Origin of the sequence: Brevundimonas sp. KM4, assembly GCF_000964075.1 — a bacterium.
Taxonomy (GTDB): Bacteria; Pseudomonadota; Alphaproteobacteria; order Caulobacterales; family Caulobacteraceae; genus Brevundimonas; species Brevundimonas huaxiensis.
Window position 1 is genome coordinate 1 of record NZ_JZRG01000007.1, and the last position, 111,827, is coordinate 111,827.

The 111,827-nt window shown below is 66.2% G+C and carries 112 protein-coding genes, 2 tRNA genes and 2 pseudogenes (1 of these 116 running past the window's edge); 50 read left to right on the forward strand and 66 right to left on the reverse strand.

Going from position 1 to position 111,827, the window contains the following annotated elements; translation table 11 throughout:
- Positions 1–37: 37 nt before the first annotated feature.
- The 8 genes from rplA to aspS form a co-directional block, all read right to left on the reverse strand.
- A complete protein-coding gene (gene rplA / locus VH88_RS03640) occupies positions 38–727 on the reverse strand; it encodes a 50S ribosomal protein L1 (protein ID WP_017506695.1) in 690 nt (229 codons plus the stop codon).
- 3 nt (positions 728–730) lie between these two features.
- Positions 731–1,162 carry a 50S ribosomal protein L11 gene (gene rplK / locus VH88_RS03645; protein WP_008259841.1) on the reverse strand — a complete coding sequence of 144 codons (432 nt, stop codon included), beginning with the start codon at positions 1,160–1,162 and terminating at the stop codon, positions 731–733.
- A gap of 228 nt (positions 1,163–1,390) precedes the next feature.
- Positions 1,391–1,966: a transcription termination/antitermination protein NusG gene (nusG, locus tag VH88_RS03650; protein ID WP_017506694.1), complete on the reverse strand. Its 576-nt coding sequence runs from the start codon at positions 1,964–1,966 to the stop codon at positions 1,391–1,393.
- Positions 1,967–1,979: 13 nt separating this feature from the next.
- Positions 1,980–2,294 (reverse strand): preprotein translocase subunit SecE, encoded by a 315-nt coding sequence (gene secE / locus VH88_RS03655; protein WP_017506693.1) that lies wholly within the window; start codon positions 2,292–2,294, stop codon positions 1,980–1,982.
- A 70-nt stretch (positions 2,295–2,364) separates the two neighbouring features.
- Positions 2,365–2,440, reverse strand: a tRNA-Trp gene (locus tag VH88_RS03660).
- 96 nt (positions 2,441–2,536) lie between these two features.
- Positions 2,537–3,871 (reverse strand): hemolysin family protein, encoded by a 1,335-nt coding sequence (locus tag VH88_RS03665; protein WP_185223951.1) that lies wholly within the window; start codon positions 3,869–3,871, stop codon positions 2,537–2,539.
- 95 nt (positions 3,872–3,966) lie between these two features.
- The gene (locus VH88_RS16565; RefSeq protein WP_255360388.1) at positions 3,967–4,101 is read right to left on the reverse strand and encodes a hypothetical protein; all 135 of its coding nucleotides are present in this window, start codon (positions 4,099–4,101) and stop codon (positions 3,967–3,969) included.
- Between the two features lie 144 nt (positions 4,102–4,245).
- Positions 4,246–6,078 (reverse strand): aspartate--tRNA ligase, encoded by a 1,833-nt coding sequence (gene aspS, locus VH88_RS03670; protein ID WP_045810056.1) that lies wholly within the window; start codon positions 6,076–6,078, stop codon positions 4,246–4,248.
- 164 nt (positions 6,079–6,242) lie between these two features.
- Here aspS and VH88_RS03675 point away from each other — a divergent pair, with 164 nt between their 5' ends.
- From VH88_RS03675 to VH88_RS03690, 4 genes are all read left to right on the forward strand, one after another.
- Positions 6,243–6,530: a YciI family protein gene (locus VH88_RS03675; protein ID WP_045810057.1), complete on the forward strand. Its 288-nt coding sequence runs from the start codon at positions 6,243–6,245 to the stop codon at positions 6,528–6,530.
- 86 nt (positions 6,531–6,616) lie between these two features.
- Complete coding sequence (locus VH88_RS03680; RefSeq protein WP_045810058.1) at positions 6,617–7,297, forward strand: chromosomal replication initiator protein DnaA; 681 nt, start codon at positions 6,617–6,619, stop codon at positions 7,295–7,297.
- 60 nt (positions 7,298–7,357) lie between these two features.
- A complete protein-coding gene (locus tag VH88_RS03685) occupies positions 7,358–9,574 on the forward strand; it encodes an RNA degradosome polyphosphate kinase (protein ID WP_039243735.1) in 2,217 nt (738 codons plus the stop codon).
- Entirely contained in the window at positions 9,574–11,061 is a 1,488-nt protein-coding gene (locus VH88_RS03690; RefSeq protein WP_045810059.1) for a Ppx/GppA phosphatase family protein, read from the forward strand. Before VH88_RS03685 ends, VH88_RS03690 begins: the two co-directional genes overlap by 1 nt.
- A gap of 163 nt (positions 11,062–11,224) precedes the next feature.
- On the opposite strand, the gene rnd is transcribed toward VH88_RS03690, so the two are convergent.
- A complete protein-coding gene (gene rnd / locus VH88_RS03695; protein ID WP_039243737.1) occupies positions 11,225–12,373 on the reverse strand; it encodes a ribonuclease D in 1,149 nt (382 codons plus the stop codon).
- Positions 12,374–12,452: 79 nt separating this feature from the next.
- Between rnd and purM the strand changes: the two genes are divergently transcribed.
- Positions 12,453–13,490 carry a phosphoribosylformylglycinamidine cyclo-ligase gene (gene purM, locus VH88_RS03700; RefSeq protein ID WP_045810060.1) on the forward strand — a complete coding sequence of 346 codons (1,038 nt, stop codon included), beginning with the start codon at positions 12,453–12,455 and terminating at the stop codon, positions 13,488–13,490.
- Between the two features lie 23 nt (positions 13,491–13,513).
- On the opposite strand, the gene VH88_RS03705 is transcribed toward purM, so the two are convergent.
- On the reverse strand, positions 13,514–15,124 hold the full coding sequence (locus tag VH88_RS03705; protein WP_045810061.1) for a S10 family peptidase: 1,611 nt from the start codon (positions 15,122–15,124) through the stop codon (positions 13,514–13,516).
- Between the two features lie 142 nt (positions 15,125–15,266).
- Between VH88_RS03705 and purN the strand changes: the two genes are divergently transcribed.
- From purN to VH88_RS16680, 3 genes and pseudogenes are all read left to right on the forward strand, one after another.
- Entirely contained in the window at positions 15,267–15,869 is a 603-nt protein-coding gene (gene purN / locus VH88_RS03710; protein WP_045810139.1) for a phosphoribosylglycinamide formyltransferase, read from the forward strand.
- 192 nt (positions 15,870–16,061) lie between these two features.
- A pseudogene (locus VH88_RS16675) lies at positions 16,062–17,194 on the forward strand (peptidase M13); the annotation flags it as partial.
- A 195-nt stretch (positions 17,195–17,389) separates the two neighbouring features.
- Entirely contained in the window at positions 17,390–18,025 is a 636-nt protein-coding gene (locus VH88_RS16680) for a M13-type metalloendopeptidase (RefSeq protein WP_231576576.1), read from the forward strand.
- Positions 18,026–18,116: 91 nt separating this feature from the next.
- On the opposite strand, the gene VH88_RS03720 is transcribed toward VH88_RS16680, so the two are convergent.
- On the reverse strand, positions 18,117–18,317 hold the full coding sequence (locus VH88_RS03720; protein WP_017504673.1) for a YMGG-like glycine zipper-containing protein: 201 nt from the start codon (positions 18,315–18,317) through the stop codon (positions 18,117–18,119).
- Between the two features lie 213 nt (positions 18,318–18,530).
- Positions 18,531–18,950 carry a nucleoside-diphosphate kinase gene (gene ndk, locus VH88_RS03730; protein WP_017504672.1) on the reverse strand — a complete coding sequence of 140 codons (420 nt, stop codon included), beginning with the start codon at positions 18,948–18,950 and terminating at the stop codon, positions 18,531–18,533.
- A gap of 151 nt (positions 18,951–19,101) precedes the next feature.
- On the opposite strand from ndk, the gene abc-f reads away from it, so the two are divergent.
- Together abc-f and VH88_RS03740 are read left to right on the forward strand one after the other, a co-directional pair.
- A complete protein-coding gene (gene abc-f, locus VH88_RS03735) occupies positions 19,102–21,024 on the forward strand; it encodes a ribosomal protection-like ABC-F family protein (RefSeq protein WP_045810063.1) in 1,923 nt (640 codons plus the stop codon).
- Positions 21,021–21,272, forward strand: coding sequence for a DUF2164 domain-containing protein (locus VH88_RS03740; RefSeq protein WP_045810064.1), 252 nt, complete (start codon positions 21,021–21,023; stop codon positions 21,270–21,272). Before abc-f ends, VH88_RS03740 begins: the two co-directional genes overlap by 4 nt.
- Before the next feature lie 50 nt (positions 21,273–21,322).
- Here VH88_RS03740 and VH88_RS03745 read toward each other — a convergent pair whose 3' ends face one another.
- Both VH88_RS03745 and VH88_RS03750 read right to left on the reverse strand, forming a co-directional pair.
- Positions 21,323–21,532: a DUF3126 family protein gene (locus tag VH88_RS03745; RefSeq protein WP_017504669.1), complete on the reverse strand. Its 210-nt coding sequence runs from the start codon at positions 21,530–21,532 to the stop codon at positions 21,323–21,325.
- 84 nt (positions 21,533–21,616) lie between these two features.
- On the reverse strand, positions 21,617–22,816 hold the full coding sequence (locus VH88_RS03750) for a DUF1624 domain-containing protein (RefSeq protein WP_045810065.1): 1,200 nt from the start codon (positions 22,814–22,816) through the stop codon (positions 21,617–21,619).
- A gap of 51 nt (positions 22,817–22,867) precedes the next feature.
- Here VH88_RS03750 and VH88_RS03755 point away from each other — a divergent pair, with 51 nt between their 5' ends.
- Entirely contained in the window at positions 22,868–24,943 is a 2,076-nt protein-coding gene (locus tag VH88_RS03755; RefSeq protein ID WP_052689480.1) for a TonB-dependent siderophore receptor, read from the forward strand.
- Between the two features lie 9 nt (positions 24,944–24,952).
- On the opposite strand, the gene cysE is transcribed toward VH88_RS03755, so the two are convergent.
- Entirely contained in the window at positions 24,953–25,780 is an 828-nt protein-coding gene (gene cysE, locus VH88_RS03760; RefSeq protein ID WP_045810141.1) for a serine O-acetyltransferase, read from the reverse strand.
- A gap of 20 nt (positions 25,781–25,800) precedes the next feature.
- Positions 25,801–26,427: an NUDIX hydrolase gene (locus tag VH88_RS03765; protein ID WP_045810066.1), complete on the reverse strand. Its 627-nt coding sequence runs from the start codon at positions 26,425–26,427 to the stop codon at positions 25,801–25,803.
- 45 nt (positions 26,428–26,472) lie between these two features.
- On the opposite strand from VH88_RS03765, the gene VH88_RS03770 reads away from it, so the two are divergent.
- Together VH88_RS03770 and VH88_RS03775 are read left to right on the forward strand one after the other, a co-directional pair.
- Positions 26,473–27,066, forward strand: a complete 594-nt coding sequence (locus VH88_RS03770; RefSeq protein WP_045810067.1) for a nitroreductase — start codon at positions 26,473–26,475, stop codon at positions 27,064–27,066.
- Between the two features lie 72 nt (positions 27,067–27,138).
- Positions 27,139–27,801, forward strand: a complete 663-nt coding sequence (locus tag VH88_RS03775; protein ID WP_045810068.1) for a DedA family protein — start codon at positions 27,139–27,141, stop codon at positions 27,799–27,801.
- Here VH88_RS03775 and VH88_RS03780 read toward each other — a convergent pair.
- On the reverse strand, positions 27,773–28,651 hold the full coding sequence (locus tag VH88_RS03780) for a DUF817 domain-containing protein (RefSeq protein ID WP_156146743.1): 879 nt from the start codon (positions 28,649–28,651) through the stop codon (positions 27,773–27,775). The two genes, VH88_RS03775 and VH88_RS03780, sit on opposite strands and share 29 nt — an antisense overlap.
- A gap of 33 nt (positions 28,652–28,684) precedes the next feature.
- Here VH88_RS03780 and VH88_RS03785 point away from each other — a divergent pair, with 33 nt between their 5' ends.
- Both VH88_RS03785 and VH88_RS15935 read left to right on the forward strand, forming a co-directional pair.
- On the forward strand, positions 28,685–29,188 hold the full coding sequence (locus VH88_RS03785; protein ID WP_045810069.1) for a hypothetical protein: 504 nt from the start codon (positions 28,685–28,687) through the stop codon (positions 29,186–29,188).
- A gap of 12 nt (positions 29,189–29,200) precedes the next feature.
- Positions 29,201–29,770 carry a hypothetical protein gene (locus VH88_RS15935; protein WP_156146744.1) on the forward strand — a complete coding sequence of 190 codons (570 nt, stop codon included), beginning with the start codon at positions 29,201–29,203 and terminating at the stop codon, positions 29,768–29,770.
- Between the two features lie 21 nt (positions 29,771–29,791).
- Here the strand turns inward: VH88_RS15935 and queF are convergent, their stop codons facing one another.
- Positions 29,792–30,253, reverse strand: coding sequence for a preQ(1) synthase (gene queF / locus VH88_RS03790; protein ID WP_045810143.1), 462 nt, complete (start codon positions 30,251–30,253; stop codon positions 29,792–29,794).
- 107 nt (positions 30,254–30,360) lie between these two features.
- Between queF and VH88_RS03795 the strand changes: the two genes are divergently transcribed.
- The 3 genes from VH88_RS03795 (at position 30,361) to VH88_RS03805 (ending at position 32,633) form a co-directional block, all read left to right on the forward strand.
- A complete protein-coding gene (locus VH88_RS03795; protein ID WP_231576573.1) occupies positions 30,361–30,690 on the forward strand; it encodes an endonuclease domain-containing protein in 330 nt (109 codons plus the stop codon).
- Positions 30,691–30,960: 270 nt separating this feature from the next.
- Positions 30,961–31,893, forward strand: coding sequence for a nitronate monooxygenase family protein (locus VH88_RS03800; RefSeq protein WP_045810071.1), 933 nt, complete (start codon positions 30,961–30,963; stop codon positions 31,891–31,893).
- A gap of 38 nt (positions 31,894–31,931) precedes the next feature.
- Entirely contained in the window at positions 31,932–32,633 is a 702-nt protein-coding gene (locus VH88_RS03805; RefSeq protein ID WP_045810072.1) for a TorF family putative porin, read from the forward strand.
- A 7-nt stretch (positions 32,634–32,640) separates the two neighbouring features.
- Here VH88_RS03805 and VH88_RS03810 read toward each other — a convergent pair whose 3' ends face one another.
- Positions 32,641–33,804: a cystathionine gamma-synthase gene (locus VH88_RS03810; RefSeq protein WP_045810073.1), complete on the reverse strand. Its 1,164-nt coding sequence runs from the start codon at positions 33,802–33,804 to the stop codon at positions 32,641–32,643.
- Between the two features lie 4 nt (positions 33,805–33,808).
- A complete protein-coding gene (locus tag VH88_RS03815) occupies positions 33,809–35,209 on the reverse strand; it encodes a cystathionine beta-synthase (protein ID WP_045810144.1) in 1,401 nt (466 codons plus the stop codon).
- Between the two features lie 118 nt (positions 35,210–35,327).
- Here VH88_RS03815 and rnr point away from each other — a divergent pair, with 118 nt between their 5' ends.
- The 3 genes from rnr to VH88_RS03830 are packed head-to-tail and all read left to right on the forward strand — an operon-like array spanning position 35,328 to position 38,750.
- Positions 35,328–37,637, forward strand: a complete 2,310-nt coding sequence (rnr, locus tag VH88_RS03820) for a ribonuclease R (protein ID WP_045810074.1) — start codon at positions 35,328–35,330, stop codon at positions 37,635–37,637.
- Positions 37,634–38,335 carry an NUDIX domain-containing protein gene (locus VH88_RS03825; protein ID WP_045810075.1) on the forward strand — a complete coding sequence of 234 codons (702 nt, stop codon included), beginning with the start codon at positions 37,634–37,636 and terminating at the stop codon, positions 38,333–38,335. Before rnr ends, VH88_RS03825 begins: the two co-directional genes overlap by 4 nt.
- A gap of 1 nt (position 38,336) precedes the next feature.
- Positions 38,337–38,750, forward strand: coding sequence for a DUF5990 family protein (locus VH88_RS03830; protein WP_045810076.1), 414 nt, complete (start codon positions 38,337–38,339; stop codon positions 38,748–38,750).
- 2 nt (positions 38,751–38,752) lie between these two features.
- Here the strand turns inward: VH88_RS03830 and VH88_RS03835 are convergent, their stop codons facing one another.
- On the reverse strand, positions 38,753–39,319 hold the full coding sequence (locus tag VH88_RS03835) for a hypothetical protein (RefSeq protein ID WP_045810077.1): 567 nt from the start codon (positions 39,317–39,319) through the stop codon (positions 38,753–38,755).
- 126 nt (positions 39,320–39,445) lie between these two features.
- On the opposite strand from VH88_RS03835, the gene rpmG reads away from it, so the two are divergent.
- Positions 39,446–39,613 carry a 50S ribosomal protein L33 gene (gene rpmG, locus VH88_RS03840; protein WP_003164451.1) on the forward strand — a complete coding sequence of 56 codons (168 nt, stop codon included), beginning with the start codon at positions 39,446–39,448 and terminating at the stop codon, positions 39,611–39,613.
- A gap of 74 nt (positions 39,614–39,687) precedes the next feature.
- Here rpmG and VH88_RS03845 read toward each other — a convergent pair whose 3' ends face one another.
- A complete protein-coding gene (locus tag VH88_RS03845; protein ID WP_045810078.1) occupies positions 39,688–41,049 on the reverse strand; it encodes a PleD family two-component system response regulator in 1,362 nt (453 codons plus the stop codon).
- Positions 41,046–41,411 (reverse strand): response regulator, encoded by a 366-nt coding sequence (locus tag VH88_RS03850; protein WP_164952723.1) that lies wholly within the window; start codon positions 41,409–41,411, stop codon positions 41,046–41,048. The genes VH88_RS03845 and VH88_RS03850 overlap by 4 nt, the downstream gene beginning before the upstream one ends.
- A 106-nt stretch (positions 41,412–41,517) precedes the next feature.
- Between VH88_RS03850 and VH88_RS03855 the strand changes: the two genes are divergently transcribed.
- Genes VH88_RS03855 through VH88_RS03865 form a run of 3 tightly spaced genes read left to right on the forward strand, consistent with a single transcriptional unit; the run spans position 41,518 to position 44,867 of the window.
- The gene (locus VH88_RS03855) at positions 41,518–42,786 is read left to right on the forward strand and encodes a DNA polymerase IV (RefSeq protein WP_082064363.1); all 1,269 of its coding nucleotides are present in this window, start codon (positions 41,518–41,520) and stop codon (positions 42,784–42,786) included.
- 8 nt (positions 42,787–42,794) lie between these two features.
- Positions 42,795–44,090 carry a nicotinate phosphoribosyltransferase gene (pncB, locus tag VH88_RS03860; protein ID WP_045810079.1) on the forward strand — a complete coding sequence of 432 codons (1,296 nt, stop codon included), beginning with the start codon at positions 42,795–42,797 and terminating at the stop codon, positions 44,088–44,090.
- Between the two features lie 36 nt (positions 44,091–44,126).
- Positions 44,127–44,867: a polysaccharide deacetylase family protein gene (locus VH88_RS03865; protein WP_045810080.1), complete on the forward strand. Its 741-nt coding sequence runs from the start codon at positions 44,127–44,129 to the stop codon at positions 44,865–44,867.
- 4 nt (positions 44,868–44,871) lie between these two features.
- Here the strand turns inward: VH88_RS03865 and VH88_RS03870 are convergent, their stop codons facing one another.
- Positions 44,872–45,768: a hypothetical protein gene (locus VH88_RS03870; RefSeq protein WP_045810081.1), complete on the reverse strand. Its 897-nt coding sequence runs from the start codon at positions 45,766–45,768 to the stop codon at positions 44,872–44,874.
- A 105-nt stretch (positions 45,769–45,873) separates the two neighbouring features.
- On the opposite strand from VH88_RS03870, the gene VH88_RS03875 reads away from it, so the two are divergent.
- Together VH88_RS03875 and VH88_RS03880 are read left to right on the forward strand one after the other, a co-directional pair.
- Positions 45,874–46,332, forward strand: coding sequence for a RidA family protein (locus tag VH88_RS03875; protein ID WP_045810082.1), 459 nt, complete (start codon positions 45,874–45,876; stop codon positions 46,330–46,332).
- Positions 46,329–47,474 carry a GNAT family N-acetyltransferase gene (locus VH88_RS03880; RefSeq protein ID WP_045810146.1) on the forward strand — a complete coding sequence of 382 codons (1,146 nt, stop codon included), beginning with the start codon at positions 46,329–46,331 and terminating at the stop codon, positions 47,472–47,474. Before VH88_RS03875 ends, VH88_RS03880 begins: the two co-directional genes overlap by 4 nt.
- A gap of 52 nt (positions 47,475–47,526) precedes the next feature.
- Here VH88_RS03880 and clpA read toward each other — a convergent pair whose 3' ends face one another.
- Positions 47,527–49,827 (reverse strand): ATP-dependent Clp protease ATP-binding subunit ClpA, encoded by a 2,301-nt coding sequence (clpA, locus tag VH88_RS03885; RefSeq protein ID WP_026108343.1) that lies wholly within the window; start codon positions 49,825–49,827, stop codon positions 47,527–47,529.
- Between the two features lie 13 nt (positions 49,828–49,840).
- Positions 49,841–50,170: an ATP-dependent Clp protease adapter ClpS gene (gene clpS / locus VH88_RS03890; protein WP_017504641.1), complete on the reverse strand. Its 330-nt coding sequence runs from the start codon at positions 50,168–50,170 to the stop codon at positions 49,841–49,843.
- A gap of 171 nt (positions 50,171–50,341) precedes the next feature.
- Here clpS and VH88_RS03895 point away from each other — a divergent pair, with 171 nt between their 5' ends.
- A complete protein-coding gene (locus VH88_RS03895; RefSeq protein WP_045810083.1) occupies positions 50,342–50,815 on the forward strand; it encodes a nuclear transport factor 2 family protein in 474 nt (157 codons plus the stop codon).
- Positions 50,816–50,876: 61 nt separating this feature from the next.
- On the opposite strand, the gene VH88_RS03900 is transcribed toward VH88_RS03895, so the two are convergent.
- Positions 50,877–51,368 (reverse strand): phasin family protein, encoded by a 492-nt coding sequence (locus tag VH88_RS03900; protein ID WP_082064364.1) that lies wholly within the window; start codon positions 51,366–51,368, stop codon positions 50,877–50,879.
- 275 nt (positions 51,369–51,643) lie between these two features.
- Between VH88_RS03900 and VH88_RS03905 the strand changes: the two genes are divergently transcribed.
- From VH88_RS03905 to VH88_RS03915, 3 genes are all read left to right on the forward strand, one after another.
- Complete coding sequence (locus VH88_RS03905) at positions 51,644–53,134, forward strand: serine hydrolase (RefSeq protein WP_045810084.1); 1,491 nt, start codon at positions 51,644–51,646, stop codon at positions 53,132–53,134.
- Between the two features lie 62 nt (positions 53,135–53,196).
- Positions 53,197–54,282 (forward strand): PA0069 family radical SAM protein, encoded by a 1,086-nt coding sequence (locus tag VH88_RS03910; protein WP_045810085.1) that lies wholly within the window; start codon positions 53,197–53,199, stop codon positions 54,280–54,282.
- A gap of 42 nt (positions 54,283–54,324) precedes the next feature.
- A complete protein-coding gene (locus VH88_RS03915; protein WP_045810086.1) occupies positions 54,325–55,167 on the forward strand; it encodes a S9 family peptidase in 843 nt (280 codons plus the stop codon).
- Here the strand turns inward: VH88_RS03915 and VH88_RS03920 are convergent.
- Together VH88_RS03920 and VH88_RS03925 are read right to left on the reverse strand one after the other, a co-directional pair.
- Positions 55,164–55,565 carry a hypothetical protein gene (locus tag VH88_RS03920; RefSeq protein WP_045810087.1) on the reverse strand — a complete coding sequence of 134 codons (402 nt, stop codon included), beginning with the start codon at positions 55,563–55,565 and terminating at the stop codon, positions 55,164–55,166. The two genes, VH88_RS03915 and VH88_RS03920, sit on opposite strands and share 4 nt — an antisense overlap.
- Positions 55,562–56,806: a class I SAM-dependent RNA methyltransferase gene (locus tag VH88_RS03925; RefSeq protein WP_045810088.1), complete on the reverse strand. Its 1,245-nt coding sequence runs from the start codon at positions 56,804–56,806 to the stop codon at positions 55,562–55,564. Before VH88_RS03925 ends, VH88_RS03920 begins: the two co-directional genes overlap by 4 nt.
- A 193-nt stretch (positions 56,807–56,999) precedes the next feature.
- Here VH88_RS03925 and VH88_RS03930 point away from each other — a divergent pair, with 193 nt between their 5' ends.
- Entirely contained in the window at positions 57,000–57,662 is a 663-nt protein-coding gene (locus VH88_RS03930; RefSeq protein ID WP_052689481.1) for a glycine zipper 2TM domain-containing protein, read from the forward strand.
- 161 nt (positions 57,663–57,823) lie between these two features.
- Here the strand turns inward: VH88_RS03930 and VH88_RS03935 are convergent, their stop codons facing one another.
- The 5 genes from VH88_RS03935 to VH88_RS03955 all read right to left on the reverse strand — a co-directional run bounded on the left by VH88_RS03935 (position 57,824) and on the right by VH88_RS03955 (position 64,539).
- Positions 57,824–58,555 (reverse strand): TlyA family RNA methyltransferase, encoded by a 732-nt coding sequence (locus VH88_RS03935; RefSeq protein ID WP_045810089.1) that lies wholly within the window; start codon positions 58,553–58,555, stop codon positions 57,824–57,826.
- A 21-nt stretch (positions 58,556–58,576) separates the two neighbouring features.
- Complete coding sequence (locus VH88_RS03940) at positions 58,577–61,420, reverse strand: valine--tRNA ligase (RefSeq protein WP_045810090.1); 2,844 nt, start codon at positions 61,418–61,420, stop codon at positions 58,577–58,579.
- Between the two features lie 83 nt (positions 61,421–61,503).
- Positions 61,504–62,103 (reverse strand): DUF2497 domain-containing protein, encoded by a 600-nt coding sequence (locus VH88_RS03945; protein WP_045810091.1) that lies wholly within the window; start codon positions 62,101–62,103, stop codon positions 61,504–61,506.
- 130 nt (positions 62,104–62,233) lie between these two features.
- A complete protein-coding gene (locus VH88_RS03950; RefSeq protein ID WP_045810092.1) occupies positions 62,234–63,769 on the reverse strand; it encodes a TolC family outer membrane protein in 1,536 nt (511 codons plus the stop codon).
- Positions 63,770–63,909: 140 nt separating this feature from the next.
- Positions 63,910–64,539 carry a protein-L-isoaspartate O-methyltransferase gene (locus VH88_RS03955; RefSeq protein ID WP_045810093.1) on the reverse strand — a complete coding sequence of 210 codons (630 nt, stop codon included), beginning with the start codon at positions 64,537–64,539 and terminating at the stop codon, positions 63,910–63,912.
- 134 nt (positions 64,540–64,673) lie between these two features.
- On the opposite strand from VH88_RS03955, the gene VH88_RS03960 reads away from it, so the two are divergent.
- Positions 64,674–64,747: transfer RNA gene (locus VH88_RS03960), tRNA-Cys, on the forward strand.
- A 48-nt stretch (positions 64,748–64,795) separates the two neighbouring features.
- On the opposite strand, the gene VH88_RS15570 is transcribed toward VH88_RS03960, so the two are convergent.
- Complete coding sequence (locus VH88_RS15570; protein WP_082064365.1) at positions 64,796–65,281, reverse strand: GIY-YIG nuclease family protein; 486 nt, start codon at positions 65,279–65,281, stop codon at positions 64,796–64,798.
- 42 nt (positions 65,282–65,323) lie between these two features.
- Positions 65,324–65,596 carry a tyrosine-type recombinase/integrase gene (locus tag VH88_RS16685; RefSeq protein ID WP_082064366.1) on the reverse strand — a complete coding sequence of 91 codons (273 nt, stop codon included), beginning with the start codon at positions 65,594–65,596 and terminating at the stop codon, positions 65,324–65,326.
- A gap of 17 nt (positions 65,597–65,613) precedes the next feature.
- Here VH88_RS16685 and VH88_RS16690 point away from each other — a divergent pair, with 17 nt between their 5' ends.
- Both VH88_RS16690 and VH88_RS03980 read left to right on the forward strand, forming a co-directional pair.
- A complete protein-coding gene (locus VH88_RS16690) occupies positions 65,614–65,925 on the forward strand; it encodes a hypothetical protein (protein WP_082064367.1) in 312 nt (103 codons plus the stop codon).
- 205 nt (positions 65,926–66,130) lie between these two features.
- Complete coding sequence (locus VH88_RS03980) at positions 66,131–67,015, forward strand: tyrosine-type recombinase/integrase (protein ID WP_052689482.1); 885 nt, start codon at positions 66,131–66,133, stop codon at positions 67,013–67,015.
- Here VH88_RS03980 and VH88_RS15585 read toward each other — a convergent pair.
- Positions 66,992–67,474: a Lar family restriction alleviation protein gene (locus VH88_RS15585; protein ID WP_082064368.1), complete on the reverse strand. Its 483-nt coding sequence runs from the start codon at positions 67,472–67,474 to the stop codon at positions 66,992–66,994. The two genes, VH88_RS03980 and VH88_RS15585, sit on opposite strands and share 24 nt — an antisense overlap.
- 496 nt (positions 67,475–67,970) lie before the next feature.
- On the opposite strand from VH88_RS15585, the gene VH88_RS03990 reads away from it, so the two are divergent.
- Together VH88_RS03990 and VH88_RS16695 are read left to right on the forward strand one after the other, a co-directional pair.
- Entirely contained in the window at positions 67,971–68,453 is a 483-nt protein-coding gene (locus tag VH88_RS03990; protein WP_045810098.1) for a hypothetical protein, read from the forward strand.
- A 97-nt stretch (positions 68,454–68,550) separates the two neighbouring features.
- Positions 68,551–69,123 (forward strand): terminase TerL endonuclease subunit, encoded by a 573-nt coding sequence (locus VH88_RS16695; protein ID WP_369796258.1) that lies wholly within the window; start codon positions 68,551–68,553, stop codon positions 69,121–69,123.
- A gap of 392 nt (positions 69,124–69,515) precedes the next feature.
- Here the strand turns inward: VH88_RS16695 and VH88_RS16700 are convergent.
- Both VH88_RS16700 and VH88_RS04000 read right to left on the reverse strand, forming a co-directional pair.
- A pseudogene (locus tag VH88_RS16700) lies at positions 69,516–69,842 on the reverse strand (DUF2793 domain-containing protein); the annotation flags it as partial.
- 143 nt (positions 69,843–69,985) lie between these two features.
- Positions 69,986–70,447 (reverse strand): DUF4112 domain-containing protein, encoded by a 462-nt coding sequence (locus VH88_RS04000; RefSeq protein WP_045810151.1) that lies wholly within the window; start codon positions 70,445–70,447, stop codon positions 69,986–69,988.
- Positions 70,448–70,515: 68 nt separating this feature from the next.
- Here VH88_RS04000 and VH88_RS04005 point away from each other — a divergent pair, with 68 nt between their 5' ends.
- Positions 70,516–71,472 carry an endonuclease/exonuclease/phosphatase family protein gene (locus VH88_RS04005; RefSeq protein WP_045810099.1) on the forward strand — a complete coding sequence of 319 codons (957 nt, stop codon included), beginning with the start codon at positions 70,516–70,518 and terminating at the stop codon, positions 71,470–71,472.
- Here the strand turns inward: VH88_RS04005 and VH88_RS04010 are convergent.
- Genes VH88_RS04010 through VH88_RS04035 form a run of 6 tightly spaced genes read right to left on the reverse strand, consistent with a single transcriptional unit; the run spans position 71,447 to position 76,310 of the window.
- Complete coding sequence (locus VH88_RS04010; protein WP_045810100.1) at positions 71,447–72,661, reverse strand: CCA tRNA nucleotidyltransferase; 1,215 nt, start codon at positions 72,659–72,661, stop codon at positions 71,447–71,449. The genes VH88_RS04005 and VH88_RS04010 overlap by 26 nt on opposite strands.
- Positions 72,658–73,320, reverse strand: a complete 663-nt coding sequence (locus VH88_RS04015) for a CoA pyrophosphatase (RefSeq protein ID WP_045810101.1) — start codon at positions 73,318–73,320, stop codon at positions 72,658–72,660. The genes VH88_RS04010 and VH88_RS04015 overlap by 4 nt, the downstream gene beginning before the upstream one ends.
- Complete coding sequence (locus VH88_RS04020; protein WP_045810102.1) at positions 73,317–73,862, reverse strand: DUF1285 domain-containing protein; 546 nt, start codon at positions 73,860–73,862, stop codon at positions 73,317–73,319. The genes VH88_RS04015 and VH88_RS04020 overlap by 4 nt, the downstream gene beginning before the upstream one ends.
- A 38-nt stretch (positions 73,863–73,900) precedes the next feature.
- Complete coding sequence (locus tag VH88_RS04025) at positions 73,901–74,395, reverse strand: GNAT family N-acetyltransferase (RefSeq protein WP_045810152.1); 495 nt, start codon at positions 74,393–74,395, stop codon at positions 73,901–73,903.
- Positions 74,396–74,454: 59 nt separating this feature from the next.
- On the reverse strand, positions 74,455–75,228 hold the full coding sequence (locus VH88_RS04030) for an enoyl-CoA hydratase (protein WP_045810103.1): 774 nt from the start codon (positions 75,226–75,228) through the stop codon (positions 74,455–74,457).
- Positions 75,225–76,310 carry an MBL fold metallo-hydrolase gene (locus VH88_RS04035; protein ID WP_045810153.1) on the reverse strand — a complete coding sequence of 362 codons (1,086 nt, stop codon included), beginning with the start codon at positions 76,308–76,310 and terminating at the stop codon, positions 75,225–75,227. The genes VH88_RS04030 and VH88_RS04035 overlap by 4 nt, the downstream gene beginning before the upstream one ends.
- Before the next feature lie 127 nt (positions 76,311–76,437).
- On the opposite strand from VH88_RS04035, the gene VH88_RS04040 reads away from it, so the two are divergent.
- From VH88_RS04040 to VH88_RS04055, 4 genes are all read left to right on the forward strand, one after another.
- Positions 76,438–77,367 carry a hypothetical protein gene (locus VH88_RS04040; protein WP_045810104.1) on the forward strand — a complete coding sequence of 310 codons (930 nt, stop codon included), beginning with the start codon at positions 76,438–76,440 and terminating at the stop codon, positions 77,365–77,367.
- A 100-nt stretch (positions 77,368–77,467) separates the two neighbouring features.
- Entirely contained in the window at positions 77,468–78,253 is a 786-nt protein-coding gene (xth, locus tag VH88_RS04045) for an exodeoxyribonuclease III (protein ID WP_045810154.1), read from the forward strand.
- 5 nt (positions 78,254–78,258) lie between these two features.
- Entirely contained in the window at positions 78,259–78,774 is a 516-nt protein-coding gene (locus VH88_RS04050) for a hypothetical protein (RefSeq protein WP_045810105.1), read from the forward strand.
- 88 nt (positions 78,775–78,862) lie between these two features.
- On the forward strand, positions 78,863–79,768 hold the full coding sequence (locus VH88_RS04055) for a hypothetical protein (protein ID WP_045810106.1): 906 nt from the start codon (positions 78,863–78,865) through the stop codon (positions 79,766–79,768).
- Between the two features lie 9 nt (positions 79,769–79,777).
- Here VH88_RS04055 and recN read toward each other — a convergent pair whose 3' ends face one another.
- Positions 79,778–81,475 carry a DNA repair protein RecN gene (recN, locus tag VH88_RS04060; protein ID WP_045810107.1) on the reverse strand — a complete coding sequence of 566 codons (1,698 nt, stop codon included), beginning with the start codon at positions 81,473–81,475 and terminating at the stop codon, positions 79,778–79,780.
- 76 nt (positions 81,476–81,551) lie between these two features.
- Positions 81,552–82,406, reverse strand: coding sequence for an outer membrane protein assembly factor BamD (locus VH88_RS04065; protein WP_039245588.1), 855 nt, complete (start codon positions 82,404–82,406; stop codon positions 81,552–81,554).
- Positions 82,407–82,596: 190 nt separating this feature from the next.
- Between VH88_RS04065 and VH88_RS04070 the strand changes: the two genes are divergently transcribed.
- Both VH88_RS04070 and VH88_RS04075 read left to right on the forward strand, forming a co-directional pair.
- The gene (locus VH88_RS04070) at positions 82,597–83,532 is read left to right on the forward strand and encodes a ribose-phosphate pyrophosphokinase (protein WP_017504159.1); all 936 of its coding nucleotides are present in this window, start codon (positions 82,597–82,599) and stop codon (positions 83,530–83,532) included.
- A gap of 83 nt (positions 83,533–83,615) precedes the next feature.
- Positions 83,616–84,749: a hypothetical protein gene (locus VH88_RS04075; RefSeq protein ID WP_045810108.1), complete on the forward strand. Its 1,134-nt coding sequence runs from the start codon at positions 83,616–83,618 to the stop codon at positions 84,747–84,749.
- Between the two features lie 71 nt (positions 84,750–84,820).
- Here the strand turns inward: VH88_RS04075 and VH88_RS04080 are convergent, their stop codons facing one another.
- Positions 84,821–85,030 (reverse strand): hypothetical protein, encoded by a 210-nt coding sequence (locus tag VH88_RS04080; protein ID WP_045810109.1) that lies wholly within the window; start codon positions 85,028–85,030, stop codon positions 84,821–84,823.
- A gap of 19 nt (positions 85,031–85,049) precedes the next feature.
- On the reverse strand, positions 85,050–86,330 hold the full coding sequence (gene aceA, locus VH88_RS04085) for an isocitrate lyase (RefSeq protein WP_045810110.1): 1,281 nt from the start codon (positions 86,328–86,330) through the stop codon (positions 85,050–85,052).
- A 156-nt stretch (positions 86,331–86,486) separates the two neighbouring features.
- Here aceA and VH88_RS04090 point away from each other — a divergent pair, with 156 nt between their 5' ends.
- Entirely contained in the window at positions 86,487–87,917 is a 1,431-nt protein-coding gene (locus tag VH88_RS04090) for a short-chain fatty acyl-CoA regulator family protein (protein ID WP_045810111.1), read from the forward strand.
- 3 nt (positions 87,918–87,920) lie between these two features.
- On the opposite strand, the gene VH88_RS04095 is transcribed toward VH88_RS04090, so the two are convergent.
- The 5 genes from VH88_RS04095 to petA form a co-directional block, all read right to left on the reverse strand.
- Positions 87,921–89,561, reverse strand: coding sequence for a M28 family peptidase (locus tag VH88_RS04095; protein WP_052689483.1), 1,641 nt, complete (start codon positions 89,559–89,561; stop codon positions 87,921–87,923).
- A 73-nt stretch (positions 89,562–89,634) separates the two neighbouring features.
- On the reverse strand, positions 89,635–91,302 hold the full coding sequence (locus VH88_RS04100) for a M28 family metallopeptidase (RefSeq protein ID WP_045810112.1): 1,668 nt from the start codon (positions 91,300–91,302) through the stop codon (positions 89,635–89,637).
- Between the two features lie 152 nt (positions 91,303–91,454).
- A complete protein-coding gene (locus VH88_RS04105) occupies positions 91,455–92,318 on the reverse strand; it encodes a cytochrome c1 (RefSeq protein WP_045810113.1) in 864 nt (287 codons plus the stop codon).
- Positions 92,319–92,335: 17 nt separating this feature from the next.
- Positions 92,336–93,640, reverse strand: coding sequence for a cytochrome b N-terminal domain-containing protein (locus VH88_RS04110; RefSeq protein WP_045810114.1), 1,305 nt, complete (start codon positions 93,638–93,640; stop codon positions 92,336–92,338).
- A gap of 16 nt (positions 93,641–93,656) precedes the next feature.
- Entirely contained in the window at positions 93,657–94,214 is a 558-nt protein-coding gene (gene petA / locus VH88_RS04115; RefSeq protein WP_045810115.1) for a ubiquinol-cytochrome c reductase iron-sulfur subunit, read from the reverse strand.
- A gap of 193 nt (positions 94,215–94,407) precedes the next feature.
- Here petA and VH88_RS04120 point away from each other — a divergent pair, with 193 nt between their 5' ends.
- Positions 94,408–94,863, forward strand: coding sequence for a tRNA (cytidine(34)-2'-O)-methyltransferase (locus tag VH88_RS04120; RefSeq protein ID WP_045810116.1), 456 nt, complete (start codon positions 94,408–94,410; stop codon positions 94,861–94,863).
- Here VH88_RS04120 and VH88_RS04125 read toward each other — a convergent pair.
- On the reverse strand, positions 94,854–96,113 hold the full coding sequence (locus VH88_RS04125; RefSeq protein ID WP_045810117.1) for a dipeptidase: 1,260 nt from the start codon (positions 96,111–96,113) through the stop codon (positions 94,854–94,856). The genes VH88_RS04120 and VH88_RS04125 overlap by 10 nt on opposite strands.
- Positions 96,114–96,216: 103 nt before the next feature.
- On the opposite strand from VH88_RS04125, the gene hemF reads away from it, so the two are divergent.
- Positions 96,217–97,098: an oxygen-dependent coproporphyrinogen oxidase gene (gene hemF, locus VH88_RS04130; protein ID WP_045810156.1), complete on the forward strand. Its 882-nt coding sequence runs from the start codon at positions 96,217–96,219 to the stop codon at positions 97,096–97,098.
- A gap of 145 nt (positions 97,099–97,243) precedes the next feature.
- Here the strand turns inward: hemF and VH88_RS04135 are convergent, their stop codons facing one another.
- Complete coding sequence (locus VH88_RS04135) at positions 97,244–98,119, reverse strand: LysR family transcriptional regulator (RefSeq protein ID WP_045810118.1); 876 nt, start codon at positions 98,117–98,119, stop codon at positions 97,244–97,246.
- Between the two features lie 79 nt (positions 98,120–98,198).
- Here VH88_RS04135 and VH88_RS04140 point away from each other — a divergent pair, with 79 nt between their 5' ends.
- Complete coding sequence (locus VH88_RS04140; protein WP_082064369.1) at positions 98,199–99,257, forward strand: YeiH family protein; 1,059 nt, start codon at positions 98,199–98,201, stop codon at positions 99,255–99,257.
- Here the strand turns inward: VH88_RS04140 and VH88_RS04145 are convergent.
- Complete coding sequence (locus VH88_RS04145) at positions 99,254–99,985, reverse strand: type 1 glutamine amidotransferase (RefSeq protein ID WP_045810119.1); 732 nt, start codon at positions 99,983–99,985, stop codon at positions 99,254–99,256. The two genes, VH88_RS04140 and VH88_RS04145, sit on opposite strands and share 4 nt — an antisense overlap.
- Positions 99,986–100,007: 22 nt before the next feature.
- Entirely contained in the window at positions 100,008–100,823 is an 816-nt protein-coding gene (rlmJ, locus tag VH88_RS04150; RefSeq protein WP_045810120.1) for a 23S rRNA (adenine(2030)-N(6))-methyltransferase RlmJ, read from the reverse strand.
- Positions 100,824–100,914: 91 nt separating this feature from the next.
- Here rlmJ and VH88_RS04155 point away from each other — a divergent pair, with 91 nt between their 5' ends.
- Positions 100,915–101,259, forward strand: a complete 345-nt coding sequence (locus VH88_RS04155) for a hypothetical protein (RefSeq protein WP_045810121.1) — start codon at positions 100,915–100,917, stop codon at positions 101,257–101,259.
- A complete protein-coding gene (locus VH88_RS04160) occupies positions 101,259–102,281 on the forward strand; it encodes a DNA topoisomerase IB (RefSeq protein WP_045810122.1) in 1,023 nt (340 codons plus the stop codon). Before VH88_RS04155 ends, VH88_RS04160 begins: the two co-directional genes overlap by 1 nt.
- A gap of 17 nt (positions 102,282–102,298) precedes the next feature.
- On the opposite strand, the gene tdh is transcribed toward VH88_RS04160, so the two are convergent.
- The 8 genes from tdh to VH88_RS04200 all read right to left on the reverse strand — a co-directional run.
- On the reverse strand, positions 102,299–103,339 hold the full coding sequence (tdh, locus tag VH88_RS04165) for an L-threonine 3-dehydrogenase (RefSeq protein ID WP_205196164.1): 1,041 nt from the start codon (positions 103,337–103,339) through the stop codon (positions 102,299–102,301).
- Positions 103,340–103,456: 117 nt separating this feature from the next.
- The gene (locus VH88_RS04170) at positions 103,457–104,647 is read right to left on the reverse strand and encodes a glycine C-acetyltransferase (RefSeq protein ID WP_045810124.1); all 1,191 of its coding nucleotides are present in this window, start codon (positions 104,645–104,647) and stop codon (positions 103,457–103,459) included.
- A gap of 42 nt (positions 104,648–104,689) precedes the next feature.
- Complete coding sequence (locus VH88_RS04175; protein WP_045810125.1) at positions 104,690–105,604, reverse strand: DUF4232 domain-containing protein; 915 nt, start codon at positions 105,602–105,604, stop codon at positions 104,690–104,692.
- Positions 105,605–105,656: 52 nt separating this feature from the next.
- Entirely contained in the window at positions 105,657–106,079 is a 423-nt protein-coding gene (gene mce / locus VH88_RS04180) for a methylmalonyl-CoA epimerase (RefSeq protein ID WP_045810126.1), read from the reverse strand.
- Entirely contained in the window at positions 106,076–108,235 is a 2,160-nt protein-coding gene (scpA, locus tag VH88_RS04185) for a methylmalonyl-CoA mutase (protein WP_045810127.1), read from the reverse strand. The genes mce and scpA overlap by 4 nt, the downstream gene beginning before the upstream one ends.
- Complete coding sequence (locus VH88_RS04190; protein WP_045810128.1) at positions 108,232–109,614, reverse strand: methylmalonyl-CoA mutase family protein; 1,383 nt, start codon at positions 109,612–109,614, stop codon at positions 108,232–108,234. Before VH88_RS04190 ends, scpA begins: the two co-directional genes overlap by 4 nt.
- Complete coding sequence (locus tag VH88_RS04195; protein ID WP_045810129.1) at positions 109,614–111,593, reverse strand: acetyl/propionyl/methylcrotonyl-CoA carboxylase subunit alpha; 1,980 nt, start codon at positions 111,591–111,593, stop codon at positions 109,614–109,616. The genes VH88_RS04190 and VH88_RS04195 overlap by 1 nt, the downstream gene beginning before the upstream one ends.
- Before the next feature lie 8 nt (positions 111,594–111,601).
- Positions 111,602–111,827, reverse strand: the 3' end of a protein-coding gene (locus VH88_RS04200) for an acyl-CoA carboxylase subunit beta (protein ID WP_045810130.1). 1,310 nt of this gene lie beyond the right edge of the window; the window shows 226 of its 1,536 coding nt (coding positions 1,311–1,536); its start codon lies beyond the right edge, outside the window — the gene reads right to left on this strand; the stop codon is at positions 111,602–111,604.

The window sequence follows — 111,827 nt, forward strand, 5'->3', positions numbered from 1 at the left end:
GCTCCCCGCCGTTCTTCAGTGTGGCTTGTCTTTCGACTTAGGCGCCCAGCGAGGCCGGGTCGACCTTGAAGCCCGGGCCCATCGTCGAGGACAGGCTGATGCGCTTCACATAGGTGCCCTTGGCGCCCGACGGCTTGGAACGCACCAGGGCGTCCACGATGGCCTTCACGTTCGCTTCCAGGGCGTCCTGGGTGAACGAGACCTTGCCGATGCCGGCGTGGACGATGCCCGCCTTCTCGACGCGGAACTCCACGGCGCCGCCCTTGGCGTCCTTGACGGCCTGGGCCACGTTCGGGGTCACGGTGCCGACCTTGGGGTTCGGCATCAGGCCGCGCGGGCCCAGCACCTTACCGAGACGGCCAACCAGGGCCATCATGTCCGGCGACGCGATCACGCGGTCGAACTCCATGAAGCCGCCGGCGATCTTTTCGTACAGATCTTCGGCGCCGACGTGTTCGGCGCCGGCTGCGGTGGCTTCGGCGGCCTTGGCGTCCTTGGCGAAGACGGCGACGCGAACGTCACGACCGGTGCCCGACGGCAGGTTGACGACGCCACGGACCTGTTGGTCGGCGTGACGCGGGTCGACGCCCAGGTTGACCGAGATTTCCAGCGACTCGTCGAACTTGGCCTTGGCGTTTTCCTTGGCCAGCTTAATGGCGTCGGAGAACGGCAGCAGGTCCTGGGTCACGCCGGTGCGGGCCTTGAAGGCCTTGGTTTGCTTGGCCATGGTTTAGCCCTCCACCACTTCGAGGCCCATCGCGCGGGCGGAGCCTTCGATGATCTTGGCCGCCGCGTCGAGGTCGTTGGCGTTCAGATCCTTCATCTTCTTTTCGGCGATCTCGCGCAGTTGCGCCTGCGTGATCTTGCCGGCGACTTCACGGCCGACCAGCTTCGAACCCGACTTCAGGCCCGTGGCCTGCTTCAGGTACCAGGTCGCCGGCGGCGTCTTGGTGATGAAGGTGAACGACTTGTCCTGATAGACGGTGATCACGGTCGGAAGTGGGGTGCCCTTGGCTTCCTTCTCGGTGCGCGCGTTGAACTCCTTGCAGAAGCCCATGATGTTCACGCCGCGCTGACCCAGAGCCGGGCCGATCGGGGGCGAAGGCGTGGCCGAACCGGCCGGCACTTGCAGCTTGATATAGCCGAGAATCTTCTTGGCCATTGGTCTCTCCTATGAATGATCCCGGACGTGATCCGGGACCGGTGAGCCGTGGTGCGGCATGGCTGCCTCCCACGGATTTGACGCTCCACGAACCGAAGGCCCGCCGAGCGAAGGCGCGCGTGTAACAGAGGGGGGATGGAAAGGCAACGCACCGCCCCGCCCTCGCCGCAGAAACGAAAAAGCCGCGCCCTTTCGGACGCGGCTTAAATCTCGACAGGGGCGTGAGCCTCAGCCCGCGACCTTCTCCACCTGGGCGTATTCCAGTTCGACCGGCGTGGCGCGGCCGAAGATGGACACGGCGACGCGCAGGCGGGCGTGTTCTTCGTCCACGCTCTCGACCGAACCGTCGAAGCTGGCGAACGGGCCGTCGATGACCTTGACCTTCTCGCCGATGTCGAAGCGGATGGTGGGCTTGGGACGCTCGACGCCCTCTTCCACGGCGCCGATGATGTTCTGAACTTCACGCTCGGAGACCGGCAGCGGCTTGGTGCCGCCCGCGGCGCCCAGGAAGCCCGTGACCTTCGGCGTGTTCTTGACCAGGTGATAGGCCTGGTCGGTCATTTCCATCTTCACCAGCACATAGCCGGGGAAGAACTTGCGTTCCGAGTTCACCTTGCGGCCGCGACGGATCTCGACGACGTCCTCGGTCGGCACCAGAATTTCGGAGAAGGCGTCTTCCAGGCCCTGTTGCTTGGCCTGATCACGCAGCTGCTCGGCGACCTTCTTCTCGAAGTTCGAGTAGGCGTTGACGATGTACCACTTGTGGCGCGGATTGGCGGGCTTTGCGGGCGCTGCATCGGTCATGGGCACGTCTTTCTCAGGATCCGAGAGCGATGATGTAGCGGAAGGCGTAGCCCAGGCCAGTGTCCACGATCCAGAAGAAGATCGAGGCGATAATGACCATGATGAAGACCATCACCGAGGTGATCCAGGTCTCCTTGCGGCTGGGCCAGACGATCTTGCGGCCTTCGGCGCGCACCTGGCTCAGGAACTGGCCGGGGCTGGTGCGGGGCTTCTTGGGCTCGGGCGAATCGACCGTGATGGCGGCGGCGCCGGCCGCCTGAGGCTTGGCGCCCATCTGGGGCTTCGCGCTGCCTTGAGGCCGCTTGCCGGGAGTTTTGGCCTTGGCCATCAGTTGCTCTTCACACAATTGTTCCTGTCGCCCCAGATGGGAAGTCCCATCCGGAAGCGACAGGGGGGATTGGCAGGAGTTGGGGGACTCGAACCCACGACCCCCGGTTTTGGAGACCGGTGCTCTACCAGCTGAGCTAAACTCCTAGACTACCGCGCAAACCCGAGAGGTCCGTGCGTTCGCCAGAGGGGGGCGTATGCCCGACACCGCCCGCCATTTCAAGGGCGATGTGACACTTGCGATCAGTCTTCCAGATGCGCGGCGATGGCGTCCCGCTCGTCCTCGGCCTTCACCAGTTCCTTGAAGATCAGCTTGTCGATACGGCGGTCGTCCATATCCACGACCTCGACCTCGAATCGACCCACCTGCAGCACCTCGCCCTCGTCCGGGACGCGCGAGATCTGGTGCAGAATCAGGCCGGCGACGGTGTGGAAGCCTTCATGCTCGCCGAAGTCTTCGCCCAGGGTGTCGGCAAGGTCATCAAGGTCGGTCTGGCCGTCCACCAGCCAGGTGCCGTCCGCGCGTTGATGGATCCAGGCCTGCTCTTCGTCATGGCCCTCGTCGAAGTCGCCGGCGATCATCTCCAGAATGTCGGTCGCCGTCACCACGCCTTCGAAGGCGCCGTATTCGTCGACGATGAAGGCCATGTGGACCCGCGAGCCCTTCAGGATTTCCAGCGCCTTCAGCACCGATGTCGACTGAGGAATAAAGGCCGGCTCGGCGACCAGCGGCTCCACATCGATCTTGCCGGTCGTCAGAAGGGCGTCCAGCAGGTCCTTCTTGTGCACCAGGCCGAGCGGATTATCGACGTCGTTCTCGCGCGCCACGACGATGCGCGAATAAGGGCAGGTGCGGATTTCCTCGCGCACCACCTCCTCGGGGTCGTCCAGGGCGATCCAGAACACCTCGTGGCGCGGCGTCATGGCCACCCGCACCGGACGGTCGCCCAGGCGCATGATCTCCTCGATCATCTCCTGCTCTTCCGGTTCGATCAGACCGGCCGAGGTGCCCTCGGCCAGGATGGTCGCCACCTCTTCCTGGGTCACGTCCGATCCGTCGCGATCCTTGACGCCCAGCAGCTTCAGAATGCCCGAGGTCGAGGCGGTCAGCAGCAGGACGAAGGGCTTCAGCACGACCGCCAGCGTCGAGATGGGCTTGGCCATCTTGGACGCCACCGTCTCGGGGAAGATCAGCGCCAGGCGCTTGGGCACCAGTTCGCCGATGATCAGCGAGACATAGGTGATGCACACGACCACCACGGCGGTCGCGAAGAATTCGGTGTATTGCGCCAGCGCCGGGAAGGCGACTTCCAGAATGCGATCCAGCTCGCCCGCGATGGTCGCCTGACCATAGGCGCCCGCCAGAATGCCGATCAGGGTGATGCCCACCTGGACCGCGGACAGGAACTGAGTCGGTTCTTCCGACAGTTTCAGCGCCGCCCGGGCCCCCCGGTCGCCCCGTTCCGCCCTCGCCTGCAGCTTGGATTTCCGCGAGGAGACAACCGCCAATTCAGTCATGGCGAACAAGCCGTTGAGCACCACCAGGAGCAGAACGACAGCAATAGCGATGAGTAACATCTAGGGGGTTTTGGGGACCGACGCGGCGCGACAGACGGCGTCCGCAACGCTACATTAGGGCAGGATCGCGACCAGCGCCACGTTTTCCTTTGCGCTCAGCCCGTTCGCCCGGCTTCGACCGAGCCGTAAGCGCCCGAAACCGGCCGGCCGTTGGCGTCATACTGGGTCGCACAGGCGCTCATGCCCAGCACGGTGCCGATGAAGATACCCAGTCGAATGGCGCGTCGCATTTGGTTGCCGAAAGATTAACGTCCGATCCGAACGTAAATCCCGGTCAGCGGTTGCAGGCAATCGTGCTGGCCTTGGGCGCGAGCACAAAAAAGGGGGACGCCGCGAAGCGTCCCCCCTTTTCGTCTTTGATCAGACCTCGCCGATCACACCTTGATCGGCAGGGCCGTGCGGATGTGGACATCCTTCAGCTGGCGCTCCTCGGCCTCGGTCGGGGCGTTCATCAGCAGATCTTCGCCCTGCTGGTTCAGCGGGAAGGCGATGACCTCACGGATGGCCGTCTCGCCGGCCAGCAGCATGACGATCCGGTCGATGCCGGGGGCCAGGCCGCCGTGCGGCGGGGCGCCGAAGCGGAAGGCGTTCAACATGCCGCCGAACTGCTCCTCGACCACCGAGGCGTCGTAGCCGGCGATCTGGAACGCCTTCAGCATGATCTCGGCCTTGTGGTTCCGAATGGCGCCCGAGCACAGCTCATAGCCGTTGCAGACGATGTCGTACTGATAGGCGCGGATGGTCAGCGGATCCTGGTTCTCCAGAGCCTCCAGCCCGCCCTGCGGCATGGAGAAGGGATTGTGGCTGAAGTCGACCTTCTTCTCTTCTTCCGACCATTCGAACATGGGGAAGTCGACGATCCAGCAGAATTTGAACTGGTCTTCGTCCACCAGCTTCAGCTCGGCGCCCACGCGAGTGCGGGCCAGGCCGGCGAACTTGGCGAAGGTCGCAGGCAGGCCGGCGACGAAGAAGGCGGCGTCGCCCTGCCCCAGACCCAGCGACGACATCAGGGCCTCGGTCGGTTCCTGGCCCAGGTTCTTGGCGATCGGGCCGCCCCAGGCGCCCTGGTCCTCGGACCAGAAGATATAGCCCAAGCCCGGCTGGCCCTCGCCCTGCGCCCAACTGTTCATGCGATCGCAGAAGGCGCGCGAACCGCCCGTGGGGGCCGGAATGGCCCAGACGGCGTTCTTGTCGTCCGCGCCCAGGATCTTGGCGAACAGGCCGAAGCCGCCGTCGCGGAAGTGATCCGACACCACCTGCATCTTGATCGGGTTGCGCAGGTCCGGCTTGTCCGAACCGTACCACGCCATCGACTGGGCGTAGGTCAGGCGCTCGAAACCCTTGTGCTCGAACGTCTCGCCGAAGTCGTTCGTGAAGGTATGGACGCCGTCGATGGCCGAGACCGGCTTGCCCTCGCCGAACTCCTCGAACACGCCGTGCATCAGCGGCTCGATGGCGGCGAAGACATCTTCTTGGGTGACGAAGCTCATCTCGACGTCGAGCTGGTAGAACTCCAGCGACCGGTCGGCGCGCAGGTCCTCGTCACGGAAGCACGGCGCGATCTGGAAGTAGCGGTCGAAGCCCGACACCATCAGCAGCTGTTTGAACTGCTGCGGCGCCTGGGGCAGCGCATAGAACTTGCCCGGATGCAGTCGCGACGGCACCAGGAAGTCGCGCGCGCCTTCCGGCGACGAGGCCGTCAGGATCGGCGTCTGATACTCCAGGAAGCCCTGATCGACCATGCGACGGCGGATCGAGGAAATCACCTTGGAGCGCAGCACGATGTTCTTATGCAGTCGCTCGCGGCGCAGATCCAGGAAGCGGTTGGCCAGGCGGATATCCTCGGGATATTCCTGATCCCCAAAGACCGGCATCGGCAGTTCGGCGGCTTCCGACAGCACCTCGACGCCCTGGACGCGCACCTCGACCTCGCCGGTCGGCAGGTTGGGGTTCACCACGGACGCGTCGCGGGCGACCACTTCGCCATCGACCTTGATCACGCTCTCGGCGCGCAGACGCTCCACGGCGGCGAAGCCCGGCGTCTCGGGGTGCAGAACCAGCTGCGTCAGGCCGTAGTGATCGCGCAGGTCGATGAACAGCAGACCGCCGTGGTCGCGCTTGCGGTGAACCCAGCCCGACAGGCGAACAGCGGAACCAGCGTCAGAGGCGCGCAGGGCGCCGCAGGTGTGAGAGCGATAGGCGTGCATGAAACGAACCGTCTGGAGTCTCTGGGCGGTGGAATCCGACGCCGTCGGCGCCCGAAATCGAAGCGGCGTAGGGCGCATCATCGCCCCGGAAAGTCAAGGTTTCAGCCGTTGCAAAGCCTGCCGCCGCGCATGATATCTGACGCTTCATCCCGCCCGAGGCCCCCATGTTCATCGTCACCATCACCTACACCCAGCCCATCGAAGCCATCGAGGAGCGGACGGTCGAGCATCGCGCGTGGCTGGATCAGCATGTCGCCAGCGGCCTGATCATCGCCGCCGGGCCGATGGTCCCACGCACCGGCGGCATTCTGGTGGTGCGCAGCGGCGGGACCAAGCAAGAGCTGGAGACCCTGCTGAAGGACGATCCGTTCCAGGTCCACGGCCTGGCCGATTACACGGTGATCGAGTTCAAGGCCGGCAAGCTGAACCCCGCCCTGGTCGAATTCGCCTGATTTCATCCACAGGGGCGCGGTTCGCTCCCCGCAACCAACAGCGCGGGCCTGACGCGGTTAACGCCGGGCTCTGCTATGACAGGCGCATGTCCGCGCTGAGCGCCCTGCCCCCGACGACGACCGAACAGCTGCGTCTGCCGCTGGAGCGGCCGGTTGCGGGCGAGGCCTTCGTGACGTCCGACAGCAACGCCGAGGCCGTGCGCGTTCTGGCCCGCTGGCCCGACGGCGTGGGCGCGGTGCTGGCGCTGCACGGCCCCCCAGGATCGGGCAAGAGCCGCCTCGCCGCCGACTGGGCCGAGCGGGTCGGCGCCGTGCCGCTGAACGGCGCCGAGGCCGCGCTGATCGATCCGCTGGAACTGGAAGGCCGGCCGGTCCTGCTGGACCGGGCTGCGGACGCCGACGACGAAAGCCTGTTTCATCTGATCAACCTGGCCAACTCCGGCGGGGGCGCCCTGCTTTTGGTGTCGCGCTCGGCCCCGCGCCAGTGGTCGGTCGATCTGCCCGATCTGCGTTCGCGGCTGGACGCCGTGCGCGCCGTGGCCATCGCCGCGCCCGACGACGCGGTCCTGTCGGCCATCCTGCGCGCCCGCTTCGCCGAACGCAGCATCACCCCGTCCGACGAGGTGATCGACTATCTGGTGCGCCGCCTGGACCGCTCCGCCGAGACCGCCGCCGCCGTGGTCGAATGTCTGGACGCCCTTCACCGCCCGGTCACCCGCGTTCTGGCGCGTCAGGTGCTGGACGCCATGGACGCCGCCGCCGACTGACCCGCGACATTTTCTCGGCGCCCGCTTGCGGCCGTCACACACGCGCGCGAGAACCGGGTCATGACCGACGCCGCGATCCATGACGACACCCGAGGCGAAGAGGTTCCCGCCTCTCGCGCCCCCCAACTGGCGCTGAGCGAAGAGCTGATGGCCTCGCCCAGCCGGTTCTTCAATCGCGAAACCTCGTGGCTGGCGTTCAACGAACGCGTGCTGGAAGAAGCGGCCAACCCTAATCACCCGCTGCTGGAGCGGCTGCGGTTCCTGTCCATCTCGGCCAATAACTTGGACGAGTTCTTCATGACCCGCGTCGCCGGCCTGAAGGGCCAGTTGCGCGAACGGCTGCGCGTCCTGTCCGCCGACGGCCTGACCCCTGCCGAACAGCTGGAGCGGATCAACATCGCCGCTGGCGAACTGATGGCCGAACAGCAGCTGCGCTGGCGTCAGCTGAAGAAGGAGCTGACCGTCGCCGGCATCGAGATCGTCGATCGCCAGAAGATCACCAAAACCGAGCGCGAGCGTCTTGAACCCGAGTTCCTGAACCAGCTCTTCGCCGTCCTGACGCCGCTCGCCATCGACCCGGCCCACCCCTTCCCCTTCCTGCCCAACCTGGGCTTCTCCCTGGCGCTGAAGCTGAAGCGCAAGGGGGAGACCAAGACCTTCTACGCCCTGGTGCCGGTGCCGACCCAGGTGCGTCGGTTCTGGGAACTGCCGACCGACGGCCGTTCCACGCCGGGGCACAAGCGGTTCATCACGCTGGAAAACGTGCTGCTGCTGTTCATCGATCACCTGTTCCCCGGCTGCGAGGTGCAGGAAAAGGGCGTGCTGCGCCTGATCCGCGACTCGGACATCGAAATCGAGGAAGAGGCCGAAGACCTCGTGCTGGAGTTCGAGGAAGCGCTGAAGCAGCGTCGTCTGGGCTCGGTGGTGCGGGTCAAGATCGAGGCGTCCATGCCTGTCGATCTGCGCGACTTCATCGTCAGCGAGCTCGAGGCCGCGCCCCAGGACGTGGTTCTGGTCGACGGCATGCTTGGCCTGGCCCAACTGTCGGACCTGATCCCCGGCGGCCACCCAGACCTGAAGTTCAAGGGTTATGAGCCCCGCTATCCCGAACGTGTCCGCGACAACGGGGGCGATGTCTTCGCGGCCATTCGCGAGAAGGACCTGCTGATCCACCACCCGTTCGAGAGCTTCGACGTGGTGGTTCAGTTCCTGCGTCAGGCCGCGCGCGACCCCAATGTCATCGCCATCAAACAGACGCTGTATCGCACCTCCAAGGACAGCCCCATCGTCGCCGCCCTGATCGAGGCGGCCGAGAACGGCAAGAACGTCACCGCCCTGGTCGAACTGAAGGCCCGCTTCGACGAGGAGGCCAATCTGCGCTGGGCGCGGGCGATGGAGCGGGCCGGCGTCCACGTCGTCTTCGGCTTCGTCGAATACAAGACCCACGCCAAGGTCAGCGTCGTGGTCCGGCGCGAGGGCGAGGGCCTGCGCACCTACTGCCACTTCGGCACCGGCAACTATCACCCCGTGACGGCCAAGGTTTACACGGACCTGTCGCTGTTCTCCTGCGACCCCGTCCTGGGGCGCGATGCGACGCGGGTGTTCAACTACATCACCGGCTATGCGACGCCGGACCACCTCGAAGCCCTGGTCGTCTCGCCGCTGAACATGAAGGCCACGCTGATCGAACTGATCGGCAAGGAGATGTCGGCCGCCGCCATGGGCAAGCCCGCCGCGATCTGGGTCAAGCTGAACGCCCTGGTCGATGTCGAGATCATCGACGCCCTGTACCGGGCCAGCCAGTGGGGCGTGCGGATCGACCTGGTCGTGCGCGGCATCTGCTGCCTGCGTCCCGGCGTGCCGGGTCTGTCGGAGAATATCCGGGTCAAGTCGATCGTCGGCCGCTTCCTGGAACACAGCCGCATCGTCTGTTTCGCCAACGGCAAGGACCTGCCGCATGACAAGGCCAAGGTCTTCATCTCTTCGGCCGACTGGATGACGCGCAACCTGGATCGCCGGGTCGAGCTGATGACGCCGATCCGCAACGCCACCGTCCACGATCAGGTGCTGGACCAGATCATGGTCGCCAATCTGAAGGACGATGCACAAAGCTGGGTGCTGGACGCCGAAGGGCGCTATACACGCGTCACCCCCGCCGATCCTGAGCGGCCCTTCTCGGCCCACAAATACTTCATGACCAATCCCAGCCTGTCCGGGCGCGGCCGCAAGGCCAAGAGCCTGCCCGCCGTCCTGCGCTACGAGCGGCCGGGCCGCTGATGCCCGACATCGCGCTTACCGACCGCGACATCGCCGCGATCGACATCGGTTCAAACTCGGTTCGCCTGGTCCTGTACCGGCTGGAAGGCCGCGCGATCTGGACCGTCTATAATGAGAAGGTTCTGGCCGGCCTGGGCCGCGACCTGCCGACGACCCGCAAACTGTCGCCCGAGGGCGTGGTCATGGCGATGACGGCGCTACGCCGTTTCGCCGCCGTGCTGGAAGGCGTGCGGCCTGACGCGACCCTGATCGCCGCCACCGCCGCCGTGCGCGAAGCCCTGGACGGGCCGGAGTTCTGCGAGCGGGTCGCCGCCGAAACCGGCCTCCAGATCCGCGTCCTGTCGGGTGAGGAAGAGGCCAAATATGCAGCCATGGGCGTCTTGGCCGGCGCCCCCCTGGCTCACGGCGTCTCGGCCGACATGGGCGGCGCCAGTCTGGAGCTGACCCGGCTGAACGGAGACGGCGTCGAGAATGGCCTGACCTTGCCCTTGGGTCCGTTTGCTCTGGCTGACGGCAAGGCCTTCGACGCCGAGCGCATCAAGGCCCGTATCGATCAGGCCCTGAAACCGATCGCAGCCCAGTTCAAGAGCGAGCGTCTCTATGCCGTGGGCGGCGCCTGGCGCACCTTGGCCCAGGTGCAGATGGGCTTGAAATCCTATCCGCTGAAAGTCGTGCATCAGTATCAGATGTCGGCCGATGAGGCTTTGGAGACCGCGCGTCTGGTCGCGCAACAGTCGGCGGCCAGCCTGGCCAAACTGCCCGCCGTATCGAAGAAGCGCGCCGAGACCCTGCCCTACGCCGGCCTGGTGCTCGAAGCGTTGATCAAACATCTCGGTCTCAAACAGATCGAGATGTCGGCGTGGGGCGTGCGCGAGGGCCTGCTGTTCGAGACGCTGGACGAGGCGACGCGGACCGCCGATCCGCTTCTGGCCGGCTGCACCGCCTTGGGCGGTCGCCAGGGCGTGGCCCCCACCCTGCCCGGCGCGCTTAACGGCTGGATTTCCGAAATCGTCGCCGCCTTGCCCGAGGTGTTCGGTGAAAAACGCGACGCCGTGCTGGTCAGTGCCGCCTGCCGTCTGGCGGACCTCGGCGCGCGTCTGCACCCGGATCACCGGCTGGAGCTTGTCTTCGACCAGGTGCTGCGCGCGCCCGTCGCGGGCATCAGCCACACGGAACGCGCCTTTTTGGCCAGCGCGATGAACGCCCGCTACGGCGGCGCGCCCGCCACGCCTCAGCCCGAGGTCATCGACCGCCTGCTCGACGCCGCCGCCGCCAAGCGCGCCCGCGCCATCGGCCTGGCGATCCGTCTCGCCTGCGACCTGTCCGGGCGCTCGCCCCAGTTGATGGCCAACGCCGCCGCCAAGGTCAAAGGCGGCGACCTGCGCCTGACCGCGACCGAAGGCTACGCCGACGTCCTGTTGGGCGAACAGACCAGGAAGCGCGCCAAGGCCCTCGCCGAGGCGATGGACCTGGGGCTGAAGATTTGATTTCGAAGTCTCCTCCCCACTTGGTGGGGAGGTGGCGCGGCGCTTCTTCAGCGCCGTGACGGAGGGGTTCTAAGCCGCATCGCAGGCGCCTGTGGGACTTCAACAGCCCCTACACCGCTCCGTGGTCCCCCTCCCCGCAAAGCGGGGAGGAGACCTGTAAACCCTACTCGATCTCGACGACTTCCACACGCGCGCCGTTCAGCACCAGGGCGATCTCGCCGCGCTTCAGCTTCAGCGCGTCCTCGCCGAAGATCTGGCGGCGCCAGCCCTTCATGGCGTCGATATCGGCGTCGTCGCTGATGGCGATCTTTTCCAGGTCCGACACGGTGGCGATCAGCTTGGAGGCCACGCCGGCGTTGTCGCTCTTGGCCTTCAGCAGCACCTTCAACAGCTCCACAACCGACGGCGGGGCCGGCTGGCGGTGGGCGGGACGCTCCATCTCGGGCGCAAAGGCCTCAGGATCGGCCAGAACCCGTTTCAGCTCCTCGGCCAGTTCCAGACCCAGCCGTGAACCGCCGAAACCCTTCGGCACCGAGCGCAGGCGATTAAAGGCCTCGACATCCGTCGGGGTCTGCTGAGCGATCTCGTCGATGCCCTCGTCCTTCAGGATGCGGCCGCGCGGCTGGTCGCGCTCCTGCGCCGCCCGCTCGCGCCAGACGGCGACGGCCTTGAACGCCGCCAAATATTTGGCCGAGAATTTCTTGGGCTTCAGCCGCTTCCAGGCGTTTTCAGGATTGGTGTCGTAGAGGGCCGGATCGGTCAGGCTCTCCATCTCCGACATCACCCACTCCAGCCGGCCTTCCTTCTGCAGCCGGTCGCGCAGCTTGGGGTAAAGCGCCGCCAGATGGGTCACGTCGCCCAGCGCATAGACCAGCTGGTTCTCCGACAACGGCCGGCGCGCCCAGTCGGTGAAGCGGCTGCCCTTGTCCACTTCGATGCGCAGCATCTGCCGCACCAGCGAATCATAAGCGACCTGCTCGCCGAACCCGGCGGCCATGGCGGCGACCTGGGTGTCGAACATCGGCTTGGGCATGGCCCCCAGACGCACGAAGATTTCCACGTCCTGGCGACAGGCGTGGAAGACCTTCACGATCTTCTCGTCACGCAACAGATCCAGGAACGGCTCCAGATCCAGCCCTTCCGCCATCGGATCGATGATGGCGGCGTGATCGGCCGAGGCCGCCTGGATCAGGCAGAGCTTCGGCCAATAGGTCGTTTCCCGCATGAACTCGGTGTCGACCGTGATGAAAGGAGCGTTGGCTACGCGGGCGCAGAAATCGGCCAGCGCCTCGGTGGTGGTGATCGGCGTCATTCCGATGCTATAGCCCCGCGCATCCTACCTGTGGCAAGAGCCGCGCTGCATTTCCGCCCCGATTCAGGCCCGAGATCCCATGAGCGACACCCAAAAGCCTCTCGAAAACGGTCTGACCTACGCCGATGCGGGCGTGGACATCGACGCGGGCGAAATGCTGGTCGAACATATCAAGCCGCTGGCGAAATCGACGGCGCGCCCCGGATCGGAGCCCTCGCTGGGCGGATTCGGCGCCCTGTTCGACCTCAAGGCCGCCGGTTTCCAGGACCCGCTGATCGTCACCACCACGGACGGCGTCGGCACCAAACTGAAGATCGCGATCGAGACCGGCCGTCATGACGGCGTCGGCGTCGACCTGGTCGCCATGTGCGTCAACGACCTGTTGGCCCAGGGCGCCGAGCCCCTGCTGTTCCTCGACTATTACGCCACCGGACGGCTTGAGATCGACGCCGCCCGCCGCGTGGTCGCCGGCATCGCCGACGGCTGCCGCCAGGCCGGCTGCGCCCTGGTCGGCGGCGAAACCGCCGAAATGCCGGGCATGTACACCGAAGGCGACTACGACCTGGCCGGCTTCAGCCTGGGCGCCGTCGAGCGCGGCCACGCCCTGCCCTATCTGGATCGCCAGGCGGCCGGCGACGTCATCATCGGCCTGGCCTCCACCGGCCCGCACTCCAACGGCTATTCGCTGGTGCGCAAGGTGGTCGAGAAGTCCGGCCTCGGCTGGGGCGACGACGCCCCCTTCGCCAAGGACCGTTCGCTGGCCCAGGCCCTGATGGAGCCGACCCGCATCTATGTGAAGCCGGTGCTCCCGATCATGAAGGCGGGCCTGGTCAAGGGCGCGGCCCACATCACCGGCGGCGGCCTGATCGAAAACCCGCCCCGCTGCATCGCCGAGGATCTGCAGGCTCGCTTCGACTGGAACGCCTGGCCCATGCCCGCCGTCTTCCAGTGGCTGGCCGACACGGGCGGCATCAGCGACCACGAGATGCGCCGCACCTTCAACTGCGGCGTCGGCTTCATCCTGATCGTCGCGCCCGAGAACGCCGAGCCAGTTTTGGCCGCCCTGCTCAACGCCGGCGAAGTCGCCTTCGTCTGCGGACAACTGGAAGCGGCCTAAGCCGCTCCCAGTTCGCGCAGGGCTTACCGCGCCCCGCCGTTCGCCGTCTCGGCGTAGAAGCGCGACAGGTCGGCGTGCAGCTTCACCAGGGCGTCGTGGCTGAGGTACATCATGTGCCCGCCCTCATAGTAGGTGAACTCCAGGTTCGGCCGCAGGCTGGGCTCCAGCATCATTTGCGCCAGGTCGAACTCGGTCGAGAAGAAGGGCGTGGCGGCGTCGTAATAGCCGTTCAGCGACATCACCTTCAGATACGGATTGCGCCGCATCGCCGTGGCCAGATCGATGGCCGTGTTCGGCGTCGTCTGCGGCCCTCCGACCGGCGGACGGTGGCTCCAGTTCCAGTTGAAGCCGGGCTGGCCCCGCGCCGACATCCGGTATTCGACGTCGGTCTTGTAGTTCAGCTGATTGGCCACATAGTCGCGGAAGATGCCGAAATAGGCCCCCGTCACGGCCGAGCTGGACGGATCATCCTCCGGCTCGCCGCCCGCCGCATCCTCGTCCAGACCCATGTAGCGGGTGTCCAGCCGCCCGATCGTCTGGCGCCGGTCGCGCAGCAGTTCCTTGCGGAAGGCGCCGAGGTCCACGCGCATATTGGCGTTGTCGATGAAGGTGGTCGACAGGCCGGTCAGTTCGCTCATCTGGCGCACGATATCCGCGCGCTCGGCGTCAGAGATCATATGCCCCTTGGCCAGGGCGGAGGCATACGGTCCCAATGCGAAGTCGCGTGCCCGCTGGACCTGTTCCTCGACCGTCGCGGCCGGGTTCGCCAGCTTGCGATGATACCAGGCCGTCGCCGCATGGGTCGGCAACAGGGTGACGAAGTTCTGCGGATAGCCTGGCTGACGCACGCCATAGTTCATGATCGACGACAGCAGCACCACGCCGTTCAGCGACATCCCGCGATCTTCAAGCTGGAACGCCACCGCACCGGTGCGCAGCGTGCCATAGGATTCGCCGATGATGTATTTCGGGCTGGACCAACGGCTGAACTTGGTCGTGTAGCGCATGATGGCGCGGGCGAAGGCGTCGGCGTCTCCGTCCACGCCCCAGAAGGTCGAACCCGGCGTCTCGCCCAACGGACGCGAGAAGCCCGCGCCTACCATGTCGATGAAAACCAGGTCCGTCTGATCCAGCAAGGTCATGTCGTTCGGACCAAAGGCGAAGGGCGCCGGCCGCACCACGGTCGGCTCATCGGTCTGGACCCGCATCGGCCCAAACGAGCCCATATGCAGCCACACGGTCGGCGAGCCTGGTCCGCCGTTGTAGAGATAGGTCACCGGCCGCGTTCCGACGGGCTGACCGTCCAGCGTATAGGCGGTGTAGAACAAGCTCGCGGTCGGCATCCCCGCATCGTCGCGGATCGTCAGCGTGCCCGCCGTCGCCTTGTATCGCAGGGTCTTTCCGTGGGCGTTGACCGAATGGGCCGTCGTGACCTCGGTCTCCTCGACCGGTGCGCGCGCCCAATCCTTTTCGATCGCCTCGGCGTTGGCGTTGCGGAACCGGTCGGTTGCGGATCGCATCGCGGCGCCCCCGCCATTGTTGCTGCTGCTGTTGGTCCCGCTTTCCTGGGCCAGCGCCGCCACGGGCGCGCCCAGCATCGCGGCGATGGCCGCGAGGCAGATCAGTCTGTTCATGCGATAGTCCCCTGTACGCGCCGACCCACGACCCCTCGCCATACGGTCGGCGTTACACGCTAACGCCCGAATCCAGCCGACAACAAGGGCGGATCGCGTTTGAAACTTGCCAAGCGTCGCCCGCGCCGTCATGCGAGGCGCCATGTCGCCCCAAGCCGCCCCGCCCGTCCGCGTCGCCGTCCTGATCTCGGGGGCGGGCTCCAACATGGCGGCTCTGATCGACGCCGGTCAGGCGCCGGACAGCGGCTATGAGGTCGTGCTGGTGCTGTCGAACATCGAGGGCGCAGGCGGTCTGGCGATTGCGGCGGCCAAGGGCGTGGCGACGGCGACCGTGGCGCATAAATCGTTCGGCAAGGACCGTGAGGCGCATGAGCGGGCGGTGGACGCCGCCCTGCGCGGCGCGGGCGTCGAGGTCGTTGCGCTGGCCGGCTATATGCGTGTTCTGACACCCTGGCTGGTCGGCGGCTGGCGCGAGCGGATGCTGAACATGCACCCCAGCCTGCTGCCCCTCTATCCCGGCTTGGACACCCACGCCCGTGCGATCGCCGCCGGCGACGCCGAGGCCGGCTGCACGGTCCATCTGGTGACCGAAGGCGTGGACGAAGGCCCGATCCTGGGCCAGGCGCGCGTGCCGATCGTCGAGGGCGACACGGCCGAGGCCCTGGCCGAACGGGTCAAGACGGCGGAGCATCAGCTTTACCCGAAGGTGCTGGCCGACTTCTGCCGAGACCTGCCCCGCCCTTAGCGGCGCGAAGATTACAAAAACGTCATGCGACAGACCGCCGCACCGGCGCAATGGTGCGCCCGACCTCAATCGGGACCCTCTCTATCCATGACTCGCATTCGTCTGATGGCCGCCTGCTCGGCCTGTATCGTCGTCGCTCTCACCGGCGGCGCGGCCTCGGCCCAGGACGCTTCGGCCCAGCATTCGCACGGCATGGCCGGCACGGCCCACAGCCCCTTCGGCGCCTGGGGCTTCGATCTGGCCGGTCGCGACACCTCGGTGAAGCCCGGCGACGACTTCAACGAATACGCCAACGGAACCTATCTGCGCACGACCGAAATCCCGGCCGACAAGTCGCGCTTCGGCCCGTTCGACGTCCTGTACGAGAACGCCCAGTCCCAGCTGAAGTCGATCATCGAGACCAGCGCCGCCAATCCCGCCAACGAGAACGCCCGCAAGGTCGGCGCCCTGTACGCCAGCTTCATGGACGAGGCGAAGATCGAGCAGCTGGGCGCGACGCCGCTGGCCGCCGACCTCGCCGCCGTCAAGGCGGTCACCGACCACGCCGGCATGGCGCGCCTGATGGGCGAGAGCCATTCGGGCTTCGGCGGCCCCTGTTCGGCATCGACGTGTTCGAGGATCTGAAGAACCCCAATCTGAACTCGGCCTATCTGGGTCAGGGATCGCTGGGCCTGCCGGACCGCGACTATTATCTGAAGCCCGACTTCGCCGCCCAGCGCGAGGCCTATCTGGCCTATCTGACGACCACCCTGACCGCCATCGGCTGGGCCGATCCGGCCAAGACCGCCGCGGACATCCTGGCCTTCGAAACCAAGGTCGCCGACAAGCAGTGGACGACGGTCGAGCGTCGCCAGATCGACAAGCTGTACAACCCGGCCAAGGCCTCGGACCTGGCGACGCTGGCTCCCGGCTTCGACTGGGCCGGCTTCCTGGCCGGCGCCCAGGTGTCGGACGTCGACACCCTGGTGCTGATGGAAAACACCGCCATCCCCGCCATCGCCCAGGTGTTCGCCGACACCCCCATCGAGACGCTGAAGGCCTGGCAGGCGTTCAACGTCGTTGATCAGGCCAGCCCCTATCTGTCCAAGGCCTTCGTCGACGCCCGCTTCGACTTCCGCGGCAAGACGCTGCGCGGTCAGCCTGAGAACCGTCCCCGCTGGAACCGGGGCGTGGCTCTGGTCGATGGTCAGCTGGGCGAGGTCCTGGCTCAGGAATACGTCCGCTTGCACTTCCCCGCCTCGTCCAAGGCCCAGATGGAAGCCCTGGTCGGCAACATCCGCGACGCCATGACCGAGCGACTGAAGACCCTGGACTGGATGAGCGAGCCCACGCGCGAGCAGGCCCTGTACAAGATGTCCAAGTTCGGGGTGAAGATCGGCTATCCCGACAAGTGGCGCTCGTATGACGGCCTGGAGCTGAAGGCCGACGACCTGTACGGCAACGTCGAGCGCTCCTCGGCCTTCGAATGGGCCTACAAGCGCGGCAAGATCGGCAAGCCGGTCGATCCGCTGGAATGGGGCATGACGCCCCAGACGGTGAACGCCTACTACAACCCGCCGCGCAACGAGATCGTCTTCCCGGCCGCCATCCTGCAGGCGCCCTTCTTCGATCCGAACGCGGACCCGGCCGTCAACTACGGCGGCATCGGCGCGGTCATCGGCCACGAGATCACCCACGGCTTTGACGATCAGGGCCGCAAATCGGACGGCGACGGCGTGCTGCGCGACTGGTGGACGCCGGAAGACGCCGCCCGCTTCGAGGCGCGCGCCAAGGTGCTGGGCGACATCTATGACAAGCTGGAGCCGATCCCCGGCGTGCACGTCAACGGCGACCTGACGATGGGCGAGAACATCGCCGACCTGGGCGGCCTGCTGCTGGCCCTGGACGCCTATCACAAGTCTCTGAACGGCCAGCCGGCGCCGGTCATCGACGGGCTGACGGGCGATCAGCGGGTCTTCCTGGGCTGGGCGCAGGTCTGGCGCGAGAAGTCACGCGAGGCGGCGCTGAAGGAGCAGCTGACCACCGACCCGCACTCGCCCGGCCCGGTGCGCGCAGCGACCTCGCCGCGCAACATCGACGCCTGGTATGCGGCCTTCGGCGTCTCTCCGGACCAGAAGGAATATATTGCGCCCGAGGCCCGCGCCCGCATCTGGTAAGGGCGCCGGACGTCAGACGTAGAAAAGGCCCGGAGCGAACGCTCCGGGCCTTTTTGTCATCCGGGCTTTCGCCGGGAAGACCTACTTGGATTTAGCGGGGCTTGGTCGCCGCGCCGGCGACGGCGCCGATGGCGGCGCCGGCCACGGTCGAACCCGTGTTGCCGCCGATGACCTGGCCGGCGACGGCGCCGCCCAGGGCGCCGGTGGCGGCGCGTTGTTCCATCGTCTGGCCGCAGGCGGCCAGCAGGGCCACGACGCCGATGACGGGGGCCAGTTTGATCATGGTCTTCATGGGTCTTCTCCGGGAGACGAACGAGATCATGACCACCAAACGACAAGGCCCGCGTCCGGTTCCGGGCGCGGGCCTATATAGTCACGCTATGCGAGAGCTGATGCTCGCGGATAGCTCTTCTTTTCTGCGCTACGCTCGGAACGCGGTCCCTCGCGACTTGAGCGCCTTGTGCTCGCGCTACGCTCGGAACGCGGTCCCTCGCGACTTGAGCGCTTAGCCGACGATCTGGTCGTCGGTGAAGAACTGGGCGATCTCGATCTTGGCGTTGTCCTGGCTGTCCGAACCGTGGACCGAGTTTTCACCGATCGACAGGGCGAACTGCTTGCGGATGGTGCCTTCGGCGGCCTGCTCCGGGTTGGTCGCGCCCATGACTTCACGATAGGCGGCGACAGCGTTGTCGCCTTCCAGCACCTGAACGACGACCGGCTCGGCCGTCATCTGCTCGACCAGCTCGCCGTAGAACGGGCGCTCGGCGTGCACTTCGTAGAATTTCTTGGCTTGTTCGGTCGTCAGCTTGACGCGGCGCTGGGCCACGATGCGCAGGCCGGCGCCTTCGATCACGGCGTTGATCGCGCCGGTCAGGTTGCGGCGCGTGGCGTCGGGCTTGATGATCGAGAAGGTACGTTCGGTCATGGGAATTGACTTCTTGTTGGGAGATTGAGTGTCGCGGGCTTATAGCGACCACCTCCCGCGTTTCCAACCGTCCCTTTTTGCATCCCTGACGCACCCCGCATGGCGACCTGCCGATTGAGGGACGCCGACCAACCGAAGAACCTTCGCCGCAATGCTTCAGATCACCGACCTGACCTTCAACGCCTGGGGCCGCAAGTTTCTCGTGGACGCCTCCGTCAGCCTGCCGCCCGGCTCCAAGGTCGGTCTGGTCGGCCGCAACGGCATCGGCAAGTCGACCCTGTTCAAGCTGATCTTGGGCGAGCTTCACGCCGCCGGCGACGAGATCAGCCTGCCCAAGACCGCCCGTATCGGCTCGGTCGATCAGGAGCATCCGGCGACCCCCGTCAGCGTCATCGACACCATCCTTGAGGCCGACGTCGAGCGCCACACCCTGCTGGGCCGGCTCGAGACTGCAGAACCGGAAGAGATGGGCGAGATCTGGTCGCGCCTGATCGAGATCGACGCCGACGCCGCGCCCGCGCGCGCCGCCGAAATCCTGGTCGGCCTGGGCTTCGATCAGGAGAACCAGGCCCGGCCGATGTCGGAGTTCTCGGGCGGCTGGCGAATGCGCGTCGCCCTGGCCGCCGCCCTGTTCGCCGAGCCGGACATGCTGCTGCTGGACGAACCGACCAACTACCTCGACCTGGAAGGCGCCCTGTGGCTTGAGGCGCGGCTGAAGAAATATCCGCACACGGCCCTGATCATCTCCCACGACCGCGAGATGCTGAACGAGGTCTGCACCCATATCCTGCACCTCGCGAACCACACCCTGACCCTCTACACCGGCAACTACGACGCCTTCGAAAAGGCCCGCGCCGAAAAGGCCCGGCTGCAACTGTCGGCCAAGGCCAAGCAGGACGCCGAGCGCGCCCACCTTCAGGCCTTCGTCGATCGCTTCAAGGCCAAGGCGTCCAAGGCCGCCCAGGCCCAGTCGCGCATGAAGCGGCTGGAGAAGATGCAGCCGGTCGCCACCACCATCGAGGAGCGCGTCGCTCCCTTCACCCTGCCCTCTCCGCCGCGCCCGCTGGCCCCGCCGCTGATCCGGCTGGAGCGGGCCAATGTCGGCTATGAGCCGGGCAAGCCGATCCTGCGCAATCTGAACCTGCGCATGGACCTTGACGACCGCATCGGCCTGCTCGGCGTCAACGGCGCCGGCAAGTCCACCTTCGCCAAGATGATCGCCGGCGCCCTGAACGTCTCCGAGGGCGAACTGCACCGCGACAGGAAGATGCGCGTGGGCTGGTTCCACCAGCACCAGATCGAGGCGATGGACCCGACCGACACGCCGCTGGAGATCATCCGCCGCGCCATGCCCGACGCGCCCGAAAGCGCCCGCCGCTCCAAACTGGCCCAGTTCGGCCTGGGTTACGAAAAGCAGGAGACCACGGTCGACAGCCTGTCGGGCGGCGAACGCGCGCGCCTGCTGCTGAACATGGTGGCGATGGATGCGCCCCACGTCCTGATCCTGGACGAACCGACCAACCACCTGGACATCGACAGCCGCCGCGCCTTGCTCGACGCGCTGAACGACTACAACGGCGCCGTCATCCTGATCACCCACGACCGCTCGCTGATGGAAATGGTGGCGGATCGCCTGTGGCTGGCCGCCGACGGCACGGTGAAACCCTTTGAAGGCGACATGGACGACTATGCCAAGTTCGTCCTCGACCGCGCGAAACAAGCCATCGCCAAGCCCAGCCAGATCAAGAAGGAAGAGGCCAAGGCCAACTCAGGTGCCTCGCAAGCAGAGAGCGCCAATTCTTCAAAAGGCGGGGGCGCGAACGATAGGGGCAACAAGAAGCGATCCGGCCCTTCGCCCTCGACCCTGCGTCACGCGGTCAAGAAGGCGGAGGAGACCATGACCCGCCTTGCGGCCGAGATCGCCCGTATCGACGACGACATGGCCACCGCCTCGGTCAGCAATCCCAAGGCCCTCGAAGGCCTGACCCGCGCCCGCGCCAAGACCGAAGCCGATCTGGCCGCCGCCGAAGCCGCCTGGATCGCCGCCGAAGAAGCCTTGGCCGAAGTCGCATGAAGCCGATCGAATTCTCTAAGGAAGAACGCGCGGCGATCACCGCCAAACTGCGCGACTACTTCGCCCGCGAACTGGATCAGGAACTCGGCCAGCTTCCGGCCGAGATGCTGCTGGACTTCATCGGCAAGGAGATCGGCGGCGCCTTCTACAATCGCGGCGTCCACGACGCCCAGCGACTGGTCCAGCAGAAGGCCGAGGACATCGTCGAGGCGCTGTACGGCCTCGAACGCGCGGCCCCCACGCGCTGAAACGAAAGCCGCCCGGCGCATTCACGCCGGGCGGTCGGATCGGTCGGCGGTTAGGCCGGAAGGTCTTCGGCCAGGATCGCCATTTCAAACATGAACGAGCCTTCCTCGTCCTCGTCCTCGAAGACGATGCCGATGAACTCGTCGCCGACATAGACCTCGGCCGAGTCATTCTGCTTGGGGCGGGCCTTCACGATGATGCCGCCGGTGTTGAAGGTGCGCTTGAGGTGCGCCTCGATGCGCTTCAGGTCGGTGTCTTTCACGGGGGGCCTCATGGTCTGAACGTTGGCGGCGGACCCTAGAGACATCGGCGGTTCAGGGAAACCGGCGTCGCGCATTTTCCCGTCTCAGAGATACTTCATCCACCATTGCGAACTGCGCCGCTTGACCCCGCCGAACCAGCGGCAGGCGAACCAGCAGGGCACGGCGACCAGGGCCGCCAGCAGCCACACCCAGCCAACGCCGGGCACGCCGAAGCCCTCGCCCTGATTGGCGCCGAACAGCATCACGGCCGCCAGGTTCAACAGATGCAGCCCGTAGAGGTGGATCAGATAGAAGAACAGCGGCGCTCCGCCAAAGACCGCCAGCACGCCGACCAACCGCTCCGGCGCTCTTTCCAGCCCTGCCAGGATCAGCGCGCCTATCCCCAGCGTCAGCAGCAGGAAGTCGGCCGACGGCGGATATTTGGTCAGGTTCAACACGCTCATCACCGTCTGGATCGGCGTCGCCTGCACGGCCCACGGCGCATCCCCATAGACATTGATCGCCCGCAGCACGACGAACAGGGCCAGCGCGCCCACCCCGATCAGCACCAGCCGCCTCAGCCGCGTCCTCTGCTCGCCTGCGAACCACGGCCCGATGGCATAGCCCAAGGCCGCCACGCCGATCCACGGCAGCAGCGGATAGGACGTCCGCGCCTGACCACCCCAAGGTAAGTCTATAAATCCGCGATCATGCAGCACCGCCCAGATCGCATAGCCCGGCTGCCCTGCCGCAATGGTGATCGGGTCCAGCAGATTGTGGCCCAGCACGATGACCAGCCCCACGGCGATCAGCATCGGACGCGGCAGATGCACCAAGGCCGCCAGCGCGATCATCGACAGGCCGATGGCCCAGATCACCTGCAGATAGATCAACTCGGGCGTAACCGAGAAGGTCCAGGCGAAGTTGACCACCGTCAGTTCCAGCACGACCAGAAACAGACCGCGTTTCAGCAGGAAGGCCGATGCCGCGCTGGCTCCGTTCCCGCCGCCCGCCTGCTTGTTTCCGTACAGCCAGGCCCCCAATCCCGTCAGGGCCACGAACACCGGCGCGCACAAATGGGCCGACAGCCGGGTGAAGAACAACGCCGGCGAGGTCGTCTCCACATTCATCGGGTCCGAGACCTGGGCGTGGATGAAGAAGAACTCCCGCGCGTGATCGACCAGCATCAGCAGGATGACCAGCCCGCGAAGGGCGTCGATGGATCGGATCCGACTGACCGCACGGCTTGGCGCGGCAGTCGAAGAAATGGAGGCGGGAACAAGCGTTGCAGCGGTTGACATCATCAGGCGGAAGCGGATAGCCGATACAGTATAACATTTCAAACGGAGCCTGCCTTGTCCCTCCTTCTGAGCTGCGCCGGCGCGTGCCTGCTGGTCGCCGCCAACGCCCCCGCCCCCGTCGCTGTCGCGGGGGTTGAGCCTGAAACGGTGGGGGAGATCGTCGTTCTGGGCCGCCGCTCGGCGCCGCGTGATCTGACGCTGGGTGCAGGATCGATCACCGAGGCCATGTCCCCGTCCAGCCGCTCTATCGAGAACGATCTGATCAAGGCCGTGGGCGCGACGCGCCTGGCCGACGCGCTGGAACTGGTCAGCGGCGTCAGCCAGCAGAACAATCGCGGCGGCGTCATGGACAACTTCGCCATTCGCGGCTTCCTGGGCACGCCCGACGGCGGCGCGGAATATTATGTCGACGGCTTCCTGGCCAATCGCGGCATGGCCCCGCCCCGCGATCCGGCGACATCCGAGCGGATAGAAGTGCTGAAGGGGCCGTCCGGCGCCCTGTTCGGCGACATCGACCCGGCCGGACGCATCAATATCGTCTCCAAGACCCCGCGCTTTGCGCCCGCCGCCACCTTTACCGCCACGGTGGGATCGTTCGGTCTGCGTCGCGGCGAACTGGACCTGACCGGCCCCATCAACGACACCCTGGCCGGACGGCTTGTGGTGGCGGGCGAGACTTCGAACGGCTGGCGCGACTATGTCGGCTTGGACCGCACTGTGGTGGCGCCGTCCCTGACCTGGCGTCCAAACGATGATCTGCGCCTGACCTATGTGGGCGAGTTCACCACCTTCACGACCTTGTTCGACCGAGGGATGCCGGCGATCAACGGCGACGCGCTGTTCCTGCCGCCCTCGAACTACTACGGCGAGCCCGGCGACGGCGTGACCCGCTTCCGCAACGAAGGGCACCAGATCACCGGTGAATACCGGATCAATGACGACTGGAGCCTGAACGGCGGCGTCGCCTGGCGGGGCGGCTCGCTGAAGGGTCTGTCGAGCGACCATTCGCGTCTGGTGGGCGACCAGCTGTGGCGTCAGCGTCGCGGACGCGACTTCTCGGTCGAGGACCTGTCGGCCCGGCTGGAGCTGAACGGCGTGGTCCAGACGGGATTGGGCGTTCACAATCTCGGTTTCGGAGTGAAGGCCTATCAGCTGACCTATGGCGAGAAGTGGCTGCGCATCAATCCGACCGCCGCCAATCCCTATCCGATCAACGTCTTCAACCCCGTCTATGGCGCGGTCACGCCGCCGATACCCCTGCCCTTCACCGACAATCTGGAGACGCGCGATGTCGTCACCCTCTACGCCCAGGATCTGTGGGAGGTGAACGACCGTCTCAGCCTGCTGGCCGGGCTGCGGTTCGACGACTACGACCAGACCATCCGAAACAACCGCACCGGCGCCGTCGGTGAAGCCAGCGACACGCCCCTGAAATACCGCCTCGCCGCCCGCTATAGCCTGACCGAAAACCTGACCGCCCACGCCAGCTACGGTCAGTCGTTCGTGCTGAACTCGGGCACGGGCCGCGACGGCTCCGGCTTCGCGCCCGAGGATGGCAAGGGCTATGAGATCGGCCTGGCCGGCGCCTGGGACGGACTGGACCTCGCCGCCACCGTCTTCGATATTGAGAAGTCGAACATTCTGACGACCGATCCGGTCGATCCCAACTTCCTGGCCCCGGTCGGCAAGCTGACGACGCGCGGGATCGAGCTGGACGGCGCCTTGAAGATCGACGACGTCTGGCAGGTGGTCGCCAACTACGGCTGGACCGACGCCAGGGCCGACGACCGCGCCTTCGCCACCGACGCCGTGCTGAACGTGCCCGAACATTCCGGCTCGCTGTTCGTCATCGGTCGCTTCCCCACCATCCACGGCACGACCTGGTCGTTCATGACCGGCGCGGCCTACGTCGGCGACCGGGCCGGCGGCCTGGCGCTCGGCGCGCCCGAACTGCCCGCCTACTGGAAGGCCAAGGCGGCGCTGGACTACGGCCTGACGCCCCAGGTCACCGCCCGCGTCGAGGTCGACAACCTGTTCGACGCGCGTTACGCCGCCAGCTCCTACAGCGCCCTGTGGATCTACCCCGGCGCCCCGCGCAGCGTCCGCGCCTCGCTCAGGATCGCGCTATGAGGCGTCCGCTCAGATGACGAAGTCGTACACCACATCAGCCAGGGTGTGATCCATGGTGCGGGCCGGTTCGGCGTTGGTCGGACAGTTGACCAGCCGGGCCGGCACCCCCGCCACGGTGCAGCCGGACGGCACGGCCTTCAGCACCACCGAGCCGGACGCCACCTTGGCGTAGTCGCCGACGTGGATATTGCCCAGCACCTTGGCCCCGGCGCCCAGCAGGACGCCCTTGCCGATCTTGGGATGGCGGTCGCCGCGCTCGGCGCCCGTCCCGCCCAGGGTCACCCCATGCAGCATCGACACGTCGTCGCCGACCACCGCCGTCTCGCCGATGACGATGCCCGTGCCGTGATCCAGAAACAGCCCCTTGCCCAGTTGCGCGGCCGGATGGATGTCCAGCTGGAACAGTTCGGAAATCCGGCTCTGAAAGTGGAAGGCCAGCGTCTCGCGCCCCTGTCCCCACAGCCAATGCGCCACGCGCCAGCCCTGCAAGGCCTGGAAGCCTTTGAAATACAGAAAGGGCTGCAACAGGTTGCGGATCGCCGGGTCGCGTTCGGCCACAGCCTGAAGGTCCGCCTCCGCCGCCTCGACCATCGACGGATCGGCCTTGAACGCCGACAGGCAGACCTCGCGCACCGACATGGCGCTCATCTCGCCGTCCGCCAGCTTGCGCGCGATCTGGAAGCTCAGCGCGCCAGCCAGGTCGTCGTGCGACAGGATCACCGCATTCATCTGCGAGCCCAGCTGCGGCTCCTCGCGCGACGCCGCCTCGGCCGAGGCGCGCAGCTGACGCCACACGCTGTCGATTTCGGTTTCCGCAACGACTTCCAGCTTGGCCATGACCGGCTCCTTCGGCGACATCATACGCGCCCCAGCAAGGCGCGCGCCAGCGCCTGGGGCAGTTCGCCGTTCATGGCCATATGATAGGCCTTATAGGCCGTCGCCACCGTCAGGCTGTCGCGCACCGTTCCGCGCCCGATCTCGTCCAGCAAATCGACGAACGGCACGCGCGCGGCGGCGATGATCTCGGTGGGATCGGGATCGGTCGGCGCAGGCGACAGGCCCCAGGCGATCCAGGTCATGCCAATCTCGTCGGTGATGGAGTTCGACATCTCGACCTTCAGCGCCGGCAGCCAGTGTTCGGCCTGCAACCCCGCCTCTTCGGCCAGTTCGCGCCGGATGCCGTCGAACGGATCTTCGTCCAGCGGCGCGCCGCCCTCGGGCATTTCCCAGCTGTAGTTGGCGTGGGCGAACCGCTGCTGGCCCACCAGGGTCACCGTCCCGTCCTCATGTACGGGCAGGACGCCGGTCCCGACGTTCTTGAACCGCACGACCGCATAGTCGGCCTTCATCCCCGTCGGCGCCGTCGCCGGATGCCGGGTCAGGCTCATCCACGGGCTGTCGAACACCGTCTCGGTCTCGTCGCTGCGCCAGGCCGGCGGTTTCGCCAGCCCCTCGGCCCATTTCGGTTCGTCGGATTTGCGCATGCGCCACCTATGGCGAAGACGCGGATGAAAGCCTAGCTAGACGGCATGGTCGCCCTCAACGAACCCCTGCCCCCGCCCGTTCCGTCGAAAGATTTCCGCGACCGCCTGGCCCAGCGGCGCTCCGCCCCGGCTCAGGCCCTGGTCGCGCCCGGCCCGTCCGAGGCGGAGCTGCACGAGATTCTGACGCTGGGCGCCCGCACGCCCGACCACGGCAAGCTGTTCCCGTGGCGGTTCGTGGTCCTGGGTCCCCAATCGCGCGCCGACATCGCCGCCCGCCTCGCCGTGCTGGTCGAACTCAGGAACGGTCCGGCCAAGGATCAGGCGGTCCTGGCCAAACTGACCGCCGCACCCGTCACCATCCTGGTCGTCTCGACGCCGGTCGAAGGGTCCAAGCCGATCTGGGAGCAGCACCTGTCAGCGGGCGCCGTCTGCATGAACCTGGAACACGCGGCTTCCGGCTTCGGCTATTCGTCCAGCTGGATCACCGACTGGTACAGCTACGACCCGCAAGGCGTCGCCCTGTTCGGCCTGACCGAGGGCGAGAGCGTCGCCGGCTTCATCCACATCGGCACGCTGAAGGAACCCGCGCTGGAACGCCCGCGTCCCGACCTGACCGCCAAGGTCACACGCCTGCCGTAAGCGGGTGACATAAGGTCGCCCTACGTCGGTTTGACCTCGACCGACCCCGCCTTCCTCCCCCAAGGCCTTCGTATGGATTCCCTGTTGCAAGCCGTGGGCGATTTCGTCGCCCGCAACCATATGTGGGCCGGCGTCATGCTGGGTCTGGTCGTGTTCGTCGAGTCGCTGGCCGTCGTCGGCGCCTTCGTGCCCGCCACCGGCCTTCTGGTCGCGGCGGGCGGCCTGATCGCGGCCGGCGTGCTGGACCCCGTCAACGTCATCGTCGGCTGCGTCATCGGCGCGGTGATCGGCGACGCCATCTCCTACTGGGCAGGGCGTCGGCTGGGCGTGCGCTTCCTCCAGCGCCCGATGTTCAAGGCGCACCGCCGCCGCATCGCCTGGACGCGCCTGTACTGCCGTCGCTACGGCGTCATGTCGATCTTCGTGGGCCGCTTCTTCGGGCCCTTGCGCGCCTTCGTCCCGCTGACCCTGGGCATGCTCAGGATGCGTCAGCGCGCCTTCCAGTTCGGCAACGTCACATCCGGCATCGTCTGGGTGCTGGCCATGCTGGCGCCGGGCTATCTCGCCGCCCAGGGCCTGGCGAAGATGGAAGTCCTCAGCGAGGCCCACGGCCCCACCCTGCTGATCGGCGGCCTCGCCGTAACCATCCTGGTCGTGGCCGTCGTCTATCGACTGGTCAAGGCCCGCATGAGCCGCAAGTCCGCCGTCATGCGCGGGGCGCTACAGGGCCGCTGAACTCCTCTTCCGGTCGGTGCACCAACGAGACCAGCACCACCGAGATGATCATCAGCAGGAACCAGCTGCCCAGCTTGGTCAGGGACACCATTTCCCACCCGTCCGCCTGCCCCGGATACACCCAGGCCCGCCCCAGCGTGCCCAGGTTCTCGGCGAACCAGATGAACAGGGCCACCAGGAAATACCCCAGCAGCAGCGGCATCGACCGCCGCTTCCGGTCCGCCGTGAAATCGAACCATCCCCGCCCGAACAAAACGGCGGTCGCGATGAACAGCACGATACGCACGTCCGGCAGCCAGTGATGGGCGAAGAAGTTGACGTAGATCGCCGCCGCCAGCACCCAGGTCGTCCACAGCGGCGGATACCTCCGCACCCGGATATGAAAGATGCGCTGCACCCGCGCGATGTAGCTGCCGACCGCCGCATACATGAAGCCCGAGAACAGCGGCACCGCCCCGATCCGCAGCAGACTGTCCTCGGGATAGACCCACGACCCGTGCGCGGTCTTGAACAGCTCCATGATCGTCCCCGCCACATGGAACAGGAAGATCACCCGCGCCTCTTCCCAGCTTTCCAGCCGGAAGATCAGCATCGCCGCCTGGATCACCACCGCCCCGACGGCCAGAAAGTCGTAGCGCGACATCGGCGCCCCTTCTGGCCAAAGCAGAAACGTCCCCAGGATCAGGGCCAGCATCAGCCCCCCGAACAGACACGCCCACCCCTGCTTCAGCCCGAACCACAGGAACTCATAAGCGTAGCAGCGCGGCCGGGACCGGTCGGCCCACGCCTCCGCCCGCGTCATCAGACGACGGCCCCAGGCTTCGAGGGGAAGGCGGTGGGATTGAGTCATGTCTCTCGGCGATCGGACGACTCAACATCAAAGATGCACATTGACCGCCACCTAGTTGCGAACGACGTTCTCAAACGTCAATTGATGCATGATTCGATCACCCATGAGGCAGAGATGACGAGCGGAATGAGCTTGAAGGACTATGTGAAGGAGACGCTGCTTTCCATCACTGCTGGAGTTATGGAAGCTCAACAGGCCTCAGCAGCGGGCCCGCTCATCGGCCGCGCTCCCCTAGACGGCATCAACAAGTTTAGCCGCGATCAGCAGGGCAACACGGTGACCCACGTCGATTTTGACGTAGCAACCACCGTGGAAACGAGCGACGAAACCAAGTCAGCAGGAACAATCAAGGTTGTGGAGCTAGGGGGTTTCACCTCGGATGAACGAAAAGTGGAGAAATTGGGAGGCGTAAGCCGGGTCGCTTTCTCTGTTCCCCTCGCAATCCCTAAGCCTGCTGGCCAAGAACACGCTGATGCAACTTTGCGCGCAAGGGATGAGGCTGTGATGAGAGACTATGACCCCTACGGCAACCTTTAGGAGGGAGGACCGATGTCGATTCTGTCGCATTTCAATCCAGTCAAGGTCACAATTTTTGCGCCCGACGGATCAGTTCGAGCTGAACCTCTAGCGGTAATAAGTGCGAAGAAAATTCAGACTGAGGACGTCTCCATTCACGTCGAACCAGGTGACGAAATTAGGCGACCACTTCCAAATGGATCTGACGAGGCATTTTTGGTCACTGATGTCAGGTATTCAGATGGGCTTCACACGATCCCGCCTAGCTTCATAATCGAAGTTCAACGGAAAGGCGCGCTTCCGCACCGCATGCCACACTCTGTCTCAGTAACTGGTCCCAATGCGCGAGTGACGTTCGGGCACGACTCTTCCGTGAATATTTCTCACGACGGCGATGTGATCCAACAAGCAAGTGACGCTATCGCAGCGCATGTACACAATGACCAAGATCGTGTGACTCTGATGGGAGCATTGGCTGAGCTAAAAGCGGCAAAAGAGCCAGCCTCAAAGACCTCTGCTTACCAAAAGCTGATCGCTAATGCCGCCAACCACATGACAGTTCTGGCACCATTTCTCCCCGCGTTGACGCAGTTACTTTCTTAGCCACGCCAACGAGATAGCCCCTCATCCCCGCCCGCGATAGGTCGGCACGCCCTGGTCCGGCAGCCACAGCCCCTCGGGCGGCGCGCCGGTCTGCCAGAAGACGTCGATCGGGATGCCGCCGCGCGGATACCAGTATCCGCCGATCCTCAGCCATTTGGGCTCGAGCAGGTCGGCCAGCTTGCGGCCGATCGCGACGGTGCAGTCCTCGTGGAAGGCGCCGTGATTGCGGAAACTGGTCAGATACAGCTTCAGGCTCTTGGACTCGACCAGCCAGTCGCCCGGCGCATAGTCGATGACGATGTGGGCGAAGTCCGGCTGGCCCGTCACCGGGCACAGGCTGGTGAACTCCGGCGCCGTGAACCGGGCCAGATACAGCGTGTCCGCATGCGGGTTCGGCACCCGTTCCAGCACCGCCTCCTCGGGACTGGTCGGAGCGGCGGTCTGGGCGCCCAGCTGGCTGAGGTTGTCGGTATAGTGGGTCATGCCGGGCATTTAGGCGCTTGCCGCTCAGATGAAAATCCTCCCCCATCGGGGGAGGGGGACCGCGAAGCGGTGGAGGGGGCCGGCCGCGCACGCGGTCCATGACGCAAATGACCTACGCACCCAAGAATGGGCGCCGGCTCGACGGCATTCGGTTTCGTCGCCAGCACCCCATCGGTCCGTACATTCTGGACTTCTTTTGCGAGGACGCCCGCCTTGCGGTCGAGGTGGACGGCGAAAGCCATTCCCAGGCTGAGGCGGTGGAGCACGACAACCGTCGGACAGAATGGCTCAACGCACGCGGCATTTCCGTCCTCCGTATTCCGGCGCGGGATGTGCTGAGCGAAATGGCTGCTGTGGTGGACCATATTCAGCGGCAGGTGCACGATCAGCCCCCTCCACCGCTACGCGGTCCCCCTCCCCCGGCGGGGGAGGACTGAGGCCACCCAGCCATCCTAGTTCCGGACGGCTTCCCCCACTCTTTCAACGCCTTCGCGCCGACCAGCGTCGATCGACCGACCCTACGTCCGGACCGTCATATGATGGCCGGTTTTCACCCGCCGTCGCCGCCTTCCCGCTTTCACCCCGCCTCAGAACCAAGATTAGACGAATTAGACTCATTTTTTCGCGCCACCGTCTGAAGTCCCCGCGATTGCCTTCCCCCGCGACAGCCCGCTAAGCGTAGCGAAAGAAAACCAAAGGAGACGCCCGTGGCCATTCCCGCTTCGCTGCAAAAAGGTCTGATCCTGCCGATCATTTCGGCGCCGATGTTCCTGGTGTCCGGACCGGATCTGGTGGTCGAGGCCTGCAATGCGGGCGTGATCGGCACCTTCCCGTCCCTGAACCAGCGCACGACCGAGGGCTATCGCGACTGGATTCACGAGATCAAGGGCCGGCTGAAGCCCGAGGCCGCCGCCTTCGGCGTCAACCACATCGTCCACCCGACCAACCCCCGGCTGATGGCCGACATGATGGTGTCGGTCGAGGAGAAGGTGCCGCTGATCATCACCTCTCTGGGGGCCGTGCGCGACGTGGTCGACGCGGTCCACGGCTACGGCGGTCAGGTCTTCCACGACATCGCCAACATTCGTCATGCACGAAAGGCGGCCGAGGCGGGCGTCGATGGTCTGATTCTGGTCGCCAACGGCGCGGGCGGCCACGCAGGCATCATCAACCCGTTCGCCCTGGTCAATGAGGTCCGCAGCTTCTTCAAGGGCACCATCATCCTGTCGGGCGCCCTTTCGACGGGTCAGGACGTGGCGGCCGCCCTGATGCTGGGCGCCGACTTCGCCTATATGGGCACGCGCTTCATCAACACGACCGAGGCCATGGCCGCTGACGCCTACAAGCAGATGGTCATCGACAGCGGCGCGACCGACATCGTCCATACGCCCGCCGTGTCCGGAATCCCCGCCAACTTCATGAGCAAGTCGCTGATCGAGAACGGCATCGATCCGAAGACCTTGCCAGAGCACAAGCTGGACATGGGCGACGAGGCCAAGGCCTGGAAGACCGTCTGGTCCGCCGGCCAGGGTGCGGGCGCGATCCACGACGTGCTGCCGACCGCCGAACTGGTCGCGCGCCTGCGACAAGAGTTCGCTCAGGCCACGGATGAATTCGCCATCAAGGCCGGAGCGCGCTAAAGGCGGCGCCAATCCGCATCTCGCGCGTTGGAGCCGCCATGATCCGCACGACCGTCCTCGCCGCCCTTTCCGCCGCCGCGCTCGCCGTCGCCTTGCCGGCCTCCGCCCAGTCGGCGCCTGCCGCGCGCGACGCCTGGTCCTTCGAACTGGGCGCGGGCACGGACAACCGCTCCAAGGATGCGTCCAAGTCCGGCAACGACGGCTACGCCTTCGGCTCGGCGACCTGGGAAAGCGCGGACGGCCTGTTCTACATCGGCCCGGGCTTCCAGACGATTCAGGCCGGCGGCTCCAACGTCGAGGCCGAGTTCGTGGTCGGCTATCAACCCGAGGCCTTCGGCTATCGGTTCGACTTCAACGTCGCCTACAAGAACCGCCTCGACGCCGAGGCCGGCTATGATCAGGACGCCTGGGAGATCACCGGCAACGCCAGCCGCTCGATCGGCCCGGCCAGCGCGCGACTGCAGGTCCAGTATTCGCCCGACGCCGCCGGCTCGACCGACAGCTTCACCTGGGTCGAGGGCCGCCTGGGCTGGGACTTCACGCCCCAGCTGAACGGCACGGTCGCCGTCGGTCGCCGCGAACAGAACGGCGCGCCCGACTACACCGGCTGGAACGCCGGCGTGACCTACGCCCTCACCGACGCCCTGGAGCTGGACCTTCGCTACTACGATACTGACGCCCACACCTTCGGCGAACAGTATGAGGACGCCCTGGTCGCCAAGGTGGCCTACGCCTTCTGACCGGGCGTCAGCCCAGGGCCTGATCCAGATCCGCGATCAAGTCCTCGACGTTCTCGACCCCGACCGATAGCCGGATCAGGTTGTCGGTCACGCCGCCCGCCTCGCGGACCTCCTTGGGCACGCTGGCGTGGGTCATGATCGCCGGGTGGTTCACCAAGCTTTCCACCCCGCCCAGCGACTCGGCCAGGGTGAAGACCTGAACCCGCTCCAGCACGCGCTTGGTGCGCTCCAGATCGCCCTCCAGGATTACCGTCACCATCCCGCCGAACCCGCCGTGCATCTGGCGCGCGGCCAGCTCATGCTGAGGGTGAGCGATCAGGCCGGGATAGATGACCTTGGCGATCCCCGCGCGCGTCTCAAGCCAGCGCGCGATGGTCAGCGCGTTCTCGCAGTGCGCCTTCATCCGCAGCGCCAGCGTCTTCAGCCCCCGGTTGGCCAGGAAGGCGTCGAACGGCCCCATGATCCCGCCGACCGAGTTCTGCAGGAACTTGATCCGCGTCGCCAGTTCGGCGTCGGCCGTCACCAGCACGCCGCCGATGATGTCCGAATGGCCGTTCAGATATTTGGTCGCCGAGTGCATGACCACGTCCGCCCCCAGGCTCAGCGGCTGCTGGCAGAAGGGGGTGGCGAAGGTGTTGTCGACGACCAGCAGCAGCCCATGCGCCTTGGCCACCTTCGACAGGGCGGCGATGTCGGCCAGCTTCATCAACGGATTGGTCGGCGTCTCGACCCACAGCATCTTGGTCTTTGGCGTGATCGCCGCCTCCACAGCCGCGATGTCGCTCAGGTCCACATAGGCGAAGTCCAGCCCCATGGTTCGCCGACGCACCCGCTCGAACAGTCGCCACGAGCCGCCGTACAGGTCGTCGCCGGTGACGATGTGATCGCCCGCATCCAGCAACTCCAGCGCCGTCGAGGTCGCCGCCATGCCTGAGCCGAAGCCGAACCCGTGCGTGCCGCCCTCCAGGTCCGCGATACAGGCCTCGAACGCCTCGCGTGTGGGGTTCTTGCCCCGCGCATACTCATAACCCTTGTTCACGCCCGGGCTTTCCTGGGCATAGGTCGAGGTGGCGTAGATCGGGGTCATCACCGCACCCGTCGTCGGGTCGGGATGCTGGCCGGCATGGATGGCGCGGGTCGAAAAGCCCTGGCTGTTCTTCTTGTCGCTCATGGACTTACCGGTTCAGGCTGAGGTGGTTGATCAGGTCGGTGCGGGTGATCAGGCCGACGAACCGCTCGCCGTCCAGCACGATGGCCACGCGGTCGCGGTCGAAGACAGGGATCAGGGCGTCCAGAGGCTCATTGACCTGAAGCGTGTCCAGATCGCGCGTCATGGCCGAGGCCACCGGCTTGGCGAACCGTTCCTGCCGCGTGATCTCGTCAGTGTTCATGATGCGGATCAGGTCGCTTTCATCCAGGATCCCGACCAGCCGGCCGTCCTCGATGATCGGCAGTTGCGAGACGTCGGCGCCCTTCATCCGCTTGAAGGCGGTGTCCAGGGTGTCGCCCGGCCCGGCGACGACGACGTCGCCCTTCTCGTATTTGCGGTTGATCAGGTCCGACAGGTCGCCGTGCAGCTCGCGCTCGCCCAGGCCCTGATCCGCCAGCCAGGCATCGTTATAGACCTTAGACAGATATTTAGCCCCGGTGTCGCAGACGAAGGTGACGCAGGTCTTGGCTTCCGTCTGCTCGCGGCACCAGCGCAAAGCCGAGGCGATCAGCGTGCCGGACGACGAGCCAGCCAGGATGCCTTCCTTCAGAAGCAGCTCGCGCGCGGTGGCGATCGCCTCGGCGTCAGGGATCGAATAGGCCTTGTCGATCAGGCTCATGTCCGCCGTGTCGGGCACGAAGTTCTGACCGATTCCCTCGACGGTGTAGCTGCCTTCCGGCCCCGGCACGCCGTCGTTGACGATGCCGGCCAGGGTCGAGCCGACCGGATCGGCCAGGATGATCTGGGCCTTCGAGCCCACGCTCTTCAGAAACTGCGCCGTGCCGGTGATGGTGCCGCCCGAGCCGATGCCGGCGACGAATGCGTCGATGTCGCCGCCCGTCTGCTCCCAGATTTCCGGACCCGTCGTCTTCACATGGGCCTCGGCGTTGGCGGCGTTGGCGAACTGGTTGACGTAGAAGCCGCCGGGAATGCCCTGGGCCAGCCGCTCGGCCATGTCTGTGTAGTATTCCGGATGGCCATGCGGCACGTCCGAACGCGTCAGACGAACATCGGCGCCCATCGCCCTGAGATGCTGGATCTTTTCCTTGGACATCTTGTCCGGGATGACCAGAAGCACCTTATATCCTCGGGCCCGACCGACCAGCGTCAACGCCAGGCCCGTATTGCCCGCCGTCGCCTCCACGATGGTGCCGCCCTCCTTCAGGAAGCCTTCGCGCTCGGCGGCGTCCAGCATCGAGATGGCGATCCGGTCCTTGATCGAACCGCCGGGGTTCTGGGACTCCAGCTTCAGCAGCAGGCGGCACGGGCCGGTGTCGATCTTCGTCACCTCCACCATCGGCGTCTTGCCGATCAGATCCAGCGGCGACGAGACAGTCGCGCTCAGGGCGGGGGCGGTCAGGGACATCGAAAACTCCATTCGGGGCGGGCGGAAGCTGAAGCCCCGCCTTCACATGGTCAACTCACGCAAGATTTGACCCCTCAAGATTTACTCAAGGGCGCGGTTCCGCGCTACGAAAGACATAATGACCAAATCATCCAAGAGGCCGCCCGCCGGTCTCCCCGACAAAGACACCCTCGTCGCCTTCCTGCGCGAGGCCGGATCGGCCGAGAAGACCGACATCGCGCGCCATTTCGGTCTGAAGGGCGGCGACCGCCGGGCCCTGCGCGAAATGATCCGCGAACTGGAAGCCGAAGGGCGACTGGGCAAACGCGGTCGCAAGGGCTTTTCCGAAGCCGGCGCCCTGCCCCCCGTCGGCGTCGCCGATGTGATCGAACGCGACGGCGACGGCGAACTGTATGTGCGCCTGGTCGAGGCCAGCCCCGACGCCCCGCGCGCCCTTCTGATGCCCGACAAGTCCAAGTCCGCCCCTGGCCTGGGCGATCGCGTGCTCGTGAAGTTCCAGCGCGGCGCCGAGGGTTGGGAAGCCCGCCTGATCAAGAAGCTGGACGTGGGGACCAACCGCGTCCTGGGCGTCATCCGCAAGTCGGCGCGCGAAACCCGCGTCGAGCCGGTCGATCGCCGCTCCAAGGACGTGCTGCTGGTGCCCCAGGCCCAATCCGGAGACCTGCGTGACGGCGACCTGGTTCTGGCCGCCATTGAGAAAGGCGACCACCGCTACGGTCCCAAGCGCGGCAAGATCCTGGAGCATATCGGCAAAGAGGATGATCCCCGCGCCGCCTCCCTGATCGCCATCCACGCCCACGGCGTCCCGACGGGCTTCTCCGAAGCGGTCGAACGCGAGGCCGAGGATCAGGCCCTGCCGACACTGAAGGGCCGCGAGGACCTGCGCGAGATTCCCTTCATCACCATCGACCCCGCCGATGCGCGCGACCACGACGACGCCGTCTATGCGGCGCGCGACGAGGATCCGAAAAATGAGGGCGGGTGGATCGTCTGGGTCGCCATCGCCGACGTCGCCGCCTACGTCCGCCCCGGCAGCCAACTGGACCGCGAGGCGCGCGACAAGGGCAACTCGACCTATTTCCCCGATCGCGTCGAGCCGATGCTGCCGGAGGTGCTATCGAACGGCCTGTGTAGCCTGAAGGAGGGCGAGAACCGCGCCTGTCTGGCCGTGCGGATGGTCTTCGACAAGGACGGCCGCAAGACCGGCCACAGGTTCGTGCGCGGTTTGATGCGGTCGCACGCCAAGCTCAGCTACGAGCAGGCGCAGGCCGCCATTGATGGGCAAACTGACGACACGACCGGCCCGATCATGGACGCGATCCTCTATCCGCTGTGGAACGCCTACCACGCCATGCTGAAGGGCCGGCTGAAGCGCAGCCCGCTGCAGATCGAATCGGCCGAACGCCGCATCCGCATGGCTCCGGATGGGGGCATTGCCTCCATCGAAAAGCGGGCCTCGCTGGAGGCGCATCGGCTGATCGAAGAGATGATGATCCAGGCCAACGTCTGCGCCGCTGAAACGCTGGAGCAGAAGAAGACGCCGCTGATCTATCGCGTGCATGACGCGCCCAGTCAGGAAAAGATCTTCAACTTGGCGGACTTCCTATCGACCATCGGCAAGCCTTGGAACAAGGGCGAGCCGGGTACGACCAAGCGGTTCAACAAGCTGCTGGACGAGACGCGCGACACCGAACACGCCGATGTCGTCAACGAGGTTGTCCTGCGCAGCCAGATGCAGGCGATCTACTCCCCCGAGAACATCGGCCACTTCGGCCTGAACCTGGATCGCTACGCCCACTTCACCTCGCCGATCCGGCGTTACTCCGACCTGATCGTCCACCGCGGACTGATCCGGGCGCTGAATCTGGGCAAGGACGGACTGACGGATCGCGAGATCGCCGAACTGCCGGCCATCGCCGAGGGCGTGACCATGACCGAGCGCCGGTCGATGGCCGCCGAGCGTGATGCGATGGACCGCTACATCGCCGCCTATCTGGAAGAGCACGTCGGCGCGACCTTCGTCGGGCGGATCACCGGCGTGACGCGGTTCGGCCTGTTCATTCGTCTGGAAGACACGGGCGCGGACGGCCTGGTGCCTGTCTCGACGCTCGGCAGCGAATATTTCACCCACGACGACCGCGCCCACGCCCTGGTCGGCGAACGCACCGGCAAACGGTTCACCCTGGGCCGCATGGTCGAGGTCAAGCTGCGCGAAGCCACGCCCGTCACTGGCGGCCTGGTGTTCGAAATGCTCAGCGAGCCCGAACCCCGCGATCCCAACGCCCCGGCTCCACGATACGGCATGCGCGGAAGAGGCGGCGACGGCCCGCCCATGCGTGGCAAAAACCGTCCCGGCGGCCCCAAGCCCCGCAACGGCTCCAAACCCTCCGGCGGCCTGAAGGGCGTGAGGAAGGGCAAGCGCAAGTGACCCCTTTCGACGCCGCTCAGGATCTGGCCGACGCACCGCGTGTCGGCGGGGCGCAGCGGCCGAAGGATGCGGCGACGCTGATCCTGACGCGCGGCGGCGATCGGCCCGAGGTGCTGATGGGGCGGCGCGCGCCGGGCCATGTGTTCATGGCGTCGAAATGGGTGTTTCCGGGCGGGCGGATCGATCGCAGCGACTTCACCGCGGCCGCGACGGGTGAGTTGTCGGGAGAGGTTGCGCGCCGACTGGAAGGCGAACTGCCAACTCGGCGTGCGCGGGCTCTGGCCATGACGGCGGTGCGCGAGACGTTCGAGGAGACAGGGCTGATTCTGGGGCGGCCCGCGCCCCGCGCCTCCGTCGCCGGTCCGTGGCGTGAGTATCGCCAAGCGGGCGCCCTGCCCGATCTGTCGGTCCTGTCCTATATCGCCCGCGCCATTACGCCGCCCGGCCGGACCCGGCGGTTCGACGCCCGCTTTTTCATGGCCCCGGCCGAGGCCCTGCTGAGCCCGGAGCCGACCGCAGGGTCGGGCGAACTGGACGAGATCGCCTGGCTGCCGCTGGACGAGGCGCGCGCGCTGGACCTGCCGGCCATCACACGGTTCGTGCTGGGGGAGTTGGCCGAGCGGTTGGAACACCCGAACCGCCCCCTGCCCTTCGTGCGGATGGTGCGGGGTCGGCATACTGTGGAACACAGGGACTGACATGGCCGGTACGACAATCACCCTGCGCCTGACGATCGCCGACCCCGTCGCGGGCGTCGCCTACAGCGTTCAGGACAAGGCGAACATGCCGGTCGAGCCGCGCATCGCCGCCAAAGATCCGATCAGCTTCGACGCGCCCGTCACCCTGTCCGAGGATGGTCGCCTGACCGGCCCCTTCGTGCGGCGCGAGGGCGCGACGCGACGGTTCGTCTATATCGCGATCGGCACGTCGGCCGGCCAGCACGCCAGCGAATGGAGCCGACGCGCCAAGATCGACGTTCACGATATTCCCGCCGATCTACTGGCCCAGGCGCGCCAGGGCGAGGTGCTGGAAGTCGTCTTGCCCGGCCGAGCCAAGGACGGCGGCCCCGCCTGCGCGACCGTGCGACCGATCAGAGCCTGGCGCGCCATCTGACCCTAGTCGGCGATCGGCTTGGTCAGGTCGAACTCCACGCGGAAATGCCGGTTGGGACGACGCAGTTCGTAGGCGAACACGCGGTCGGGATGAACCTCCATCGCCCAGACATTGGTGGTCGAGACCGCAGCGTCGTTTTCGTTGAACAGGGCGATCGATTCGGCGTCGACCGGGAACTCCTGACGCTCGGCCGTCCCGGCGTTGACCGTATCGCCGCCATACCAATGCAGCATGTCGATCGTGCCGTCCGTATGTCGGTGATCGTGCTTCAGCCGAAGACCCGCGTCGGTCTTGGTCACCACCCAGGTGCGCGAACGATCCGACCCCACGGCGAAGGGAATGCGCACCTCGTCCGGCGAACAGTCGCGCACATGCATGACCAGCCGCTCGCTGGCGAACCTGGCGTCGGCGGCGTCGGTGGTGATGACACGGCCTTCGAATCGTTGCCCGCACAGGGCGTTCAACCGCGCCAGGAAATCGTCCTGGGACTGAGCCGGATCGGCCGTTGCGACGCCCACGCGTGACAAGGACGTCAGGGCCGCGGTGGCGAGCAGGGATGCGATTTTCATGCGGTCAAACTATATGTGCGTTCCGCCTCATCAACGTGGCATCGCGCCCGTTGACTTTGGGGCGATCCTGAGTATGTTCCGCGCCTCTTATTTTAAGCGGCTTTCGCCGTCGCAGAGGTAATTCCGATGGCCAAACCGGCTTCCATCAAGATCCGCCTGAACTCCACGGCCGACACCGGCTTCTTCTATGTCACCAAGAAGAACGCCCGCACCATGACCGAGAAAATGGTCGTCAAGAAGTACGACCCGGTCGTGCGCAAACACGTCGAGTTCAAGGAAGGCAAGATCAAGTAAGGCCTTGATCCGCTGAGAATTGAAAACGCCCGGCTGGTCTCCAGCCGGGCGTTTTTCGTTGTGTCGAAGGGGGTTTACGCCGCCTTGGCGATGACCCGGTTGCGGCCGGCGGCCTTGGCCTCATAGACTCCTTCGTCGGCGCGCTTCAGCAGGCCTTCAGGGGTATCGCCGTCTCCGGTCGTGGCGGCCACGCCGATCGAGATGGTGATGGTGATCTGTTCCTTGCCGCCCATCACGCGGAACGGCGCGGAGGCGACGTCTCGGCGAATCCGTTCGGCGACGCGGCCGGCGTCTTCCAGGCTGGCGCCCGGCATGACCACCACGAACTCCTCGCCCCCCATGCGGCACGGCAGGTCCACGGCCCGGACATTGGTGGCCAGGCGCACGGCGAACTCCACCAGCACCTCGTCGCCAGCGTCGTGGCCGAAACTGTCGTTGACCGACTTGAAGTGGTCGATGTCCAGAACCAGCACAGCCACCTGGGCCCCGCCCTGGGCCGCACGGCCCACCAGCGCCTGCAACTGGCCGGTCATGTAGCGCCGATTGTGCAGGCCGGTCAGGGCGTCGGTGACGGCCATTTCCATGCTGCTGTCCAGCTTTTGGCGCAGGAAGTCGGTGTAGCGTTTGCGCCGGATCTGGGTGCGAACCCGCGCCGACAGTTCTTCGGTATCGACGGGGCGCGGCAGGATGTCGGCGGCGCCCAGTTCCAGCGCCTTGATCATGCGCGGCCGTTCGGTCGGCTCCACGATCGCCAGGATCGGCGCGCGGCGCGCATCGCCCGACTTGGCCTGGGCGACGATCCGAAGGCCGTCAAAGCTGGCGGCGGCGACATTGACGATGATCAGGTCCAGCGCGCCCTTGGCCGCGACCAGCGCCGCTTCGGGATCGGTTTCGATGGTGACGCGATGTTCGCCGCCCAGTTCCTGGGCGATCTTCTCGGCCTGACGCTGGTCGTCGTCGACGATCAGAACGCGCCCGCCCTCGCTGCGCAGTCGCGCGGCATTGTCCGAATCGACGCCCAGGCGACGGCCGCTTTCCTCGCGCTCGCGCAGCTCGTCCATGACATGCTTCAGCCGCGTCAGCGACTTGACCCGTGCGAACAGGATGACGTCGTCGATGGGCTTGGTCAGGAAGTCGTCGGCGCCGGCCTCAAGCCCCTTGATCCGATCCTCGCGCCCGTCCAGCGCCGTGACCAGCACGACGGGAATATGGCGCGTCTCGGCCTGGGCCTTCAGCCGTCGGCAGGTCTCAAACCCGTCCATGCCGGGCATCATGACGTCGAGCAGGATCAGGTCCGGCTGGTGCTCGGCGGCGATGGCCAGGGCCGACAGGCCGTCGTTGCAGGTCAGCACATCGTAATATTCGATGGTCAGCTTGGCTTCGAGCAGGCGGACGTTCACGTCCACATCGTCGACGACGAGGATACGGGCGCTCATCCGAGGTGCTGCCGGATGGTTTCGAGGAAATGCATGACCGAGATCGGCTTAGAGATATAGGCCTCGCAGCCGCCCTGACGGATCCTCTCCTCATCGCCCTTCATCGCGAAGGCGGTGACGGCGATGACGGGGATGTGGTTCAGTTCCTCGTCGTCCTTCAGCCATTTGGTGACTTCCAGGCCCGAGATTTCGGGCAACTGGATATCCATCAGGATCAGGTCGGGATGATGGGCGCGCGCCAGGGCGAGCGCCTGCAAACCCTCGCGGGTCTGCAGGGTCTCATAGCCCTGGGAATCGAGCAGATCATGAAAAAGCTTCATGTTCAGCTCGTTATCCTCGACGATGAGGACTTTCTTGGACATCATCACCTGACCTGCGCGCCCCTCGAACGCGGGACGCCTCGTTGGTCGCATTCGTAGGCGCCCAGTCTTAAGTTGGGGTGAAGCCAACCTTACGGAGACCTTAAGCGTGGCCATCAAGGCCATCTGTCGCGACTGCCTTTGGACCAGCGGAGATCCCGCCGGGCCTCGCGAGAACCGCTGTCCGGCGTGCGGATCGCGGCGCGTGGTCGCAGACGCCGAACTGGACCAGTTGTCGATCGCCCACATGGACTGCGACGCCTTCTACGCCTCGGTGGAGAAGCGCGACCGGCCCGAACTGCGCGACAAGCCGGTGATCGTCGGCGGCGGAAAGCGCGGCGTGGTCTCCACCGCCTGCTATGTCGCGCGTCAATATGGCGTCGGCTCAGCCATGCCGATGTTCAAGGCGTTGAAGGCCTGTCCCGAGGCCGTGGTGATCCGGCCGGACTTCACCAAATACGTCTTCGAATCGCAGCGCATTCTGGGGGCGTTGGGGTGCCTGACGCCCTTGATCCAGCCGTTGTCGCTGGATGAAGCCTGGGTCGATCTGTCGGGCACAGAGCGGCTGAACGGCGGTCCGCCGGCGTTGCAGCTGATCCGCTTTCAGAAACAGATCGAGGACGAGACCGGCCTGACCGTTTCCATCGGCCTGGCGCCCAACCGCTTTCTGGCGAAGATGGCGTCGGAGATGGACAAGCCGCGCGGCTTCTCCGTGGTCGGGGCCGCCAATGCCCAGGCCCTGTTGGCGCCGCGCCCCGTCACCGCCCTGCCCGGCGTCGGGCCGGTGTTCGGCAAGGCGTTGCGCAGCGACGGCTATTCGACCATTGGCGATCTGGCGCAGGCGGACGTGCGCGAGCTGGTCAAACGCTACGGCGAATCCGGTCTGCGCCTCCACGATCTGGCCCACGCCCGCGACGCGCGCGCCGTGAACCCCGAGCGCGATCGCAAAGGGATGAGCGCCGAAACCACCTTCAACGAAGACCTGACGTCGGCCGAAGCGCTGGAGGCCGAGCTGTGGCCCCTGTGCGAGAAGCTGGCGTCCAAAGCCCGGCGCGACGGCGTCGCCAGCCGGGTGCTGGTGCTCAAGCTGCGCCGCACCGACTTCAAGATCGTGACCCGCCGCGTCACCCTGCCCGACCCGGTGCAGACCGCGCGCGCCCTGTTCGCCGCGGGGCGCGATCTGCTGAAGCCCGAGCTGGGCCGCCCCTATCGCCTGATCGGCATCGGCATGGCGGATGTGCAGGACGCCGAGGACGCGCCCGCCGGCCTTTTCCAGACCACCGAGACGCGCGCCTTGAAGACAGAGCGCGCCATCGACGTGCTGCGCGAAAAATTCGGCAAGGACGCGGTGGTGGCGGGCCGCGCGCTGAAGCCGTAGGACAAGACATGGATCTCGCCAAACGCGCTTATGACCATGGCTTTCGCCTGGACCCGATCGTCCGCAGCCTGCTGGACACGGACTTCTACAAGCTGCTGATGCTGCAGATGATCTGGCGCGAGCATCGCGACGTGCCGGTCGTCTTCCAGGTCATCAACCGCACCAAGACCGTGCGTCTGGCCGACGAGATCGATATCGACGCCCTGCGTGAGCAGCTTGATCACGCCCGCACCCTGCGGTTCACGAACAAGGAATTGGTCTGGCTGGCGGGCAACAGCTTCTATGGCGTGAAGCAGATCTTCTCGCCCGACTTCATCGCCTGGCTGACCGATTATCGTCTGCCCAACTACGATCTGTCAGTTCAGGACGGGCAGTATGTGCTGACCTTCTCGGGCGCTTGGGCCGAGGTGACGCTGTGGGAAATCCCGGCGCTGGCGATACTGAACGAGCTGCGCTGCCGGGTCGGGATGCGGCGGCTGGGCCGGTTCGAACTGGACATTCTGTATTCGCGCGCCAAGACGCGGCTTTGGTCCAAGGTCGAGCGACTTCGCGCTCTGCCCGACCTCGCCCTGTCCGACTTCGGCACCCGGCGGCGGCACGGCTTCCTGTGGCAGCGCTGGTGCATTCAGGCGTTGAAGGAGGGGCTGGGCAAATCCTTCATCGGCACGTCCAACGTCCTGCACGCCATGGAGAACGACCTGGAAGCCATCGGCACCAACGGCCACGAACTGCCGATGGTTCTGGCGGCCCTGGCGCCGCACGACGCGGCGCTGGCCCAGGTTCCCTATGCGGTGCTGGACGAATGGCGTCGGCATTATGCGGGCAATCTGCTGATCGTCCTACCCGACGCCTTCGGCACCGAGGCGTTCTTGGAGCAGGCGCCCGATTGGGTCGCGGACTGGACCGGGTTCCGGCCCGACTCGGCCCCGCCCATCCCGGCCGGCGACCGCCTGATCGACTGGTGGCGCGCGCATGGGCGCGACCCGAAAGAAAAGCTGCTGATCTTCTCGGACGGGATGGACATCGACGGGATCGAGGCGACCCACGCCCATTTCCACGGTCGCGCCCGGCTCAGCTTTGGCTGGGGCACCAATCTAACCAACGATTTCCGCGACTGTTCGCCCGCCTTCGCGCCTGAGTTGGAGCCGATCTCTCTGGTCTGCAAGGTGGTGGAGGCCGGCGGTCGCCCCGCCGTCAAACTGTCGGACAATCCGGCGAAAGCCGTCGGCGATCCCGCCGAGATCGAACGCTATCGCCGCGTCTTCGGCGTGCGCGGTCTGACCACCCAACCCGTCATGGTCTGAAACTCGGCCTTAAGCCCGTCGTGCGAAAAGGCGGGCATGAGCGCCTTTCTCGACAAGATGCGTCGCCGCGCCGGCCGCTATCTCGATGTCCGTCCTGCCGACGTGCGGCCCGCGCGCGGCGTCCTCAGCCTGTCGTTCGATGACATCCCGGCATCGGCTTGGACCGAGGCCGGACCGATCCTTGCTCAGCACGGGATCAAGGCGACCTACTATGTCTGCGGCGGACTGTCGGGCGGTCGCAATCTGGACCTGCCCCAGTTTGAGGTGGAGCACCTGCAAGCCCTGCATGAGGCCGGGCACGAAGTCGGTTGCCACACCTATGAGCACGTCTCGACCCTGACCCTGTCGCCGGCCGAACTGGACGCCAGCCTTGCCCGCAACGCGGCCTGGGTCGCCGAACGGCTGGACGGATACGAAATGCAAACCTTCGCCTATCCGTTCGGCGACTGCGCCCTGGGGTCCAAGCCGGTGATCGACCGCCGCTTCCTGTGCGGGCGCGGCGTCCGCGACGGGATCAACGCCGGGCGTTCGGATCGCAATCTGCTGCAAGCCATCGGCCTGGAGAGCCGTCGGCTGACCGGCTACGACCTGGAGGCGCTAGTTTCGGAGACAGCGGTCTCAAACGGCTGGCTGATCGCCTACGGCCACGACGTCAGCGACGCGCCGACGCCATATGGTTGCCGCCCGGAGGATATCGATCGGTTGATCCGATTGGCGAAGGCGGCCGACCTGGACATTCAGCCGGTCGCGGCGGCGTGGCGGATGGCGACAGCCTGAGAGATCAGGCGGCCTTGCGCCGGTCCGCCCAAGCGATCAGCTCCTTGCGAGGCCAGATCATCAACCAAGACCGGGCGGTGTATTCGCCGCTGTCGATCAGCGCCTTCCTCGACGCCGAGGCCGTGCCGGCTCGCTCGGTGTGGATCTCGCCCGGTCCTTGGTGGACCATGAAGGCCCCGCCCTTCAGGGGGTTCAGGCGCAGGTGCGCCAGACGGGGGCTGATTTCGGTCAGGGGCGGATCATAGAACCAGCTGGAGCCGATCATGCCGGCCAGATCGGGCCGTGCGCGGCACAGCTCGGCCGCCGTGGCCCAGGCCTCGTTCCAGCCGTCCTCGTTGAAGCCGCGCAACCAGCGGCTCTCGGTGTGAACCTCCAGCCAGGGCTCGCGCTTGGCGCCCGCCGCCAGATAACGGAACAGCGGTTTGACGCCCCAGCCGTCGCGGACGTGTTTGACGATCTGGCCCGGCCCGACCGGCGACGACAGGTCTATGACCTGGCTTTTCGCGCCCGGCACGCTGAGCGCCAGGGTGAAGCGCACGTCCTTCGACCAATGGTCGAAAACATAGTCGCCCTCGGCCTTGTCCAGAAACGCCGCCAGTTGTTCGATCCAGTAGGGATAGAGAGCCATGACCTCGGCCGGCAGGTTCATGGCGGCTGCACGGTCGGGCAGTTGCAGCGCCCAGGCGGCGACAAGGCCGCGACGCACATCGTCGGAGGCATCGGCGCCCAACAGCGCATCCACCGCCTTGGCCGGCATTTCGAAGTCCCAATGCGGCGCGGCCTCGGCGGCCTTTTGCGCGGCGGGGACTACGGCGGCGTCCACGCGCGCGCGGTCGCCGGCAGACAACCGCGCCAGCACGGCATGGAAGGCGGCGACGTCGGGGGTCAGGTGCATATCCATGATCGCACCATGACACGGCGCGGTTGGCGAACCTTTAAAGCGCGCCGAACGGGTGACGCCGCCCTTGCCCCGCGCTAAACCGCGCCCAGATAAACAGGAGCCCCCATGAGCATCGAAGCCCGCATCGCCGAACTCGGCCTCACCCTGCCGGAACCCGCCAAGCCGGTGGCCAGCTATGTCTCCTATGTCCGCTCGGGCAATCAGGTCACTATCTCGGGCCAGCTGTCGAACGACGCAAACGGCGGGATCAAGGGCACGGTCGGCGTGGACGTGACGCCGGAGCAGGCGCTGGAAGCCGCGCGTCTGTGCGGTCTGAACCTGATCGCCCAGATCAAGGCGGCCTGCGATGGCGATCTGGACCGGGTGGTCCGCCTCGTCAAACTGGGCGGCTTCGTTCAGGCCGGCCCCGACTTCACCGCCATTCCCGCCGTGATCAACGGCTGCTCGGACATGATGGTCGAGGTCTTCGGCGACGCAGGCAAGCATGCCCGCTCGGCCGTCGGCGTGTACAAGCTGCCGCTCGGCTTCGCCGTCGAGATCGATGCGATCGTGGAGATCCGCTGATCTTTCAGATCTCGGTTCACGAAGGGATCGCCGACATAGGCCAAGAGGCCTGGGACGCGTGCGCGCTGCCCACCGGCGATCCCTTCGTTTCCTACGACTTCCTGCACGCGTGCGAGGCCTCGGGCAGCGCCGCGCCGCGCCAGGGCTGGGCCCCACGCCACTTGGCCTTGAGGGGTGAAGACAACGCGGTGCTGGGCGTCATGCCCCTTTATCTGAAGGGCAACAGCCAAGGCGAATACGTCTTCGACCACAGCTGGGCCGACGCCTATGAGCGGGCCGGCGGTCGCTATTATCCCAAGCTGCTGGGCGCCGTGCCCTTCACCCCCGCGACCGGCCCGCGCTTCCTGAACCATCCCGAGACCGATGCCGCGACGGTGCGTCAGGCGCTGATCCAGGGGGCGGTGACCCTTGTCGAGCGGCTGGGCGTCTCCTCCCTGCACGTCAACTTCCCGACCGAAGCCGACTGGTCAGCCATGACAGAGGCGGATCTGCTGCCACGCCAGGACATCCAGTTCATCTGGCGCAATAACGGCTATCGGACATTCGACGACTTTCTGGCCGCCCTGTCGGCCAACCGCCGCAAGACCATCAAGCGCGAGCGTCGCGACGCCCAGGCCGATCTGGATATTCGTGTCCTCACCGGCGCCACCATCGCTGAGGCCCATTGGGACGCCTTCTTCGCTTTCTACATGGACACCGGCTCACGCAAGTGGGGCCGGCCGTATCTGACGCGCGACTTCTTCAGTCGCATCGGCGCGACCATGGCCGATCGGATCGCCCTGGTCATGGCGTTTCGGGACGAGACGCCCATCGCCGGTGCTCTGAACTTCATTGGCCGAGACGCGCTTTACGGCCGTCAGTGGGGCACGCTGGAAGACGTGCCGTTCCTGCATTTCGAGCTTTGCTACTATCAGGCTATCGAATTCGCCATTTCGCGTGGCCTATCCCGCGTCGAAGCCGGGGCCCAGGGCGACCACAAGATCGCGCGCGGCTACCTGCCCTCCCCCGTCTATTCCGCCCATTTTATCGCCGACCCCGCCCTGCGCGATCCCGTCGCCCGCTATCTGGACGGCGAACGCCCGGCCGTCGCGGCGGAGATGCGGGCGATGACCGAAGAACTGTCGCCCTACAAGCAGGCATAGAAAAAGGCCCGGCTGCCGCCAGCCGGGCCGTTCGCCATCACCTTTTCGAGGATCAGGCCGTCTCTTCTTCCTCGGCTTTCGCGGGCGCGCTGGCGCTCGTGATGTCGAAGTCGATCTTGCCGTCCTTCAGCTGGACCCTGACGTGTCCGCCGCGCGTCAGGCGGCCGAACAGGATGTCGTCGGCCAGCGGCTTCTTGATCGAGTCCTGGATGACCCGCGCCAGGGGACGCGCGCCATACAGTTCGTCGAAGCCGTTCTTGGCCAGCCAGTCTGCGGCTTCGTCGGTCAGTTCGATGGTGATGTTGCGGTCCGCCAGCTGGGCTTCCAGCTGAAGAATGAACTTGGTCACCACCGAGCGGATCGTGTCGGCCTGCAGCGGCTTGAAGGCCACGATGGCGTCCAGGCGATTGCGGAACTCCGGCGCGAACAGGCGCTGGATGGCCTTGTCATCCTCGCCCTCGACCTTGCCCCGGCCAAAGCCGATGGAGGCGCGGGCGTTGTCGGCGGCGCCGGCGTTTGTGGTCATGATAAGGATGACGTTCCTAAAATCGACCTTCTTGCCGACCGCATCGGTCAACATGCCGTTGTCCATCACCTGCAGCAGGATGTTGTAGACATCCGGGTGCGCCTTCTCGATCTCGTCCAGCAGCACGACAGCGTGCGGATGCTGATCGACGGCGTCGGTCAGAAGCCCGCCCTGGTCATGGCCGACATAGCCGGGAGGCGCGCCGATCAGACGGCTGACCGTGTGGCGCTCCATATATTCCGACATGTCGAAGCGTTGCATCTCGATGCCCAGGGTCGCGGCGAGTTGCTTGGCGACCTCGGTCTTGCCGACGCCGGTGGGGCCGCTGAACAGGAAGCTGCCAATCGGCTTGTTCGGATCGCGAAGACCCGCCCGCGCCAGCTTCATGGCCGCCGACACCTGTTCGATGGCTTGTTCCTGACCGAAGACCGCACGCTTCAGGTCGGTTTCCAGCTCGCGCAGGCTTTCCGTGTCTGACTTGGACACCGACTTGGCCGGGATACGGGCCATCTTGGCGATGACGGCCTCGACCTCCTTCTGACCAATGACCTTCTTCCTCTTGGATTCGGTCAGCAGCATCTGCGACGCCCCGGCCTCGTCGATCACGTCGATCGCCTTGTCCGGCAGTTTGCGGTCGGTCATGTAGCGCGCCGACAGCTCCACCGCCGTGCGCACGGCGCTGTCGGTGTAGCGGACCTTATGGTGCTGCTCGTAGTAGGTCTTCAGACCCTTTAAGATTTTCACCGTATCCTCGACCGTCGGCTCGTTGACGTCGATCTTCTGGAAGCGACGCACCAGGGCGCGGTCCTTCTCGAAGTGCTGGCGATATTCCTTGTAGGTCGTCGATCCCATGCAGCGCAGCGTGCCGGACGCCAGGGCCGGTTTCAGCAGGTTCGAGGCATCCATCGCCCCGCCCGAGGTCGCGCCCGCGCCGATCACCGTGTGGATCTCGTCGATGAAGAGCACGGCGTTGTCGTGGTTCTCCAACTCCTTGACCACCTGCTTCAAGCGTTCCTCGAAGTCGCCGCGATAGCGGGTGCCGGCCAGCAATGCCCCCATATCGAGCGAATAGATGGTGGCGTCCTTCAGGACGTCGGGCACTTCGCCGTTGACGATCTTGCGGGCCAGACCTTCGGCGATAGCGGTCTTGCCGACGCCGGGATCGCCCACCAGAAGCGGGTTGTTCTTGGTCCGACGGCACAGGATCTGGATCGAGCGATCCACCTCGGCCTGACGACCGATCAGCGGATCGACCTTGCCCTGGCGCGACTTCTCGTTGAGGTCGACGCAATAGGCTTCCAGCGCCTCGCCGCCCTGTTTGACGGCGGACGCATCCTCGGCCTCTTCGGGCGAAGCGCCCTTGGCCGGACGCGCCTCATTGGCGCCCGCCTTCTTGGCGATGCCGTGGGCGATGAAGTTGACCGCGTCATAGCGCGTCATGTCCTGCTCTTGCAGGAAATAGGCGGCGTGGCTCTCGCGCTCGGAGAAGATGGCGACCAGGACGTTGGCGCCGGACACTTCCTCACGGCCTGACGACTGGACGTGGATCACCGCGCGCTGGATCACGCGCTGGAAGCCGGCGGTCGGCTTGGCGTCCTCGCCGTCGCTGGTGGCCAGGGCGGCCAAGTCGTTGTCGACATAGAGGGTCAGCGCCGCTTTCAACGCCGACAGATCGACGTTGCAGGCCTGCATGACGCCGGTCGCGTCGGGATCGTCGATCAGCGCGAGCAGCAGGTGCTCAAGCGTCGCATACTCGTGCCTGCGCGCATTGGCGTATCCCACCGCGCGGTGCAGGGTTTCTTCGAGAGGACGGGAAAATGAAGGCATAGGGAGGCTCCTCTCAGTCCTTTTCCATCGTGCATTGCAGAGGGTGCTGGTGGCGGCGCGCCGTCTCGATGACCTGCGCGACCTTGGTCTCGGCGACCTCGTAGGTGAAGACGCCGCAGACGCCGACGCCATGCTGATGCACATGCAGCATGATGCGGGTGGCCTCTTCCCGGCTCTTCTGGAAGAACCGCTCCAGCACATAGACGACGAATTCCATCGGCGAATAATCGTCGTTCAGAATCAGCACTCGATAGAGCGAGGGCTTTTGCAGCTTCGGCTTTGTTTCGGTGACGACGGCGGTTCCTTGACCGCCGCCGGTCTCACCGGGCCTTTGTATGGGCATTCGTGTTCCGTAATCGGGGAGTCGTCTTGGCTCTCAGATAGGGAATGATGGCCTGAATTGAAGCGGCGTCCAGTCACGGCTTTCGTGAAGGGCGTCTGACAAAGATTTCACGTGATCCAAGGCGGTCAACGGCTCAGGTTGAGAGCCTCAGTTGAACAGCTCCCGATCGCCATGCCCGCCGCCCTCGTCGCCGCCCTTTCGCTCGCCGCCTTCGCCCAGCCTACGCCGCTGGAAACCGCCGTCATGGCGGCCGACGCCAAACTGTTCGCTGTCTTCTTCGAAGGCTGCGATCCCGCCGGACTTCGGGCCATGCTGACCGATGATTTTGAGTTTTTCGACGACCGCGGCGGACGCGTGGCTACTGACGCCGACGGCTTTGTCGCGCAATACGCCGTGCGCTGTCAGCACCGTAGCGCGCCGGACGCTTGGCGCACCCGGCGCGAGGCTCTGCGGGACGGTCTGGCCGTCTATCCCATCAACAACTACGGCGCGGTCGAAACAGGCGAACACGTCTTCTACGAGCGACAGGGCGATGGCCCCGAACGGCGCGTCGGTCGCGCCCGCTTCACGCAGATGTGGAAACAGGAGGGAACCGAGTGGAAGCTGGCGCGAGTCTTCAGCTACGACCATTCCGCCCTGCCCTGACAGCAAAAAGGCCCCGGAGCGAACCCCGGGGCCTTCTCGATTCTTCGGGCGGTTCGCGGGATTAGCGAGAGGCCTGGAAGGTTTCGACCGAGGCGGTGACGCGCTCGTTGATCGGCTTGATGCTGTCCTTGACCGTGGCGGTGACGATCTCGTTCGTCTTGGTCAGCTCGGCGACATAGCGCTCCATCGATTTCTTGGCCCAGGCGGTCTGGAGCTCGAAGAACTCCTGCACCGAACGGGCGGTCGACAGTTCCTTGGACGCGGCGACGCCGTCTTCCCACGAGGTCTTGGCGAAGCCCAGCGCCTGTTGCGACAGGGCCTCGGCGCCCCTCTGAGCGACGGTGACCGACTCGACCATGGCTTCCAGGGTTTTCTTGCTGTGCGCGTTCAGCTCGGCCATCGAGGCCGTCGACTTGTCGATGCCTTCACGGAAGGCCTGCGTACCGGCAGCCTGCATGGTTTCGGCTTGCGCCTTGACCTTGGCTGCGGCCGAAGTCGCAGCGGCGGTGGCCTGGTCGGCGGTTTTCTTCACGGTTTCGGCGGTGTCGGCCATGATCGTCTCTCCGGTAGAAGGCCCTTGGGGACGGGCCTGAGGGCGGAAATAATGACGCGAGAGGATTTCGCAGACCCACAATATGCTGCAAGTGCGAAGGTTTTTCAAGCATTTTGTGCAATGCACAATATTATCGACGATAACCTTGATCGGCCGGTCAAATTTGCGTTGATGCGCGGTTAACCACCACGAAACCCGCGCTTCCTATGCTAGCTGTTTGTTCGTGACGGCCGGGGGGCCTGTCGCACCCTGCTCACCGAGGGGTTGTCCCGCCCATGATCGCTTTTCTCCGCCGTGGCCTGTTCGCCGTCCTCGCGCTTTCGCTGGTTCTGGGCGCGAACGTCAGGCCGATCGAGGCCCAGACCGCCTACTCGGCCCAGGAGAACAGCCGCTACGCCGCCATCGTGATCGACGCCGCCACGGGCGAGGTTCTGTTCGCGCGGAACGCCGACAGCCGCCGCTATCCAGCGTCGCTGACCAAGATGATGACGCTGTATCTGACGTTCGAGGCGCTGTCTCAAGGCAAGGCCAATGTGAACGACGTGCTGACGATCTCGCCGCGCGCCGCGTCCCAGCCGCCGTCAAAACTGGGCCTGGCCGCCGGTCAGACCATCACCCTGGACAACGCCATGCGCGCCACCGCCGTGCGATCCGCAAACGACATGGCCCTGGCTATCGGCGAGCACATCGGCGGATCGGAAGCCCGCTTCACCAACATGATGACGCAAAAGGCCGCGCAGTTGGGCATGACCCAGACCCGCTACTACACCGCAAACGGCCTGCCGGACGCACGTCAGGTGACCTCCGCGCGCGACCAGGCCATTCTGGCGCGCGCGATCATGCGTGATTTTCCGCAGTACTACAGCTACTTCGGCCTTCACGACTGGGCCTACAACGGTCGCAACTATCGCAACACCAACGGCCTTCTGCCGACCGGGCGCGGCTATGACGGGATGAAGACCGGCTACACCAACGCCTCGGGCTACAACCTCGCCGCCTCGGCCGTGCGCGACGGGCGACGCCTGATCACCATCGTCCTGGGCGGCCGTTCGACCGCCAGCCGCAACGCCCACGTCGCCGAACTGATGGACACCGGGTTCGAGGTCGAGCGCCGCCGCGCCCAGGGCGAGCGGATCCAGGTAGCGCAGACCTTCTTCGAGCAACGTGGTTTCGGCGTGGGATCGGCGATCGCCGACGCCCCGATCGCCTATGCTTCGGTCAATGACGACGAGGACGGCGTCGGCGCCGAGTCCACCGCTGTCGCCTATACGGCTGCACCGGCACCCGCCGCCCTGCCGACGCGTGTCGCCCCTGCGCCGTCGGAGCGCGCAGCCAGCCAGCGGGCCGCTGCAACGCTGCCGCCTATTGGGTCGGCGCCGGCCGCCTCCGCCACTCCCCGTGCGCCCCGCAATGTCACTGCTTCGCTGAACGGCGCGCCGGCCAATGCCGCTGTCGCGCCGTCCACCACGCCCCGTCGCTCGACATCGTCCGCGACGCGTGAACCCGCCCGCGCCACGCCCCGCACGCCGGCCGGTCGCTGGGCGGTGCAGGTCGGGGCTTTTCGCGAAGAGAAGGTGGCGAGCGACTGGCTGACCGAGGTCAACCGCCGCTTCCGCGATCAGTTCGCCACCGCTGAACGCAACGTTCAAACCGCCGGCGACTGGTATCGCTCCCGCTTCGTCGGTCTGACCGAAACCGGCGCAAAATCCGCCTGTGAGACGCTGGCTGCGCGTCGCGTGACCTGCATGGTCATCGGCCCCGACTGAGGCCAAATTGGCGAGAACAAATGTTCTTGCTTTGTTCTATCTAATGTCGCATCGTCCTTCCCATGGAAACCGCCAAGGGAAGAGGCGCGCGTTCGAATGCCAGCGGCCGATACGAGCCTGAGCAGCATCAGTCGTTCGATGACGGCTGGACGCAGGATGACGCCGAGGCTGCGCCGCTGCGCACCACCCTCACCCCTGAACACGCCCGCACCATCATCGCCCGGAACGACAGTCCGGACATCGGCTTCGACCGCTCCATCAACCCGTACAAAGGTTGCGAACATGGCTGCATCTACTGTTACGCCCGTCCGTCCCATGCCTGGATGGGCCTATCCCCGGGCCTGGATTTCGAGAGCCGGATCTTCTTCAAGCCCCAGGCCGCAAGTCTGCTGGAACAGGCGTTCCTCGCACCCCGATACCGATGCAAGCGCATCCACATAGGCGGCAACACCGACCCCTATCAGCCGGTCGAACGTGATCTGAAGTCGACGCGCTCCATTCTGGAGGTCATGCAGCGGTTCAATCACCCATTTAGCATCATCACCAAGTCGGTGTTGATCGCGCGCGACGCCGACATTTTGGGCCCAATGGGCAAGGCGGGGCTGGCTTCGGCCTTCGTCTCCATCACCACACTGGATCGTGGGCTGGCGCGGGCGATGGAGCCGCGCGCCTCTACCCCCGCCAAACGGCTGGAGGCGATCAGCCGCCTGGCGGACGCCGGTTGTCCGGTAGGGGTCGGTTTCGCCCCCGTCATCCCCGGTCTGAACGATCACGAACTGGAAGCCATACTGGAAGCCGCCGCCAAGGCCGGGGCCACGCGGGCTATGTATGTCACCCTCCGTCTGCCGCTTGAGATCAAGGACCTGTTTCGGGAATGGCTGGCCGACGCCCGCCCGGATCGCGCCGCGCGGGTCATGTCCCTGATCCGGCAGACGCGCGGCGGCAAGGATTATGACGCCGACTGGTCCCAGCGGATGAAGGGGAGCGGCCCCGTCGCCGAACTGATCGGAACGCGGTTTAAGGCCGCCGTCAAACGCTACGGCCTCGACACGCCGCATCGCCTGCTGGACGAAACACAGTTCCGCGTGCCCGCAGACGCCCGGCCTCAGATGGACCTGTTCGATCCGCCGCTCGACAAGATTGCCTGATCAACCGCCTTCGGTTTAGCGTCGCAAATCTTGGGGGGTGTCATGATCAAACGTTTGTCGGCGACCGCTGCCGCCATTGGCCTGTCCACCATCCTGGCCGGCTGCCTAACCGTCAATGTGCCTGAAGGGCAGTTCTTCTATCCCGACACGCGGGTTCAGGCGGAGAAGCTGATCTTGGCTCCCGGCCCTGCCATTCCTGGGGCTGAAATCCTGTCATTGCCTTTTGCGGGAGGCGCTGTCGCTGCAACCCGCGTGCGGACGGGACGCGCCGACGCGCCGCTGATCTTGTATTGCGGGGGCAATCTGTTTCGGCGTGGTGTTTCGGGCGCGCAGGTTGCGAACGAACTCGCGCCGTTCGGCGATGTGCTGATGTTCGACTATCCGGGGTCCGGCGACACGCCGGGGCAGGCCAGCTTCGCGACCTACAGGGATGCAGGCGAGGTCATCGCGGCGACCGCCCGCGCCCAGGCCGACGCCGAGGGCCGCCGGCTGATCGCCTGGGGGCATTCCCTGGGCGGTCCGATCTGCGCCGAGGCCGCGCGTGTCATCCGCGCCGACGCCCTGGTGCTAGAGGCGACCACGCCGACCGCCCGCGCCGCCGTTGATTCAATGGTGGGACTGTGGCGGCCGATCGTCCGCGTCCAGTTGGCCGAGGCCTTGACCACTGTGGATGTGCCCGCGACGCTGGACGGCTATCCAGGCAAGGTCGTCGTGCTGGAAGCCTCTCGCGACACGACCCTGCCGCCCGTACTCAGCCGCAAACTTGCTCATGATCTTCGGGCGAGAGGCGTGAACGTCGAGCGTCTTGTGTTCGCGAGAGCAGACCACGGCGACATCCCTTCGCAGCTGGATTTCGTCACTCGCGTCGGCGCAGCTCTGAATTAGTCGTCCGCCGCCGAAGGATCGATGGCGCGCGTGACCAGATCGCGCCAGGTCGGATCGGTGTCATCGACCAGATCGACGTCCTCCATCAGGGCCACCGCGCCCTCGCCGTCCGGCAGGATCAGACCCAGGATTTCCATCTCCTCGCCATCGGCGCCGAGATGGCTTTCGGCCTGGACGGCCACCGCCGCCTGTTCACCCTCCTCTTCCCACCAGATGACCGGTTGGGGCAGGTCCATGGCGATGGGACGCGGATCGTCGGTCTCGCCCAAGGCGAATACTGCCCGTCGCGCCTGAACGTCGTCCAGCGTCGCCACGGCGCCCGTGAACGGTTTCAGCCGCGTCCAGTCGTCGGCGTCGAAACCGCCGCCGTCCTCTTCGCTCGTGTCGTTTAAGGTCATCGTTTGAAAACCCCCACCAGTTCGACGTGCGAAGACCACAGGAACTGATCCACCGGCGTCACCGTCTCCAGCCGGAAACCGGCGTCGATCAGCACCCGCGCATCACGCGCAAAGGTCTGAGGGTTGCACGATACGCCCACGACGACGCCGGCCTTGGTGTCCGCGATCTGAGCCGTCTGGTCGATCGCGCCGGCCCGCGGCGGATCGAACACGATGGCGTCGCATCCCTTCAGGTCATAAGGATTCATCGGCCGACGAAACAGATCGCGCGCCTCGGCCGTTATGGCCTTCATCCCTTTGGCCGAACCGACGGCGGCCTTCAGCGCATCGATGCCGGGCTTGGACGCGTCCGCTGCGATCACCGGCGCGACCGTGGCCAAGGGGAAGGTGAAGGTCCCGGCGCCGCAGAACAAATCGGCGATCTTCTTGGCGCCCTTCACCGCCGTCAGCGCGCGAGACACCATCGCCGCCTCGGCCTGAGGTACCGCCTGCAGAAATCCACCCGCCGGCAGGGCCACGGTGGCAGGGCCGAACCCCACCTTGGGTTGGCGCGCCATCACCAGGGTGTCGCCCGCCAGGCTCAGGCGCGCCAGATCGGCCCGGTGCGCCGCCTCGATAACCTTCATCTGCGCGTCGGCCGACAGGCCTCCGCCCGAGCGCCGTTCGACCCCGGTCACATCCACATCCAGCCCCGACAGCGTCCAGGTGACGTGCAGGGTCGGCGCGGACTTCGGATGTTCGAAAAAGGCGGCCGCGACCTGGGTCAGCGCCGGAATGGCCGCCACGATCCGGGGATCGGCGACCGGACAGGCCTTCACCTCGACCAGCCGCCAGGAGCGGCGCGCCTTGAAGCCCAGCACGACCCGTCCATCCTGGGTGCGACGGGCATGAAGCGCAAGGCGGCGACGACTGGCCGGCGGAGTCGCCACCGTCGCCTCGATCTCGGTCTCGATCCGCTCGCGCGCCAGGGCCAGTCGCACCTGTTCTCGCTTCCAGTTCAGATACGGCCCCTCGGACCAATGCTGAAGCGAGCAGCCGCCACAATCGCCATACTGGGGCGAGACCGGTACGATCCGGTCGGGGCTGGGCGTGATGATTTCGACCTCTTCCAGCCGCCCGTCCACGACCACGCCGCGCACCGTTTCGCCGGGCAAGGTCAGGCCGGCGAACACCGCGCCGGACGGCGTCTGGGCGACGCCGTCGCCCTGGCCGCCGACGCGGTCGATGGTGAAGATGTCCATCGGCCGGCTTCTAGCCGGGCGTCCCCGTTCGCTCAAGCCACCGGGCAGTAGGGGCGACCGGATGGACATGAACGAAGATGAACGAACCGATCAATCGCCGTTCAGCTTCGCCGTCGTAAATCCTAGTGCAACGAGACACGAGGCTTTGCCGTTAACGTTTGACGGAAATCGTTCGGTCCTCAGAGGGTTGGAAATGGGTCTCACAAAAACATCGATCGCCGCCGTCGCCGCCCTGGCGTTCGGCGTCACGGCCGCCCCGCTCACGGCGTCGGCCCAGAACTATTACGGCAGCGGCTACAGCCAGAACTACGGCACCGGCGCCTACAGCCGCTCGTATGATTACAACAGCGGCCGCTACTACGATCCTTGCGCGCGTGAGCGCCAAGGTCGCACCGGCGCCGGCGCAGTGATCGGCGGCGGCGCGGGCGCCGTCATCGGCTCGCAACTGGCCGCACGCGGCCGTCGCACCGAAGGCAGCATCCTGGGCGGCGTGCTCGGCGCTGTCGTCGGGTCTCAGGTGGGTCGGTCCAGCTCGGACGCCTGCCGCAGCTATCAGAACAGCTATGGCTCGAACGGCTATTACGCTCAGGGCTACAGCCAACCGAGCTACGGCTACTACGATGATCGTTACACCGGCGACCAGGGCTATCGCTACGACGACTACGATCGTCGCAACGACTATGCCTACAGCCGCGGCGGCTACTACGACGATCGTTCGCGCCCGGTCGACTCCTATCAGAATTCAGACGGATGCCGTCTGGCCGAAAGCCAGATCCGTCTGCCCGATGGTCGTACGGATGCCCGCTATGTCCGCACCTGCCCCGACCAGTACGGCCGCTATCGCGTCGTCGATTGATTTTCAGCCCCCCTGTCGATCGACGACGTGACGGAGCCGCCGGAGGAGCAATCCTCCGGCGGTTTCTCTTTGTTTGTGGGGGCTATCGGCCTTTGGCCTACTTGAGCCCGTTTGGGGCTATCGGCCGTTGAGCTGTTTGAGCCCGTTTTGGGGTTACGGCCTTAGCCCGGCTTCTTCGCCCACAGCAGGAACTCGACATTGCCGTCGCCGCCGGTGATCGGGCTTTCGGTCGTCGCCTGAACCGCCCAACCCAGCGCTTCCAGCCAGTCGCGCACGCGCTCCACGGCGGCCGCATGCGCCGTCACATCCTTGATCACGCCCTTCTTGCCGCCGCCCGGACCATCGGCCTCGAACTGCGGCTTGACCAGGGTGACCAGATCCGCGCCAGGCGTCGCCAGGTCGAGCGCGACCGGGAGAACCTTGATCAGGCTGATGAAACTGGCGTCGCAGACGACCAGCGACGGCGGCTGCGGGATCAGATCAGGCGTCAGGTCGCGCGCATCGGTGCGCTCCAGATTGACCACGCGGGGATCAGACGACACCCGTGCGTGCATCTGGCCGAAGCCGACATCGACGGCGAACACCTTGGCTGCGCCGCGGTTCAGCAAAACCTCGGTAAAGCCGCCGGTCGATGCGCCGACGTCCAGCGCCACCCTGCCCTCCACGAGGACGGGCCACAGGTTCAGGGCGTGGTCCAGCTTCAGCGCGCCGCGCCCGACCCAAGGGAGGGCGGGTTGGGCCTCCAGCGCGATGTCGTCCGCAAGCTGTTCGGACGCCTTCCGAACGATCACGCCGTCGGCCAGAACCAGCCCCGCCTCGATCGCGGCGCGCGCTTGCGAGCGGCTGTCGAACAGGCCGCGTGCGACCAGAAGCTGATCAATCCGCGTCTTCACAGCCTTGCTTTCATCAGGGCGTCAAAGCGACGCCAGACGCGCCAGCGCCGCCTGTAGCTTGACCTTGCCTGCCTCGGCCTCGGCCAGCTTGGCGCGCTGTTCGTCGACGACTTCCGGCGCGGCGCGAGACACGAAATTGGGGTTGCCCAGCTTCTTGTTCACATGGCCGATGTCGCTGTCGAAGGCGGCGATTTCCTTCTCCAGACGGGCCCGTTCGGCGGTCAGATCGATGATGCCCGTCAAGGACAAGGCGATGGTCGAACCGCCGGACACGAAGGTCACGGCCCCTGTCGGCGCCGCGTCCGCCGAGCCGACCTCGGATACACGGCCTAGTGTCAAGATCAGATCGCGATGGCGTGTGATCCGCTCGGCCGTCACGGCGTCGGGCGCAACGAAGGCCAGCGGCGGCTTGGCCGACGGCGGCACGTTCATCTCGGCGCGCAGGCCGCGGATCTCGCCGACCAGATCGACCAACCAACCGATCTCGGCCTCGGCTGAGGCGTCGATGAAGGCGTCCGGCAGCACGGGCCATTCGGCGCCGATCAGCAGACCGTCGCGCGCCGGCCCTTCTTTGCCGAGTTCGGCCCACAGTTCCTCGGTGATGAAGGGCATGACCGGATGCAGAAGCTTGAGCGTCTGGTCCAGCGTCCAGGCGGTCATCGCCCGCGTCTCAGCCTTGGCGGCTTCATCGGCGCCTTGGAAGACAGGCTTGGCCAGTTCCAGATACCAGTCGCAAAAGACGTTCCAGACGAAGCGATACAGGGCGCCGGCCGCATCGTCGAACCGTCCGCCTTCGATGGCTTGCGACACCGCGCGTTCGGCCTTGGTCAGCTCGCCTCGGATCCAGCGATTGATCGTTTGGTCGACGGTGGCGGGGTCGAAGCCCTCGACGCGGCGCGCCTCGTTCATCTGGCTGAAGCGCGCGGCGTTCCACAGCTTGGTGCCGAAGTTGCGATAGCCCTCGATCCGCTGTTTCGACAGTTTGATGTCGCGCGTGCCCGACAGGATGGCCATGGTGAAGCGCAAGGGATCAGCGCCCAGCTCGTCGATGATGCCCAGCGGATCGATGACGTTCCCCTTGGACTTGCTCATCTTCTGGCCCTTCTCGTCTCGGACGAGGCCATTGATGATGACGCGCTTGAACGGGACTTCGCCCATGAAGTGCTGGCCCATCATCATCATCCGGGCGACCCAGAAGAAGATGATGTCCGCCGCCGTGACCAGGTCGCTGGTCGGATAGAAGCGCTCCAGATCCTCGGTCTTCTCAGGCCAGCCCATGGTCGAGAACGGCCACAGGGCCGAGGAAAACCAGGTGTCGAGAACGTCCTCGTCCTGCTTCAAACGCACGGCCGTATATGGATAGTCGGAGCTATCTATAGGTTCGCCGGCTTCCCATCCAACGGCGTCGCTTTCGGTCGCTTTACAGCCGTAGAATGCTTCGGCCTCCGCTAGCGCGTCAGCCGCGTTTTCGGCGACAAATATCTTGAATGGCCCGCTTTCCCATTTGCCATCTTCGCCTGCGGGTGGCCCAAACCAAGCGGGAATACGATGCCCCCACCAAAGTTGACGCGAGATGCACCACGGCTCGATATTGCGCAGCCATTCGAAGTAGATCTTCTCGTACGACTTGGGCTCGAACACCGCATCGCCCTGCTCCACCGCCTTCAGCGCGGGTTGGGCCAAGACCTTAGCGTCGACGTACCACTGGTCCGTCAGCCACGGCTCGATGACCACGCCGGACCGGTCGCCGTGCGGCACGACGTGTTTGGTCTTCTCAATCTCGCGCAGCCAGCCTTCTTCTTCCGCACGAATGACGATGGCCTTGCGCGCCTTCTCACGTTCCATTCCCACGAGTTCGGCAGGAACTTCCGGGGAGTCTTCATCAGTGATCCGCGCTTCGGCGTCCATAATGTTTAGCGCTTCGAGTCCCGCGCGCTTGCCCACGCCGAAGTCGTTGAAATCATGCGCCGGCGTGATCTTCACCGCGCCCGAGCCCTTGGTCGGATCGGCATAGTCGTCGGCGACGATGGGGATGCGACGGCCGGTGATCGGCAGGGTCACGAACCTGCCGACCAGGCCGGCATAGCGTTCGTCATCCGGATGCACCGCCACGCCGGTGTCGCCCAGCATGGTCTCGGGTCGAGTCGTGGCGACGACGATGAAGTCGCGCGTCTCCCATTCCGTGGCCTTGCCGTCGTCATCGAAGGCAATGGGGTGTTCGTAGGTCACGCCGTCCGCCAGCGGATAGGCGAAATGCCAATAGGCTCCGTCGACCTCGCGCTGCTCGACCTCCAGGTCCGAGATGGCGGTCTGGAAATGCGGATCCCAGTTCACCAGCCGCTTGTCGCGATAGATCAGGCCTTCCTTGTGCAGTTGCACGAAGACCTTGCGGACGGCGGCGTTCATCTCCGGGTCAAGCGTGAACCGCTCACGTGACCAGTCGCAGGAGGCGCCCAGGCGGCGCAGCTGGCGCACGATGGTCCCGCCGCTCTCGGCCTTCCACTCCCAGACCTTATCGATGAAGGCGTCACGGCCCATGTCGCGACGACCGATATTGCCCTCGGTCGCCATCTTGCGCTCGACCACCATCTGGGTGGCGATGCCGGCGTGGTCCGTGCCCGGCAGCCACAGCACCGCCTTGCCCTTCATCCGGTGATAGCGGGCCAGGATGTCCTGCAAGGTGTTGTTCAGCGCATGGCCGATATGCAGGCTGCCCGTCACGTTCGGCGGCGGAATGACAATCGAATAGGCGTCAGCGGCGCCGTCTGTCGCCTTGGCCGGACGCGGGGCGAACAGGCCGCTCTCTTCCCACTGGGCGTACAGGCGGGGCTCGGCGGCCTGGGGTTCGAAAGTCTTCTCAAGCATGGGAATAGGGTCTTTTGCAAAATGCGAAAGGGCGGCCCCCTTCAGGAGCCGCCCCTCGGATTAGTCTGGGCTGAAGCGAAGGGCTAGGCGCTGCGCGCGATGCGTTCGACTTCCTTTTGTACCGCCGCCTGGACGATGCCGGGCAGGTTGTTGTCCAGCCAGTCCTTCAGCAGCGGACGCAGCATCTCGGCGACCATGGCCTCGACGGTGTTGCCGCTGACGAAGGGCAGGTCGCCCGAGGCCGACGGAGCCGGCTCAGGCTTCTTGAAGCTGGCGGCCAGGCCTGCAAAGGCCGAGGCCGCGCTGGCGGCGGCGCTGTCGCCGACCAGGGTGTCATAGGCCCGGGCCGGCTCGGGAGCCGATTCGTAAGCGGGTTCAGGCTCGGGCTGATAGGGCGCGGGCGAATGTTCGACCACGTCCAGATCGCCGATGGTCTCGGCCGGCGCCTCATAGCGATCGGTCAGTTCCAGCACGTCGTCTTCGACGGCGGCGGGTTCCGGCGTCGGCTCGACTGGGGCGGCGAAGATAGTTTCGGCGGCCAGCGGCTCGGGAACCGGCTCAGGCGTGGCTTCCGGCATGGCGGCGGCCGGCGTTTCGGCCGGGGCCTCGTCTTCAGAGATGATCCGGCGAATCGACGCCAGAATCTCTTCCATGGTCGGTTCCTGGGCGGACTGATCGGTCATGGCGCAACCTTGGGCGAGGCCTGGGTAGAAGGGGTGGGCGCCGAGCGATGGATCGCTCGAAACCTGTGCCTTGTCGTCGCATCTTCGCCCGTCGGAATCAACGGGCGGTTTCCGTCCGTATTCGACGCGGTCAGTTCTGCGGCGCCGTGCGGACGACCTCGCCCTTGAGCTGAGCGTCGATCGGCGCGTCGGCGGTGTCCGGCGTGGTCACGATCGGCGGCGAGGCCACGCGGTCTAGCGTCTCGATCACGCCGTCCCACGGCAGGCCGCCGCGTCCCTTGACCTGGTCGTAGTTCGTCGCGGGATCATAGGCCTCGATCGTCGGGTTCAGCGCCGGGCCTTCCAGCTGCCCCATGGCGGCCAGCAGCGAGGCGCGGGCGACGTACTCCGCGGCGCGGGCGCTGGCGACCGCCGTTTGGGCGTTGCGCAGAGCCAGCTCCTGGTTCAGCACGTCCAGCGTGGTGCGCAGGCCGACTTGGGCTTCCTGGCGCACGCCTTCGGCCGCGACCGATGCGGCGCGAACGGCTTCCGTGCCGGCCGCGACCGTAGCGCGGGTCGACAGCACCTGGGCGTAGGCCGAGCTGACGTTCTGAAGCACCGTGCGGCGCTCGCCCTCGATGCCGATCTGGGCCGCGTTGGCGCGCTCCAGAGCCTGGGCGACGCGCGAGCGGTTCAGACCGCCGGTGAACAGCGGCACGGACAGGGTGGCGCCGGCCGTGAAGCTGCGACGGTCAGCCAGCTGCCCTAAGTCGCCGAGATCATTGGACGATCCGCCATAAGAGGCGGTGGCGCGCACCGACGGCAGATATTCCGAACGGGCGGCGGCGACGGCCGCCTCGGCGCTCTGCAACTGATAGGTCGCGGCCAGGACAGCGGGATTGCGCTGCAACGCCGTCTCGATGGCGACGTCGAAGTCGCTGGGAACCTCCGGCAAAATCGGCGCGGCTTCCAGATCGGTCGGCGATTGGCCGACGACGGCGGCATAGGCGGCGCGCGACGTGGACAACTGGGCCTGGGCGTTCGCCAAATCGGCTTCGGATTGCGCCTGCGAAGCTTCGGCCTGAGCCACGTCGGTGCGGGTGATCTCACCGACCTCGAAACGGGCGCTTGTTTCCTCCAGTTGGCGTTGCAGCACCGTCAGGTTCTCCTGGCGGATACGCAGGATTTCCATGTCACGGGTGACGTTCACATAGGCCTGGATCACCGACAGCATGACCGACTGCTCGATCTCACGCAGGTTCTCACGGCCGGCCAGGACGCTGGCGCGGGCCTGGTCGATGGCGCGCGAGGTGCGGCCGGCGGTCCAGACGTTCTGGCTGACGCTGACGCCGACATTGGCGCCTTCGGTTTCAGACGACGAGGTCGTGACCTGGGTGTCGGGTATGCCGTCGCCGTTCGTATCGACGAACTGGGTCATGGCGGGGAAGTCGCTGCGGGTGTAGTCCACGCCGGCAGAGGCGCCGATGGTCGGGCGCAGGCCCGACCGCGCCTGGACCACCGTCTCGTCCAGCGCACGCTGGTTGGCGCGCTGGGCCAGCAGGTTGGGATTGGTCCGATAGGCCAGGGCGATGGCGTCCTGCAGCGTCTCGGCCCAGGCCGGTGCGCCCAGACCGGTCATCACGGCGACCACAGCGGCCGAAGCCAGCACACGCGAGCGTTTCAACATTGTCCGTCCTTGCGTGACGCTCCGAAGAACGCCCGAATGTTTTCTCAAGCGTAACTGCGGCCTGACCGAACCACACGCCAGTTAAGTTTTCTTCACGGTTGCGAACGGGATTTCCGTCGCAACCGCGCGTCTCTTTGATCTTACAGCGCGAAAGTGGGGGCCGGCTTCAGCTCGGCAAGGACCGCAGGCGACGAATCGAACAGTTCGCGGCGCGACAAGCCTTCGCGCGTCTGAACATACAGGGCAGCCTTGCCGATGGCGCCGCGACGTTCGACCACGACGATCCGGCCGCCAGGACGCAGGGCCGCGCCCCACGATTCGGGCAGGCTCTCGACGCCGCCTTCGGAAATGATCAGATCCCATCCTTCGCCGGTCGGCTGAGCCAGCGGCGCGACGACGGTCGCCACGCCCGCGTCCGATAAGGCCTCGCCGACCACGGCGAACACGGCGTCGTCCGATTCCTGAGCCGTGACGCTGACGCCCATACGGGCCAGCAGGGCGGCGGCGTAGGGCGCGGCGATGGCCAGGGCCTTCTCGCCCTCGCGCGCATCGGCCGCTTGCAGCAGCTTGGCGACGTCGCGCGCCGGCATCAGGCGGCGCTCGCCCGCGATCATCACCGCTTCCTCGGAATAGGCGGCGAAGGCGCGGTCGGGCGCGCAGTAGTTTTCACGGGGCACAGCCATCATGGCCAGGTGAATCGCGCGATCGGTCACGTCGTTCACCCGCACCTGCGAGTCGACCATGGCCTTGCGCTCTGCGGTGAAATCCATCTGTAGGCAGCCTTCAACGATAATCCGGGAGGAAATCTCGCGCGCTTATAGGTCCGTGCGTTGCAGCGGACAATCCGATCTGATAGCGAACGCCCCTCGCGATGACCGCCCCCGAGAAATCGGGGACAAAAAGCGGCCTGATGGCGGAGTGGTGACGCAGAGGACTGCAAATCCTTGCACCCGGGTTCGATTCCCGGTCAGGCCTCCATCGCGGTTTTTTAGGTGAGTGAAAACAGCCCCTTATGGGGCGGATTGTCTAACCGACGAGAATAGGTAAGACGTGCTTCGTTCTTAGTTTGTCTATTTCTCGCTCGATCTCTGGAGCCCGGCTGAACCACTCACCGTGCATCCGATGGCGGAAGAATCGCTTGTGGTAGCGCGCCTCCGCTCGTTGACCTCCCGGAGCGACGGCAAGCAGTTCCATTTTTTGCGGGCTGCCCCACTGGATATCCTTGATTCGCTTGGGGATGTTGCGGCTGTGGCCGATCTTGACGGGGCCGACTTCCGCGCCGACGAAGTACACGAGCGCAGTTTGCGGAGGTGGACAGGCGGGCATTGCCTTCTTCGCGGCCTTGGCGGCTTGAGTGGAGCCATCGAAGCATCCCTTCCACTCAGATTCGAACTCGGGCGTACCGTAAGGGCTGTCAAAATAGTGGGGTGGCGCGCCAGTTTTCCGAAAGCGCCACCGAACCTGACCGTGCCGGTCTACGAACGACGATGTGTGATGGTAACGGATAGCCATGCCAGAATCGTACCCGATCTGTTCTGGTTAGCCAAACAGCCGCTAGCCGCCCTTCACCCGCTCCATAGCCGCCCCAGCCAGGGCCTTTTGTGCCGCCGCGCGTGTGTAGCGCTCGACTTCCTTGAGTGTCTTGTGGCCCGTGATCGCGGCAATCTGGTGCGGTGTGCATCCTGATTCCGCCAATCTTCTCGCCGCCGCCTTGCGAAGCCCCCACCGATGCGCTGGGCCTGGTGCTGGATGATTACGTTCTGGTTCCCCGCGAGCCGACCGGCGCGATGCTGAAGGCTGCCTTCGCCGCAATGAATGCCACGCCATCAGGGACGTGGAAACGCATGAAGGCTGAGGCGCGTCATCCGATCCAAATCTTCAATGCGAAGATGCGTCCGCGCTGGTCCGCTATGCTCTCAGCCGCCCCCGCATCGCCGCTGCCAGGGGGCGGGGACGAAGCTTTGATAGCTGAACTGAAAGAGGCGAAAGGGCTGCTGGCCGACCTCATGACTTGGTTCGGTAAATACCCCGAGTTCAAGCCGAACCCAGATTATATGATCGGAGTCACAGAGGACATATCCAAAACCCGCGCCTTCCTCGCCCGCAATGGGAAGGGGGAGGGACGAGCGCGGCCAAAAACAACGTCCTGCCGATGAGTTGTCCGCCTCGCGGATTGTCCCGCGTCGAGAGCGCCGCCTACATCGGAGTCAGCGTCGGCAAGTTTGACGAAATGGTCGCTGACGGTCGCATGCCGCCGCCACGGCCCATTGATCGCCGCCTGGTTTGGGACCGTCTGGAGCTTGACGCCGCCTTTTCCGATCTGCCCCATGTTGAAGAAGACAATCCCTGGGATCAGGTTGCGTGAAGAAACCCGCCTACGTCTCGGCCTATAGGGACCGGCACGGCGTTCTGAGATGGCGCTTCCGTCGCCCCGGCCTTCCGCAGAGCCAGACCCGTGAGCAGTTCGGCACTGAGGCGTGGTGGACGTGGTATGGCGCTGCCGACGCCGCCAAGAAGGTCGAGATCGGATCGAAGCGCACTGTGGCGGGAAGCCTCTCCGCCGTGGTCGTCGCCTACTATGCGTCTGCCGATTTCAAGCGCCTGGCGCCCGTCACGCAGAAGACCTATCGCAACATCATCGAACGGTTCCGCGAGACGGCCGGCGCCCTGCCTGTGGCGAAGATCACCAGCGCCAACGTGCGCAAATGGGTCGATAACCGCGCGGATCGACCCGCCGCCGCCAATACCTTCCTGAAGGTGTTTCGCGCCCTGATGCGCTTCGCCATCGAGCGGGACATGCTCAAGGCGGATCCGACCATCGGCGTTCGTCCGGTCAAGAGCAAGACGGACGGCCATCACACCTGGACCGAGGCGGAAATCAGCGCGTTCGAAGCCAAGTGGGCGCTTGGAACGCGAGAGAGGCTCGCTTTCGATCTGCTGCTTTACACGGCCCAAAGATCGGGGGATGTGCGCCAGATGGGGCCGCAGCACGTCTTGGACGGCCATGTTGTGGTCCGGCAGGAAAAGACGGGCCAGCCGCTCGAAATCCCGATCCATCCAAGTTTGAGCCGATCGATATCCGCTTACGCGAGCGGACAGCTGATCTTCATCGCGACCCAACACGGCAAGCCCTACACCGCGCGCGGCTTCGGTAACTGGTTCACCGATTCGGCAAAGGCTGCCGGCCTGCCTGCCGGATGCACCGCGCACGGAATTCATTGCTCACGGCTGCGTCTCCTGCTGTAGGGCGGCTCGGGCGACACGGAAGTCATCGACGGGAACGTCACGATGACCACTGTCGGTCATGATCCAGAATGGCCCTGCATCTTCACCGAAGGCTCCACAAGCGCGACCATGACGAACAAACGGCTCCAACGCCTTCGCCAGCCTATCCGCTCGGGCTTCGGCTTCGGTGGCGCGGTCGGCCATGTGATCGGCTGTGGCAACCGCAACCGCCACTTCACGCTGCAATCCGCTGATCCTGGCTTGAGCGGATGCGGAGGTGACGCGACGGTTCCATGCTTCTGTCGCTTTCGCCGGGGTCGTCAAATAGCCAAGCGATGCTCCGCACGACCGACATTGAGGCGCGCGGCTCATGGGCGGCAAATCGCTGTATTTGGCTTCGTAGTCGTTCAACCAGGCTTCACCGCCACAGAACGGGCATGGGGCCAGCCCCGACGTGTTCGCGTTAGAGGGGGCGGTCATTGGGCTGGCTCCTTCTCAGCGGCGAGAGCGAGGCCGTGCGCGAGACCAGCGCAATAGACCTCCAGCATCACGTCCTCATTTCGCGTAATCAGAGCGCGCGCAGCAACACGCCTTGCGATATGCGTGACGCTCTCCCGAAGCTTCTTGTTCACGCGATTAGGGCCGTCTCCCATTGGGATAGGGGCTAGCAGCGGAATATCAGCCATCACTCTCCCCCTTCCTTCGCGGCGGTCGATTTCAGGGCGGCTAGGGCTTCGTCGATAGCCTCGACAATCATGCTGATGGCGTGGTCGCCCTGAGAAACAGGAGAGTGACCGTCGCCCATTCCATGACCAGAAACTGGCGATCAGCGCCTGACCGACGGATCGGTCCTGCTGACGCCATACGTCACCCCCGTTCCCGCAAACGATCAAACCACCAGCCTCCCGCCTCCTGACGCTGCCTGAGTAAGGCGCGGAAGCGGAGCCGTCACCGCGAAAGCCACTGAGAACGAAGCATGGACAGACTGACCCCTCTGGAACACGCAAACCTCGCCCGCCGCCTCATCGAGCACGTCGGCGGCTTGGCGCGGGCGGCGAAGCTTGTTCGCGTCGGCGAAAGCGACTTGTCGCTCTATCAGAACCCAAATCGTCCCGACCGGATCATGCCTGCGGACGTGATGAGCGCCTTGCAGGTCAATGGCGGGACCACGCTGTATTCCGACGCCCAGCTTGGGGAGGTGGACGCCCCGGTCAACGTCGTTGCGGACCCGATGCACCACGCCTGCGGGTTGGTGAAGGAAGCGGCGGACGTGCTCGGCGCGGTTCAGGCCTCGCTTGCTGACGGCACGGTGTCCGCCGCCGACTTCTCTAACTGCGACCGCGAGCTGGCTGACCTTGAGGAGCGCATTATGGTGCTCCGACCTGTTCGGGCTGGCTGTCCTGGGACGTTGCAAAGAGACAAAGCACTGGCTGCTGTGGACCCATGCCTGGGCGCATGACGACGTGCTCAAGCGTCGGAGCGACATCGCCAGCCGATTGCTGGACTTCAGGCGCGATGGCGACCTGACGATCAGCGAAGATCCGATGGCCCCGATCATGGAAGCGGCGGCTTACATCGAACGCGTCAAAGACACGGGGCTTCTGCCGGTGGCCGAGGGTGTCGGCATCGACCCCATTGGCGTTGCGGCTCTGGTTGATGAGTTAGAGGCGCGAGGCATCGCGCCGGGACAACAAGTGGCTATCCGGCAGGGCTTTGCTCTCTCCCCGGCGTCCTGGGGCTCTGAAATCAAGCTCAAGAACGGATCGCTCAAGCACAGCGGTCAGCCGATGATGGCTTGGTGTGTCGGAAACGCGAAGGTCGAGGTCCGGGGCGGCGCTGTGATCATCACCAAGCAGTCAGCGGGTCGCGCGAAGATTGACCCGCTCGTGGCGGCGTTCAACGCGATGATGCTGATGTCACGAAAGCCGATCCCGCCGGTGCCGACCGTGATCGTCAGGACGCCCTCCAGGTCGTCCGCCGACCATCGCGCGAGGCTCAGCCCGCCGGCGCCGCCTCCGCCGCCGCCGAGACGCGACGCACCAGCCGGACCCGCCAATCCTGCGGCCCCGCCGCCGCCGCCGCCCACGCAGGTCGCCTCGACCCAGCGCGCCCAGATCGGCAGGGCATAGTCGTCATCGCTGGTGAACAGCGTCGTCTCGCGCCGGACCGCCCCCTGATCGAAGGCGATGCGCCCCGTTGCGCGATCCACACGCCACACCGACCGCCATGTCCCGGCGTCATCGCAGGCCTTGAGGCTCAGATCATCGTCGCCGATCAGACCCAACTCTGCGCGAGCGGCGTATCCGCTCTGAAACAGCAGCGACAGGACATCGCCCGCCTTCGCCTTGTTCAGGGTCAGGCGAAGATCGCCGTCGCCGCCTTCCTCCTCGCCGCGCGCCGTGAACAGGGCGGCGTTGATCTTGGCCGCCAAGGGATTGGCTTCGTCGGCGGACGTCCCGAGACCCAGCCGCGTCAGGCCCTGCACCTCGCCCAGTCGCTGCCCCAGCGCGACCCAGCCATCATCGGCCCGCACCACCACGACGCCTTCGTCCAGAACACAGGCGATCATGCCGTCCGGCGTCGTCACGGTGGTCCAGCCGCCGCCCTCGAACCGCACTAGGGCGCCGGCCGGCCGCCCGGCCCAGGCCGCGCCTTCGGCCTCTTCCAGTAGGATATAAAGATCGCCGTCCGACGCATCGGCCGGCTGGATCGCCGTCGTGCGACTGACCACCGCCGTCTGCAACAGGGCGTCCAGCCGGGTCAGGGCCGTATTCAGGGTCACATGCTTCTGCATCTGTCCCGCCGCTAGATAAGGCAGGTTCAGACGCGCGCTGAAATCGTCGCTCATTCTTCTCTCCGTTGTCGTGGAGATCAGTCTGGGCGCAGCGCTTCCTCAGGCCGGGAGACGGTCGGTCATTTGGATCAGGTCCTTGATTTCAGGCAGATTTGTTGCGGAGAAAACGCTGGCTAAGCCGCCTCAGCCAGCGCATCTCAATCGTGCAGATAGATGATCCGCTTCAGCGTCTTGTCGTTCTGCACGCGGGCCTCGTGCATCTCGTGGTCGCCAGTGGCGCGCGCATTGGCCTCGGTGTCCTCGACCCAGTGGGTGCTTTCGATGTGCTTTTGCAGCGCCCGCGCCGCCATCAACTGTCCGGGAAAGAAGGTGTCGACGATGTCGCCTGCGATCGGCACCGTCCCGGTGGCGGTGTCGATGGCCATATAGGCCCCCATGCGCGCCAGGGTCGCCGGCGTCGCCTTGGCCCGCACGGCCTGAAGCATCAGCCAGCCGCCCGTCCCGACCGTATAGGCCGTGCCGACGATCGGCACCCAGGTCAGCATGGCGTCCAGTCCCATGCCGAACGGGCCGATGCCGATGACCCGGTCCGAGAGTTTCTTGACGCCCTCGACATTGGACCAGATGTTCTCGATATCCCGGATCGACCGTCTGGCCATGTCGCCCTCCAAAGCGTCGCCTTAACGCTGGGCGAGGCGTCCTGTTCAATCCGAGAGATACGTCTTCGATGACCCTGATAAAGCTGGCGGCGAATGTGACGGCGAGCGCCCTGCTGCTGGGCTTGGCGGCATTCGGCATGGCGGCGCTCAGCGGCATCGGCCATCGCTGGGTGGATATCCTGGCGCAGTTCACATCGCCGGTGTTGCTGGCGGCCGTGGGCGTGACCGTGGGCTGTCTGCTCTTTCGCCTATGGCCGGCCTCAATCGTCGGTGGATTGGCGTGCGTGGTGCTGACCCTGTCGGTCTGGCCGCAATGGACGCCGATGAAGGGCGTGCCCGTTCCAGACCAGCCGATCGTGCGGGTCTATTCGGCCAATCTCTATGTGTTCAACACCGATGTCGCAGCCATGCGCCGGTCCATCGCGGCGGCCGACGCCGACATCCTGGTGCTGGTCGAGTTGGGGCAGGCGCCGGCGTCGCGGCTGGACCAGTTGCTGCCGGACTATCCTCACCGCGTCCTGATCGGCCAGGCGCGCGCCGGCGACCACGCGCGCTCGATCATCGCTTCGCGCTATCCGATCCTGCAAGGCCTGCCCGAGCGTCCCGACGGCCTTAGCGCCGTGGGCGCGACGGTCCAGACGCCCATCGGCCCGATCAACGTCTTCGGCGTCCACCTGACGCGGCCCTGGCCCTATCAATATCGGTGGGGTCAGATCAGCCAGGTCATGGCCTTGGCCGAGCGGATGAAGGCCGCGCCAGAGCATCCCGTCATCGCCGCCGGGGATTTCAACAGCGTCTTCAGCGCCCGCATCGGCAAACAAATCCAGTCCGACCTGGGCCTGATCCCTGCGCCCGGCTGGCCCGGCACCTGGCCCAGTCAGATCCCCGCCCTCGCCGGCATCACCATCGACCAGGTCTATCGTTCGCCGGATCTGGCCCTGATCACGCGCCGCCTGGGCGAGCCGACGGGATCCGATCACCGCCCCGTCGTCACCGAGTTCACCCGCGCTCAGCCGCCGCGATAAGGGTCTTCAGCCGCCCCTCATGCCCCTCGCCAGGGAAGTCGTCAGCGACCCAACCGTCCTCGAACGCCTTCAACACCCGCCCTGTCTCCGGCCCTGGCTTCAGGCCCAGACGCGCCAGATCGCGCCCCCCGACCGGCATCTTGGGCGGCGTCCAGTCGGCAGCCAGCGCCCGCAGCCGCGCGCCATCGCCCCCTCCAGCAGCCTCGGCGCGCATAAGCCGATCCTCGAACGTCCTGCGCCCCAGCCTATAGATCGCCGCGCGCGCCTCGGCGTCGCTCATGGTCGGCCAAACGGCAGGCCTATCCGCGACCGCCGCCGCCAACCGATCTCGCACCGCGTTCGACAATCTCAAACCACCTGCGAGCTCTGTCACCCCCGCCGCATCTGCGGGCAGCAAGGCCGACAACCGCATTACCGGATCGTCAGTCAGGTCACACATCGCCTCGAACAGCGCCAGCGGCTGGGCCTGCGGCAGCACCTGGGCCAGCACGCCGGTCTCGGCCATCGCCCGCACCGCCGCACGCGGGTCGGGCGCCGCCAGCAGTTTCAACACCTCTTTGGACACCCGCTCGGCCGACAACTGCGCCATGCCGCCCTTCAGCGCCGCGCACGCCGCCAGCCCGGCCGCGTCTGGCTCACCCCGCCCGTACCAGGCGTAGAACCGGAAGAAGCGCAGGATACGTAAATAGTCCTCGCGGATGCGCGTCTCCGCCTCGCCGACGAAAACGATGCGCCCCGCCGCCGCATCCTCCAGCCCGCCGCCGGTCGGATCGAACACCGTCCCTGCCGCATCGGCGTAAAGGGCGTTCAGACGAAAATCCCGCCGCGCCGCATCCTCGGCCCAGTCCTCGGTGAAGGCGACCACTGCGCGGCGTCCATCCGTCTCCACATCGCGACGCAGGGTCGTGATCTCATAGGGACGCCGCTCCGACACGCCCGTCACCGTGCCGTGCTCGACGCCCGTCGGCACGGCTTTCAACCCCGCCGCCTTCAGCGCCGCCATGGTCTGTTCGGGCCGCAAGCGCGTGGCGATGTCGATGTCGTCGACCTGCTGACCCAACAGACTGTTCCTCACGCAGCCGCCCACGAACCGCGCGCAGCCCGCACCGCCCGCCGTTTCCAGCGCCCGCATCACCGCCCGCGTCGCCTGGCTTTCCAGCCAGGGCTGTCCCTTCACAGAGACGCTCATGCCGCATCCTCGTCGGCCGCCGCGTCTGGCGCAGCCTCGTCGCCATAAAGCCGCACGTGCAACGCCTTTAAAATCCCCGCCGTCACGCCCCAGATGTAGCGCTCACCCCAAGGCATGGCCCAGAACCAGCGCCGCAAGCCTTCATCCAGATCGTAAAAGTCGCGACGATGGTTGGCGGCGTCCATCAGAAAATCCCACGGCGTCTCGAACACCTCGGCGACCTCGTCCGGCGACGGCGTGGTGACCGGCGCCTCGCGCAACCAACCGATCACCGGCGTGACAAGAAATCCGGTCCCCGTCTCATAGGCGTCCGACAGGCCCAGCACCTCGACCGCCGACGGGTCCAGCGCCACCTCTTCGTCCGCTTCGCGCAGCGCCGCCTGAACTGCGGTCTCGCCGGGGTCGAGCCGACCGCCCGGGAAGGCGATCTGCCCCGTGTGCCGCGCCAGGGTGTCCGCGCGCCGCGTGAGCAGCACCGTCGCCCCCTCGGGCCGCGCCACGATGGGGATCAGCACCGCCGCCGGCCGAAGCTCCTTGGCCGTCCGTGCCGCTTGCGGGTTCAGGTCGAAATCGGACCGCGCCGCGACCAGTTCAGGCCGCCACGTCTCGACCGGCGCCAGCCGATCGACCAGTCGGGCCTTCAGGGTCTCCAGGCTCACGTCACCGCGCCCAAGGAGAAGATCTGGCCGCCCGACCGAACGACCAGGCGTCCATCGACCTCTTGGGCCATTTCGACGATTTCATAGAAGACCGACCGCGCAATGCGCGCCCACAGATCGCGGCGCACATGGATGCGCGGCGCCGGCTCACCCGTCGTCGGATCGGTTTCGACGACAATGGGATCGGCCTCGCTGCCCCTCACCTCGTCACCGACATCGGTGGTGAAAATCAGGGCGTCGCCTTCCCGCCGCACCGCGACAGCCCGGAACGGCAAATCCTCGACGGTGATCTTCAGCTTTTCGACCGGCGTGACCAGGTGATAGCCGTCCGGATCCTTCCTCAGCACCGTCGAGAACAGCCGCACCAATTCCTTGCGTCCGATGGGTGAGCCTTCATGCATCCAGACACCGTCCGCCCGAATGACGATATCGATGTCGCCGCAATGCTCGGGATGCCACAGGTGCACCGGCGGCAACCCCTTGCCGGGCGCCTGTTTGGCCGCCTCGGCGACGGCGTTCAGTCCTGACTTGGGATTATCCATCCCCCTGACTTAGGCCCCGCGAACCGCGCGGGAAAGGGTCAGCCGATGCGAACCGAACCCGAAACCTGATCCACCCGGGTCGCCAGCCACAGAACGCGGCGACGATCCACAGGTCCAGGCAGGATCGCCTCGGGCGCAGGGGCGAATCCGAACCGCTCGAAATAGGCCGCATCCCCGACCAGCAGCACGCCGCCGACGTCCAGCGTCCGTGCATGATCCACGCACGCCTGAACCAGTTCGGCGCCCAGACCGTCGCTCCGGCGGCCGGCGTCCACCGCGATCGGTCCCAAAAACAGGGCCGATGTGTTCCCAACCACGACCGGCCATAGCCGCACCGAGCCCACGACTTCCCCGTCGCGCTTGACGACAAAGCCCGCACCTGGCTGCGAGCCTTCACGCAGGCGCTCGGCCGTCTTGGCGAACCGTCCCGGCCCGAAGGCGGCCATGACCAGCGCATCCACGCCTTTGGCGTCAGCCGGGGTCTCGGCTTCAATACGGCTTACGGCCGGAGGTATGGAAAGGGCGTGCGACATCGGCGCGCGCACCTAGAAGCAAAGCTGCGCCAAATCAAGGCAAGGCCTTGTGACGCCGCTCAACCCGCCTTCGAAAAGTCCGGCGTCCGCTTTTGCGTAAAGGCCATGAAGGCCTCCATCGCCTCGGGACTGCGCATCTGCGAGCCGAAGGCTTCGCCCTCGCGCTGCATCAGTCCCCACAGACCTTCGGCGTCGCGCATTAGCCGTTTGGTCTTGCGGATCGAGTTGGGCGCGCGGGCCGCCACCTTGGCCGCCAGTTCCGCCGCCGTCGCCTCGACCTGATCGGCCGGGACCGCGCGATTGGCGATACCCCACGCCAGGGCTGTCCGGCCATCCAGCGGCTCGCCCAGCGCGAACAGTTCGAAGGCCCGCTGATGACCGATCACGGCCGGCAACAGCAGACTGGACGCCGCCTCGGGCGCCAGGGCCAGATTGACGAAGGGCACGGACAGAAGGGCGTCCTCGGCCACAACCACCAGATCGCAGTGCAACAGCATGGTCAGGCCGATCCCGACCGCCCGCCCCTTCACGGCGGCCACAGCGGGCTTGTCCAGATCCGCCAGCGCCTTCAGGAAACGAAACACCGGCATGTCGCCCGGTCCCGCGCCCTGCGAGCCCAGGGCGATGAAGTCCTGAATGTCGTTGCCGGCCGAGAAGCTGTCGCCCTCGGCGCGAAGCAGCAGCACCCGCACCGCATCGTCGGTACGCGCCCGCTCCGTCGCCTCGGCCAGGGCCGAATACATGGCCTGGGTGATGGCGTTCTTCTTGTCGGCCCGGTCCAGGGTGACGGTCAGGACGCCGTCGGCCAGTTCGCTGCGGATATGTTCGCTCACGTCGTTTCCTCGTCCTGTGCGACGGCGCTCCACCAGTCGACACCGCTCTCGTCCCGCGTCCGCTGGGCGCGGCCGCGCTTCTCCAGATAGTTCAGGTGCGCCTGGGCCTCGCCCGTGGCCATGCCCAGTACCCCGTCCCCGACCGCCCGACCGAAGACGGCGGGGAAGCCGTCGATCACCCTAGACGGTTGACGCAACGTCCGCTCAAGCCGTTTCAACGCGACCTCGTGGCCCCGCTTCAGCGCGTCGAGCCGCGCTTGGACGCCATAGAAGGGCTCGCCATGCGCCGGCAGGATAAATGCGCCCTCCGGCAACAGCGCCCTCAGTCTGTCCAGAGAGTCCATCCAGTCGCCCAGCGGATCGGCTTCAGGCTCCGTCGGCCAGACCGAAACGTTGGACGAAATACGCGGCAGGATCTGATCCCCGGCGATGAAGACGTCGTCCGACCGCCGCCACAGGCAGACGTGCTCGGGACTATGCCCCGACCCGACGACCACGCTCCAGTCGTCGTCGTCGATCTGAAGGCTGTCGCCGTCGGACAGTCGGAGATAGCTGCGCGGCATCGTCGCCACGCCCTTGCCGAACCCGCCGTAGTCGGCCCGCCAGCGCGCAACCTGATCGTCGCTCCAGCCCGCCGCACGATAATACCGCTCTCCGTCCGCTGGCGCATCGCCTGCCTCCTCGGCCATCAACATCCGCGCCGTCACATATTCCAGTCGCGACATCAGCAGCAGCGCGCCCGACCGCTCGCAAAGCCAGCCCGCCAGTCCGATGTGATCGGGATGCATATGGGTGCAGATCAGCCGCGTCACGGGCTTGCCGCCCAGCGCGCCATCCAGCGCCGTTTCCCACGCCGCGATGGTCGCCGAAGTCTTCAGGCCCGTATCGACGACGACCCAACCGTCCCCGTCCCGGATCGCGTAAACATTTACATGATCCAGTTGAAACGGAAGGGCGAACCGCAGCCACAGCACGCCGCGCGCAACCTCGATCGCCTCGCCCGCGCCGGGCACGGCGTCGAACGGATAGGTCAGCCCCCGCCCATCCTTCGCAACCGCCGTCGGCGCCGTCCCATCAGCCAAGTCAGTCTCCAATCGAAACGCGCAGATACTTAGCCCGTGTCCCTCGCCGCCGTCCACACCCGCCTTGACCCCACAATCTTCCAGCGCCACACCATCAGCTTTCTAATTCAGGCTCCCGAGGTTCTTCATGAAGTTCTCCATCGCCGCCCTTGCCATGGCGGTTGTGGCCGTCACGGCCGCGGCCGTGTCTCCCGTCTCGGCCCAAACACGTTCGGAAGAACAGCGTGACAATGCTGTTCGCGCGTCAGGCAATGCCCGGATGGGCAGCACCCGGGCGCCACGCGCTCCACGTCTCACGCCGGAGCAAATCAAGGCCAACGCCCAGGAGCAGGCCACTCAGGCTGGCACGGGTTGTCAGGTCACAGAAGCCAAGCTGCTTGGAATTACGGCCATCCAGACGTCCATCTACGAGGTCGCTTGTTCCGCTGGCCCTGGTTACATCATAGAAACAAAGACGCCTCCTCTGGCCACAGATTGCGTTCTCATCGCTCACACTGCGGCGGCGGCGCGCGCTGCTGATCCTCAAGCTCCCGTGCCGCCCCAGTGCACGATTCCCGCTAATCAGGACACGCAGCGTTTCCTGAAGGAATATGCGCAACAGGCGGAAGTGCCCTGCACCGTGGATGAGGTCAGCGTGGTCGGCCGCGCGAACGACAACGCAATTGTTTATGAGGCTGGTTGTTCTGGCGAGCAGGGATACTGGATCAAGAAGGTCAACGACGCTTGGAGCAAAACACCCTGCATCCAAGTCGTTGCTGAGAACGCCACCTGCCGTTACACAACGACTGGAGAAATCGCGGCCTCAGTCAAGAAGTGGCTGGCAGGCTCAGATGCCGCTTCTTGTAATGTGACTGAAGCCCGCCTGATGGGCAAGAATGCCAACGGCATCTTCTATGAAGCCAAGTGCGACGGCGCCGATGGCGTCATCGCCCGACTGAACGCCGAGAATGTCGTGCAGCAGATCTACCCCTGCGCCACCGCTCAGCAGATCGGCGGCGGCTGCAAGCTGACGACCGCTCCGGCCGTTGCGGCGGCCCCGGCCGGCGGTCGCCCCTAACCGAGCGACAAACTTGACGAAGGGCCGTCGGAGCGATCCGGCGGCCCTTTTCTTTTGCGCCCTCTTTTCCAAAACCGAGACGCAGCCTAGCGTCGCCGTCATGCGCATCGCCACTTGGAACGTGAACTCCGTCAACGCCCGCCTGCCCACCGTGCTGGCGTGGCTGGAGCAGGCCGCCCCCGACGTCGCCTGTTTCCAGGAAATCAAATGCGTGGACGAGAAGTTCCCGCGAGAGGCCTTCGAGAGCCTGGGCTACAACGTCGAGACCCACGGGCAGAAGAGCTACAACGGCGTCGCCCTGCTGTCGAAGTATCCGCTGTCCGACATCCGACGCGGCCTGCCCGGCGACGAGACCGACGAACAGGCGCGCTATATCGAGGCCTTGGTCGAGGCGCCCCGGCCCATTCGCATCGGCGCCCTCTATCTGCCGAACGGCAATCCGATCGCGACCGAGAAATTCGATTACAAGCTGGCCTGGTTCGATCGGTTGAACCGCCATGCCCAGGACCTGCTGGCGTTCGAGGAGCCGCTGGCGCTGTGCGGCGACTACAATGTCATCCCGGAAGCCGAAGACGCCAAGAATCCGGCCGCCTGGACCGACGACGCCCTCTTCCAACCCCAGAGCCGCCAGGCTTTCCGCGCGCTCAAGAACCTGGGCCTGGCCGACGCGCACGAGCTCGGCGGCGAACCGGCGGGAACCTATACCTTCTGGGACTATCAGGCCGGCGCCTGGCAGCGTGACCATGGCATCCGCATCGACTTCGCCCTGCTGTCGCCCCAGGCCGCCGACCGGTTCCGAGGAATCGAGACCCACCGCGACGCCCGCGACATGGAAAAACCCAGCGACCACGTTCCCGTGGTGGTCGATCTCGATCTGGAGGCCTGACGACCATGGCCGACGTCTTGCGGGTGGTGTTGCTGATCGCCCTCGCGGCGGCCCTGCTGACGACCCTGGCCCTGGCGCTGTCGTGGTGGATGGAGCCGCCGCGCCGCCTGCACCGCGCCATGCTCAAAACCCTGGGCGCCGCGCCAGAGGTCGAGGCCCTCTCGCCGGGCGAAGGTCGCGCCTGCGCCCTGAACTTCGACGTCGAACAGGTGGTCGTGCTGTGGGCCAACGGCGCCCATGGCCTGGTCTATGCCTTCGATGAGGTGGAGGGGGGCGAGATCATCGTGGACGGCCACGTCGTCGCCCGCATCCGCCGGGGCGAGGCGCGCAAATCACTGGACGTGCTGGCGCCCGATGCCGAACATGTCGTTCTGCGGCTGATGTTCGCCGACGCCCGCCACCCGGAGTTCGAACTGGCCCTGTGGGACGCCGCCCTGCCCGTCCAGACCGGCTCCCCTGGCGAGGCGCTCCGTCTCGGCCGCCGCTGGTTGTCGCATCTGGAAGCCCTGCTGAAGGGCTGAGACGCCGCATGGGCCTTTCAGTCGCCGCGATGCGGCGTTAGAAGCCCGGCTCACTCCTAACCGACATGCCTTTATCAGGGAGGCCGCCTTGGCCCGCCTTTTCGACGCCTATATCGTCGCCGACTGGACCGCCGCCGAAACCAAGAAGCTCGGCGACACCTCGCTGTGGATCGGCGTGGCCAAACGCGACGTGCGTTTCCGCCTCTATACCGAGACGCACAATGTCGCGACCCGGGCCGAAGGCGAAGCCCTTCTGGCGTCGATCCTGGCGGACCACAGAAAGCGCGGCGACCGGGTGCTGGTCGGGCTAGACTTCAACTTCGGTTATCCCGTCGGCACGGCCGCGCGGCTGAAGTTGGACGGAACCCCGTGGCAAGCCATGTGGAAGTTCATCGCCTCCAACATCGTGGACAAGGCCGACAACACCAACAACCGCTATCAGGTCGCGGCCAAGATGAACCGGCTGATGACCGACGAGGCCTGGCCTCTGTGGGGCGCGCCGGCCAAACAGGCCCAGCGCTGGTTGACCACGACCAAACCGCCCGTCGGCTCCGGCGCCGACATCCCCGAGTTCCGCGCCACAGAAAACGCCGCCCGCAAGGGCCGGCTTCAGCCCAAGAGCGTGTGGCAGATGCACGGCGCGGGCGCGGTGGGCGGCCAGACCCTGGTCGGCATCCCGGCTGTGCGGCGGCTGCTGGAAAGCCTCGGCCCATCAGGCGCCGTCTGGCCCTTCGGCACCGGCTGGCGCGCGCTGACGCCCGATGACGTGGAACCCTTGTCGGCCCTGGTCGTCGAGGTCTGGCCGTCGATGCACGAGACCAAGCCTCAACCCGGTGAGTTCAAGGACCAGGCCCAAGTCCGCTCAACGGCTGAAGCGCTCGCCCGGATGGACGAGGCCGGCGATCTGGCCGCGGCGTTCGCCCCGCCCAAGGACGCCACGCCGGAACTGATCGCCCAGGTCGAACAGGAAGAAGGCTGGATCCTGGGCGTCTAAAACGTTCAGTCAGCCGATTAAAGCTCGCGCCGCTGCGCGGGCTTCGTCGGTGATCTCCGCCCCGGATAGCATGCGTGCAATCTCTTCCTGACGGCGCTGGTCGTCCAGGGCGACGACGGTGGTGGTCGTCAGGCCGTCGCGATCGGCCTTCATCACCTTCCAGTGGGCGTGACCACGCGCTGCGACCTGGGGGCTATGGGTCACGACCAGGACCTGAGCCCCGCTCGACAGGCGTTTCAGGCGCGAACCCACCGCCTCGGCCACCGCGCCGCCGACTCCCTGATCCACCTCGTCGAAGATCATCACGGGCTGGCGCATGTCCTCACGGCTCGCCAGGGCCGCCTTCATCGCCAAGGCGAAACGCGCCAGTTCGCCGCCTGAAGCAATGGCGTCCAGCGGGCCGAAGTCGGTTCCGGCGTTCGTGGCGATCTGGAAGCGCACCGTCTCGACGCCGTCCGGCCCGCGCCGGCCCTCAATCGGTTCCAGCGCCACGCGGAACCGGGCGCGCTCCAGCTTCAGCGGACCCAGCTCTGCCATGACGGCGGCGGTCAGGCGTTCGGCGGCGGCTTCCCGCGCCGAGGTCAGGAAGGTGGCCGCCAGGTCATAGGCTTGCGCCGCCTCGGCCGCCTCGCGCCCGGCGTTGGCCAGCGCCTCCTCGCCATCCTCGATCAGCCGCAACTGCTCGCGCAGGCGAATGCGCAGGGTCGGCAGGGCGTCGACGGTGGTGTGCAGCTTGCGAGCGGCGGCGCGCAGGGCGAACAGACGCTCCTCGGCCTTGTCCAGACGGCCGGGCTCATAGTCGAAGGCGTCAGCGGCGGCGTCCACGGCGGCGAGGGCTTCCGCCGCCTCGACCATGGTGCGGTCGATCGCCTCCACGGCGGCCGACAGTTTGACGATGACAGGATGATCGCCCTCGGCGCCCGCTTGCCCTGCCCTCTGGCGCGCATGTTCGACGGCCCTCAGCGCCGCGCCCAGCTTCTGGCTCAGCTTGTCGCCGCCAAGCTGCGTGCGGGCGTCGCCCAGATCCGCAATGGCCTTTTCGGCGGCGCCCAGCAGGGCGCGTTCGCCTGCCAATTCCGTCTCTTCGTCGGCGCGCGGATCCAGCGCATCCAGCTCGGAGAGATTGAGGCTGATCTCCTCGCGCCGCGCATCGGCGTCCGCCGCCTGCGCCTTCAGCTCGGCCAGCCTGGCCTCGGCGGCCTTGAGCTTGGCGGAGGCCGAGGCGACCGCCGACAACTGCGGCTGCAGTCCGCCATAGGCGTCCAGCGACGCCCGGTGGGTGCGCCAATCCAGCAGGCCCACCGTCTCATGCTGTCCGTGCACCTCGACCAAGGCCGCGCCGATCTCGCGCACAGCCGTCACCCCGGCCGGCTGATCGTTGACATAGGCCCGGCTGCGGCCGTCGGCGCCTAGGACGCGGCGAAGGATCAAATCCTCCCCCGGCTGAACCTCGAACCCCTTTCCGGCGATCAGGGCCAGCAAATCGGGATCGTCGGGAGCCGAAAACACGGCGGTGGCCACGGCCTGTTTCGCGCCATTGCGCACCAGGCCTGCGTCGCCGCGTCCGCCGAGCGCCAGGCCAAGCGCGTCCAGAATGATCGACTTGCCCGCCCCGGTTTCGCCGGTCAGCACGGTCAGGCCGTTCTCGACCTCGAGATCGAGCACGTCCACAAGGACGACGTCACGAATGGAAAGGGCGGTCAGCATCGCGTCAGGCGCCGGCGGAACGAATCATGACCGACAGAATCCCGATCCCCGCCGGATTGCACAAGCCGTAGCGTGATCAGCCCGGAATGATCCGCTGCAGCCAGCTCTCGCGCTTGCCCTCGGGCGCCTTGTCCGGCGTCTGGCCGTTTTCGGTCAGCAGCGCATAGGCCTCAGCGTACCACGGGCTGCCCGGATAGTTGTAGCCCAGCACGGCGCCGTTCCGCGTCGCCTCTTCCTTCAGACCCAGCTGAAGGTTGACCTCGACCAGACGATACAGGGCTTCGGGCGTGTGCGAAGTGCGCTGGAAGTCCGGGTTGGCGATCACGGCCTTGTAGCGGTTCAGCGCCGCCAGCGGCTGGTTGGCGCGCTGATAGTAGCGGCCGATGTTCATTTCCTTGCCGGCCAGCTGGTCGTTGACCATGTCGATCTTGACGGCGGCGTCCGAGGCATAGGGCGTGCCCGGATAGCGGCGCGAGACATCCTTCAGACCCGCCAAGGCGGCGGTTGCGTAACCCTGGTCACGACCGACGTCGGTGATCTGCTCGAAATTGCAGACCGCCTTCATGTAGAAGGCGTAGGACGCCGACGGATTGCCGGGAAACAGCTGGATGAACCGGTCGGCCGCCGCGATGGCGTCGGCATAGGCGTTGTTCTGATAGTAGGCGTAGATTTGCATCAGGATCGAACGACGCGCCCAGTCCGAATAGGGGTGCTGGCGTTCGACTTCCTGGAAGTAGTCCACGGCGTCGGACCAGCGGCGCTGCTGCAGCCGATCATAGCCGGTGTTGTAGAGCGCCTCGACCGGACGTTCCTCGTAGGCCAGCTTGGGACGCTTGGTGCCCGAGCACCCTGAAATCGTCACTGCGGCGAGCGCCGCGGCCATCAGCACCATGCCGGAACGGAACTTAGAAGCGGACAAGGACGACCCCATGACGTGTGAAGGACGGCCATGAAGCCGTTCCCCTAAAACCAACGCGGCGACCTCTAGCACCCGCGACCGAGCCGCGCCATGCCGAGGAAAACTCAGCATACGACTTGCCCTGCCCGGCTCCACTGGTAAAGAGCGCGCCAACCGACCGCCGTTCATGGGGGGCGGATGACGGCGAAAGGATGACCGGCCGATGAAGCTGCTCTCAGGCAACTCCAACCGCGCACTGTCCCAGGCGATCGCCGACCACCTGGATGCGCCCCTGACCAAGGCCCAGGTCAAGCGGTTCGCCGACAACGAGGTCTTCGCCATCATCGAGGAAAACGTCCGCGGCGAGGACGTCTTCATCCTGCAGTCGACCTCCTATCCGGCCAACGACAACCTGATGGAGCTGCTGATCATCACCGACGCCCTGGTGCGGGCCTCGGCGAAGCGGATCACGGCCGTCATCCCCTATTTCGGCTATGCGCGTCAAGACCGTAAGACAGGAGGCCGCACGCCGATCTCGGCCAAGCTGGTGGCCAATCTGATCACCCGCGCCGGCGCCGACCGCGTCCTGACGATGGATTTGCACGCCGGCCAGATCCAGGGCTTCTTCGATATTCCGACCGACAATCTGGTCGCGACCCCCGTGTTGGCGCAGGACATCAAGGAAAACTACGCCCGTGGCGATGACTTGATGATCGTCTCGCCCGACGTCGGCGGCGTGGTGCGCGCCCGCGCCCTGGCCAGCCGCCTGGACGCCGATCTCGCCATCGTCGACAAGCGCCGGCCCAAGGCGGGCGAGAGCGAGGTCATGAACATCATCGGCGACGTGCAGGGCCGCCGTTGCATCCTGTTCGACGACATCGTCGATTCGGGCGGCACCCTGGTCAACGCTGCCAAGGCCCTGATCGACCAGGGCGCGACCGAGGTTTCGGCCTATATCAGCCACGGCGTCCTGTCCGGCCCCGCCGTCCAGCGCATCACCGACGGCCCGCTGAAGGAGCTGGTGATCACCAACTCCATCGAGCAACCCCACGAAGTTTTGAACTGCCCGAAAATCCGAGCGGTTTCCGTGGCTCCGCTGGTCGGAGAGGCTATCCGACGGATCGCCAACGAAGAATCGGTCTCGAAACTGTTCGATTAACTTTCGGATAACCATAAGGCCCGCCTTATAAGCGCCAACAGTGTTGGCGCTTTTTGCGCGCGTGATCGCCTGAGGAAGTCTCCATGAAAACGGCCCTACTGAGCCGCGGCCTATCCGCTGCCGCCCTCGCCGCCGCTGTCCTGCTCGCCAGCTGTGAGAGCGGACCTTCGAAGGCCGAGCTGGAGGCCCAGCGTCTGGCGGCTGAACTGGCTGCCCGCAAGCCGCCCCCCGTGTCCCTCAACCAGGGCGTTGCGGACGCCGCTGCGATCTACGTCGCTTACTTGCGCGAAGCCCAGACGATCCAGCCGGGCGGCTTCCCCGATGCGGAATCGATCCAGGCCGCCCTGCGCAAGGGTTCGGCTTATGACGCCGACCAGCTGTCGCGCGGGCTGATCGCATACGGCGCCATCATCGCCCTGCAGTCGCCAGAGTTTGTCGCCGGCGTTCAGCAGTATGCGATCGACCCGGCGCAACGTCAGCGCATGGTCGCCCAGATCGTCGCCGATCCGGCCTATGCCGCCACCCTGCCGGGCGCCGACGCGGCCGCCGGCCTGATCTCGGCGACGGTGGGCAAGGACGCCATCGCCATGCGCGCCATCGCCGAGGCGATCGAGCAGGACGCCTACACCATCCAGGGCCGCAGCGATCCGCGCCGCCAGTGGGCCATCACCCCCATCCCGAACCGTGAAGTGCGGCTGGAAAGCGCAAAGACCCTGTCGGCCGTGAAGATGCTGCCCTCGCCGGAGGAATCAAGCCGCCTGTTCGCCGCCGCCAACAGCGGCACGGGTCTGGGACTGGAGCCGTCGCGCAAAGGCCCGCCCTACACCCCTGCCGTCGTCCGCTCTCTGGCCATCGCGGCTCTGGGCGCGCTGGGGGCCGGCGGCGACGAGGCCCGGGTCAACACCGAGGCCCTGACGCACGAGCCGAACAGCGAGTTCTGCATGGATATGTCCAAGCTGATGCTGTTCCAGTGCCTGGCCGCCTCGCGCCCCAGCTATGAGGACATCTTCTGCCTGGGCCGCCACATCACCCGCGACCTCGCGACCTGCACCACCGAGGCGACGCAGATCACCACCATCGTCGTCGGCGATCCTCAGGAAACCGGCGCCGCGCCGGCGCGCACGCCCATCTCTGTCACCGTCCCGCAAGCGACGCCCGTTCCGACCCCGGCGGTTGCGACAACCCAATCGCTGAACACCGGCCCGACGACGCGCTAGGTCTTCCTGCCCAGATCGACGAAAGGCCCGCTCCGAGCGATCGGGGCGGGCCTTTTTCTTGGGCGGACAGCCTATTCGTAGCCGTGCGCCGCCTCGTTGATGACCTGTGACGGCATGGACGAAAAGTCCACGGCGACCGGCGTTGCGGTCTTGGACTGATAGGTCCGAAGCACGTGCGTCAGACGACGACGCACCTCACGTTCGGCCTCCGTGCCGGTGTCGAGCGCCAGGGGCGCCAGGCAGAAGTCGATGATGGCTTCGGTTCGGGTCAGCGGTTCCATTTGCGGGTTCCTTTCCGGTTTAAGCCGCGTGGGTGAACTGGGCGGTCTCGGTCGAGTCCTTCAGCGCCGTCGTCGAGGACGTGCCGTTGGAGATGACCGTGGCGACCTGGTCGAAATAGCCGGTGCCGACTTCGCGTTGGTGACGCGTGGCGGTGTAACCGATGGCCTCGTTGGCGAACTCGCGCTGTTGCAGCTCCGAATAGGCCGCCATGCCGCGATCGCGATAACCGTCCGCCAGCTCGAACATGGAATTGTTCAGGCTGTGGAAGCCGGCCAGGGTCACGAACTGGAACTTGTAGCCCATGGCCCCCAGCTCGCGCTGGAACTTGGCGATGGTGGCGTCGTCCAGCTTGGCCTTCCAGTTGAACGACGGCGAACAGTTGTAGGCCATCAGCTTGCCCGGATGGGCCTTCTGAACGGCTTCCGCGAACTTCTTGGCGTCGTCCAGATCCGGATGCGACGTCTCCCACCACAGCAGGTCGGCGATATTGGCGTAGGACAGACCTCGCGCGATGCAGTGATCCAGACCCGTGCCCTCCTTCAGGCGGAAGAAGCCCTCGGGCGTGCGGTTGTCGCGATCGATGAAGGGCTGGTCGCGCTCGTCGATGTCCGAGGTGATCAGCTGCGCGCTTTCGGCGTCGGTGCGGGCGACCGTTATGGTCGGCGTGCCCAAGACGTCAGCGGCCAGACGCGCAGCGACCAGGTTGCGCTCATGCGCCTGGGTCGGGATCAGGACCTTGCCGCCCAAGTGGCCGCACTTCTTCTCGGACGCCAGTTGGTCCTCGAAGTGGACGCCGGCCGCACCCGCCTCGATGAAGGCCTTCATGATCTCAAAGCTGTTCAGCGGCCCGCCGAAACCGGCTTCCGCGTCGGCGACGATGGGAACGAACCAGTCGCGCTTGGCCCCGCCCTCGGCATGTTCGATCTGATCGGCGCGTTGCAGGGTGCGGTTGATGCGGCGGCACAGCTCCGGCGCGGCGTTGGCCGGATACAGCGACTGGTCGGGATACATGGCGCCGGCCGTGTTGGCGTCGGCCGCGACCTGCCAGCCCGACAGATAGATGGCCTTCAGGCCCGCGCGGACCATCTGCATGGCCTGGTTGCCGGTGACGGCGCCCAACGCATTGATGAAGGGCTCGTCGTGTAGCAACTGCCACAGGCGGTTGGCTCCGCGCTCGGCCAGCGTATGGGTGATCGGCACCGAGCCGCGCAGGCGCAGGACGTCTTCAGGGGTGTAGGGGCGCTCGATGCCGTCGAAACGGCCAACGGGCGAAGGCACCAGATCGGCGAAGGTGGTCATGGTCGAACTCGGTCTCTGAAGGGCGCGGCCGCAGCCGCCGTCTCGAAGACAAGAACACGCGACGGTCAAAACTGATACAGACCGAAGCCCACAAACGAAGTCGTCTTGTCACATTATGACTTTGCTTAGTCAGTCACGTTGTGACAACATGCATCGATGAACGCCGCCGCTGATCGCAAGCTGTTCCTGGGCGCCCGGCTCAAGCGGCTGCGGCGCGATCTGGGCCTCACCCAGACCGCCATGGCCGCCGATCTGGACGTTTCTCCAAGTTATCTCAATCACATAGAGCGTAACCAGCGCCCGGTCTCAGCCCAGCTGCTGCTGCGATTGGCCGACACCTATGACGTCGATCTGCGCGCCCTGAACCAGGGCGGGGCGGCGGACGAGGCTCGGCTCACGGAAATCCTGACCGACCCTCTGTTCAAGGGCCTGTCCGCGCCCCGGCATGAACTGGTGCAACTGCTGGAAGAGGCGCCCGGCGTGGCCGACGCCCTGCTGCGCCTCTATCAGGCTTTCGATGACGGTCGCACGCGCGCCCGCGCCGCGGCCGAGACGGGCGAAAGCCCGATCGAGACCAGCCCCGCAGAATGGGTGCGCGAATACATCCAGTCCCGCGGCAACCATTTCCCCGAACTCGACCAGATGGGCGAGGCCCTGTCCGACGCCCTGTCCGCCGAGGCGCCCGCCCACACTGACGGCTTCGAACCCGCCGCCCGTCATCGGTTGGCGGCCAAACACGATCTGGGCGTCCGCACCCTGCCGGCCGAGGTCATGGTGGAATGGACCCGCCGTTACGACCTGCACCGCCGCCGTCTGCTGCTGTCGGAAACCCTGGGGCCGTCCTCGCGCGCCTTCGCCATCGCTTATCAACTGGCCCTGGCCGAGCAAGGGCCGGCGCTCAACGCGCTGGCGGAGGCCGCGAACGCCCCGGACGCGCCCACTCGATCGCTGCTGAAGGTCGCCCTGACCAACACGCTCGCCGCCGCGACCCTGATGCCCTACGCCAACTTCCAGCGGGCGGCGGAAGACACCGGCTACGACCTGGCCCGGCTGCAGGCCCGTTTCGGCGTCAGCTATGAACAGGCCGCCCACCGCCTGACCACCCTGTCACGCCCCACGGCGCGCGGCGTGCCCTTCTTCCTGATGCGGGTCGATCAGGCGGGCAACATCTCCAAACGCTATGCGGCGGGCGCCTTTCCCTTCTCGCGCTTCGGCGGCGCCTGTCCGCGCTGGCGGCTCCATTCGGCCTTCCGCACGCCCGGCCGCATCGTCACCCAGATCATCGAGACTCCAGACGGCGGCCGCTGGTTCACCTTCGCCCGGACCGTCGAGCGGCAAGGCCACGACGGCTATGACGAGCGCCACGACCTCGCCGTCGGCCTGGGGTGCGAACTGCGTCATGCGCATCGTCTGGCGTATGCCCACGGCATCGACCTGCAGAACCCCGAGGTCACGCCCATCGGCCCGGCCTGCCGCCTGTGTCACCGTCACCCCTGCGCCGAACGCGCCGCCGCCCCCATCGACCGCCCGCTTGCGGTCGACGACTGGTCCAAGTCCGTCAGCCCCTATCCGTTCGGCGCGGCCTGAGGTCTAGCGCCTCTGATCGGCCGTGCGGTCGCGGATGGCGTGGAACTCGGCGGTCGGCTTCCACGCAGGCCAGCTCTCGCTGTCGGCCACCGTCAGCCCCAGCCGATACAGCAGGTCCAGGTTCTGCAAGGCGGCCGTGAAATCATAGTCGGCCCGCCATTCGTCGGTCAGCTTGTGATAGTATTTGGCCATCGCCCCCTCGTAATAGGGTTTGCCCGCCTCGATCCCGCCCTCGACGAAGTCACGGCCCGTCCACGGCATCAGCGCCGGCACCCCTCCGGCCGCGAAGTTGAAATGGTCGGAGCGGTAGTAGAAGCCTTCCTCCGGATAGCCGTCGCCCGTCACCACCCGTCCCTGCACGGCCGCGAACCGGCCCAGGATGTCCTCCAGCTCGGACTTGCCGACGCCGAACACCGCCACGTCGCGCGTCGCCGGCGTGAAGGGCAGCATGTCGATATTGATGTCCGCCGCCGTCTTAGCCAGCGGATAAACCGGCTCGGCCGCATAGGCCTCCGACCCCAACAGCCCCTGCTCTTCGGCCGTGACGTGCAGGAAGACCACGGTGCGCTTCGGCGCCGGCCCGGCCTTGAACGCCCGCGCCATCTCGATCAAACCGGCCGTCCCCGACGCATTGTCCCAAGCGCCGTTGAAGATGTCGTCGCCCTCGGCGTTCGGCGTCCGGGCCTTGCCGACGTGGTCCCAGTGGGCGGAATAGAAGACGTACTCGTCAGGCCGCTCCGTGCCCGGGATCTTGGCCAGCAGATTGTTGGAGTGGATGACTTCGGTGGTCTCGGCGATATCGACGCTGAGCCGCACGCCCAGATCGATCGCTCCGCCCAAGCCGGTTGTCTTCGCCCGCTCCACGGCGGCTTCCAGGGACGCGCCGCCGATCGCTGTCGCCGTGGCCATGTTGATCGATCCGCTGAATCGCGGGTCCTGCGCGCCCTTGATCGTCATCTGCGGCCGGGTCGCGCCGCCCACGGCGCGACGCCAGCGGTTGTCCTGGTCCTGAAGCGTGATGACGCCCACGGCTCCCCGCTTCAGCGCCTCCTGGGTCTTGTGCGTGGTCGAGCCGTAGAAGTTGGGATCCTCGCCCATCACCGTCGGCTGGCCGCGCAGAATGACCACGACCTTACCGGTCAGGTCCGCATTGCCATAATCGTCCCAGGTCGGCCCCGAAATGCCGTAACCGGCGAAGACCAGCGGCGCAGAGGCCGTCACGACCGGTTCCGCCGACCCGGCCCGCAGGGTGATGTCTGTTCCCGACACCAGCGGATGCGACACGCCGTCCGCCCCGGTCCAGGCCGCCGTCGGCGCCCGCTCTGGCGTGAACCGGACCAGATCGACAGGCTGCAGCCATGATCCGTCGCGCCCGCCCGGCTCCAGTCCCATCGCCTCATACTGCGCCTGCAGATAGGCCAGGGTCAGCCGTTCGCCGATCAGGCCGGGGAACCGGCCCTCCAACTCGTCCGACGCCAGATATTTGATGTGGTCCGACAGGCGCTGGGCGCTGAACTGAGGCGTCGCGGCTGAGGCGACGGCGAAGGCGTCCAGCTTGGGCGCCGGAGATGCGACCGGCGTCGTCGCGCAGGCGGCGAGTGCGAGCGCCGCGAGGGCGACGAGGGGTGAACGGCGATGGATCATTGCATTTACTCGACAGGCGGAATGGCAAAAGGGGCGGAGATTCCTCCCCGCCCCATCTCGATATGTAAAAAGACTAGCGACGTTCGGACGCCGTCGTCGCGCGCACCGGCGCGAACTCCGAACCCGACTTCCACTGCGGCCAGTCGCGACCGTTCGCCAAGGCGCGACCGACATCGTAGAAGACGGTCAGATCCTCGATCATGCCGCTGTAGTCCCAGTCGGGCGACCACTCATCCGCCGCCTGGTGATAGCGTTTGGCGCCGTATTCCGACCGCGCCGCCTCGCGCGCGGCGATCGGTTCGTCGCGGAAATCGCCCCGGCTGCCGGCATAGGCCATCGGCACGCCACGCTTGGCCAGCGGGAAGTGGTCCGAACGGTAATAGGTGCCGGCCGCATTCTCGTAATCCGGGACCAGCGATCGCCCTTGCGGCTGGACCGCCGCCGCCAGACGTTCGTCGAAGTCCGACTGGCCATATCCGGTGACGCCCAGCCCCGTAACGCGGCCATAGACGTTCATGGAGTCCATGTTGAACCCGCCCACCGTCTTGGCCAGCGGATAGACCGGGTTCACCGCATAGTATTCCGAGCCCAGCAGGCCGCTTTCCTCGCCGGTGAAGCTGATCATCACAATCGAGCGTTCGGTGCGCGGCGCGCGACCGAACATGCGCGCCAGCTCCAGCAGACCCGCTGTGCCCGAGGCGTTGTCCACCGCCCCGTTGAAGATGCGGTCGCCGGTCGCATCCGGCTCGCCCATGCCGATGTGATCCCAGTGGGCCGTATAGAGGATCGTCTCGTCCGGATGGGTCGTGCCCGGCAGGCGGGCGATGACATTGTGGCTGGTGACCTGATTGGTGGCCACGTCGAACTCGGTCGAGAAGGATGCGCCGGGCAAGGCGACGGGCTGGAAGTCGCGGCTGCGCGCCTGGACCTTCAGCGCCTCGAAATCCAGACCCGCACGGCGGAACAGGTCGACCGCCACGTCACGCTGGATCCAGCCCTCCATCGGCACGCGTTCGGCCGCTGCATTCTGGCGCAGGATGTCGAACTGCGACACGCCCCAGGAGTTGGCGACCGTCTGCCAGCCGTAAGACGCCGGCGCCGTCTCGTGCACGATCAGCACGCCCGCCGCCCCCTGTTTGGCCGCCTCCTCGTATTTGTAGGTCCAGCGGCCGTAATAGGTCATGGCCTTGCCGCCGAAGGTGTTCAGCGCCGGCTCCTCGAAGTCGGCGTCATTGACCAGCACGACCAGGATCTTGCCGCGCAGGTCCTGGCCCTTGAAGTCGTTCCACTGCCGCTCGGGCGCGTTGATGCCGTAGCCGACGAAGACCAGCGGCGCGTCCTTCAGGCTGACGTGTTCGGTCGGGCGGCGGGTCGAGATGGCGACCTCGCGCCCTTGCGTCATCGGCAGGGTCCAGTCGCCCAGCTTCAGCGAAGCGCGCACATTGGACTGGGTGAAGCGGTTCAGGATCACGGCCTGCGTCCACTGGCCGTTCGGCCCGCCCGGCTCGAACCCGGCGGCGGCGTAGCCTTCGCTCAGATAGCGGATGACCTTTTCCTCGGCTGGGGTGGCGATGCCCCTGCCCTCGAAGCTGTCGTCCGACAGCGTCTTGATGTCCTGTGAGATGCGCGCCGCATCGAAAGTCGGGATCGTGTGAACCGCAGCGGGATCAGACGCCGTGGCGCAGGCAGACAAGGCGACGCTCGCTAAAAGAACGGCGGCGAAAGAAGAGACGAGACGCATGAACTGAAGGCCCCACAGCCAGAAACGATGCGCGACCCTAGGGGGCGAACTTCGCCCTGTCGATGCTGCGTCCCGGACCTTTCGTCGCAAACGAAAAAGCCCGCCGTGGCGAACCTCGGCGGGCTTGCGATTTCGATCCGGCGGCGATGGCCTTAGTGGGCGACGCCCTTCCAGATGCGGCGGTAGGCGACATAGGTGATGCCGGCGAACAGCAGCAGATAGATCATCACACCGAACCCGGCCTGTTTGCGCTCGACCATCTTCGGCTCGGACGTCCAAGCGATGAAGGCCGCGACGTCCTTGGCGTACTGATCCACCGTTTGCGGCGAACCGTCGTCATAGGTGACCAGGCCGTCCTTGAGGGGCGGCGGCATGGCGATGAAGCCGCCCGGCGGAACGTGCTTGTGATCGCCGGTCCAGAACGGCGTCAGGTCCCCGGCCATATAGGGATTGTAGTGCTGCCCGTCGCGGATCTGCAGGCCGGCCGGAGCCGCCTTGTAGCCCGACAGCAGCGAGTAGATGTAGTTTGCGCCGTCGTGGCGGGCCTTGGCCATGACCGAAAGGTCGGGCGGGGCTGCGCCGCCGTTGCCCGCCGCAGCCGCCGTGGCGTTCGGATAGGGGGCGCGGAACTTGTCGGCCGGCGTGGCGTCGCGCTGGATCGGCTCGCCGGTCTCGCTGTCGATATCACCGACCTGCACTTCCTTGGCCAGAGCCTTCACGACCGGGTTGTCGTTCGGGTTCGGATACTTCGGATTCCAGAACGGCCCATGACGGTCGCCCAGGTTCCGATAGTGCATCAGGTTCATGCTGTGACAGGCCGAGCAGACCTCGTGATAGACCTTGTAGCCGCGTTGCAGCTGGCCTTGGTCATAGGTGCCGAACGGCCCCTCGAAGCTGAACCCGCCCGAGCGCGGATGAGCGGCGGCGCCCGACGCCATGGCGGGAGCGGCGGCGCTCAGCAGACCCAGCGCAATCGCGGCCGAGGTGATGATCGTCTTGAACGACACGGTCTTCATTCCAATCGTCATGACTTTCAGACCTTGTGCTCGACGGCGCCGGCGCCGGTCAGGACCGGCTCGGAGATCGTCGCCGGGATCGGCAACGGCTGCTCCTTCAACCCGACCAACGGCATGATGATCAGGAAGAAGACGAAGTAGTAGAGGGTGAAGACCCGGGTCAGCCACAGGTAGGAGTTCAGGTCGCCGTCGATCAGGGTGAAGGTCTTGAACGACCCGATCACCGGCGCGTCGGGCAGCTGACCACCGCACCAGCCCAGGCCCACGCCCACCACCAGGAAGATGATGAAGAAGGTCCGCATCGTCGGGCGATAGCGCATCGAGCGCACCTTGGACGTATCCAGCCAGGGCAAGACGAACAGCACGCCGATGGCGCTGAACATCGCCACCACGCCGCCGAACTTGTCCGGGACGGCGCGCAGGATCGCGTAGAAGGGCAGCATATACCACTCGGGCACGATGTGCGCCGGCGTCTGCAGCGGGTTGGCCGGGATGTAGTTGTCGGCGTGGCCCAGCGCGTTCGGCTGATAGAAGACGAAGATGGCGAACAGGATCAGGAACAGGATGATCGCAAAGCCGTCCTTGACCGTGAAATACGGGTGGAACGGCAGCGTGTCCTTCTTCTCGCGATCCTTGGGGATCAGGATGCCGACCGGGTTGTTCTGACCGGCCGAGTGCAGCGCCCAAAGGTGCAGCACGACGCAGCCCAGGATCGCAAACGGCAGCAGATAGTGCAGCGAGAAGAAGCGGTTCAGCGTCGCATTGTCGATCGCCGGGCCGCCGCGCAGCCAGATCAGGATCGGCTCGCCCAGCACCGGGATGGCGCCGATCAGGTTGGTGATGACCTCTGCGCCCCAGAACGACATCTGGCCCCAAGGCAAGACGTAACCCAAGAAGGCGGTGGCGATCATCAGGAAGAAGATCACGCAGCCGATGATCCAGATCATCTCGCGCGGCGCTTTGTATGAGCCGTAGTAGAGGCCGCGCAGCATGTGCAGATAGACGGCGATGAAGAACATCGATGCGCCGTTGGCGTGGACGTAGCGGATCAGCCAGCCGCCGTTCACGTCGCGCATGATGCGCTCGACCGAGGCGAAGGCCAGGTCGACGTTCGGCGTATAGTGCATGGCCAGAACGATGCCGGTGACGATCTGCGTCATCAGGCACAGGGCCAGGATGCCGCCGAAGGTCCACCAGTAGTTCAGGTTCCGCGGCGTCGGCAGGGACATGTAGTCCGCGCCGAAACGGATGATCGGCAGCCGGGTGTCCAGCCACTTCTCGACGCCCGTCTTCGGGACGTAGGTGCTCTCGTGATCGCTCATGATTCCCCCTTGGTCCTCAGCCGATCTTGACGCGGGTGTCGGACAGATAATCGTATTCCGGCACCACCAGGTTCAGAGGCGCCGGCCCCTTACGAATGCGGCCGGAGGCGTCGTAGTGCGAGCCATGGCAGGGGCAGAACCAGCCGCCGTAATCACCCGCGCCGAAGGTCGGCACGCAGCCCAGGTGCGTGCACGAACCGATGACGACCAGATATTTCTCGTGACCGGGCTTGGTGCGCTCGGCGTCGGTCTGGGGCTGTTTCAAGTCCGGGGCGTGATCGTCCGCGATGACCTTCTGCAGCTCGGCCGGGGTGCGGTAGCGCACGAACACCGGCTTGCCCTGCCATTTGATGACGACCTGCTGGCCTTCCTGAACCTTGGTCAGGTCGAACTCGATCGACGCCAGCGCCAGCGTATCGGCCGCCGGATTCATCTGGTTGATCAGCGGCCAGGCGATCATGGCGCCCGCGCCGACCGCTGCGGCGCCCGCCGCGATGTAGATAAAGTCCCGACGATTGGGATCACCGCCCTCAGGGCTGTGACCGTCTTCCGTATGCACGACCGATTCGGCCACGTTTCCACCTCTCGAACGCCGCAGAAGACCCCAAGGGCGTCCCCAGCCACGGCACGAACCAACAAAAGACGCCGGGAATCCCCGACGGCCCGTGACTTGCGCCGGTTTGGACGCAAGCTGCTGACGTTTCTTGCGAAACGCTCGCAAACAGACCGCGACAAACCCCCTCGCCGCGCGTATGTCAGGCCTTAAAATGCGTCTCGCCCTTTTTCAACCGGACATTCCTCAGAACGTCGGAGCCTGCATCCGATTGTCGGCCTGTTTCGGCATCGATCTGCATGTGATCGAGCCGACGGGCTTCCGTTTCGATGACCGCGCCATGAAGCGCGCGGCCCTCGACTACGGCCCGCTGTCGCACATGACCCGCCACGCCGACTGGAAGGCCTTCCAGGCGGATCGTCCGGCCGGGCGGCTGGTGCTGCTTACGACCAAGGGCGCGACGCCCCTGCCCGATTTCGTCTTCCAGCCCGACGACACCCTGCTATTCGGCAAGGAAAGCGCCGGCGCCCCCGACTATGTCCACGCGGCCGCCGACGCGCGCGTCGTCGTGCCGCTGCGACCCGACGCCCGCTCGCTGAACCTGTCGGTCACCGCCGGCATCGCCCTGTGGGAAGGCCTGCGCCAGACGGGCGGGGTCGGTCAGTTCTGAGCCGAAGCGGGCTCCAGCCGCGCCATCGACGGCCGCTCGCCGGCCTTTGACGCCGCGACGGCCTCGACCGTCCGCATGACCCGCAGCAGGTTCTCGCCGGCGATCTTGCGGATGTCGGCCTCGGTCCAGCCCGCCGCCATCAGGGCCGCCAGGATGCGCGGATAGGCGTCCACCCCGCCCATGCCTTCCGGCAGGCTGCCAATGCCGTCGAAATCGGCGCCCAAGCCGACGTGGTCAATGCCCGCCACCTCGCGCACATGCTGAATATGGGCCACGACGTCGGCCAAGGTCGCCTGCGGCGTCGGATTGGCGGCGGTCCAGGCCGTCAGCCCAGCCTCCACCGCGCCGGGATCACCGGGGTTCAGGGTCTTCAGCCGCGCCTCCTCGCCCGCCTTGGCGCCGTTCCAGGCCCGCACCGCCTCGGACACGAAACCGGGCGCCAGGTTGATCATCACGATGCCGCCGTCCTGCGGCATCATCCGCAGCACCCGATCCGGCACGTTGCGCGGATGATCCGTGACCGCCCGCGCCGACGAATGAGAGAAGATCACCGGCGCATCGGACACGCGCATGGCGTCCAGCATCGTCTCTTCGGAGACGTGGCTGAGGTCGACCATCATGCCCAGCCGGTTCATCTCCTTGACCACCGCCTCGCCGAACGGGCTGAGGCCTCCCCATTTCGGCGCGTCCGTCGCGCTGTCGGCCCATGTCGTGGTCTTGGAGTGGGTCAGGGTCATGTAGCGCGCACCGGCCCGGTAGAATTCCCGCAGCAGCGCCAGGGAATCGTCGATCGAATAGCCGCCCTCCATCCCGATCAGGCTGGCGATCCGACCCGACTTGAACACCGCGTCCACCTCGTCCGCCGTGGTCGCCAGGCCGAAGGTGTCGGGATGGGCGGCGATGATGCGCTTGGCCGTGTCGATCTGCTCAAAGGTTTCCTCGACCGCCTCCAGCGGCGTCAGGCTGGCGGACACATAGACGGACCAGAACTGCCCTCCGACGCCGCCGGCCCGCAGGCGCGCGATGTCGGTATGCAATTTGGTCGAGGCCGCCAGATTCTTCGTCAGATCAACGGCGTAAACGTCGTTTCCGTATTGCTGTCGCAACGCCCACGGCAGGTCGTTGTGCCCGTCGATCAGGGGCGTGGTCTTCAAGATCTCCATCACTCGCGCCTCGTCGGCGTCCTGGGCCTGGACCGCCCCTCCCAGCGCGAGCGAGGCGACGGCGACGGAGACGAGACGACGGATCATGGGCGGGCTTTCTGATAATGGCAGACAGCCATTAGCGCCCGCGATTCTGCTTATGACAACCTGTCCGGATGACGCCGCCGCCGCGACGTGGTTCAAGCGCGCCATGAGCGACGCCGTCTTCTCCGATCCGCTCGACCTGAAGAAGGTCGAGACCCGCGCCTGGTTCGAACATCTGCGCGACCGCATCCATGCCGCCTTCGAAGCGCTTGAGGACGCCGCCCCCGCCGACCTGTTCCCCGGCGAGCCCGGTCGCTTCGTCCGCACCGCATGGGAACGGCCCGAGGGCGGCGGAGGCGTCATGGGCATGATGCACGGTCGCCTGTTCGAAAAGGTCGGGGTCCATGTCTCTACCGTCCACGGTGCCTTTCCCGCCGACTACGCCAAGAATGTGCCCGGCGCCGACGTCGATCCGCGCTTCTTCGCGACAGGGATCAGCTTGATCTGCCACCCCGTCAGCCCGCGCATTCCGGCCGTCCACATGAACACCCGCTTCATCGCCACGACCAAGAGCTGGTTCGGCGGCGGCGGCGATCTGACGCCTGTGCTAATGGCGGATCGTCGTCAGGATCACCCCGACACCGTGGCCTTCCACGCCGCCATGCAGTCCGCCTGCGACGCCCACGACCCGACCTGGCACGCCAAATACAAGGCCTGGTGCGACGAGTATTTCTATCTGCCCCACCGCAAGGAGCCGCGCGGCACCGGCGGCGTCTTCTATGACCATCACGACAGCGGCGACTATGACCGCGACTTCGCCTTCACCCGCGACATCGGCCTGGCCTTCATGGACGTCTATCCTCGCATCGTCGCCGGCCGCATGGCCGAGCCCTGGACGGCCGAGGAGCGCGAGGAACAGCTGATCCGCCGGGGCCGCTACGTCGAGTTCAACCTGCTCTACGACCGCGGCACCATGTTCGGGCTGAAGACGGGCGGGAACGTCGACTCAATCCTGTCGTCCATGCCGCCGGTGGTGAAGTGGCCCTAAAATAGATCCGCTCATCCCCGCGAAGGCGGGGACCCAGTGTTGTCGTTCGCACAGTTGTGTGGATGACAGCCCCGAACCCACCCGAACATTGATCGCCCAAAGGACTGGGTCCCCGCTTTTGCGGGGATGAGCGGATTGGGGGAAATTACCCCATCGCCTCAACGAACACGTCGCCGGCCCGGCTGCGATAGCGTTCGCGGTGTCGTAACAGGCGGAACGGCCGCTCCGGCAGGGTGAAGGGCGCCGTCACCAGCCGCCCGGCGGCCACCGACGCATAGGCCACGCTTTCCGACAGGGCCGTGGCTCCCGCCCCCGCCTCGGCCGCCGCCAGCACGGCTTCGTTCGACGGCAGGGTCATCGACACCGACAAGGTCGTGGGATCGACCCCCATGTCCCGCACCGCCGCCTCCAGCGTCGACCGCGTCCCTGATCCGACCTCCCGCAACACCCACGGCTGGCCCGACAAATCCTTCGCGTCCAGCCGACGTCGCGTCGCCCACGGATGGTCTGGCGTCACCAGCACGGCCAGCCGATCCGACCCCACCTGAACCTGCGACAGGGCCGGTTCGTCCACGGCCCCCTCGACCAGGCCGATCTCGGCAGCGCCGCTCAACACGGCCTGCGCCGCCTCGCGCGTGTTTCCGATTTCGACGGCGAGTTCGACGCCGGGATAGGCCCTGTGGAAATCCACCAGCCGGCGCGGCAGCCAGTAGCTGGCGATGGTCTGGCTCGCGAATACCGCCAGACGCCCGCGCCGCAGGGCGCTCATGTCCGCCAGCGCCGCCTCGGCCGCCGCCGCTCTCGCCAGCACCGCCTTGGCTTCAGGCAGGAAGGCGCGGCCGGTCTCGTTCAGCACCACGCCACGCCCGACCCGATCGAACAGCCGCACGTCATGCTCGGCCTCCAGAGCGGCGATGGCGTTCGACACGGCCGACTGCGTCAGGTTCAGCGCTCGTGCCGCCGCCGTCACGTGATCACGCTCGGCGACGGCGACGAAGATGCGCAGACGTTCCAAGGTCACGATTGATCTCCAGATCGGATCAAAACGACCATAACTATCCGTTGGACCGCCGTCGAGGGCCGGCGCATCACGCTTGACGATGAAGTCCGCCGCCCTGCCCGTCCCGCTTCACGCGCCCATGCTGACGTCGGCGACGGCGTTTGCGCGCAAAATCCGGCCCGGCGTCCTGCTGTGCCTGCTGGTCACGCTGGCGGCCATCGGCCTGACCAGCATCGAGCGCGACGTGATCGGCCATGTCTGGCTGGAGCCGCTGGTGCTGGCCATCCTGCTGGGCGCAGCCGTCCGCACCGCCTGGACGCCTGATTCGCGGTTTAAGGCCGGGATCGACTTCTCGGCCAAGACCTTGCTGGAGGTCGCGGTTGTTCTGCTCGGCGCCTCGGTCAGCGCCGCCACCCTGTCGTCGCTGGGCCTCGGCTTCGTCCTGGGCATCTTCGCCCTGGTCGCGCTCGCCATCGTCGTCGGTTTCGGCGTCGGTAGCGCCCTGGGTCTGAACCCGCGCATGGCCCTGCTGGTCGCCTGCGGCAACGCCATCTGCGGCAACTCCGCCATCGCCGCCGTCGCCCCCGTCATCGACGCCGACGGGAAAGAGGTCGCCGCCTCCATCGCCTTCACCGCGGTGCTGGGCGTGATCGTGGTCCTGGCCCTGCCCCTGCTGGGCGGCCTGATCCATCTGAATGGCCTGCAATACGGCGCCCTGGCCGGTCTGACCGTCTATGCGGTGCCGCAGGTTCTGGCCGCCGCCGCGCCCTTTGGCGCGGTCGCCACGCAAACCGGCACGGTGGTCAAGCTGGTGCGGGTGCTGATGCTCGGCCCTGTCATCCTCGCCCTGTCGCTGATCTTCCGCGAGCGCGCGCCCGGCGCTGCAAAGCCCGGCCTGTCGCGCCTGCTGCCCTGGTTCATCATCGGCTTTCTTGTCATGATCGGCCTGCGCTCGTTTGACCTGATCCCGCAGGCCGCGCTGGCGCCCATGGCCGCCGCCTCGGGCCTGCTGACCGTCGTCGCCATGGCCGCCCTGGGTCTCCAGACCGACATCCGCGCCGTCGCCCGCGCCGGCGGCCGCGTCGTCGCCGCCGTCATCCTGTCGCTGGGCGCCCTGGTCGTGCTGGCGCTGGCGCTAATCAGGCTGCTGGGCCTTTAAATCCCGCTGCCGTAATCCTCGACCGGCGGCGGCGTCAGCAGCAGGAAGGCGCGGATCCAGGCCGTCAGCACCGCCCGGTCGTTGGGCCGCTTCAGACTGTCGATCGCCTGATCCGCCACATCATGCGGGATGCGCGCCCCACGCCGCCCCTCTATCAGCGCCGCCGCATAGTCCGGCTGGAACTCCGGGTGACACTGAAACGAGATCGCATCGTCGCCCCAGGCCAGGCCGGCGTAGGGCGTAAACCCGCTGGACGCGATCACCCGCGCATCGTCCGAAACGGAGACGACCTGATCCTGGTGCGACACGGGAATGGCGATCGTCCGTGCGCGCGGATGCATCCACGGCGCATCCTCACGCACGTCATAGCGGTGCAGCCCCACGCCCCAGCCCTTGTGCGACTTCTCCACCACACCGCCGAACGCATGGGCCAGCGCCTGATGCCCGAAACAGATGCCGACCAGCCGCGTCCGCCCCCGCGCCCTCCTCAGCCAATCGATCAGCTGCGGGATCCACGGCAGGTCGTCATAGACCCCCGCCGCCGACCCTGTGACGATGGCCCCCTGAAACGCGGAGGGATCGCCCGGCAGTTGCCCCGACTGCACGTCGAACCGCGTCGTCGGCACGCCCTCGCCCAGCAGGGCCCGAAACCGTGCCGGATAGTCGTCGAAATCGTCCTTCAGATGCTCCGGCGGGTGTCCGGTTTCCAGAATGGCGATGCGCGTCATGCCACCAACCTAGTGACTGCGGTCAGAAGGTCCAGACCTCGGCCCGTCCGCCCGCTTCGCCCAGCGCCCCCGCGACCCAGCCGCAGATCTCGGCCGCGGCCGCTTCCGCGCCCGCCGGCGGATTGACCACCACCATGGCGCAGCCGTTCATCTTCATCGGATTGGTCAGCGGCCTCAGCCGCGCCTCGGCGACCAGGGTCGGCCCCGCCTTGCCCTGCAGCCGCCGGATAAAGCCGTCGAAGGTCTCCAGATCCTTCAGCGGCGTCCAGATCGCCACCGTCGCCGTCGGATCGCGCTTCACCACCGAAATCGCGGTCTCGGCCGAGCAGATATAGTCGTCGGGCTTTTCGAAAGGCGGGTCGATCAGCACCAGCGGCCCGCGCACCTTCGCGGCCTCAGCCGCCACCGCCACATAGCCGTCGCCCTCGCGCGCCTCGGCGTTCGTACGTCCCGCCAGCGCCTCGGCCAGCATGGCCCGCACTGGCGGGTTCAGCTCGAACCCGACATAGCGACCACCGGGCGTCAGCGCGTCCGCGATCAGCAACGGCGACCCCGGATAGAACCGCGACCCGCCCTCAGGATTCAGCGCCGCGACCTCGGCCGCCAGCGCGTCCATCAGCGGCGTCCGCCCCTCGGCGGACATCAGCCGCGCCACGCCGGCCTCGGCCTCCTTGGACCGCGCGCCGTCGCCCGACAGATCGTACAGCCCCGCCCCCGCATGGGTGTCGAAGACCGTCAGCGGCCCCGCGGCCTGCCGCGCCTTCACCAGCCACAGCACCAGGGCGTGCTTGACCAGGTCGGCGAAGTTTCCGGCGTGAAAGCTGTGGCGATAGTTCATGCCGCCTCGTCTCGCGCCCGGACCGCGCGGTCAAGCGGAACTCGCGCGCCAGACACGGCGTTCGGCCCAAGTCCTTGTACGGAAAGATGCGATGGCCGCCAAAACCACCCTCACCGACGCGCAACGCAAGCCGCCCAAGGGCGTCGCGACCCAGGCCAAGCGCGGTCTCGACCTGCGCGACAAGCACGACCGGGGCGGCACCGAGGTCGGCGTACGCCGCGCCCATCAGTTGGCGGATCAGAACCCCGTCTCGGACGAGGACATCAAGGACATCTACAGCTATTTCGCCCGCCACACCGTCGACAAGGACGGCAAGGGCTGGGGCAGCCGCACCGATCCTTCGGCCGGCTATATTGCCTGGCTGCTGTGGGGCGGCGATCCGGCCGAGCGCTGGATCAAGCGGCTGCACGACCGCCTCGAAAAGGCGAACGGGTGATGGCCGACGGATCGTACGCCTTCGACATCGCCGCCGAAGTCCCCGAAGGCCTCAGCTATTGCAGCGACGAGTTCGCGGGACTGACCCGGCGCCGCGCCGGCAAGGGCTGGTCCTATCGCGACGCCAAGGGCAAGACCGTCACGGACGCCAAGACCCTGGACCGCATCCGCGCCCTGGCCATTCCGCCCGCCTGGACCGACGTCTGGATCTGTCCCAAGGCCAACGGCCACATCCAGGCCACCGGCCGAGACGTGAAAGGGCGCAAACAATATCGCTATCACAATGACTGGAGTACGGCCCGCTCCGAGAACAAGTTCGACAAGCTGCCCGCCTTCTCGCGCAATCTGCCGAAACTGCGCGACAAGGTCGAACATGACTTGGCCCTTCGCGGCGTCTGTCGTGACAAGGTGCTGGCCACCGCCGTGCGCCTGCTGGAGATTACCCTGATCCGGGTCGGCAACTCCATCTACGCCAAACAGAACCGCAGCTACGGCCTGACGACCCTGCACAAACGTCACATCGATGTGGATGGCGCGGCCCTGACGTTCGAATTTCGCGGCAAGAGCGGCAAGGATCACAGCGTCAGCGTCAAGGACCGGCGCCTCGCCAAGGTGGTGCGACAGCTGGAAGGCCTGCCCGGCCAGCAGCTGTTCAAATACCGCGCGGCCGACGGGACGCTGTGCCCGGTCGATTCCGACGACGTGAACGCCTACATCCGCGAGGCGATGGGCGAGCAATTCTCGGCCAAGGACTTCCGCACCTGGGCCGGCACCGTCTCGGCGGCGCGGGCGCTGCGCGACACCGAGGCTCCGACCTCCCCCACCGACGCCAAACGCAAAATCACCGTCTGCGTCAAGGCCGTCGCCGGCCTCTTGGGCAACACCCCCACCGTCTGCCGCGCCTCGTACGTTCACCCCAAGGTCTTCGCCCTTTTCGAAAGCGGTGAAATCGGCAAGGCCTTGCCGGGCTCGGAGACCAAGGGGTTCGAAAAAGCGCTGATCAAACAGCTGCTCGCTGTCTGATCAGCGTTACGCGTCTCTCAGGCGGCCTTGTCCCAGTCCAGCACGACCTTGCCCGACTGGCCCGACTTCATGGCTTCGAAGCCTTCGCGATAGTCGGCGTAGCCCAGGCGGTGGGTGATCAGCGGGCTCAGATCAAGCCCGGCCTTCAGCAGGCCCAGCATCTTGCGCCAGGTGGTGAACATCTCGCGCCCATAGACGCCCTTGATGGTCAGGGCCTTCAGGATGATCGCGCCCCAGTCGGTTTCCATCGGCTTGCCGGGAATGCCCAGCAGCGCCATGCCGCCGCCCATGATCAGGGTGTCGATGCACTGTTTGAAGGCGATGGGCGAACCCGACATCTCCAGCGCCACGTCGAAGCCGACTTTCAGGCCCAGTTCCTTCATGACATCGTGAATGTCTTCCTTGGTCGTATTCACGGTGCGAACGCCCGGCGCGACCTTCTGCGCCAGCTCCAGCCGGAAGTCGTTGATGTCGGTCAGGACAACGGTGCGCGCGCCCGCGTGACGGGCGACAGCGGCGGCCATCATGCCGATCGGGCCGGCGCCAGTGACCAGCACGTCCTCGCCCAGCAGGTCGAACTGTTGCGCCGTGTGCACCGCATTGCCGAACGGATCCAGGATCGAGCCGATCTCATAGGGCACGTCGTCCGGCAGTTCGATGACGTTGAAGGCCGGCGCCACGACGAACTCGGCGAAGGCGCCCTGACGGTTGACGCCAATGCCGCGCGTCTTGGGGTCCAGGTGAAAATGTCCGGCGCGGGCGGCTTCCGAGTTCAGGTCGATGACGTGACCCTCGGCCGAGACGCGCTGGCCGATCCTCAGCGGACGATCCACATCCTTGCCGATGGCGACGATCTCGCCGGCGAACTCGTGGCCGGTGATCATCGGGGTCGGAACGTTCTTCTGGGACCACTCGTCCCAGTTCCAGATGTGGATGTCGGTGCCGCAGACGGCGGTGCGATGCACGCGGATCAGCACGTCCTCCGGTCCCGCCTTGGGGATCGGCGCGTCGATCAGGTCCAGGCCGACGCCAGGCGCGGTCTTGGCCAGGGCCTTCATCGTGTCGGTCATAGTCTCAACTCCCTGAAATCACGGCTCCGGGTTCATCCCGAAACCCGCGGCTGAGGCCCCACGCCTCCTCGCCGCTTGGTCTTCGTCGATGGCGGGCGAAAGGGGCTAAATGACGCCCAGTTCTCGTCCCGCCTGAGTGAACACTTCGACCGTCCGGTCGATCTGATCGAAAGTATGCGCCGCCGACATCTGTGTGCGGATTCGCGCCTGGCCGCGCGGCACCACGGGGAACGAGAACCCGATCACATAGACGCCCAGCTCCAGCGCACGGGCCGCGAAATCCTGCGCCAGTTTGGCGTCGCCCAGCATGACCGGGATGATCGGATGTTCGCCGTCCAGCAGGGTAAAGCCTGCGTCCGACATGGCCCCGCGATAGCGATGGGCGTTGGCCGACAGGCGGGTGCGCAATGCATCGCCTTCCGACCCTTGGGCGATGCGGATCGCCTCCAGGCTGGACCCGCACACAGCCGGCGCCAGGGCGTTGGAGAACAGATAGGGCCGCGCCCGCTGTTTCAGCAGTTCGACCACCGACTTCTTCGCGCAGATGAAACCGCCCATGGCGCCGCCCAGGGCCTTGCCGAAGGTGCCGGTGACGAAATCCACCTCGACACCGTGATGTGCGAACGAGCCCTTGCCTTGCGGGCCCAAAAAGCCCGTCGCGTGGCAGTCGTCCACCATGATCAGGGCGTCGTATTTGTCGGCCAGCGCCCGGATCTCGTCCAGCTTGGCGATATAGCCGTCCATCGAGAAGGCGCCGTCGGTGGCGATGATGATGTCGCGGGCGCCGGCCGCGCGAGCCTCCTTCAGACGGCTCTCCAGCTCGTCCATGTCGGAGTTGGCGAAGCGATAGCGTTTGGCCTTGCACAGCCGAACCCCGTCGATGATAGAGGCGTGATTCAGGCTGTCGGAGACGATGGCGTCGTTCTCGCCCAGCAGCGGCTCGAACAGACCGCCGTTGGCGTCGAAGGCGGCGGCGAACAGGATGGCGTCCTCGAAACCGAGATAGGCGGCGATGGCCGCTTCCAGCTCCTTGTGGATCTCCAGCGTGCCGCAGATGAAGCGTACGGACGCGGTGCCCGCGCCCCACTTCGCTTGCGCCGCCATCCCGGCCTGGGTCACGCGCTCGTCGCCGGCAAGGCCCAGATAGTTGTTGGCGCAGAAGTTCAGCACGTCGCGTCCGGCGACCTGGATCACAGGCCCCTGGCGCGAGGCGATGATGCGTTCGGGCTTGGTCAGGCCCTGGGCGTCGATCTCGGACAGTTCGCCGGCGACGCGGTCGTAGAAGCTTTGGGTCATGGGCCGCGACCTACGCCGATTTTCGATCGGTTTCCACCCGCCTCAGGTCGCTGGCGCCGGGTTGGCCTCGGCCCGGATCGGACTGACGCGAATGCGGCCGCCGCAGGGGCTGAACGAGAACGGCAGGCTGACGGCGGCGGTATCGCTGGGCGCCGTGACCTTTATCGTGGCCGCGTCGGGACAGGTCTTTTGCATGGCTTCGTTAGGCACGACGCTCCAGGCCATTTCGAAATAGGCCTTGGCCCGGGGCGCCAGTTGGACAGGCGTCGGGACCTGGCCTTGGCGGAAATAGCTTCCGGGACTCTGTTCGGCGCGAATGGACGAAAGGGTGCGCCCCCGCGCGTCCTGCAAGGTCACCGTCGGATAGCCGGTCAGGCTGCACGCCTGGGTTCCGATATTTTGAAGACTGAAGTTGCTGACCCGATTTCCGGCGCCCGCATCCCCTTCGCCCGCCGCCAGCGTCAGTTGCGGCCCCTTGCAGGGCAGTGCAGCGGGCAAGACCCCGCCGGTCGCCTCGGTCGGCGTCTGACTCGGCGTCGGCAGCGGTCCGGGCGTCGTATCAGCCCCGGGGATCGGCCGCGAGCAGCGCTCCAGCACCGCGACACCGGTGGTGCCGTCCGGACCCAGGCGGCTCAGCGTGCCGCTCTCCTGCCCGTCGCGCGTCGCCGTCCACCATTCCACCCCGCCGCCGACATAGCGCGCCCCGCTGGCGGCCTGCACCGAACGCAAGGCATAGGTCTGGTTCTGATGGGTTAGCCTGGCGTTGTCGCTGTCGACATACTGGACCTGAAGCGTCGCGCCGCTTTCGCAGGCATAGCCGACCGAGGGCGCGTCGGATGCAGGCGCGGCCGCTGGCTCGACCGGCGCGGCGGGCTGTTCGGGTTCGGTGCGCGAGCAGGCTGCGGCGCCGGTCAGGGCGGCGATTGCGACGAAGGCGGTCAGGCGGTGCGACATCATGTCATGTCCTCTGGTTTCGCCTTCAACGGCCCAACCTGAACAAAGGCTCCGCTTAATGCCCTGCTTTTGGCGTCTCCATCAGCTCGATCAACACGCCGCCCATGTCGCGTGGATGCAGGAAGACGACCGGCGTCCCGTGCGCCCCGATGCGCGGTTCGCCCGTGCCCAGGATCGTCACGCCCTTGGCGCGCATCTCGGCGACGGCGGCGTGGATGTCCGCGACCTCGAAACAGACGTGGTGCTGGCCGCCCTTCGGGTTCTTGGCCAGGAAGCCGACGATGGGGCTGGTGTCGTCATAGGGTTCGATCAGCTCGATCTGGGCCGTCGGCGTATCGACGAAACAGACCTTCACGCCTTGCGCCGGCAGGTCGAACGGCTCGCCGATCTTCGTAGCGCCCAGGATATCGCGATACAGTTTGATCGACTCGGCGATGGAGGGCGTGGCGACGCCGACGTGGTTCAGGGCGCCGATCATGACTTGTCCTTGTCGGGGGCGGGCTGGGCGTAACCCAGACGCTGGTTCAGCTTCTCGATCAGGTCGACCGCCGTATCGGCGATGGCCGAACCGGGCGGATAGACGGCGGCCGCGCCCATATCGAGCAGAGGCTGAACGTCGGACGGCGGGATCACCCCGCCGACCACGATCATGATGTCGGGCCGGCCCAGTTTCTCCAGCTCGGCCTTCAGCTCCGGCACCAGCGTCAGGTGCCCGGCCGCCAGCGACGATGCGCCGACCGCGTGAACGCCCTTCTCGACCGCTTCCTGGGCCGCCTCGGACGGCGTCTGGAACAGGCTGCCGGCCGTGACGTCGAAGCCCAGATCGCCGTATCCGGTCGCGACCACCTTCTGGCCTCGGTCGTGCCCGTCCTGGCCCAGCTTGGCGATCAGGATGCGCGGCGGTCCGCCGTCGTTCTCGACGAAGGTCGCGACCATCTCGCGGGCGCGGGCGAAGCGGGCGTCGGTCCCCGCCTCCTTGGCGTATACGCCCGACACGGTCTGGACCGTCGCGACGTGGCGGCCGAAGGCGGCCTCCAGCGCGTCGGAGATTTCGCCCACCGTCGCCTTGGCGCGGGCCGCCTGAACCGCCAGTTCCAGCAGGTTGGCGTTCCTGCGCGCGCCCTCGGTCAGGGCGTTCAGCGCCGCATCGGTCGCCGCCTGATCTCGCTCAGCGCGCAGGCGCTTCAGCTTGTCGATCTGGGCCGCCAGCACCGCCGCATTGTCGACCTTCAGCATCGGAATGTCGTCGACGACAGGGTTCAGATATTTGTTCACCCCCACTACCGTCTGCTGGCCGGTGTCGATCCGGGCCTGGGTCTTGGCGGCGGACTCCTCGATCCGCAGCTTGGGGATGCCGGCTTCGATCGCCTTGGCCATGCCGCCCAGGGCCTCGACCTCGGCCATGTGGGCCCTCGCCCGTTCGGCCAGTTCGTGCGTCAGCCGTTCGACATAGAAGCTGCCGCCCCAGGGATCGATGACCCGCGTCAGACCCGTCTCCTGCTGCAACAGGATCTGGGTGTTGCGCGCGATCCGGGCCGAGAAGTCGGTAGGCAGGGCCAAGGCCTCGTCCAGCGCATTGGTGTGCAGGCTTTGCGTCTGGCCGCCCGCCGCCGCCATGGCCTCGACCATGGTGCGCGGCACATTGTTGAACACGTCCTGCGCGGCCAGCGACCAGCCCGACGTCTGGCAGTGGGCGCGCAGCGACAGCGACTTGGGATCGGCCCCGCTCTCTTTCCTGACCGCCTCGGCCCACAGGAGGCGGCCGGCGCGCATCTTGGCCACTTCCATGAAATAGTTCATGCCGATGGCCCAGAAGAAGCTCAGGCGCGGCGCGAACCGGTCGATCGGCATGCCCGCCGCGACGCCAGCGCGCAGATACTCGATCCCGTCCGCCAGGGTGTAGGCCAGCTCGATATCCGCCGAGGCCCCCGCCTCCTGCATGTGATAGCCGCTGATCGAGATCGAGTTGAACTTCGGCGTCTCCTGCGCCGTCCAGGCGAAGATGTCGGCGATGATCCGCATCGAGGGTTCGGGCGGATAGATGTAGGTGTTGCGGACCATGAACTCCTTCAGAATGTCGTTCTGAATGGTCCCGGTCAGCTTGGCGTGCGGCACGCCCTGTTCCTCGGCCGCGACGACATAGAGGGCCAGGATCGGCAGCACCGCCCCGTTCATCGTCATCGAGACCGACATCTGATCCAGCGGGATCCCGTCGAACAGGGTGCGCATGTCATAGATGCTGTCGATGGCGACGCCCGCCATGCCGACGTCGCCCTTCACCCGCGGGTGGTCGCTGTCATAGCCCCGGTGCGTCGCCAGATCGAAGGCGATGCTCAGTCCCTTCTGCCCGGCCGCCAGGTTGCGTCGATAGAAGGCGTTGGACTCCTCGGCGGTCGAGAAACCGGCGTATTGGCGGATCGTCCAGGGATTGCCCGCATACATGGTCGGATAGGGACCACGCACGAACGGCGCGAACCCCGGCAGGCCGTGCGGGTGATCCAGCGCGTCCGTGCTGTCGGGAGCATAGGCGGTCTCGACCGTCAGCCCCTCGGGCGTCAGCCAAGGATCCCGCGTCGGCCCCTGCCCGGTCGCATCGAGGTTTAGGGCGATCTTGCTGAAATCGGGGAAACTCATTGAGCCGTCTCCTCGAAAGCCGCGGCGAACCGGATCGGAGACAGGGGCTCGCAGACCCGCTCGACAGGCACGGCCGCCTCATCGGCCGCCTCGACCGGCGCCGGCCGCACGTCCGCGTCCACATATTTGGTCACGCCGATGATCTGGGCCGCACCGTTCGTCAGCGCGGCCTCGCGCACGGCGCGAGCGCGCGCGATGCGGGGTTGGATGATCGAGCCCTTCAGGGCCTCGACCAGACCGCCCTCGGCCTCGATCATCTGGAACTCGGCCCAGCCGGCCTCGGCCAGATCGCGCGTCCGGGCGTCCAGATACCAGGAGCCGGCGGCCGGATCATCGACCCGACCCAGATTGGCCTCCTCCATCAGGACTAGCTGAGTGTTCCGCGCCTGACGCCGGGCGAAGGCGTCCGACGTCCCGGAGGCGCGGGTGAAGCCGTCCAGCACCACCACGTCCGCCCCGCCGACCGCGCCGGCGAACCCCGCCGCCGTCAGCCGCAGCAGATTGGGCCAGGGATCGCGCGCCGACAGCATCCGTCGCGACGAGCGCGCTTCGATAACCGCCGGAACATCCACGTCGAACGCCTTCGTCAGGCTGGCCCAGATCAGCCGCATGGCCCGAACCTTGGCCAGGCTGTCAAAATATTCCGCATCGACCGACAGGCCGACGACGGTGCCGCGCAAAGCCGCCTCGACCGACATCCCGGCCTCCACCGCCGCCTTCGCATGCGCCACGACGCTGGACGCCGCAAAGGCCAGCTCCTGCGCCGCCGAACCGCCCGCCTCGTGCGCTACACGCCCGCTGGCCAGAAAGAAGGTCGCGTCCGGATAGGCCCCCGCATGACGCGCCGCCGTATTGGCCGCCAGGCTCAGATGCTCTTCAACCGAACGCGGGGCCCCGCCCGCCTCTGCGAAGGCCGAGACCGGGTCCATATGGAATCTCAGCTTGGCGCGCGGAGACCCCTTGGCGACGACCGCCAGGGCGTTGGCCGCATCCGGCCCGTCGATCCCAGCGTCCAGCGCGACCGGCGCCAACTCAAGCGCCACGCCTTCCAACGCCCGACCCAAGGGCGCGGAATCCGCCAGCACCCGCCCCTTCAGCACCACCGACGCCGCGCCATTCTCCAGATCGGTCAGGACGGCCGCGTTGACCGCCTCGGCATCGTCGCCCTCCACCAGCGTCCGCAGATCCCAGGCCCGGCCTTCAGAGTCGGACGGACGAGGGGCGAAGATCGGCTGCACGCCCGTCGCGCCCGCATACAGCGGCCGCGTCACCAGCTGATCGGCGTCGAGATCCATCAGCGACTCGATGGGTCGATCCTTCAGCGCCTTCTGGGCCGCCTCGCGCCATTCCAGCGGCGTGGGCGCGGGAAAGCCCGTCATCACCCGAACTCCACCAACACGTCGTCCGCCGCCACCGGATCGCCGTCCTTGGCGCCGACGGCCTTCACCACCCCGTCGCGTTCGGCCTTCAAAATGTTCTGCATCTTCATGGCCTCGATGATGGCCACCGTCTCGCCGGTCTTGACCTCCTGGCCGACGACCACCGGAATCGAGACCACCAGACCGGGCATCGGCGACAACACCATTTTGGAGGTGTCCGCCGCGACCTTTTCCGGCAGGCGCGCATACAGTTCGGCGACGTGGGGCCGCAGCACCCGCACCCGCGCCTTGGCCGCACGGTGGCGGATGTCGAAGCCGTCGGCGACGCGCTTGACCTCGGCGGTGAAGGGCTCGCCGTCCAGATCGGCCTTGAACTGGGCCAGACCCGGCCGCCAGTCGATGTCCGACAGTCGGATGTCGCCCCCGCCCGTCAGGGTCAGGATCATCTCCTCGTCCTCGTCATAGGACAGGCCGACGCCGTGCGGCGTCTTGTCGATCATCACGATCCAGTCGGTGCGGTCCGACGGATCGCCGTCCTGTTCGGCGATGACCTCGTGCATGGCCAGGGCCGAGGCGATCAGGATCCGCTCCTGATCCTGAGTCGGCTTCAGGCCGTGGAAGCCGTCAGGGAACTCGTCCTTGATATAGCTGGTCGACAGATTGCCCGACTTGAAGCGGTCCTGATCCATCACCGCGGCCAGGAAGGGCACATTATGGCCCAGGCCCGACAGATGGGTGTCCTCCAGCGCGCGGGCCATGCCCTCGACCGCCGCCTCACGCGTCTCGCCCCAGGCGCACAGTTTGGCGATCATGGGATCGTAGAACATGCTGATCTCGTCGCCCTCGCGGACGCCGGAATCATTTCGGACCACATAGCCGTCCTGCTCGCCCTCCTCCGGCTGCTCGTAGCGAACCAGACGCCCGATCGAGGGCAGGAAGCCGCGATAGGGATCCTCGGCGTAGATGCGGCTTTCGATGGCCCAGCCGTCGATCTTCAGGTCATTCTGTTCGAAAGCCAGTGTCTCGCCCCAGGCCGAGCGGATCATCTGTTCGACCAGATCGACGCCGGTGATCAGCTCCGTCACCGGATGCTCGACCTGCAGCCGGGTGTTCATTTCCAGGAAGTAGAAGCTCTTGTCCTGACCGGCGACGAACTCGACCGTGCCGGCCGAGTCATAGTTCACCGCCTGAGCCAGGGCGACCGCCTGCGCCCCCATGGCGGCGCGGGTGGCCTCGTCCAGCAAGGGGCTCGGCGCCTCCTCGATGACCTTCTGATTGCGGCGCTGGATCGAGCATTCGCGCTCGAACAGGTGGACCACATGGCCGTGCTTGTCGCCCAGCACCTGGATCTCGATGTGGCGCGGATCGACGATGAACTTTTCCAGAAAGACCCGGTCGTCGCCGAAGGCGTTCAGCGCCTCGGCCTTCACCGCCGCAAACCCCTCGGCCATGTCGGCGTCCGAATGGGCCACGCGGATGCCCTTGCCGCCGCCGCCGGCCGAGGCCTTGATCATGACCGGATAGCCGATCTCACGCGCGATCCTGACCGCCTCGTCCGGCGTCTCGATCAACCCCATATGCCCCGGCACGGTCGAAACGCCTGCCTCGGCCGCCAGCTTCTTGGAGCTGATCTTGTCGCCCATGGCCTCGATGGCCTCGGGGTTCGGCCCGATGAAGGCGATCCCTTCGTCTCTCAGCCGCCGCGCGAACCCGGCGTTCTCGCTCAGGAAGCCGAAGCCCGGATGCACGGCCTGCGCCCCCGTTTGGCGCACCGCCTCGACGATCTTGTCGGCCACCAGATAGGACTGCGCCGCCGGCGTCGGCCCGATCAGCACCGCCTCGTCGGCCATCTCGACCGCCAGCGACCCGGCGTCGGCCTCCGAATAGACCTGCACCGTCTGGATGCCCATCTTGCGGCAGGTCTTGATGATCCGAACCGCGATCTCGCCCCGGTTGGCGATGAGGATTTTGGAGAACATGTCTGAGCCTACAGCGGAATGTTGTCGTGCTTCTTCCAGGGGTTCTCCTGGACCTTGTTCTTCAGCGTCCGCAGCGCCTTCACCAGCCGCCGTCGCGTCCCGTGCGGCATGATGACGTCGTCGATATAGCCTAGGCCCGCCGCCACGAACGGGTTGGCGAACCTGTCCTTGTATTCTGCTTCGCGTGCGGCCAGAGCTTCGGGATCGCCGGCCTCTTCGCGGAAGATGATCTCG

Coding starts and splice junctions, on each gene's coding strand:
- VH88_RS04120 (WP_045810116.1), top strand. CDS start 94,408: ATGCGTCTCGCCCTTTTTCAACCGGACATTCCTCAGAACGTCGGAGCC.
- VH88_RS16680 (WP_231576576.1), top strand. CDS start 17,390: ATGACGCCCCAGACGGTGAACGCCTACTACAACCCGCCGCGCAACGAG.
- VH88_RS03875 (WP_045810082.1), top strand. CDS start 45,874: ATGAGCATCGAAGCCCGCATCGCCGAACTCGGCCTCACCCTGCCGGAA.
- VH88_RS03795 (WP_231576573.1), top strand. CDS start 30,361: ATGACCTACGCACCCAAGAATGGGCGCCGGCTCGACGGCATTCGGTTT.
- queF (WP_045810143.1), bottom strand. CDS start 30,253: ATGACCCACTATACCGACAACCTCAGCCAGCTGGGCGCCCAGACCGCC.
- VH88_RS04155 (WP_045810121.1), top strand. CDS start 100,915: ATGGCCGCCAAAACCACCCTCACCGACGCGCAACGCAAGCCGCCCAAG.
- VH88_RS03675 (WP_045810057.1), top strand. CDS start 6,243: ATGTTCATCGTCACCATCACCTACACCCAGCCCATCGAAGCCATCGAG.
- VH88_RS03805 (WP_045810072.1), top strand. CDS start 31,932: ATGATCCGCACGACCGTCCTCGCCGCCCTTTCCGCCGCCGCGCTCGCC.
- VH88_RS15570 (WP_082064365.1), bottom strand. CDS start 65,281: ATGGCTATCCGTTACCATCACACATCGTCGTTCGTAGACCGGCACGGT.
- VH88_RS04090 (WP_045810111.1), top strand. CDS start 86,487: ATGAACGCCGCCGCTGATCGCAAGCTGTTCCTGGGCGCCCGGCTCAAG.
- VH88_RS03895 (WP_045810083.1), top strand. CDS start 50,342: ATGCCCGCCGCCCTCGTCGCCGCCCTTTCGCTCGCCGCCTTCGCCCAG.
- tdh (WP_205196164.1), bottom strand. CDS start 103,339: ATGAAGGCCCTGGCCAAGACCGCGCCTGGCGTCGGCCTGGACCTGATC.
- VH88_RS03900 (WP_082064364.1), bottom strand. CDS start 51,368: ATGGCCGACACCGCCGAAACCGTGAAGAAAACCGCCGACCAGGCCACC.
- VH88_RS04145 (WP_045810119.1), bottom strand. CDS start 99,985: ATGACGCGCATCGCCATTCTGGAAACCGGACACCCGCCGGAGCATCTG.
- clpS (WP_017504641.1), bottom strand. CDS start 50,170: ATGCCCATACAAAGGCCCGGTGAGACCGGCGGCGGTCAAGGAACCGCC.
- VH88_RS03815 (WP_045810144.1), bottom strand. CDS start 35,209: ATGTCCCTGACCGCCCCCGCCCTGAGCGCGACTGTCTCGTCGCCGCTG.
- VH88_RS04075 (WP_045810108.1), top strand. CDS start 83,616: ATGAAAACGGCCCTACTGAGCCGCGGCCTATCCGCTGCCGCCCTCGCC.
- VH88_RS03870 (WP_045810081.1), bottom strand. CDS start 45,768: ATGGATATGCACCTGACCCCCGACGTCGCCGCCTTCCATGCCGTGCTG.
- VH88_RS15585 (WP_082064368.1), bottom strand. CDS start 67,474: ATGACCGCCCCCTCTAACGCGAACACGTCGGGGCTGGCCCCATGCCCG.
- abc-f (WP_045810063.1), top strand. CDS start 19,102: ATGCTTCAGATCACCGACCTGACCTTCAACGCCTGGGGCCGCAAGTTT.
- VH88_RS04170 (WP_045810124.1), bottom strand. CDS start 104,647: ATGACCCAAAGCTTCTACGACCGCGTCGCCGGCGAACTGTCCGAGATC.
- mce (WP_045810126.1), bottom strand. CDS start 106,079: ATGATCGGCGCCCTGAACCACGTCGGCGTCGCCACGCCCTCCATCGCC.
- VH88_RS03940 (WP_045810090.1), bottom strand. CDS start 61,420: ATGCTTGAGAAGACTTTCGAACCCCAGGCCGCCGAGCCCCGCCTGTAC.
- VH88_RS16685 (WP_082064366.1), bottom strand. CDS start 65,596: ATGGCGTGGCATTCATTGCGGCGAAGGCAGCCTTCAGCATCGCGCCGG.
- xth (WP_045810154.1), top strand. CDS start 77,468: ATGCGCATCGCCACTTGGAACGTGAACTCCGTCAACGCCCGCCTGCCC.
- rnr (WP_045810074.1), top strand. CDS start 35,328: ATGACCAAATCATCCAAGAGGCCGCCCGCCGGTCTCCCCGACAAAGAC.
- cysE (WP_045810141.1), bottom strand. CDS start 25,780: ATGGCCAAGCTGGAAGTCGTTGCGGAAACCGAAATCGACAGCGTGTGG.
- VH88_RS04100 (WP_045810112.1), bottom strand. CDS start 91,302: ATGCGTCTCGTCTCTTCTTTCGCCGCCGTTCTTTTAGCGAGCGTCGCC.
- rnd (WP_039243737.1), bottom strand. CDS start 12,373: ATGACGCCGATCACCACCACCGAGGCGCTGGCCGATTTCTGCGCCCGC.
- VH88_RS03765 (WP_045810066.1), bottom strand. CDS start 26,427: ATGCGCAAATCCGACGAACCGAAATGGGCCGAGGGGCTGGCGAAACCG.
- VH88_RS03990 (WP_045810098.1), top strand. CDS start 67,971: ATGGACAGACTGACCCCTCTGGAACACGCAAACCTCGCCCGCCGCCTC.
- VH88_RS16690 (WP_082064367.1), top strand. CDS start 65,614: ATGAAGGCTGAGGCGCGTCATCCGATCCAAATCTTCAATGCGAAGATG.
- VH88_RS03750 (WP_045810065.1), bottom strand. CDS start 22,816: ATGATGTCAACCGCTGCAACGCTTGTTCCCGCCTCCATTTCTTCGACT.
- VH88_RS03740 (WP_045810064.1), top strand. CDS start 21,021: ATGAAGCCGATCGAATTCTCTAAGGAAGAACGCGCGGCGATCACCGCC.
- VH88_RS03785 (WP_045810069.1), top strand. CDS start 28,685: ATGCACATTGACCGCCACCTAGTTGCGAACGACGTTCTCAAACGTCAA.
- VH88_RS03920 (WP_045810087.1), bottom strand. CDS start 55,565: ATGACCTTAAACGACACGAGCGAAGAGGACGGCGGCGGTTTCGACGCC.
- purM (WP_045810060.1), top strand. CDS start 12,453: ATGAGCGACACCCAAAAGCCTCTCGAAAACGGTCTGACCTACGCCGAT.
- nusG (WP_017506694.1), bottom strand. CDS start 1,966: ATGACCGATGCAGCGCCCGCAAAGCCCGCCAATCCGCGCCACAAGTGG.
- VH88_RS16695 (WP_369796258.1), top strand. CDS start 68,551: ATGGAAGCGGCGGCTTACATCGAACGCGTCAAAGACACGGGGCTTCTG.
- ndk (WP_017504672.1), bottom strand. CDS start 18,950: ATGACCGAACGTACCTTCTCGATCATCAAGCCCGACGCCACGCGCCGC.
- VH88_RS03720 (WP_017504673.1), bottom strand. CDS start 18,317: ATGAAGACCATGATCAAACTGGCCCCCGTCATCGGCGTCGTGGCCCTG.
- VH88_RS04095 (WP_052689483.1), bottom strand. CDS start 89,561: ATGATCCATCGCCGTTCACCCCTCGTCGCCCTCGCGGCGCTCGCACTC.
- VH88_RS03690 (WP_045810059.1), top strand. CDS start 9,574: ATGCCCGACATCGCGCTTACCGACCGCGACATCGCCGCGATCGACATC.
- VH88_RS03775 (WP_045810068.1), top strand. CDS start 27,139: ATGGATTCCCTGTTGCAAGCCGTGGGCGATTTCGTCGCCCGCAACCAT.
- aspS (WP_045810056.1), bottom strand. CDS start 6,078: ATGCACGCCTATCGCTCTCACACCTGCGGCGCCCTGCGCGCCTCTGAC.
- VH88_RS03685 (WP_039243735.1), top strand. CDS start 7,358: ATGACCGACGCCGCGATCCATGACGACACCCGAGGCGAAGAGGTTCCC.
- VH88_RS03865 (WP_045810080.1), top strand. CDS start 44,127: ATGAGCGCCTTTCTCGACAAGATGCGTCGCCGCGCCGGCCGCTATCTC.
- VH88_RS03835 (WP_045810077.1), bottom strand. CDS start 39,319: ATGAAAATCGCATCCCTGCTCGCCACCGCGGCCCTGACGTCCTTGTCA.
- VH88_RS04000 (WP_045810151.1), bottom strand. CDS start 70,447: ATGGCCAGACGGTCGATCCGGGATATCGAGAACATCTGGTCCAATGTC.
- clpA (WP_026108343.1), bottom strand. CDS start 49,827: ATGCCTTCATTTTCCCGTCCTCTCGAAGAAACCCTGCACCGCGCGGTG.
- VH88_RS04010 (WP_045810100.1), bottom strand. CDS start 72,661: ATGAGCGTCTCTGTGAAGGGACAGCCCTGGCTGGAAAGCCAGGCGACG.
- VH88_RS04025 (WP_045810152.1), bottom strand. CDS start 74,395: ATGTCGCACGCCCTTTCCATACCTCCGGCCGTAAGCCGTATTGAAGCC.
- VH88_RS04195 (WP_045810129.1), bottom strand. CDS start 111,593: ATGTTCTCCAAAATCCTCATCGCCAACCGGGGCGAGATCGCGGTTCGG.
- rplA (WP_017506695.1), bottom strand. CDS start 727: ATGGCCAAGCAAACCAAGGCCTTCAAGGCCCGCACCGGCGTGACCCAG.
- aceA (WP_045810110.1), bottom strand. CDS start 86,330: ATGACCACCTTCGCCGATCTGGTGCCTTCGCCCGTTGGCCGTTTCGAC.
- purN (WP_045810139.1), top strand. CDS start 15,267: ATGTCGCCCCAAGCCGCCCCGCCCGTCCGCGTCGCCGTCCTGATCTCG.
- VH88_RS03770 (WP_045810067.1), top strand. CDS start 26,473: ATGGTCGCCCTCAACGAACCCCTGCCCCCGCCCGTTCCGTCGAAAGAT.
- VH88_RS03915 (WP_045810086.1), top strand. CDS start 54,325: ATGATCAAACGTTTGTCGGCGACCGCTGCCGCCATTGGCCTGTCCACC.
- VH88_RS04040 (WP_045810104.1), top strand. CDS start 76,438: ATGAAGTTCTCCATCGCCGCCCTTGCCATGGCGGTTGTGGCCGTCACG.
- scpA (WP_045810127.1), bottom strand. CDS start 108,235: ATGAGTTTCCCCGATTTCAGCAAGATCGCCCTAAACCTCGATGCGACC.
- VH88_RS04175 (WP_045810125.1), bottom strand. CDS start 105,604: ATGATGTCGCACCGCCTGACCGCCTTCGTCGCAATCGCCGCCCTGACC.
- VH88_RS04020 (WP_045810102.1), bottom strand. CDS start 73,862: ATGGATAATCCCAAGTCAGGACTGAACGCCGTCGCCGAGGCGGCCAAA.
- VH88_RS03680 (WP_045810058.1), top strand. CDS start 6,617: ATGTCCGCGCTGAGCGCCCTGCCCCCGACGACGACCGAACAGCTGCGT.
- VH88_RS03850 (WP_164952723.1), bottom strand. CDS start 41,411: ATGTCCAAGAAAGTCCTCATCGTCGAGGATAACGAGCTGAACATGAAG.
- rplK (WP_008259841.1), bottom strand. CDS start 1,162: ATGGCCAAGAAGATTCTCGGCTATATCAAGCTGCAAGTGCCGGCCGGT.
- VH88_RS03950 (WP_045810092.1), bottom strand. CDS start 63,769: ATGTTGAAACGCTCGCGTGTGCTGGCTTCGGCCGCTGTGGTCGCCGTG.
- VH88_RS04125 (WP_045810117.1), bottom strand. CDS start 96,113: ATGATCCGTCGTCTCGTCTCCGTCGCCGTCGCCTCGCTCGCGCTGGGA.
- VH88_RS04190 (WP_045810128.1), bottom strand. CDS start 109,614: ATGACGGGCTTTCCCGCGCCCACGCCGCTGGAATGGCGCGAGGCGGCC.
- VH88_RS04005 (WP_045810099.1), top strand. CDS start 70,516: ATGACCCTGATAAAGCTGGCGGCGAATGTGACGGCGAGCGCCCTGCTG.
- pncB (WP_045810079.1), top strand. CDS start 42,795: ATGGATCTCGCCAAACGCGCTTATGACCATGGCTTTCGCCTGGACCCG.
- VH88_RS04080 (WP_045810109.1), bottom strand. CDS start 85,030: ATGGAACCGCTGACCCGAACCGAAGCCATCATCGACTTCTGCCTGGCG.
- VH88_RS03955 (WP_045810093.1), bottom strand. CDS start 64,539: ATGGATTTCACCGCAGAGCGCAAGGCCATGGTCGACTCGCAGGTGCGG.
- VH88_RS16565 (WP_255360388.1), bottom strand. CDS start 4,101: ATGCGACGCGCCATTCGACTGGGTATCTTCATCGGCACCGTGCTGGGC.
- VH88_RS03905 (WP_045810084.1), top strand. CDS start 51,644: ATGATCGCTTTTCTCCGCCGTGGCCTGTTCGCCGTCCTCGCGCTTTCG.
- VH88_RS04140 (WP_082064369.1), top strand. CDS start 98,199: ATGAAGTCCGCCGCCCTGCCCGTCCCGCTTCACGCGCCCATGCTGACG.
- VH88_RS03925 (WP_045810088.1), bottom strand. CDS start 56,806: ATGGACATCTTCACCATCGACCGCGTCGGCGGCCAGGGCGACGGCGTC.
- VH88_RS03845 (WP_045810078.1), bottom strand. CDS start 41,049: ATGAGCGCCCGTATCCTCGTCGTCGACGATGTGGACGTGAACGTCCGC.
- VH88_RS03830 (WP_045810076.1), top strand. CDS start 38,337: ATGGCCGGTACGACAATCACCCTGCGCCTGACGATCGCCGACCCCGTC.
- rlmJ (WP_045810120.1), bottom strand. CDS start 100,823: ATGAACTATCGCCACAGCTTTCACGCCGGAAACTTCGCCGACCTGGTC.
- hemF (WP_045810156.1), top strand. CDS start 96,217: ATGAGCGACGCCGTCTTCTCCGATCCGCTCGACCTGAAGAAGGTCGAG.
- VH88_RS04070 (WP_017504159.1), top strand. CDS start 82,597: ATGAAGCTGCTCTCAGGCAACTCCAACCGCGCACTGTCCCAGGCGATC.
- VH88_RS03945 (WP_045810091.1), bottom strand. CDS start 62,103: ATGACCGATCAGTCCGCCCAGGAACCGACCATGGAAGAGATTCTGGCG.
- VH88_RS04110 (WP_045810114.1), bottom strand. CDS start 93,640: ATGAGCGATCACGAGAGCACCTACGTCCCGAAGACGGGCGTCGAGAAG.
- VH88_RS04160 (WP_045810122.1), top strand. CDS start 101,259: ATGGCCGACGGATCGTACGCCTTCGACATCGCCGCCGAAGTCCCCGAA.
- VH88_RS03930 (WP_052689481.1), top strand. CDS start 57,000: ATGGGTCTCACAAAAACATCGATCGCCGCCGTCGCCGCCCTGGCGTTC.
- VH88_RS03665 (WP_185223951.1), bottom strand. CDS start 3,871: ATGTTACTCATCGCTATTGCTGTCGTTCTGCTCCTGGTGGTGCTCAAC.
- VH88_RS03910 (WP_045810085.1), top strand. CDS start 53,197: ATGGAAACCGCCAAGGGAAGAGGCGCGCGTTCGAATGCCAGCGGCCGA.
- VH88_RS03810 (WP_045810073.1), bottom strand. CDS start 33,804: ATGAGCGACAAGAAGAACAGCCAGGGCTTTTCGACCCGCGCCATCCAT.
- VH88_RS04105 (WP_045810113.1), bottom strand. CDS start 92,318: ATGAAGACCGTGTCGTTCAAGACGATCATCACCTCGGCCGCGATTGCG.
- secE (WP_017506693.1), bottom strand. CDS start 2,294: ATGGCCAAGGCCAAAACTCCCGGCAAGCGGCCTCAAGGCAGCGCGAAG.
- VH88_RS03780 (WP_156146743.1), bottom strand. CDS start 28,651: ATGACTCAATCCCACCGCCTTCCCCTCGAAGCCTGGGGCCGTCGTCTG.
- VH88_RS15935 (WP_156146744.1), top strand. CDS start 29,201: ATGTCGATTCTGTCGCATTTCAATCCAGTCAAGGTCACAATTTTTGCG.
- rpmG (WP_003164451.1), top strand. CDS start 39,446: ATGGCCAAACCGGCTTCCATCAAGATCCGCCTGAACTCCACGGCCGAC.
- recN (WP_045810107.1), bottom strand. CDS start 81,475: ATGCTGACCGCCCTTTCCATTCGTGACGTCGTCCTTGTGGACGTGCTC.
- VH88_RS03705 (WP_045810061.1), bottom strand. CDS start 15,124: ATGAACAGACTGATCTGCCTCGCGGCCATCGCCGCGATGCTGGGCGCG.
- VH88_RS04050 (WP_045810105.1), top strand. CDS start 78,259: ATGGCCGACGTCTTGCGGGTGGTGTTGCTGATCGCCCTCGCGGCGGCC.
- VH88_RS04065 (WP_039245588.1), bottom strand. CDS start 82,406: ATGGGGTCGTCCTTGTCCGCTTCTAAGTTCCGTTCCGGCATGGTGCTG.